The organism is Paenibacillus sp. 2KB_20 (assembly GCF_052115765.1).
Lineage (GTDB): Bacteria > Bacillota > Bacilli > Paenibacillales > Paenibacillaceae > Paenibacillus_AQ.
This window is the reverse complement of the sequence record NZ_JBFRHH010000007.1, coordinates 345307-460649: the sequence shown is the minus strand read 5'-3', so window position 1 is coordinate 460649 and position 115343 is coordinate 345307. Positions and strand designations below refer to the sequence as shown.

At 48.6% G+C, this 115343-nt stretch carries 108 protein-coding genes and 1 pseudogene (2 of these 109 only partly in view); 26 read left to right on the top strand and 83 right to left on the bottom strand.

The window, feature by feature from the left end; translation table 11 throughout:
• Positions 1–291 carry the 3' end of a LysE family transporter gene (locus AB4124_RS21060; RefSeq protein ID WP_076322091.1) on the top strand. It extends 345 nt beyond the left edge of the window, so the window shows 291 of its 636 coding nt (coding positions 346–636); its start codon lies beyond the left edge, outside the window; the stop codon is at positions 289–291.
• Here AB4124_RS21060 and AB4124_RS21055 read toward each other — a convergent pair.
• Entirely contained in the window at positions 288–1664 is a 1377-nt protein-coding gene (locus AB4124_RS21055; RefSeq protein WP_441974057.1) for an amino acid permease, read from the bottom strand. The genes AB4124_RS21060 and AB4124_RS21055 overlap by 4 nt on opposite strands.
• A 224-nt stretch (positions 1665–1888) precedes the next feature.
• On the opposite strand from AB4124_RS21055, the gene AB4124_RS21050 reads away from it, so the two are divergent.
• Genes AB4124_RS21050 through AB4124_RS21040 form a run of 3 tightly spaced genes read left to right on the top strand, consistent with a single transcriptional unit; the run spans position 1889 to position 5540 of the window.
• On the top strand, positions 1889–2995 hold the full coding sequence (locus AB4124_RS21050) for a GerAB/ArcD/ProY family transporter (protein ID WP_441974056.1): 1107 nt from the start codon (positions 1889–1891) through the stop codon (positions 2993–2995).
• Entirely contained in the window at positions 2992–4404 is a 1413-nt protein-coding gene (locus tag AB4124_RS21045; RefSeq protein ID WP_441974055.1) for a spore germination protein, read from the top strand. The genes AB4124_RS21050 and AB4124_RS21045 overlap by 4 nt, the downstream gene beginning before the upstream one ends.
• Positions 4401–5540, top strand: a complete 1140-nt coding sequence (locus AB4124_RS21040; RefSeq protein ID WP_441974054.1) for a Ger(x)C family spore germination protein — start codon at positions 4401–4403, stop codon at positions 5538–5540. Before AB4124_RS21045 ends, AB4124_RS21040 begins: the two co-directional genes overlap by 4 nt.
• Before the next feature lie 92 nt (positions 5541–5632).
• Here the strand turns inward: AB4124_RS21040 and nagE are convergent, their stop codons facing one another.
• The 4 genes from nagE to AB4124_RS21020 form a co-directional block, all read right to left on the bottom strand.
• A complete protein-coding gene (gene nagE / locus AB4124_RS21035; RefSeq protein WP_441974053.1) occupies positions 5633–7108 on the bottom strand; it encodes an N-acetylglucosamine-specific PTS transporter subunit IIBC in 1476 nt (491 codons plus the stop codon).
• A gap of 464 nt (positions 7109–7572) precedes the next feature.
• On the bottom strand, positions 7573–8070 hold the full coding sequence (locus AB4124_RS21030) for a PTS sugar transporter subunit IIA (RefSeq protein WP_076322097.1): 498 nt from the start codon (positions 8068–8070) through the stop codon (positions 7573–7575).
• Between the two features lies 1 nt (position 8071).
• Entirely contained in the window at positions 8072–8959 is an 888-nt protein-coding gene (locus AB4124_RS21025) for a PRD domain-containing protein (protein WP_076322098.1), read from the bottom strand.
• A 272-nt stretch (positions 8960–9231) separates the two neighbouring features.
• Positions 9232–11916: a CHASE3 domain-containing protein gene (locus AB4124_RS21020; protein ID WP_441974052.1), complete on the bottom strand. Its 2685-nt coding sequence runs from the start codon at positions 11914–11916 to the stop codon at positions 9232–9234.
• Between the two features lie 250 nt (positions 11917–12166).
• Here AB4124_RS21020 and AB4124_RS21015 point away from each other — a divergent pair, with 250 nt between their 5' ends.
• Positions 12167–12733, top strand: a complete 567-nt coding sequence (locus tag AB4124_RS21015) for a cupin domain-containing protein (protein ID WP_441974051.1) — start codon at positions 12167–12169, stop codon at positions 12731–12733.
• A gap of 68 nt (positions 12734–12801) precedes the next feature.
• Here AB4124_RS21015 and AB4124_RS21010 read toward each other — a convergent pair whose 3' ends face one another.
• Complete coding sequence (locus AB4124_RS21010; protein WP_098746829.1) at positions 12802–13179, bottom strand: DivIVA domain-containing protein; 378 nt, start codon at positions 13177–13179, stop codon at positions 12802–12804.
• A gap of 237 nt (positions 13180–13416) precedes the next feature.
• Here AB4124_RS21010 and AB4124_RS21005 point away from each other — a divergent pair, with 237 nt between their 5' ends.
• Positions 13417–13980, top strand: coding sequence for a TraR/DksA C4-type zinc finger protein (locus AB4124_RS21005; protein WP_339290758.1), 564 nt, complete (start codon positions 13417–13419; stop codon positions 13978–13980).
• Between the two features lie 66 nt (positions 13981–14046).
• On the opposite strand, the gene AB4124_RS21000 is transcribed toward AB4124_RS21005, so the two are convergent.
• The 7 genes from AB4124_RS21000 to hrpB form a co-directional block, all read right to left on the bottom strand.
• Positions 14047–14607: a winged helix-turn-helix domain-containing protein gene (locus tag AB4124_RS21000; protein ID WP_076322102.1), complete on the bottom strand. Its 561-nt coding sequence runs from the start codon at positions 14605–14607 to the stop codon at positions 14047–14049.
• Positions 14608–14688: 81 nt separating this feature from the next.
• A complete protein-coding gene (locus AB4124_RS20995; protein ID WP_430104966.1) occupies positions 14689–15966 on the bottom strand; it encodes an MFS transporter in 1278 nt (425 codons plus the stop codon).
• Between the two features lie 196 nt (positions 15967–16162).
• Entirely contained in the window at positions 16163–17167 is a 1005-nt protein-coding gene (locus tag AB4124_RS20990; RefSeq protein WP_339290761.1) for a Gfo/Idh/MocA family protein, read from the bottom strand.
• A gap of 42 nt (positions 17168–17209) precedes the next feature.
• On the bottom strand, positions 17210–17569 hold the full coding sequence (locus tag AB4124_RS20985) for a helix-turn-helix transcriptional regulator (RefSeq protein ID WP_071220214.1): 360 nt from the start codon (positions 17567–17569) through the stop codon (positions 17210–17212).
• Positions 17570–17873: 304 nt separating this feature from the next.
• The gene (locus AB4124_RS20980) at positions 17874–19070 is read right to left on the bottom strand and encodes an acyltransferase (protein ID WP_430104967.1); all 1197 of its coding nucleotides are present in this window, start codon (positions 19068–19070) and stop codon (positions 17874–17876) included.
• A gap of 467 nt (positions 19071–19537) precedes the next feature.
• A complete protein-coding gene (locus AB4124_RS20975; RefSeq protein ID WP_441974050.1) occupies positions 19538–20089 on the bottom strand; it encodes a general stress protein in 552 nt (183 codons plus the stop codon).
• 78 nt (positions 20090–20167) lie between these two features.
• Complete coding sequence (gene hrpB / locus AB4124_RS20970; protein WP_441974049.1) at positions 20168–22678, bottom strand: ATP-dependent helicase HrpB; 2511 nt, start codon at positions 22676–22678, stop codon at positions 20168–20170.
• A 182-nt stretch (positions 22679–22860) separates the two neighbouring features.
• On the opposite strand from hrpB, the gene gluQRS reads away from it, so the two are divergent.
• Positions 22861–23838, top strand: a complete 978-nt coding sequence (gene gluQRS, locus AB4124_RS20965) for a tRNA glutamyl-Q(34) synthetase GluQRS (protein WP_441974048.1) — start codon at positions 22861–22863, stop codon at positions 23836–23838.
• A gap of 124 nt (positions 23839–23962) precedes the next feature.
• On the opposite strand, the gene AB4124_RS20960 is transcribed toward gluQRS, so the two are convergent.
• The 10 genes from AB4124_RS20960 to AB4124_RS20915 form a co-directional block, all read right to left on the bottom strand.
• Complete coding sequence (locus AB4124_RS20960; RefSeq protein ID WP_441974047.1) at positions 23963–24343, bottom strand: DnaJ family domain-containing protein; 381 nt, start codon at positions 24341–24343, stop codon at positions 23963–23965.
• 108 nt (positions 24344–24451) lie between these two features.
• Positions 24452–25249, bottom strand: a complete 798-nt coding sequence (locus AB4124_RS20955; protein WP_076322110.1) for an SDR family oxidoreductase — start codon at positions 25247–25249, stop codon at positions 24452–24454.
• A 224-nt stretch (positions 25250–25473) separates the two neighbouring features.
• Positions 25474–26316 (bottom strand): hypothetical protein, encoded by an 843-nt coding sequence (locus AB4124_RS20950; RefSeq protein ID WP_076322111.1) that lies wholly within the window; start codon positions 26314–26316, stop codon positions 25474–25476.
• Between the two features lie 12 nt (positions 26317–26328).
• Positions 26329–27081 carry a vWA domain-containing protein gene (locus tag AB4124_RS20945; protein ID WP_076322112.1) on the bottom strand — a complete coding sequence of 251 codons (753 nt, stop codon included), beginning with the start codon at positions 27079–27081 and terminating at the stop codon, positions 26329–26331.
• Positions 27082–27125: 44 nt separating this feature from the next.
• Complete coding sequence (locus AB4124_RS20940) at positions 27126–29186, bottom strand: hypothetical protein (protein ID WP_441974046.1); 2061 nt, start codon at positions 29184–29186, stop codon at positions 27126–27128.
• Positions 29187–29351: 165 nt separating this feature from the next.
• On the bottom strand, positions 29352–29627 hold the full coding sequence (locus tag AB4124_RS20935) for a WXG100 family type VII secretion target (protein WP_006211202.1): 276 nt from the start codon (positions 29625–29627) through the stop codon (positions 29352–29354).
• 157 nt (positions 29628–29784) lie between these two features.
• Positions 29785–30297 (bottom strand): WXG100 family type VII secretion target, encoded by a 513-nt coding sequence (locus AB4124_RS20930; RefSeq protein ID WP_076322113.1) that lies wholly within the window; start codon positions 30295–30297, stop codon positions 29785–29787.
• Positions 30298–30324: 27 nt separating this feature from the next.
• Positions 30325–31131: a hypothetical protein gene (locus tag AB4124_RS20925; protein ID WP_339266123.1), complete on the bottom strand. Its 807-nt coding sequence runs from the start codon at positions 31129–31131 to the stop codon at positions 30325–30327.
• Between the two features lie 16 nt (positions 31132–31147).
• Positions 31148–35125 carry a type VII secretion protein EssC gene (gene essC / locus AB4124_RS20920; RefSeq protein WP_441974045.1) on the bottom strand — a complete coding sequence of 1326 codons (3978 nt, stop codon included), beginning with the start codon at positions 35123–35125 and terminating at the stop codon, positions 31148–31150.
• Positions 35126–35214: 89 nt separating this feature from the next.
• Positions 35215–35526 (bottom strand): hypothetical protein, encoded by a 312-nt coding sequence (locus AB4124_RS20915; RefSeq protein WP_076322205.1) that lies wholly within the window; start codon positions 35524–35526, stop codon positions 35215–35217.
• Between the two features lie 365 nt (positions 35527–35891).
• Here AB4124_RS20915 and AB4124_RS20910 point away from each other — a divergent pair, with 365 nt between their 5' ends.
• The 5 genes from AB4124_RS20910 to AB4124_RS20890 all read left to right on the top strand — a co-directional run bounded on the left by AB4124_RS20910 (position 35892) and on the right by AB4124_RS20890 (position 39004).
• Positions 35892–36131 carry a hypothetical protein gene (locus AB4124_RS20910; protein ID WP_098746871.1) on the top strand — a complete coding sequence of 80 codons (240 nt, stop codon included), beginning with the start codon at positions 35892–35894 and terminating at the stop codon, positions 36129–36131.
• A 440-nt stretch (positions 36132–36571) separates the two neighbouring features.
• Complete coding sequence (locus AB4124_RS20905; protein WP_441974044.1) at positions 36572–36901, top strand: PadR family transcriptional regulator; 330 nt, start codon at positions 36572–36574, stop codon at positions 36899–36901.
• The gene (locus AB4124_RS20900) at positions 36894–37454 is read left to right on the top strand and encodes a DUF1700 domain-containing protein (RefSeq protein WP_076322117.1); all 561 of its coding nucleotides are present in this window, start codon (positions 36894–36896) and stop codon (positions 37452–37454) included. The genes AB4124_RS20905 and AB4124_RS20900 overlap by 8 nt, the downstream gene beginning before the upstream one ends.
• Positions 37451–38299 (top strand): DUF4097 family beta strand repeat-containing protein, encoded by an 849-nt coding sequence (locus tag AB4124_RS20895; protein ID WP_441974043.1) that lies wholly within the window; start codon positions 37451–37453, stop codon positions 38297–38299. The genes AB4124_RS20900 and AB4124_RS20895 overlap by 4 nt, the downstream gene beginning before the upstream one ends.
• A gap of 78 nt (positions 38300–38377) precedes the next feature.
• Complete coding sequence (locus AB4124_RS20890; protein WP_441974042.1) at positions 38378–39004, top strand: FMN-dependent NADH-azoreductase; 627 nt, start codon at positions 38378–38380, stop codon at positions 39002–39004.
• A gap of 95 nt (positions 39005–39099) precedes the next feature.
• On the opposite strand, the gene AB4124_RS20885 is transcribed toward AB4124_RS20890, so the two are convergent.
• Positions 39100–39408: a DUF2087 domain-containing protein gene (locus tag AB4124_RS20885; protein WP_441974041.1), complete on the bottom strand. Its 309-nt coding sequence runs from the start codon at positions 39406–39408 to the stop codon at positions 39100–39102.
• A gap of 179 nt (positions 39409–39587) precedes the next feature.
• On the opposite strand from AB4124_RS20885, the gene AB4124_RS20880 reads away from it, so the two are divergent.
• The 7 genes from AB4124_RS20880 to AB4124_RS20850 all read left to right on the top strand — a co-directional run bounded on the left by AB4124_RS20880 (position 39588) and on the right by AB4124_RS20850 (position 44810).
• On the top strand, positions 39588–40565 hold the full coding sequence (locus AB4124_RS20880) for a YpdA family putative bacillithiol disulfide reductase (RefSeq protein ID WP_430104982.1): 978 nt from the start codon (positions 39588–39590) through the stop codon (positions 40563–40565).
• A gap of 20 nt (positions 40566–40585) precedes the next feature.
• Positions 40586–41029 (top strand): DUF441 domain-containing protein, encoded by a 444-nt coding sequence (locus AB4124_RS20875; protein ID WP_076322120.1) that lies wholly within the window; start codon positions 40586–40588, stop codon positions 41027–41029.
• 223 nt (positions 41030–41252) lie between these two features.
• Positions 41253–42158, top strand: a complete 906-nt coding sequence (locus tag AB4124_RS20870) for a decaprenyl-phosphate phosphoribosyltransferase (RefSeq protein ID WP_441974040.1) — start codon at positions 41253–41255, stop codon at positions 42156–42158.
• Between the two features lie 28 nt (positions 42159–42186).
• On the top strand, positions 42187–42819 hold the full coding sequence (locus AB4124_RS20865) for an HAD family hydrolase (RefSeq protein WP_339266133.1): 633 nt from the start codon (positions 42187–42189) through the stop codon (positions 42817–42819).
• Complete coding sequence (locus AB4124_RS20860; protein ID WP_076322123.1) at positions 42807–43148, top strand: EamA family transporter; 342 nt, start codon at positions 42807–42809, stop codon at positions 43146–43148. The genes AB4124_RS20865 and AB4124_RS20860 overlap by 13 nt, the downstream gene beginning before the upstream one ends.
• Positions 43138–43458 (top strand): EamA family transporter, encoded by a 321-nt coding sequence (locus AB4124_RS20855; protein WP_076322124.1) that lies wholly within the window; start codon positions 43138–43140, stop codon positions 43456–43458. The genes AB4124_RS20860 and AB4124_RS20855 overlap by 11 nt, the downstream gene beginning before the upstream one ends.
• A 59-nt stretch (positions 43459–43517) precedes the next feature.
• Positions 43518–44810: a DUF6080 domain-containing protein gene (locus AB4124_RS20850; protein WP_339290785.1), complete on the top strand. Its 1293-nt coding sequence runs from the start codon at positions 43518–43520 to the stop codon at positions 44808–44810.
• Positions 44811–44907: 97 nt separating this feature from the next.
• Here AB4124_RS20850 and AB4124_RS20845 read toward each other — a convergent pair whose 3' ends face one another.
• Positions 44908–46653 (bottom strand): ABC transporter ATP-binding protein, encoded by a 1746-nt coding sequence (locus AB4124_RS20845; RefSeq protein WP_441974039.1) that lies wholly within the window; start codon positions 46651–46653, stop codon positions 44908–44910.
• Positions 46654–46786: 133 nt separating this feature from the next.
• Here AB4124_RS20845 and AB4124_RS20840 point away from each other — a divergent pair, with 133 nt between their 5' ends.
• The gene (locus tag AB4124_RS20840) at positions 46787–47299 is read left to right on the top strand and encodes an ADP-heptose synthase (RefSeq protein ID WP_098746891.1); all 513 of its coding nucleotides are present in this window, start codon (positions 46787–46789) and stop codon (positions 47297–47299) included.
• Positions 47300–47420: 121 nt separating this feature from the next.
• Here AB4124_RS20840 and AB4124_RS20835 read toward each other — a convergent pair whose 3' ends face one another.
• A complete protein-coding gene (locus AB4124_RS20835; RefSeq protein ID WP_076322128.1) occupies positions 47421–47870 on the bottom strand; it encodes an NUDIX domain-containing protein in 450 nt (149 codons plus the stop codon).
• A 46-nt stretch (positions 47871–47916) separates the two neighbouring features.
• Positions 47917–48222, bottom strand: a complete 306-nt coding sequence (locus AB4124_RS20830; protein WP_076322129.1) for a HesB/YadR/YfhF family protein — start codon at positions 48220–48222, stop codon at positions 47917–47919.
• Positions 48223–48806: 584 nt separating this feature from the next.
• Between AB4124_RS20830 and AB4124_RS20825 the strand changes: the two genes are divergently transcribed.
• Together AB4124_RS20825 and AB4124_RS20820 are read left to right on the top strand one after the other, a co-directional pair.
• Entirely contained in the window at positions 48807–50564 is a 1758-nt protein-coding gene (locus AB4124_RS20825) for an ABC transporter ATP-binding protein (RefSeq protein ID WP_430106721.1), read from the top strand.
• Entirely contained in the window at positions 50565–52667 is a 2103-nt protein-coding gene (locus AB4124_RS20820) for an ABC transporter ATP-binding protein (protein ID WP_441974038.1), read from the top strand.
• Positions 52668–52828: 161 nt separating this feature from the next.
• Here AB4124_RS20820 and AB4124_RS20815 read toward each other — a convergent pair whose 3' ends face one another.
• From AB4124_RS20815 to AB4124_RS20780, 8 genes are all read right to left on the bottom strand, one after another.
• Positions 52829–53731: a protease complex subunit PrcB family protein gene (locus AB4124_RS20815; RefSeq protein WP_441974037.1), complete on the bottom strand. Its 903-nt coding sequence runs from the start codon at positions 53729–53731 to the stop codon at positions 52829–52831.
• Positions 53732–53774: 43 nt separating this feature from the next.
• Positions 53775–54239: a hypothetical protein gene (locus tag AB4124_RS20810; protein WP_076324908.1), complete on the bottom strand. Its 465-nt coding sequence runs from the start codon at positions 54237–54239 to the stop codon at positions 53775–53777.
• A gap of 79 nt (positions 54240–54318) precedes the next feature.
• On the bottom strand, positions 54319–55047 hold the full coding sequence (locus tag AB4124_RS20805; RefSeq protein ID WP_441974036.1) for a hypothetical protein: 729 nt from the start codon (positions 55045–55047) through the stop codon (positions 54319–54321).
• Positions 55047–55937 carry an ABC transporter ATP-binding protein gene (locus AB4124_RS20800; protein WP_441974035.1) on the bottom strand — a complete coding sequence of 297 codons (891 nt, stop codon included), beginning with the start codon at positions 55935–55937 and terminating at the stop codon, positions 55047–55049. The genes AB4124_RS20805 and AB4124_RS20800 overlap by 1 nt, the downstream gene beginning before the upstream one ends.
• A 416-nt stretch (positions 55938–56353) precedes the next feature.
• Positions 56354–57769, bottom strand: coding sequence for a vWA domain-containing protein (locus AB4124_RS20795; RefSeq protein ID WP_441974034.1), 1416 nt, complete (start codon positions 57767–57769; stop codon positions 56354–56356).
• 567 nt (positions 57770–58336) lie between these two features.
• Entirely contained in the window at positions 58337–59557 is a 1221-nt protein-coding gene (locus AB4124_RS20790; protein ID WP_441974033.1) for an ROK family protein, read from the bottom strand.
• Between the two features lie 207 nt (positions 59558–59764).
• Entirely contained in the window at positions 59765–60103 is a 339-nt protein-coding gene (locus tag AB4124_RS20785; protein WP_076324913.1) for a four-helix bundle copper-binding protein, read from the bottom strand.
• A gap of 127 nt (positions 60104–60230) precedes the next feature.
• Complete coding sequence (locus tag AB4124_RS20780) at positions 60231–61283, bottom strand: CobW family GTP-binding protein (RefSeq protein WP_076324914.1); 1053 nt, start codon at positions 61281–61283, stop codon at positions 60231–60233.
• A gap of 107 nt (positions 61284–61390) precedes the next feature.
• Between AB4124_RS20780 and AB4124_RS20775 the strand changes: the two genes are divergently transcribed.
• Both AB4124_RS20775 and AB4124_RS20770 read left to right on the top strand, forming a co-directional pair.
• Entirely contained in the window at positions 61391–61909 is a 519-nt protein-coding gene (locus AB4124_RS20775; RefSeq protein WP_339266151.1) for a MogA/MoaB family molybdenum cofactor biosynthesis protein, read from the top strand.
• A gap of 251 nt (positions 61910–62160) precedes the next feature.
• Positions 62161–62379 (top strand): annotated as a pseudogene (locus tag AB4124_RS20770) (transposase); the annotation flags it as partial.
• Between the two features lie 211 nt (positions 62380–62590).
• Here AB4124_RS20770 and AB4124_RS20765 read toward each other — a convergent pair.
• Both AB4124_RS20765 and AB4124_RS20760 read right to left on the bottom strand, forming a co-directional pair.
• The gene (locus AB4124_RS20765) at positions 62591–63118 is read right to left on the bottom strand and encodes a hypothetical protein (RefSeq protein ID WP_441974032.1); all 528 of its coding nucleotides are present in this window, start codon (positions 63116–63118) and stop codon (positions 62591–62593) included.
• Positions 63119–63210: 92 nt separating this feature from the next.
• Positions 63211–64209 (bottom strand): NADPH:quinone oxidoreductase family protein, encoded by a 999-nt coding sequence (locus AB4124_RS20760; RefSeq protein ID WP_076324917.1) that lies wholly within the window; start codon positions 64207–64209, stop codon positions 63211–63213.
• 213 nt (positions 64210–64422) lie between these two features.
• Here AB4124_RS20760 and AB4124_RS20755 point away from each other — a divergent pair, with 213 nt between their 5' ends.
• Positions 64423–65223 carry a hypothetical protein gene (locus AB4124_RS20755; protein WP_441974031.1) on the top strand — a complete coding sequence of 267 codons (801 nt, stop codon included), beginning with the start codon at positions 64423–64425 and terminating at the stop codon, positions 65221–65223.
• A gap of 79 nt (positions 65224–65302) precedes the next feature.
• Here the strand turns inward: AB4124_RS20755 and AB4124_RS20750 are convergent, their stop codons facing one another.
• The 27 genes from AB4124_RS20750 to uxaC all read right to left on the bottom strand — a co-directional run bounded on the left by AB4124_RS20750 (position 65303) and on the right by uxaC (position 93622).
• A complete protein-coding gene (locus tag AB4124_RS20750; RefSeq protein WP_441974197.1) occupies positions 65303–66757 on the bottom strand; it encodes a nicotinate phosphoribosyltransferase in 1455 nt (484 codons plus the stop codon).
• A 57-nt stretch (positions 66758–66814) separates the two neighbouring features.
• Positions 66815–67372, bottom strand: coding sequence for a cysteine hydrolase family protein (locus tag AB4124_RS20745; protein WP_076324920.1), 558 nt, complete (start codon positions 67370–67372; stop codon positions 66815–66817).
• A gap of 70 nt (positions 67373–67442) precedes the next feature.
• Positions 67443–68228, bottom strand: coding sequence for an NUDIX hydrolase (locus tag AB4124_RS20740; RefSeq protein WP_071220157.1), 786 nt, complete (start codon positions 68226–68228; stop codon positions 67443–67445).
• A gap of 166 nt (positions 68229–68394) precedes the next feature.
• Positions 68395–68844: a RicAFT regulatory complex protein RicA family protein gene (locus AB4124_RS20735; protein WP_071220156.1), complete on the bottom strand. Its 450-nt coding sequence runs from the start codon at positions 68842–68844 to the stop codon at positions 68395–68397.
• 100 nt (positions 68845–68944) lie between these two features.
• Complete coding sequence (gene miaB / locus AB4124_RS20730; protein ID WP_076324922.1) at positions 68945–70504, bottom strand: tRNA (N6-isopentenyl adenosine(37)-C2)-methylthiotransferase MiaB; 1560 nt, start codon at positions 70502–70504, stop codon at positions 68945–68947.
• Between the two features lie 307 nt (positions 70505–70811).
• The gene (gene pduL / locus AB4124_RS20725) at positions 70812–71384 is read right to left on the bottom strand and encodes a phosphate propanoyltransferase (RefSeq protein WP_076324923.1); all 573 of its coding nucleotides are present in this window, start codon (positions 71382–71384) and stop codon (positions 70812–70814) included.
• A gap of 178 nt (positions 71385–71562) precedes the next feature.
• Entirely contained in the window at positions 71563–72519 is a 957-nt protein-coding gene (locus AB4124_RS20720; RefSeq protein ID WP_441974030.1) for a dipeptidase, read from the bottom strand.
• Between the two features lie 91 nt (positions 72520–72610).
• Positions 72611–72871, bottom strand: coding sequence for a stage V sporulation protein S (locus AB4124_RS20715; RefSeq protein ID WP_006211249.1), 261 nt, complete (start codon positions 72869–72871; stop codon positions 72611–72613).
• A gap of 129 nt (positions 72872–73000) precedes the next feature.
• Positions 73001–73804: a TIGR00282 family metallophosphoesterase gene (locus AB4124_RS20710; protein WP_441974029.1), complete on the bottom strand. Its 804-nt coding sequence runs from the start codon at positions 73802–73804 to the stop codon at positions 73001–73003.
• Between the two features lie 127 nt (positions 73805–73931).
• Positions 73932–75473, bottom strand: a complete 1542-nt coding sequence (gene rny / locus AB4124_RS20705; protein WP_441974028.1) for a ribonuclease Y — start codon at positions 75471–75473, stop codon at positions 73932–73934.
• 359 nt (positions 75474–75832) lie between these two features.
• Complete coding sequence (locus AB4124_RS20700) at positions 75833–76570, bottom strand: regulatory protein RecX (RefSeq protein WP_441974027.1); 738 nt, start codon at positions 76568–76570, stop codon at positions 75833–75835.
• Positions 76571–76709: 139 nt separating this feature from the next.
• A complete protein-coding gene (gene recA, locus AB4124_RS20695) occupies positions 76710–77771 on the bottom strand; it encodes a recombinase RecA (RefSeq protein WP_076324928.1) in 1062 nt (353 codons plus the stop codon).
• Between the two features lie 289 nt (positions 77772–78060).
• A complete protein-coding gene (locus tag AB4124_RS20690; protein ID WP_441974026.1) occupies positions 78061–79323 on the bottom strand; it encodes a competence/damage-inducible protein A in 1263 nt (420 codons plus the stop codon).
• Between the two features lie 109 nt (positions 79324–79432).
• The gene (pgsA, locus tag AB4124_RS20685; RefSeq protein ID WP_076324930.1) at positions 79433–80020 is read right to left on the bottom strand and encodes a CDP-diacylglycerol--glycerol-3-phosphate 3-phosphatidyltransferase; all 588 of its coding nucleotides are present in this window, start codon (positions 80018–80020) and stop codon (positions 79433–79435) included.
• A gap of 258 nt (positions 80021–80278) precedes the next feature.
• On the bottom strand, positions 80279–80770 hold the full coding sequence (locus AB4124_RS20680; protein WP_076324931.1) for a YajQ family cyclic di-GMP-binding protein: 492 nt from the start codon (positions 80768–80770) through the stop codon (positions 80279–80281).
• Between the two features lie 148 nt (positions 80771–80918).
• Positions 80919–81092: a DUF4175 domain-containing protein gene (locus AB4124_RS20675; RefSeq protein ID WP_144023504.1), complete on the bottom strand. Its 174-nt coding sequence runs from the start codon at positions 81090–81092 to the stop codon at positions 80919–80921.
• 76 nt (positions 81093–81168) lie between these two features.
• Entirely contained in the window at positions 81169–82161 is a 993-nt protein-coding gene (locus AB4124_RS20670; protein ID WP_441974025.1) for a RodZ domain-containing protein, read from the bottom strand.
• 47 nt (positions 82162–82208) lie between these two features.
• Positions 82209–82976 (bottom strand): DUF3388 domain-containing protein, encoded by a 768-nt coding sequence (locus tag AB4124_RS20665; RefSeq protein WP_076324933.1) that lies wholly within the window; start codon positions 82974–82976, stop codon positions 82209–82211.
• Between the two features lie 204 nt (positions 82977–83180).
• The gene (locus tag AB4124_RS20660) at positions 83181–83435 is read right to left on the bottom strand and encodes a DUF3243 domain-containing protein (protein WP_076324934.1); all 255 of its coding nucleotides are present in this window, start codon (positions 83433–83435) and stop codon (positions 83181–83183) included.
• A gap of 109 nt (positions 83436–83544) precedes the next feature.
• Complete coding sequence (gene ymfI, locus AB4124_RS20655; RefSeq protein WP_441974196.1) at positions 83545–84315, bottom strand: elongation factor P 5-aminopentanone reductase; 771 nt, start codon at positions 84313–84315, stop codon at positions 83545–83547.
• Positions 84315–85595, bottom strand: a complete 1281-nt coding sequence (gene yfmH / locus AB4124_RS20650; protein WP_441974024.1) for an EF-P 5-aminopentanol modification-associated protein YfmH — start codon at positions 85593–85595, stop codon at positions 84315–84317. Before yfmH ends, ymfI begins: the two co-directional genes overlap by 1 nt.
• Positions 85596–85598: 3 nt before the next feature.
• Positions 85599–86879, bottom strand: coding sequence for an EF-P 5-aminopentanol modification-associated protein YfmF (gene yfmF / locus AB4124_RS20645; protein WP_441974023.1), 1281 nt, complete (start codon positions 86877–86879; stop codon positions 85599–85601).
• A 125-nt stretch (positions 86880–87004) separates the two neighbouring features.
• The gene (sleB, locus tag AB4124_RS20640; RefSeq protein WP_339266170.1) at positions 87005–87817 is read right to left on the bottom strand and encodes a spore cortex-lytic enzyme; all 813 of its coding nucleotides are present in this window, start codon (positions 87815–87817) and stop codon (positions 87005–87007) included.
• A gap of 191 nt (positions 87818–88008) precedes the next feature.
• Positions 88009–89121, bottom strand: a complete 1113-nt coding sequence (locus tag AB4124_RS20635; protein ID WP_441974022.1) for a glycoside hydrolase family 88/105 protein — start codon at positions 89119–89121, stop codon at positions 88009–88011.
• A 45-nt stretch (positions 89122–89166) separates the two neighbouring features.
• On the bottom strand, positions 89167–90681 hold the full coding sequence (locus tag AB4124_RS20630; protein ID WP_441974021.1) for a UxaA family hydrolase: 1515 nt from the start codon (positions 90679–90681) through the stop codon (positions 89167–89169).
• Complete coding sequence (locus AB4124_RS20625) at positions 90678–92189, bottom strand: tagaturonate reductase (protein ID WP_441974020.1); 1512 nt, start codon at positions 92187–92189, stop codon at positions 90678–90680. The genes AB4124_RS20630 and AB4124_RS20625 overlap by 4 nt, the downstream gene beginning before the upstream one ends.
• A gap of 8 nt (positions 92190–92197) precedes the next feature.
• A complete protein-coding gene (gene uxaC / locus AB4124_RS20620; protein ID WP_441974195.1) occupies positions 92198–93622 on the bottom strand; it encodes a glucuronate isomerase in 1425 nt (474 codons plus the stop codon).
• 194 nt (positions 93623–93816) lie between these two features.
• Between uxaC and AB4124_RS20615 the strand changes: the two genes are divergently transcribed.
• On the top strand, positions 93817–94677 hold the full coding sequence (locus tag AB4124_RS20615; protein ID WP_339290825.1) for a helix-turn-helix transcriptional regulator: 861 nt from the start codon (positions 93817–93819) through the stop codon (positions 94675–94677).
• 77 nt (positions 94678–94754) lie between these two features.
• On the opposite strand, the gene AB4124_RS20610 is transcribed toward AB4124_RS20615, so the two are convergent.
• From AB4124_RS20610 to infB, 19 genes are all read right to left on the bottom strand, one after another.
• Complete coding sequence (locus AB4124_RS20610; protein ID WP_441974019.1) at positions 94755–97424, bottom strand: DNA translocase FtsK 4TM domain-containing protein; 2670 nt, start codon at positions 97422–97424, stop codon at positions 94755–94757.
• 40 nt (positions 97425–97464) lie between these two features.
• The gene (locus tag AB4124_RS20605; RefSeq protein ID WP_076324945.1) at positions 97465–97707 is read right to left on the bottom strand and encodes a YlzJ-like family protein; all 243 of its coding nucleotides are present in this window, start codon (positions 97705–97707) and stop codon (positions 97465–97467) included.
• A complete protein-coding gene (locus AB4124_RS20600; RefSeq protein WP_430178771.1) occupies positions 97704–98480 on the bottom strand; it encodes a ClpP family protease in 777 nt (258 codons plus the stop codon). Before AB4124_RS20600 ends, AB4124_RS20605 begins: the two co-directional genes overlap by 4 nt.
• Before the next feature lie 267 nt (positions 98481–98747).
• Entirely contained in the window at positions 98748–100427 is a 1680-nt protein-coding gene (locus tag AB4124_RS20595; RefSeq protein WP_076324947.1) for a ribonuclease J, read from the bottom strand.
• Positions 100428–100651: 224 nt separating this feature from the next.
• Positions 100652–101533, bottom strand: coding sequence for a 4-hydroxy-tetrahydrodipicolinate synthase (gene dapA, locus AB4124_RS20590; RefSeq protein ID WP_076324948.1), 882 nt, complete (start codon positions 101531–101533; stop codon positions 100652–100654).
• A gap of 103 nt (positions 101534–101636) precedes the next feature.
• Positions 101637–102851, bottom strand: coding sequence for an aspartate kinase (gene dapG, locus AB4124_RS20585; RefSeq protein ID WP_076324949.1), 1215 nt, complete (start codon positions 102849–102851; stop codon positions 101637–101639).
• 70 nt (positions 102852–102921) lie between these two features.
• On the bottom strand, positions 102922–103116 hold the full coding sequence (locus tag AB4124_RS20580; RefSeq protein ID WP_441974206.1) for a hypothetical protein: 195 nt from the start codon (positions 103114–103116) through the stop codon (positions 102922–102924).
• 81 nt (positions 103117–103197) lie between these two features.
• Entirely contained in the window at positions 103198–103788 is a 591-nt protein-coding gene (locus AB4124_RS20575; protein ID WP_339266184.1) for a dipicolinate synthase subunit B, read from the bottom strand.
• Positions 103789–104685, bottom strand: coding sequence for a dipicolinate synthase subunit DpsA (gene dpsA / locus AB4124_RS20570; protein WP_430178777.1), 897 nt, complete (start codon positions 104683–104685; stop codon positions 103789–103791).
• Positions 104686–104926: 241 nt separating this feature from the next.
• Positions 104927–105373, bottom strand: a complete 447-nt coding sequence (dut, locus tag AB4124_RS20565; protein ID WP_179090701.1) for a dUTP diphosphatase — start codon at positions 105371–105373, stop codon at positions 104927–104929.
• Positions 105348–106616, bottom strand: a complete 1269-nt coding sequence (locus AB4124_RS20560) for a M16 family metallopeptidase (protein ID WP_430105031.1) — start codon at positions 106614–106616, stop codon at positions 105348–105350. Before AB4124_RS20560 ends, dut begins: the two co-directional genes overlap by 26 nt.
• A 91-nt stretch (positions 106617–106707) precedes the next feature.
• Positions 106708–107700, bottom strand: coding sequence for a polysaccharide deacetylase family protein (locus AB4124_RS20555; RefSeq protein ID WP_441974018.1), 993 nt, complete (start codon positions 107698–107700; stop codon positions 106708–106710).
• 213 nt (positions 107701–107913) lie between these two features.
• Entirely contained in the window at positions 107914–110019 is a 2106-nt protein-coding gene (gene pnp, locus AB4124_RS20550; RefSeq protein ID WP_339266188.1) for a polyribonucleotide nucleotidyltransferase, read from the bottom strand.
• A 406-nt stretch (positions 110020–110425) separates the two neighbouring features.
• A complete protein-coding gene (rpsO, locus tag AB4124_RS20545; protein ID WP_006211281.1) occupies positions 110426–110695 on the bottom strand; it encodes a 30S ribosomal protein S15 in 270 nt (89 codons plus the stop codon).
• Positions 110696–110860: 165 nt separating this feature from the next.
• Entirely contained in the window at positions 110861–111814 is a 954-nt protein-coding gene (locus AB4124_RS20540) for a bifunctional riboflavin kinase/FAD synthetase (RefSeq protein WP_430105035.1), read from the bottom strand.
• 35 nt (positions 111815–111849) lie between these two features.
• A complete protein-coding gene (gene truB / locus AB4124_RS20535; RefSeq protein ID WP_379404653.1) occupies positions 111850–112761 on the bottom strand; it encodes a tRNA pseudouridine(55) synthase TruB in 912 nt (303 codons plus the stop codon).
• Positions 112758–113735: a DHH family phosphoesterase gene (locus AB4124_RS20530; RefSeq protein WP_339266195.1), complete on the bottom strand. Its 978-nt coding sequence runs from the start codon at positions 113733–113735 to the stop codon at positions 112758–112760. The genes truB and AB4124_RS20530 overlap by 4 nt, the downstream gene beginning before the upstream one ends.
• Before the next feature lie 30 nt (positions 113736–113765).
• Entirely contained in the window at positions 113766–114119 is a 354-nt protein-coding gene (gene rbfA, locus AB4124_RS20525; protein ID WP_076324958.1) for a 30S ribosome-binding factor RbfA, read from the bottom strand.
• 19 nt (positions 114120–114138) lie between these two features.
• Positions 114139–115343, bottom strand: the end of a protein-coding gene (gene infB / locus AB4124_RS20520) for a translation initiation factor IF-2 (RefSeq protein WP_441974017.1). 1465 nt of this gene lie beyond the right edge of the window; 1205 of the gene's 2670 nt are visible here — the last part of the coding sequence; its start codon lies off the right edge, out of view; it ends in the stop codon at positions 114139–114141.

The following is a 115343-nucleotide window of genomic DNA, read 5'->3' as shown; positions in this document are numbered from 1 at the left end:
TCCGTATCCAATCCGATGACAATCCTGTTCTGGCTCGGAATCTACGGCTCTATTCTCGTTAAAACCGCAACGGACGACGGCTCCGCCAATCTGTTTCTCTACAGCGTGGCCGTCATCGCCGGGGTTGTACTATGGGATTTGTTCATGGCTGCGCTCGGCAGTGTATTCCGCCGATATTTGAGCAATAGAGCGCTCTCCCTGATCTCCATAATTTCCGGCATCTCGTTAATCGTCTTTGGCGTTTATTTTGGAATTCGGGCTCTTGCGCTGCTATATCCGCTCATATTCTAACGGGCCGGCTTCGGACGAAACTTGGGTTTATCCGCCTCCCTGGCGTGGCCTTCACCGGATTTCTTCCACACGGAGCGCATGCATAGGACAACCAGACCGATTACCACGATAAACCCAATACTGATCCAGAGCCCCGGGCGGCTCATAGGGTGGAGTGCGGTTCCACTGACGGCAGCCGCAATCAACAGCATCCCGATGTATCTTTTGATCTTGCCCCACACCGTAAGCTCTATGAGTCGGCCTGCCGATATGAGGATGAAGAACCAGTTATACAGCAGCATAAGTCCTGCACCCGTGGTCAAATACTCATAAATCTTGCCTGGCATGAGCAGAGACAACACAATAGATACAATCAATCCGATAGCTGTAAGGGAAAGTGCATATATGGGCGTATCCCGCTTAAACTTTTTCCTAGAAAACAGATTGGGAGCGTCCTTATCTTCGGATAACGTAACCAGCATCGTGGTCACTGCATACAGCGAGGCAACCATGGTCGAGAAACCGGCTATAATCAATACAGCATTAAATATATGCGGGATAAAAGGAAGGTGGTAGGAGCTTAGTGCCACAACAAAGGGGCTTTTCGTCGTGGAGAATTGATTCCAGGCCACCATGATCACGGCCATGCCAATAGAAAGAACGTATACGATGGATAGCAGCAGAATCATCACTCTACCCGCTTTGGGCGCTTCCTTCGGATTCTTCAAGCGAATCGCCATGACCCCCATGACTTCAATTCCGCCGAAGGCATAGAACGCAAAAATCAGGGACGACCACATGCCCATGCCACCTGCCGGGAAAAATGCGTTTATGCTGCCTGGAACGTGTAACTTCGACCCTCCTTTTAACCACCCCATCAAGGCGGCAGCAGCAATGATGAGAAACATGACAATCGCGGCGACCTTAATGATAGCCAATACATTCTCCAGCCGGTCGAAGCCTTTGTTGCCGATCCAGATGACAAACAGTCCCAATACGGCATAACCTGACGCAAATATCCACATTGGAACGCCAGGGAACCAGAAGCGAGAGAAAATCGCCAGCGCCGTCATCTGGCTCCCCATGATCAACACTTCGGAGCACCAGTACATCCACCCCGTAGAGAAGCCTGCCCATCGGCCATAGGCTTTTTTGGCATAGGTTCGGAACGAGCCCTTCTGCGGGTCCTCGGCCGTCATCCGTGACAGCACATCAAACACAAAGAAGGTGGCTGTCGCCGCCAATATAATAGAAAGAAGAAAAGCCGGTCCTCCAAGCCGAATACCTAAAGCGGATCCGAGAAAATATCCTGTGCCGATCGTTGATGCAACCCCCAGCAGCGATAGCTGCCACCATCTCAAGTTCCCTGACTCCGCCTTCGCCCCTTTGTTCACGGTTCTGTCCTCCAGATTATTGTTATGGGTTCGTTCAAAACTTTCCTTATTATGAAGGGAACCTCCGTGATTTATGTACCGCGTATCTCAACCTAAAAATGCCTTTTGGCAAAAGAGAAGCCATGGAATTATGCCCATGTCCAGTCTATGGCTGGGTTCTCTCGCATATTTTGGGTGTTCCCCGAGAACTCTAAACGGAAGAAAGCTGTATTGGGGGATCACACATGTCAGGAACTCGCGGTATTCCAACGAATCAGGCGTTTATGATTATGATGCTTACGGCCGGCTTGACCAATCATGTCATGATCATACCTGTGCTTCTGGAGAAATCCGGACGGGATGCCTGGATCACCATTATCGTGTCGGCCGTATTATTCCTGCCCTGGGTTCTGCTTATTTACGGGATCATCCAAAAAATCGGCAATCGTTCCATCACGCAGGCACTTGACGAAAGCAGCGGCAAAGGGGCTCGAATATTGGTGATGAGTTTGTCCGCTTTATATTTTTTTACTTTTGCCTTTTATACCTTAAAAGAGGTCATCGATTGGACAAAATCGACCTATATGGTCCAAACCCCTATCATTGCCACCGCATTGGTACTCTTAGTATTATGTCTTGTCAGCGCAAATCACGGCATAAAGACCATTGGCGTTTCTGCCGGAATATTGCTTCCTTTTGTTGTTTTGCTGGGGATATTCGTATCCTTGGCCAATCTGAAAGTAAAGAACTACAATTATTTGCTGCCCGTCCTTGAAGATGGCTTCCAGCCGGTTCTAAGCGGAATCCCCGTCATGTTCGGAGGACTGTCCCAATTTATATTGATTTTATTCTTACGCCCCCACCTTCAGAAAAAGCCCGGTTTTCTTACAATCCTGCTCATCCATCTGGTTCTGATCTTCCTGACGTTTGGACCCACCGTTGGCGGCATTGCCGAATTTGGACCTGAAGAAATGGGTCTCCAGCGATACCCGGCTTATGAACAGTGGCGTCTCGTAAAGCTGGGCAAATTCGTAGAGCATGTCGACTTTTTGTCGATTTTCCAATGGCTCAGCGGAGCTTATATCTCCATATCCATCTCGATTTTTTTGCTCTGTGAAACCCTTCTTCCCAAGTCCAAGCAAAGCGTAGGCATATTAGCCGTGTCAACGCTGCTTATTATTCTGTGCGCTTCACCGATCAGCAATCCCAAAATGTATTATGCAATGGCAGACTATTTTTTGCCCATATCCGCCGTTTATATTACCATCTTAAGCCTCCTGTTGTTCTTCTTGATCCATAAACCATCCCAACAACAGAACTCACATTCGTCGAAAGGAGAATCCCCGCAATGAATATGACGGAACAGCAGCTCCGAGATCATTATGCCGATTCCGATGACATCTATATTACCTCTTATCCTGGTGCAGAAGGGGATATGCTGCCATGGGCCATTATGGTTTACAACCCGATGATGTGCGATTCTCAACTGATGTCCAAAATCTTTTTGCCTGTTATTAGCAAGGAATGGAATATATCCATTTCTCAGAAGCATCCGTTTGATCCCGAACATCTGGAATATTATCTTACCCTTGACACATCCGAGGCTAATGTGGAATCAGTTGATGATATTGTATATTCAGGTTATGTTGCGTTGTATTTTCCTAAGGACAATAAGCTGTATTCTTATAGCGCATCCAAAAGCATTGGGCGTACCCCGGAGGAAAGTTCCGCAGAGACCTCGATCAAAGGTCCTCGTGACGGGTTCGTCGAGGAATTGGATATCAATGTATCGCTCATTCGCAAACGGCTGAAATCACCCGGACTCGTCTATTCCTCCTTTAAGCTGGGTGACAAGAGCAAAACTACTGTCGGCATCATGTACTTAAAAGACAAGGTGATCCCAGAGACCGTCACTGCCATCGTGGATAAGCTAAATGATTTCTCCGGCGACTCACCCGTAGGCATGGGCGAACTCGCGGAGCATCTAACGCCGTATCGATTTACGGTGCTTCCCATGTTCGATTATACGGGAAGGACCGATCTTGCTTATGACTCTTTAACTCGCGGTCGATTGGTCATTATTATGCAGGGAAGTCCCGTAGTATTGATTGCACCTGCCAATTTTATGCAGCTCCTGTTTGCCGCAGAGGATCCGCAGATGCCGTTTTATTTCGTTATCCCATGGAGAATTCTCAGACTGGTTGGCTTCCTGATTTCCGTTTTCCTTCCGGGATTTTATATTACCTTGCTGTCCTTTCATCAGGATCAAATCCCTTTCCCGCTGCTGGCCACGGTCGCGAACACGCGGCTTGGGCTTCCTATTCCGACCGGGTTTGAAATGCTGATCATCTTGTTTCTACTTACCCTACTGCGGGAAGCCGGTATGCAGATGCCTTCACCAATCGCTTCAACCATTACGGTCGTTTCCGGTATCATCATCGGTGACGCCGCGATTCGGGGCGGTTTTTTCTCCCCAACGATGACGGTGATCGGCGCAATGGCTTTTGTTGCGGGATCAACCCACTCCAATCAGGATTTTGTTGTTACCCAGACGATTTTCCGGTTTTTAGTCCTTACACTTTCCTCGGTATTCGGGTTATTCGGTTTTTTCATATCGGTATTCTTGATCGTTCAGTATGCAGCCCATCATAATCCATTTGGACAGCCGTATCTTGCCCCCTTCTCGCCTTTTTCCTTATCCAAAATCATTGGCAATCTCATGCGATTTCCGGGTAAACGAAAAAAGGGTGGCGCCCTATGAAGCGTGTATGGATACTCGCATGTATAGGATCTTTGCTGATCTCAGGCTGCTGGGATAACAAAGAAGTGCAGGATATCAACTACATCACGGCTTTGGGCGTCGATTATAAGAACGACAAGTATATCATCTATGTGCAGATGCTGGACTTCGCAACGATTGCCAAACAAGAAAGCAGCAAGCCAACTGAGAAAGCGCCGATTTGGGTCGGCCGAGGAACCGGCACCACTTTGGCTGAAGCCCTAATCGATTTGTATACATCGAATCAGCAGCGGGTCTCTTGGGGCCATGTCACGGCTTTGGTACTTACGGAAGCGGTGTTAAAACCTAAGCAGTTGTCCCAAGTGTTCGACCTGACCAACCGTTCGCAGGAAATCCGTTATACGAAATGGATCTATGGCACCAAGGACAATATGGAGGACCTCTTTACGGTATCGCCGTTCTTTCAGCTCTCACCTCTGCACTCACTGCTTCATGAACCCAGAGAAAGCTATGTCCAATTCTCGTTTATACGTCCGATTCAATTCGTGCACTTTATTCGTCTCTACCGGGAGAAAGCCGCTACCGTCGTATTGCCCTCGCTCCATATTTCAAATCAGAACTGGTCGGAAAATCTGAAGCAGCACCCGATTTTAGAAGTGAACGGCGGTTTTCTGATCAAGAACAAGGAATTGATGGGTTGGCTCAAACGATCCGATCTGTTGGGTACACGCTGGCTAGCCTCGCCTCAAACCCATGCTGCCGTCATTGTTCAGGCGGACGGCGAAGCCGTTGGGAGCATACGGCTGGAGAAGCCCCAATCATCCATTGAAGTCATCCGTAAACCAAAGGATGCGTCATATCGAATCAAGCTTAACGTCATCGGGACGGTGCAGAATATGTATAAGAAGGTGGGAATTAAGGAGATGAAGCGCTTAACGGAAGATACCCTGCGCAAAGAAATGCATAATACCTTCCATAAAGCTGCATTGATCCACGCGGATCCCTACCAGCTATGTCTCCAATTGTACCGAACCGATCCGAAGCTCTGGAAGAAATTAGTGGAACAGAAAAAGGAAATCTACGATGAAACGTCGCTTGAACTTGAGGTTGACGTCAACCTGCGATACTGGGGACAGCGCAGAAGTTTGAACCGATAAACGCACGTCATAAACAAGCTGTATTTTCCCCGAAATTGTGAAAACAGCAAAAGAAGCAGACCTTTATCGGCCTGCTTCTTTTTGTTGTTCATTTATTTTTTCATAATGTCCTTGATCTCGTCTTTAATGGATTCCGCAGCAGGTCCGAATACGACCTGAACCGCACCTTGACCCAGACGCATGACTCCGGAAGCGCCGAGTTTTTTCAACTCCGAATCATTAACAGCCTTCTCATCCTTAACTACGAGACGCAGACGTGTGATACAAGCATCGATGCTGGTGATATTATCGGCACCGCCGATGTTTGCGAGAACCTTCGCTGCTTTGGACTCATTGGATGCTGCGCTGGATGGGGACGGGGCAGCTGTATCAGCATCTTCAGAAATCGTATCCACGTCGTCATCCTCCTCGCGTCCAGGCGTTTTCAAGTTCAGCTTGACAATGAGGATTCTGAACAGCAGATAGTAAACAACACCGAAAGCCAAGCCTACCGGCAGGAGCAGCCAAGCATTGGTAGACAGCTTCAGATTCACCAGGTAGTCGATCAGGCCTGCCGAGAACGAGAAGCCCAAATGCACATCGAGGAAGTACATGATCAATCCGGAAAGGCCTGTTAAAATCGCATGCACCACATACAATACCGGAGCAATGAACATGAACGCGAATTCAAGCGGTTCCGTGATCCCCGTCAGGAACGATGCCACTGCCGAACCGATAAAGATGGAGCCGACGAGCTTGCGTTTGGACGGCTTGGCGGTATGCATAAAGGCCAGCGCCGCAGCCGGCATCGCAAACATCATGATCGGGAAGAAACCGGACATGAACATACCAGCCGTCGGGTCTCCCGCAAAGAAACGCCACAGGTCGCCGTGAACAACTTCGCCTGCGGTATTGGTGTAATCGCCGATCTGAAACCATGCGATGGAGTTTAATACGTGGTGAAGACCCAGAGGGATCAGCAAGCGGTTGGCCGTACCGAAAATGAACGATCCGATGCCTCCAAGGCCGACAACCCAGTTGCCGAAGACGGAAATGCCATCCTGGATTGGGCTCCAAATCATTCCGATCAGAACCGCAAGCACCATCGTGGAGGCTGCTGTGATAATCGGAACGAAGCGTTTACCCGCAAAGAAGCCCAGCCAATCCGGCATTTTAATCTTGTGGAATTTATTATACAGGTATGCGGACCACATACCGACAAAGAGACCGCCAAGAACTCCCATATTCAGCTTCACGTCATCCGGTATAAACGGCATTTGCAGCGGTACTTGTTCCAGCACTCTTGTAAGCACCATGTACCCAATAAGAGCAGATAGAGCTGCAACGGCGTCTCCGGCGAACCCGATTGCAACGCCGATCGCAAAGATAAACGGCAGATTATCCAGAATCGCAAGGGCACCAGAGGTCATGAACGGAGTTACATATTGATTTAGAAAAGCGCCTAGGGCACCCAAAGGTATATCTTTTTGATAGTCGATCATTCCAAGCCCCTGCAAGATACCTGCCGCAGGCAAGGTGGCCACCGGCAGCATAAGGGACTTGCCCAGCTTTTGCAATTTAGCTAGCATGTCAATCATCCTTTCAACTTCAATAATTTAGCTTCGCAATGAAATCGTTTACATAATGCGTCGAATGAACAACCATTTTTTCCCTTCCATTCGGGAACAAAAAGATCTCAGAAAATCCTCCTCCTTGCGAGTTCTTGTATTCATCATTTTAAGGTGGTATGGATCCGGCTATCATGGGTACCAGGGGCCGTAAGCATATCAAGGTTCTCAGAGAGCGACCGTGTCTTAGAGGTAAGTTTTCTTGTGATATAGAAATCCGTCAGCCCCGCTGAACCTTGACCCTATACCAACAAAAAAAGCCAAGAAGAACGGTGACTATAAAAAATATAGTCCGTTTCTTCTTGGCTCATGCCCATGTTTATGGTAACACGCCTTAAAACGTATTCATTTATGCTGTTATCTTAATTCACGACTTCCTGTTTTGTCAATAACCAATAATTCAATCAATCGCCTATGGAATTGAATTATTTCAATTCTATGGTCAAGACAGGATCCTGGCCGGACACGACATTACCCGTCTGACCATCAACCTTGGAAGCTACCTCATCGGCATTGGTCACAATAACCGGGGTAATCGTCGGATAACCTGCGGCTTGGATTGCAGCCATGTCGAATTCGATGAGCGTCTGACCCGACTTCACCTGATCACCCGCTTGAACATGGCTTGTGAAACCTTCGCCTTTCAAACCGACTGTATTAATCCCGATGTGGAATAAATATTGCAGACCAGTCGCCGGATCCTCCAGCATCACGGCATGTTTGGACTTGATGACATGCGCAACCGTCCCGTCAAATGGCGCAATTAATTTGCCCTCGGAAGGCTCAATGGCAATGCCTTGGCCCATATGACCAGCAGCAAATGCCTCATCCGGCACTTGCGATAAAGGCACAGCTGTACCTGACAAAGGTGCTGTGAGTTGAATAGCAGTAGCTGTTTTTTTCTTTTTCCAACGATCAAACATGTTAAGATTCCTCCCTGGGTTGATTCTTTTGTTGTAGTCGCCCTGTAAAAAGCCGATATAGATGCATCGCTAGAAAGCAAACCTCCGCTTCAGGTACTTTCTTGCCGAGTTCTTTCTCCATCATGCCTGCAAGGCGCGTAGCCAGACCATATTCATTCGTGAACTTGGAGCGGATCTGGTCCGCAAATGGATTATCCACATGGATTTCTTGATTCAACATACGGTCTACCGAGAACCTCAAATGCATCAGAAGACGGACGTAATCCATGCTTCCCCGGTCAAAAGCGACCTGCCGTTCCTCTTCAATATACCTTACCAGGTTTCCCACCACATTCGATGCCTTGACCAGATGGCCAACGGGCACATGGCTGACGGCCGAATACACATGGTAGGTCAAGAAGCCGATCTCATCCTCCGGAACTTCGATATCGAAGGCCTGGCCGATCAATACCGCTGCCTTGGCTGCGATATCATATTCTTTTGGGAAGCTGATCCGGGTTTCTTCAAGGAAAGGATTAATAATATCCATGCCTTTACGGATTCTGTATATCGTAAACTGGATATGGCTTGGAAGCGCCAGATACACCTTGTCATTTAATGTGCCCGGAAATTCCTGTCCAATGAGATTGAGAATCTGATCTGTAATCTCCATCACCAGTGGATCAAATTCTTCCAGCAGATGGTGAGCTTGACTCCACTGCTCCCGATCCTCCAGCCTGAAGAGTTTCTCAATCCGCTTGTCGGCTGAAGCGATCGTTCCGCCTGCTTTGGCGCCGAAGCCAATCCCTTTACCCAGGATGACGTATTCCGATTCTTTCTTACCGCCGGTAACCATCACGACATTGTTACCAATAACACGTACGACTGTAAACAACTCGATCCCGCTCATAAACTTCCCCCTTTCCTTTAAGTTTAATCAGAGAAACGGCGAAGGATTCATATCCGAAGAAATGCTCATATCGATCCCCAAAACATTAAAAAAGCCAAGAAAAGACCCCATGTGAAAGCTGTCTCTTCTTGGCTCATGCCCTCTTAAGGTAACACGCCGTCTTATGTTCCTGCTATGAATCCATCATAAAACAATTGGCTCGCATTCGTCAACATACGACATTATGACAATATTCGAAGCTGCCACCACAGGTAAATATACGATCGCTTCCCTTAATTCCCAATCCATTTCTGAAGCGTATGGATCACTTCTTGGATATGAATGGGTTTGTGCAGATATCCATTCGCGCCGTCTGCAAGAAACTGATCCGTATCCCTCATTGTGTTGGAGCTCATCACGATAATGGGAAGCTCCGCCCATTCCGGGTTCTCGCGAATCCGCTTCATCGTTTCGACTCCGTCCATTTCCGGCATGACCATATCCAGCAGCACCGCATCGATGGTTTGATGTTTGTATAACATCTCCAAGCATTCGAATCCGTTCTGGGCTGTATGCACGGTCATCTGGAGTTTCTCCAACACATTGGTCAAACCGTACACATTCCGAATATCATCATCTACAATCAATACGGTTTTGTGCTCCAATCGGCTAGATACTTCCATGTCGAACGCCTCCATTCGGAGATCACTCCAACTGGCGTTGCTCGAAGTGGCAGCCGCTTCAGGCAGCATAAACAGACTTTCGCTGGTGCCATATTCCGTAACAAGCGGTAAATATAGAACAAACGTGCTCCCGATTCCTTCCTCGCTCTCCACGGTAATATACCCACCAAGCAATTTTGCCAAATGCAGCGATATGGATAAGCCGAGACCTGTCCCCCCAAACTTTCTGGCCGTAGCCTCTTCGCCTTGCTGGAACGCTTCGAAGATCGGTTGAAGATGCTCTGCTGCAATCCCGATGCCGGTATCTTCAACGAAAAAAGCAATGACGTCGCCACTGATCACAAAATCCGAGGTCACCATCGAATTCATCTTCTTCACCCGTAGTTTAACACTGCCGCTCTCGGTAAACTTAATTGCATTCGAGAGCAAATTACGCAGAATTTGATGGAGCCGCATCCCATCGCTGTACATCAGATCAGGCAAGTCATCGGCCATCTCAATATCAAATTCCAGATTTTTGGATTCTGCGCTTTTGGAGAAATAACCTTCCATCAGTTCTGGCAGCTCCGTCAAATTTACCAAGTCCATTTCGATTTGCATCTTTCCGGCCTCGACCTTGGACAGATCCAGAATATCATTGATTAAATTAAGCAATTCACTGCCTGAATTATGGATGACAGAAGCGTAATGCTGTTCTTCCTCTGTCAGGTTCCCCTGCTTGTTCTCAGCCAAAATCTGGGAAAGAATTAACATGCTGTTCAGTGGTGTCCGCAGCTCATGGGACATATTGGCCAGAAATTGAGACTTGTACTTCGAGCTCTTCTCCAGCTCTTTCGCGTATTTTTCCAATTCGCTGGCTGCGATTAATGCGGCCTCCTTCTGGGCCCCCAATCGCTCGTTCAGCATATGCATTTCCACGGAATGGGTTTGCAGCTCCTCGGTCTGCGCCTGTAGTTCTTCGGTCTGACTCTGAAGCTCCTCATTCAGCGTTTGGGATTCATGATACAATTGCTGGATTTCCATTTTACTCTGGATCGAGTTCAATGTTACCCCAAGCTGAAAATTCAGTTGTTCGATCAGCTGAATTTCCAGGTCATCGAAAGGCTTGAACTTGGCCAATTCAATGACACCAAGAACTTGTCCTTCAAACATAACGGGCGCTAGCAGCAGCGTGGTTGGCTCAGCATCACCCAGCCCCGATTCAATCCGCACATAGTTAGGTGGAATATCGTCCAGAATAATCATTCGCTGCTCCAGCATACATTGCCCCACCAAACCTTCGCCTGGCAGGAAACGATCTCTGACCTTGTTCCAAGGCTCACCATCCGGATCGGCAAAAGCAGCTGCCTTTACCAGTTCCGATCCACCCCGGTTAATAAAAACGGCACCGTACGGCAGTTTCATGATCAAAGCCAGCTTATGAATGAAAAACTGTACGGCCGTTTCCACACGATCTGACGATTGAAGAAGCGTCGACATAACCGAAATGTGATCCTTAGCCCAGTTCTGTCTGCCGACCTGTGCAAGGAGTTCGTTGGTTGTGTCCGCCAACTGGCGGACCTCATCATTGGATCGCACATGAATCCGTTGGGAGAGGTTACCACCTCTGACAATATCGGAGATGATATGAGTTACCTGCGTGATCGGCTTTACAATGCTCTTCGATATGACCCAAGCTCCACATATGGTAATCAGCGCTGCCCCAGCCCAAAGGAGATACATCGTATACAATAAATGGGTGTTGCTTTCTTTCATCTCTTCAATCCTGCTGGTTGTCAGCTCGCGTTCCTTGCTTCTAAACGAGAGGAACAGCTCATGAATGGAGTTCATGGCTTGCTGGCCGGGATCATTAATAAAGAAATGAAGAGCCTCCTCATCCTGCCCTAGCTGCTTCAATTGAACGGCAGGCTGACCGGCGTTGGTAATCCACTCCTTGATATTCTCCTTAATATTCTCCAGATGATTGGCTTGCTCCGAATTATCGCTAACAAGCTTATACAGCTTGTTATAGTTAATCTGCCAAGACGACAGCGCTTGGTTGAAAGGTTCCAGGTAGGTATCATCCCCCGTTATCACAAAACCCCTCTGACCCGTTTCCATTTCAAGTAAATTCTTCTCGATTTCGTGCGTGAGATTATGTACTTCGATATCATGCTTCTCTATAAAATCCGCCTCTTCCTGCAGAGAAGAGATACGGTCTGATACAATCCAGAGAAAAGCTCCAAGACATAATAATATCATTAAATATCCAACTACAATCTTGCTGCGGATGTTGAATTTCAGGTTGTTAGACAAATGGCTAACCTCCCTTGTCATCTATCAGTCTAAGTCTGCTCCTATTCTCATAGTAATTGTTATGAAAATGGTTTACAAGCAAAACCAGTTTTGATGACATCAATGATTCTTTAGTCGTAGGCAGTCAGATTTATAAACGTATGAGCATATATTATAGAGGAACACGCTTGTACAACATAATAGGATCTCAATCTCAAAAAGGAGGAGTAACTCGTATGATAACCTTTAAAGCGCTTGCGGGGATCCTGCATTGACGAGGCATGTTTATCATTCCAGGCAACAGGCTGAGCGTATAACCGGCCTCGGAGTTGCGAATGTGTCGTCACTGGAGCTGCCCCTTCTGCAAGGTATGATGATGTCAGAAATTCACCTTGAACGAGGTAAGGGCCTCTCTCCACATAGCCACCCGGACACGGACGAATTGTGCTATGTCATTCAGGGAGAAATCAGCTATTCCCTGATTGATCCAGATACTCATCAGAAACTCGTATATCAGATCGTACCCGGTCAGGTGGTACACGCCCCTATTGATTGGTGTCACTGGATAACAGCGCTAACCCCTGGAACGATCTTGCTATTGCTCTATAACACTGAGCGTCCACACCAAATGGACATTGCGCCGGTCTGGGCTTATACGCTCATGGGAGCAGAAGCGTTGCCATGTGATGATACGAACAAGAAACCTCTCTCGGAGGCGCTCATTACACCCGTCCCGCTAAATAAAAAAATGGAGAGTGACGCCTCGGATAAGCCTCTGCCTGCGCCACCCTTACTCATAACCGGGCACCCAAACAACAAAACCACACGCAGCCGGTGATCGGCCAAGTGTGGTTATTGTTATTGGGACGCTTCTTATGTAATGATTTCGCTCGCAACGATATTGCATCAATCAATATAAAATCTTTGTTCAGGGCGAATCTGCTTCTTAAGGGTATGCAAGTCGGCTTCCAGCTTCGCCACCGTCTCTTCAATCTCTTCCGGGTTCAGTGCCGGGCGTTCTGCCTCTGGCTTAACGCCAGCCCTGAGATCGCGAATGGTGATTTGCTGCTCCTGCCATTTATCCATAAGATCGGAGATGGTGGCATAAAACCGCTCATAATCTTGAATCACTTCGTCCAGAAAGGAATCCACTTCCTCCTGATCATAACCCCGTAGTTTATTCGAAAAATTCTTTTCATGGATAGACAAAGCGTCCAGTTGAATGCCTAGTTGCTTAAATAGCTTTTTCTGTTTATCCAATCGGCGTTTCATGTGTTCATCCATAATGATTTACCTCCAAATATTGGCGCAGCCCTACTTTTTTAGCCTTCTCTCTCTATCTTTGTTTATATCACATTAAGCACTGGGATTAAAACACTCCAGGGCTTTTTTGGAGAATGTTCCAAAAACGATGGGCTGCCATTCCCACAATTCATGTGATTGTTACCAATCCATTTCGGGTATTGATTTTACATAAGAAGCTTTATTGTGTACTTAGCGAAAGAGAGGAGCGACTTATCTATGACAACGATGACAAAACAACAATACAGTGAACTTAAACGACGGTTGCTCAGTGATAAAGAACGATTGGAAGAGCAATTGGAGTCCCGCGATGAAACCAATAGGGATCATTCCCTTCGGGACTCTACGGGAGAGCTGAGCTCAGCCGATAATCATCCCGCAGACATAGGGACCGAGGTTTTCGAACGCGGACGGGACCTGGCCATTCAGGAAACGCTCGATCATGAATTGGAGCAGATTATGTCTGCCTTGCAGCGAATGGACCAGGGCGAATACGGGACCTGTGCCGAGTGCGGCCTAGAAATTCCATACGAGCGGCTTGAAGCTTTGCCTTATACGGCCTATTGTCTCGAACATACGCCGCGGAAAGATATCAACGACAACCGGCCGGTTGAAGAGGATGTCATGACCCCGCCCCCTTCCGGAGCTGGCGTCAACCGCCAAGCGGCCGACGGTAAATTTGATGACGCCGGCGCGTGGGACGCCGTGGAAGATTACGGAACGTCCACCTCTCCCGGCATGTCCATTAAACCTGGACAAGACGATTATAAGAAGAAGGTATGAACCGATCCAGTTAAATAGAAGGGAAAGCTGGTACCTGTACGTTAGGTACCAGCTTGTTTTCCGTGATCAAGTTTCTTTATGAGTCCGAACATTCGAAGCAAAAAACTCATATTCGTCGTAACCTTCACCGCGTTTCTTTTTATAGGGGGTCAACATTTTATCCAGCTCAACAAAAAATTCACGCGCTTCTTCCTCGCTCATATACAAGGTTGTATTGGTCAACATGGACGTCGTTTCGCCCTCTTGACTCATATTTTTGAAGAAACGGTCTCTATTCTGGTCAAACAACTCCGATAATAGTTTGTTCGTCTCGGTTCGAATTAATTCCTTGATCACCGGCTCCTCGGAATTTGCTCCGCGTTTGATCTTTACCGTACCGACAAAAGGTTCATAATACTTAGCAATGATGCCGTTGATCTCTTTCGTGGAAACGATCTTGACCATTCCGATTCGCTCCAGCTTCTTCATATGATAATGAACTTTAGCAGGCACATCCCCGATATTGTCCGCGACTTCCTTTACTGTTGCCGGACGGTCCATCTTATTCAATACATTCAAAATCTGGAGCCGATATGGATCTGAATATATTTTGATCTCTTCCAGTGTAGTCAGTTCCTTCGTTTCCACACCGTACACCTCAGCTTCATGTTATTTTTCACTTCTTTTCATTATAGGCCGAGAGTATCGAAATTACAAAATGCGAAGGATTTAAATGGCACGGAAACTCTTCTTCCGAATGAGGAATATGACGGGCAGTATCATGACAATTCCCATGATCGAATACAGAATGGGAGGAGAGTAATGCTCCGCTACAACTCCGGTAATCAAGCTTCCCACAGGAATGGCAGCCGTGCACGCCACCGCCATAAGGGCACCTATTCTGCCGAGCATATGCCGAGGCGTTACTTCCATCAGATACGTCGAGATAGGGGCATTCAGCATGGAGACGGCGAAACCGGCAATGAACATACAGACCGCTGCAGACTCCACGCGCCATGCCGGCAGATGTCCTGGAATCCCTAACGCAAAATAACCGATTCCGAGCATGATAGACCCTGACATGATCAACGTGCTCTTTTTGAAGCTCTTCCCATAACGTCCAATCCATAGCCCGCTGCAAATCATACCGATCAGGAGGCCCGTTCCTAAAACGCTCAGACCTCCGGGTCCTGCACCCAAGGTCTCTTTGACGTAGACCGGCTGCAGTACGTTCAGGGGGGCCAAACAGAAATTATTGATCATGGCAAGCACGGTTGTTATAAGGAGCAGCGTATGCTGCTTCACAAAAAGAAGAGCCTCTTTAATATCGCCGAACACCGTTTTATTCATCTCTGTCTCTGGCCGTGCGGAGGTTTCCTTGGCTTCAGCCTGTTCGGCTGCCTCCGGATTCGGCATAAAAGCGATAATAGCTGCTGCAATTAGAAACGTTATAGCATCAATCAAGATCGTCCCCGAAATTCCGATCAGAGCAATAAGGGCACCGGCGATGGATAAACCGATTAATTCAGCGCTCCGACTTACGGAAGTTGAGAAAGAATTGCCTGCCAGCAGTTTATCCTTGGGAAGCAGCCGGGGGACGATGGAGGTCTCGGCGGGTCTGGAGAAGCACTCCAGAGTTGAATTTAGAAACGTGAACAGGAACAAATGCCAGACTTCAAGAGAACCTACAGCGTACAGAAAGGCCGTTAGCGAAACCACAATACCGCGACTGAGATAGGTTAGTGCCAGGACGAGTTTCTTCGGCCAGCGATCGACATAGGTGCCGGTAAACAAACTGAAAAGCAACCCGGGCAGAAAATTAAAGGCGAACAATGTACCCATTAACAGTTCGGAACCTGTGAGCATATAGACCATCCAGCTGTAAGCGATGGAATCCAGGGAATCTCCGAATCGGGTAATAGCCTGGGCAGATAAATAAATCAAGTACGGGCGAATTTTCAAGAGCTGACCAAAGCCTTGCTTTTCCAGAACAGCAGCATTTTGCATGGTTTCTTTCTCCTCTTCGTTAAATGGATAATTACATTAAACTTTTTCAGTCCATTAAAATAATATTTACGTTAAAATTATTTTATCGTTAAGTTTATTTTAATGATTTTGAAGAGGAATGCAATAGGTAAAAAAAAATAAATCGCCATCACGGCGATTTATTGAGTCTAACGATTATTTTGACAGTGTTGCTTCTTTATTTAATAACCACTCGCGATGAGGATCTGGCTGCTTGAAGACACGCTTCAATGGCTCTGATATTGCTGATGGCATCTTCCGGACCATAAGGGAGCGGCGTTCCGTCCATCACGGCCGCTGCCATCGCATCCGCTTGCAATGCAAAGTGGTTGTAAATCCCTACCTTCTCCTCACGGGATCCCTTGGCCGTATGAACGCAGATCTGGGCCATGTCCTCCATGCGCTCCCATCCAAAGGCAGAAGGAAGCTCAATCCTGCCCTCCGTTCCTGCGATCTCTAAAGAGCATCTGGAATATGTCCACATCCCGCACTCAAATGTAAGTCCCAGTCCATCGTCAAACTCCACCATCCCGTGGACCATCATGTCCACACCGTCATGCTCCTCAGAGAAAAAAGCATGGGCCGTTACAGCCTTGGGTTCCTGACCATAAATCATGCGCGCCGCTGAGATGGGATAGCATCCCACGTCATAGATTGAACCTCCGCCCATATCCTTGCTGTAACGAACATTGCTTTTATCCTCCGCATTGTTGAAGGTAAACGATCCGTGAATTCCGCGCAGTTGGCCGATTTCGCCGCTTTCGATGATTTCGCGAACACGTGCGTGTTTCGGATGATATCGGTACATAAAGGCTTCCGCGAACAGCACGTTGTGTGCTTTAGCAGCCTCAGCCATCTCACGGACATCCGCTTCGGTCAAGGCTGCCGGTTTCTCGCATAAGATGTGCTTGCCGGCCTGTGCCGCTTTGATGGTCCAAGGTTTATGAAGGTGATTCGGTAAAGGAATATATACCGCATCAATGTCGGGGTCTTCCAGGAGCTCGTCATAAGATCCGTAGTATTTCCCGATATGATATCGATCCGCGAGCTCACTTGCTTTGTCTGCATTGCGGCTAGCGACCGCCCCGACTTCACAGCGTTCCGATTTCAATATGCCTGGTATCATTGAATTTCTTGCAATCCGAGCAGTGCTCATAATTCCAAAGCGCAATTTCTTGCTCACGAGGTCATTCCTCCTTTGGCTGCATTCCGTTCAGATGTTTTTTTAAAAATTATCGTTGACCGCTTTATGAAGAATCCCCAAACACCGATCCAAATCTGTTTTAACCTGTTTTTTGTAGAGTTTAGCTTTCTCGGCACCGTCATCAGTAAAATGATAAAGAACGATTTCTTGAAAATCGACCCGCGGATCATTCCCTTTCAGCTGCTTGGTACGGTATAATACACCTTCTTGCACCAACTCATGCAGAGCCCGGTAAATTTCGCTTTGCGGCGGTGAATATCCATGGCTCTTGAATTCTTGCCGCAGTTCTTCCAGCATCTGATATCCATATCCGCGCTGCTGCTCCACCATGGTAATGAGATATACTTTGATAAAAGCACGCTGGGCGATCATAAATGCCATCTGGACGCCTCCTCCTTCACGAGCTACTTGTCCCATAATATACCTAATTATAACCCACAGTTTCCCAGTTTGCACAATAGGAAGCATCCCCCTCTTTTTAAACCAAGAAGGCATAGATTGAAACGTAGTTGGGTCTTGGATGAAGAAGAATGATGCAAGAGCGTCAGTGTTTATACTATTCTGAATTTTTCATATAATGAAATTATATAGTATGTGATTTTTCATCTGATGTTTTTTGGGTGGTTGGTGGATCAAAGGATTGGTTTCATGAAAAAACCCACCCTCGGAGGGTGGGTTTAATTCTTCACATCCCGGTGGATGTGCCGGTGTTTGGACGCGATTTGCCGTATGGGCGAACCCCGCGATTTTTTCTTGCTCCGGCGATTCCGACAAGCCACTTCCCGAACGGCAGCTTGGCTAGCAGGCGAGTGGCACCATAAGCCACGCCCACGCTGATGATCCATGAAGAGAGTATACGAACCAGAGGGTGCATGCTGATCAGCATAGATTCGTCTACTGCATAGCTCATACGTAGTGTCAATAGATGGATCAGGTAAGCACCATACGAATAGAGCCCAATGGAGGTCAGAAGCGCATTCGCTCCCGCTCCGGCATGACGACATATCCAACCAGCCACATCGTACATGACCAATATAGAACTAATCAGAAAAAGTGCCATCATCGGGCGAAGCAGCGATAAGGAATAGAATGTGATCGCGCCATTCGCGGCGGAACGGATTTCATTAACGGCCTGGATGAGCATCCATCCGAACAAAAATGCGAAGGCGAGCCATATCGCCGGCCGTGCCTTTTGCAGCCATTTTTTCCAAGCGTCATGGTATAATCCGGCCGCCGCCCCCAGCGCAAAATAGAAGAAATAATAGAGTGCATTTCGATCTGCGTAGGTTGTGAACAGCTCACTCCATACCGGAATATTCAGGTTTCCCATCCATTGGCCAATATCATTGATAATTCCTGTTAAACCCACGTACAATAACCCGGATACAATCAATATCGTAAGCTGCGTCTGCCAGCCCCATCGCTTCTTTATTCCTAATATAGCGGAGCGGAACAGCGGGTACAGCAAATAGAATTGAAACAGCATAATGATGTACCAAAAATGCGAGCTCGATTTCCCGGTTAACCATACTTCCCCAAGATACTTCCAATCCTCAATTACAGTGGGATTAAACTTATGATTGATCAATAAAGTAATCAAGGTCCATACCGCAAACGGAACGTAGATATCACCAAAACGCCTCTTAATGAACTTTCCGTAGTACAGTTGACCTTTATCGTTATAAAACAGCACCATGCCAGTAATAAAAATAAAGACGGGCACAGCAAATTTTGTCACCATCAGAAGAACTGCCATCATCAAACCATCGCTTGTCGTCATTCCCGGCGCGACAGAATAGTGCGCGATGGAGTGCTGTAAGACTACAGCCAGGAAAGCAATTCCCCGCAAGCGCTCAATTTCCGGTATTCTTTCTTTGGGCATACTGCTCCCCCTTCGTCTGACTTCGTGTGAACACTCCTCATTGTAAGGGACACTGCCCTGAATCGGGTAATCCAATTATTTACTGATCCTGAGGTTAAGGACCCTCGAAGAAGGTCCCCTTGTTATTTACTTCTGCAACTCAGCCAGCTGGACTTCTAGATGAACAAGTTTAGCTTTGGCATACTCCAGGCTTTTCTTTGCTTCATCAATCTCTATCTTGACTGTCGTGAGGAGGTAGCTGCAAAGATATTTGGAGAGAATGTGAGAGCCACGCCTATGATGATTCCTGCCAATAATGTCGACGCACTGCGTTTGTTCGCATGTAATAATCCGTCATGAGTTTATGTATTATAAAAAGGTTTTCAGATATCAAAAAGAAATACGTCTGTCGATGTACCTTCATAGAAGACAGACCGCGATTGATATCAATATAAAACCCGGTTCCAATGAGAACCGGGTTTGTTTCCTTACAGCAGCGTAGTGCCTCGCGGCGGAAGCATATCGTCCCGATCCAGATCAACCGCACCGGCACGACCCTCGTTTCTATAATCATAATCCCGGAATATATCATAGATGCCTGTATTTTCTTGATCAGCGTCAACCAGTACCAGAATCCGTCCTTGCTCTATATAGGACTCGTACTCTTTCGCCTCATCTTCCGGGATGCCAAGGCCGATAAAACCACCGACCAGCCCCCCGGCTCCCACACCCACTGCTGCGCCGGTAAGCGTCGCTGCAATAGGTCCTGCGGCAAGAATCGGACCGATGCCGGGAATAGCCAAAGCCCCAAGTCCTGCCAGCAAACCTGCCGTACCCCCAAGTATGCCGCCTGTTGCTGCGCCTGCAGCTACTCCTTCTGGCGCCATCGTTCCCGTCTGTTCAGCAATCATGTCTGCTTCGCGTTTATCCTTCGCTATAATCGAAATGGCATCATTCGGAATCCCATGCTGCTGAAGCTGCTCGATGGCTTGAGCCGCTTCCTGTTCCGAACGGAATACTCCAACAACTTTCTTCTCCATGATAAACCCTCCTCATCGGTGGTCGTTCATATTTAACATTACCCGACGGAAGGTGAAATTAAACGTGACGCTGCTCTGTTAAGCCTTGGGCCGGATCCGATGGGTTGCAGTCGCCTCCATGGGATCATCAGGCCAATAATGTTTAGGATATCTTCCCTTTAAGTCTTTTTTCACATCAAAATAGCCGCTGCGCCAGAAACTGGATAAATCCGAGGTTACCTGAACGGGTCTTTGTGCAGGTGACAACAAATGCAAGGTCAACGCAACCCGTCCATTGGCAATTCGCGGAGTATCCTGAAGTCCGAATATTTCCTGCAGGCGAACAGCCAGGAACGGTTGTTCAGGGTCACTGTAGTTAATTGGGATCAAGGACCCGCTCGGTACCCTGATATGAGTTGGCGCTTCCTTCTGAAGCTGCTGCTTTTGCTCCCAGCTAAGCATATGCTCCAAGAGCGTTCCCGGAGCAAGACGTCTCATATCATTTCGATTCCGCAGCCCGTCCAAATAAGGGAGCAGCCACTCCTCCGCCTGATTCATCAGGCCTTCGTCCGAAACATCAGGCCAATTCCCCTCGGGATCATGTCGGAACATAAAAGCCAGCCGCTCTCTCAGCTGCAATGCTGCCTTGCTCCACTGTAACAATCCAAGGCCCTCTTGCCTGATCCCTTGCAGCAAGGCTAGCGCTATTTCCTCTCCAGTTGGATTCGAATAGGATTGCTCCTTGATCACGATCGCTCCAAGCATCTGCTTTTGTCTCGCCCTGATGCTGCCGGTAGCAGCATCCCATACGACCTCTTTATGCTGTTCCATCTCGCCATGATAATACTTATCGAGCCATAATTCATCCATTTCAGAGGCAAGCTGAATATTCCCGTCCGCGCCTTGATCATCAACTGCAGCGACCACAATATACGGGGCACGGCTCATAGGCTGTACCGACACCAATTTCACACCTCTGCTGCTTCGCATAAGGAACCCGGTTCCTCCCCTGTTCTTTGCGATCCGATCCGGGTAGGCGAATGACAGCAATAGTCCACAGAGGTTCAGATTCCCGCTTACTGTATATGTGATATTTAGCTGTGTATGCAGTTTCCTAATCTCTTGTTTCATCCGCTGCAGTACGGCTTCATTGGACATATCTTGTTCGGCGAACCGCTGCCCACCTTGTTCATACGCGAGAAGCCGCTCCACGCGCGAACGCATATCCTGATCCCTTAAGGCTTCACCTCTGCTCATGATATCACGCTCCTGAAGCAGTACAGCCATTCGGATGGACAGCGATGCCTCGCCTAGTTCTTGTGCCTTCAGCAGCATGTGGGCCAGCCTTGGATGAAGCCCGAGAAGCGCCATCTCACGGCCATGCTGTGTAATACTGCCCGAATCATCCAAAGCCGACAGCTGCTTCAATAACGTTTGCCCTTGCGTAAGAGCTGGTCGAGGCGGCACATCAAGCCAGGCAAGCTGCTCCGGGTCACGCGTCCCCCATACTGCCAATTCCAAGGCCAGCGGCGTCAGATCGGATTCACGGATCGCCGGAATGGTGCTTTCCGGCAGATGGCGATGCTCTTCCTCACTCCATAAGCGATAACATACACCAGCAGATACACGTCCAGCCCTTCCCCTCCTCTGATCCGCGGATGCCCGGGATAACCGTCTCGTAATCAATTGCGGCAGTCCCGTTCTCGGCGAGAACACCTCCGTCCGCATATAACCGCTGTCAATAACGGTCATGATCCCCTCAATGGTAATACTGCTCTCGGCAATGCTTGTGGAGAGTACGATTTTACGCCTGCCATTCGAATCGCGTCTAATCGCTTCATCCTGCTTCTCTATGGGAAGCGCGCTGTATAACTCTCGAATGACGACATCTTCCCTTAAACCCATTCTTAATAATTCGTTAGCGGTCCTCCTGATTTCGCGGGCGCCCGGCAAAAATACTAGAATATCGCCTTCCTGTTCGGAGAGTGACCGCATGATGGCACTCGCAGCCCCTTTATGTAACTCTTCGAGAGAGAATGAGCGCAAATAGTGAGTAGACACTGGAAAAGCACGCCCTTCACTAACGATGATCGGTGCATCGCCAAGAAGCTTCGCTACTGGTGCGGCCTCAAGGGTAGCAGACATGACGAGCAGCCTTAAGTCTTCCCGCAGCACCGACTGGGATTCCATCGCAAAAGCCAGGCCGGTATCGGCCTGCAAATTTCGTTCATGAAATTCGTCGAATATAATCATACCAATGCCGGTTAATTCCGGATCATCCTGCAGCATGCGCGTCATGATGCCTTCCGTCACAACTTCGATCCGCGTATTCTGCCCGATCTTGCTGTCCATTCGGACGCGATATCCGATCGTCTCACCAACTGCCTCTCCTAAAGAGGATGCCATGTAACTCGCGGCCGAGCGGGCTGCGATCCTTCTGGGCTCCAACATGATGATCCGCTTGCCTTCCAGCCAGGGTTCATTCAGGAATGCTAAGGGCACCTGGGTCGTCTTGCCTGCACCCGGTTCAGCGATCAAAACCGCATGGGTCCCAGTAGATAAAGCCATTTTCAAATGTGGAAGTATTCGGTGAATCGGTAATTCAGTCATGGATACATCTCCGTTATCCTATTAAATATCAATATAATCCCTTAATTATATAAAACACCCGATGTTCGTCAAGGGGAGTTCCTTGTTCGCCACGGCTGGAAAGTATCGATATAATTGCGCTACAATATGAATATCATTCCCAAGTGAGCATCAAGATTCATGGAGTCAAGAAGGTGAACTGTATGGAGCAGCATGCCACATTTCGCGGTCGCTTTGCCCCTACGCCATCAGGCAAAATGCACATCGGCAATGCATTGACCGCTTTACTTGGATGGCTGCAAATAAGGAGTATGAACGGCCAATATATACTCCGAATAGAAGATATCGATGTCCAGCGTTCCCGACAGGAGCTTGCCGTCGAGATTATGAGAGATCTGGAATGGCTCGGTTTGGATTGGGATGAAGGTCCTGGTATGGCCGGAGCCTATGGACCTTATCATCAGGCGGCACGCCAAGCGCTGTACGAGCGGGAAATCAGCAAGCTGAAGGAATCGAATAAACTATACCCCTGCTATTGCAGTCGGGCCGATATCACGGCTGCAGCCAGCGCACCGCACGGCATTGCATCGGAAGGCCTCCGCTACCCGGGAACTTGCAGAGATTTAACTCGGGAGGAAGCGGTGCTTAGAGAGCTTCATAAGAAACCTTCGCTGCGGATGAAGGTACCGCAGACGATCGTTTCCTTTGTTGATGGCATCGCCGGAGAGCAGTCCTATCGGCTATCCGATGGAGGAGACTTTGTGGTTCGCAGGGCAGACGATATTATCTCATATCAACTTGCGGTAGTCGTGGATGATGCCTTAATGGGCATAACCCATGTACTCCGAGGAGCCGATCTACTGGACTCCACCCCACGTCAGCTTCTGTTATACCAAGCATTAGGCTACCACCCGCCACGGTTTGCGCACACCCCGCTGATGGTGGATGCGGAAGGCAGAAGGCTCGCTAAGAGAACCCGCGGACTTAGCCTCTCATTTCTTCGCGGCCAGGGCCTGATGCCCGAACGCATCATCGGCTGGCTGGCTTGGACCGCCGGCCTTCTGGATCATTCGGAATCCGTTCGCCCTGCGGATCTAATTCCTGTTTTTGACTTATCGAAAGTATCCTCTGCCCCGATAAAAATGACGGATCATGTCAAAAATCAGCTGTTTGAATCCTAAGTACAGCTCACCGAAATAAGGGATTCATTGAGCATTGTTCAAATTACGTTCCTTCACATCCCGACAAACAATCAGCGCCAGCACTATCATTCTCGAAAAGAGAAGAAAGGCTGGCGCTGTTCTGTTATTCCTCATGGGTTAATCGTTCCCTGACCTTGGACTCATACTGTGTAAACGCGCTATTACCGCTAAGGCCCCGCTGTTCCATCAGCAATTGCAGTCTTAGATGCTTTTCATTCAGCTTGCGTTGAAGCTGCTCCTGCTCACCCTCGTTTTGGGCTGCACCGAGTAGGTCATACAGCTGAACGCATTCCTTGCGAAGTGTAACTTCTTCAGGAACATAACCCGCATTTTTCATGATGCGGTAGGACATTCTCAGATCTTCCGGAATGTGCGAAAGATCGTCGATCGGAAGTTTCTGCCCGGCAAAAGGCAAATGATCGAGCTCTCCGTTACGGATCGCTTCTTCAATCTTCTGCTCAGCCAATCTGGAAAAGATGCTCATTATTATCCAGCCTCCTCCTTTTCCCTTCGTCCTCCTCATCATATAGCAGCGCAGTTTATATTCCAAGTTCTAAATGCAGGGAACCTTTTGGGGTTCAACTGATCTCATTTACAACAGCGATTCGGCTCCATCTATGAATATTTGAGCCCCTGTAATATGTCTCGACTGATCGGAAGCGAGAAACGCCACCAAATCCGCGACCTCTTCAGGCGTACCCGGACCGTCAGACAGCGGCTGGCTCCCCTCCGGATATTCCACCGGAATCACGATCTCCTCCAGATCGCCCTGCTTCTTCGTGCTTTGATCAATGTTGGTAGAAATTGCGCCGGGGCAGATTACATTAACCCTGATCTTGAATTTTGCCAGCTCCAGCGCAGCCATCTTCGCAAAAGCCACCTGTCCCGCTTTGGTTGTGCTGTAAGCGCTCATCCCAAAGTTGGAGAAGGTTCGGGTGCCATTGACGGAGCTGGTAATGATAATGCTGCCCTGTCCCCGTTTCTTGAGGTGCGGAATCGCATATTTGACCGTCAGAAACGTACCGTTCAAATTCACGTTCAGCGTCTTGGTCCATTCCTCCAGCTTCATTTCATCAATTGGCGTCATCACGCCATTAATCCCTGCATTGGCGAATACGATATCCACACCGCCAAAAATTTCCACCGTTTCGAGGACCGCCTTCTCCACCCGGTCAGGATCTGTGGTATCCACGTCAAAGGCTCTGGCGGAACCCTCCCGAATCGAGTTGATCTCCGATTCCGCTTTATTCGTTCGGTCATCCAAGAGATCAAATAAGGCAACGTTTGCGCCTTCCTTCGCCAGGTGAATGGCCGCTGCTTTTCCGATGCCTGATCCGGCTCCGGTAATGATCGCTGTTCTCCCATGAAAACGTCCGTGTCCTTCATTCATTATCAACACGCTCCTTTTAATCGTCATCCGTTATGCATTCATCTGTCACAAGATTACCCAAAAGGAGTTATTTTATAATCATGATTACAAAATAACCCCACAAAGTGGAGCCTATGCTACGATGCTTATTCCAAATACTTTGCGGGGACCCCAAAAAACTTATGTGCAAAAAAGCCGGACCTTGGGTCCGACTCAGCGTTTATCATACCATACTTCTTGGGAACCTACCATACAATCTCCAGAAACGAAGCATCATCTTCCAGACCGTCCGTATGGCGAGCATTCATTAATACTTGCACCTGCTCGTCGGGAATCGGCTCCTTCATCGGGTCCAGATCGTTGAGCCCATCGCTGTATAGCTGAAGCCGATATTCGGTCTCCGGGTCTAATTTGCACGAGAACACATGAGGACTGCCTCCGATCGGTCCACTTCGGGAAGACCAGCGTTCCGACGTTCGGAAACGATCTCCGAATACCGAGGTGATCTCGTCTTCCTTGCGCCACAAGCGTACCCTGGAATCACCCTGCCATGCGAGCCACAGCCTTCCTTTGCGACGAAAACCCGAAGAGAGCTCTATGCGACCGCAAATATACATGGCTTCGCTTCCCTTGCGCTGCTTCTCCTCCAGTACTTCACGAAGCAGCTTTGGCGTTTCGGAACTCAGCGAATGCGTCCGCATTTCCCGATCGGCTTCATGGGTAAGTTCCTTCAGTTTGCGTTCAAGCGATGCGCTCGTGAGTTCCTCCACCGTTTCCAGCCAGTTCATTAACCCCTGACCCAGCAGACGTGAAGCCACATCGCCTCGATAACTCAATCCTACACCATCACACAGTACAAAATGGCACACATCTTCATTCATCTTTAACGCAATGAAATCCTGACCCATCTCGGAGAGCATGACTGATTCTGCCGCTCTACCATACGCATAACGACATGTGAACAAATCTTTAATCTTCGTAATCGGTTCTTCCACGGTCTGCTTGCTCTCGTAATAAAACGATGCTGCTTGAGCCTTCCGCTTACGAATTCCCAACGATTCCATGCTTCTCGTGTATGATCGCTTCATCTTTGTGACCTCTTACCTTACAGGCGTGGCAGCTGACATCTGAAACCCGATGGACACCAGCTCAGAGCAAGTGCCTGGAAGCATCATCAAGGCTCCCGGGCTCAGTTGATAATCCGCCTCAAGCAGCATTTCTCGATAGCTTTCGGGAAGAACGGAAGACATCATTTTAAGTTTGCGCGCATGTTCATCCTCAAGCGATGTATCAGCCAAAATCCCCTTCCATCGGCGCGGTTCGGATATCGGCTGGCTCATCAGATGATCGGAAATGAAAATATTCTCCACGAGCACGTTGCCGTCCGGAACGCTCATGTTCATGATGCGGCGAGCAATCGGTTCCGGATCCTCTCCCGTGGCTACACCGTCCGTCATATGACACACAAGCGGTGCAGGGCAATCCTGCATATTCGGAATCTCCGATTGCAGAATTTTCTCGGCTTGAAGGAACGCTTTCGCCGAATCGGAGAACCGTTTAGGCGTTAAGTCCGGAAGCGATCCGATCGCCGCAATTTCGTCAATGCCCTTGATCCCGTTTAACAAATCATAGACATCATCGCTGTAAGCAAGAATGGCGATCCGGTACCTCGGCGTCAGCCGATTCCCTTTGGTGGAGCGAAACACCATTTGCCGAATGGCCAAGGACAATGCTTCGTATACGACGTCGATCCGCCTGCGGTCCTCCATCAGCATATTCATAGACGCGCTGATATCAATCAGATATATAATGAGCGCTGGCGTGCGCTGTGATGCTTGAATGGTATAGTTCATCGTGAATTAACATTCACCCCTGCATTTTCGTCATGTTTACTTCTTTATAGTTTTGGTATCCAGTGGCTGTCGTTACTTATGAATTCCTGCAGATTATTAAGGCGGCTTCTCATTTTACCAACCGTCTTATAATAGGCTTTATCGTTGTTATACAGCTCTATGAACTCACGCGCGGCATTCTTGGCGCGGTCTTTGTTGCCGGCTACCTGCGCATTATACGCCTTATTATATAGGGCAACCAGTTCTACAACGTTTTGGGAACGCTGCTTCTGAAGCATTGCGGCTTGGGCCTCTTGGGCAGCCTTGGCTTTCGCCTGACGCTCTGCCTCCGCCTTGGCAGCCGCTGCTTCCTGGGCCGCCTTTTTCTTCTTCTCTTCCATTTGGGCTAAGTACGCCTCATACTTGACTTGATTATCATATTTCTCTTGCAATGCTTGCTTTTTTTTCTTATCTTCTAGCGATGCCAGGTAAGCTTCATATTTCGCCTGCTTCTCATACTTTGCCTGAAGCTCGGTTTTCTCCTGTTCCTTCAGCGCCTGCTCAGCTTCTTTAGCCTTCTTGGCCTCTTCTGCCTTCAAGCGCTCCTCTTCCGCTTTCTTAGCCTCTGCTTCTTTCTGAGCCGCCTCTTCCTGCTGCTTCCGCGCTTCTTCCTCTTGCTTGCGGGCAGCTGCTTCTTTCTCCTGCGCTTGCTGCTCGGCTAATCGCTGGGCATCCAACTGACGACTCTCTGCCTTCTCCGCCAAAATCTGGTTCACCGTAATCGCAGAACCAGCCAATATGACGATAGCTGCAGCGGCCGAGAGCATGAATTTACGGGATAACAATAGTGCTTTAATGCCTTTGTTGGATGATTCTTCAGCCGGACGAAGCTGCTCCTCGAGCCCCTGTATAGCGGCGGCAAGCTCCACTTCAAGCGGACTATCCTTTTTCACAAAATGATACGCGGAGCGGAATATTTCCAACGCACCGGAAAGATTGCCCGCATCCTCCAGATCACGCGCCTGATGAAACAAGCGTCCAACCACACTGTCGTTGACCTCTCGGGTGCCTGGCTCAATTCCAAGCGATGCCATAATCTCAGCCGGCACCTCTTGGGAAGTTTCAGAACGGGGTTCATCCGAATGGTCGTCATGGGCAGTTGCAGCGGCTGGTACTTCCTCCACCACTTCTTCCTCACTTAATGAGGATAATGCAATCAGCCACTCACCAAAAGTAGGACAGCTGCTCAAATCCTGACTGTCCCAGGTTCTGCCGAACAGATCCGAAATCCGTGTACCCCAACGCTGACCCAGCGACTTTTTCAGTAAAAAATAACGCTCGCACGGAGTCTGCATTTCATGCTGGTCAAAATAACTTTCGCCCCATGCCCGATTAACGATAGCCGGATCGCTCCATCCCAGCATTTCCGCAATGATTACAGCGCCCGCGAAACGGTCGGCATACGCACTCCATAACCCGCTATGTACCGTTCGATGAGCCGCATATCCAGGAGAGCCAGCAAGCAAAACATCAGGTCGATCCATTTTGGGGCTGTACATCTGCTCCACATCGACAAGCTCAACGGCGGCAGCGCCTTCCGGCAGCTTCACTTCCGAAAAAAACGGAAGCATGACATTGGGCGCAGACAGGTCACAGTGTGCTAATCCGCGCTGCTCCATGCTTGAACCGATGGCTGCCAATGCCTTGGCAAGCATCAGACTTTCAGAACGTCCCAGATTACGCTGATCGCTTATTACGTCAAACCAAGTACATCCATGAATCCATGGCATGATGACCGCGTAGAGCAAATCCGGATATTCCGCTATCAAATCTCCGTTTCTTTCGGGAGTGAGCACCTCTCGACTACTTACCTGCAAACCCGGTATCTCGCGATAATTCCCCATATGCTCGGATTGGTACACCATAGCCGGAATTCTGAACTTAGGAAAAAACACCTTTAGTGCTTTGGCTTCATGCAGCTCCCCATCCACAGGAAGCAGCTGATAGACGATTCCCTGCCGCCCAGCTTGGGCGTAGGCTACGCCTGGCGCTGCGGGATGCTGCCCTACTGTATAAGCCGTTCCATTTACAACAATCCCATCGCCCGGGTTTGGCTGAAATGTCATGAACGTCATCCTCTCTTAACTCCGTTACCTAACTATATAACTCTCTACTCTATTAACCAGATTGTTATATTCTAAACATCCAAAATTGCAAGAAAACCGGGTTGTCTTCCACCCGGTTTATTCTGCCTATTAAACTATTATAAAGCAAAAGTCTCCGAATGGGTATTAACGAGATTCGTCAGCCATACGGAATTTCTGAGCGATCGCTTTTAGCTCATTGCTGATGCTGTCAAGCGTTTGTACGAAGGAGTTCATCAAGCGGCTTGCTTCCTGGAATTCTTGGAAAAAGCGCTGCTTCGTCATACCGTCCCATTGACCTTCCATACCGTTGATCGATTGAGTCAGGCTGTTAACGATTTGCTGACTTTGATCACCGCTCTGTTTAAATTGGTTCGCTACTTGCTCGACTTGCTCTGGCGTAATTAAAATACGTCCTGCCATTTATGTAACCTCCTAGAAATTCGTTTTCTGGTGACACTTGACATCTTAGCCCAAGAGTCTCAGTTTATCAAAATGTCCTCAGACCTAATTTCCAGTTACCCTATACGTCCCAATTTGAAACATTTACCATCCTGATTATCCCAAAGGGAATAGGAATTTAGTTGGCAATACCAAATGAAGACGGATCGGTAAAGGTCCAGCTTTGCCCGGCTAATGCGGCTTGTTTAGCCGAATCCCCGTTGTCTCCACTGGCCATACCTACGGCAGCGGCTACCGAACTCGGGTTCGATATTACCGTCGAGGAATTACCATATTCCGGTAATATGGATGAACGTCCCTCCATGCCGGAAGCCGCAAACAGAGCTGTCGGTGATACTGTACTTATGATTGCATGCTCCAAAATCGTATGGTACTGATGATCCGTTTCTTGAAATTGATCGGCTTTGCTTTGAAGATGCTTGCCCAGCTGAGCTAGAAGAGCTCCCAGATGCTCTCCAAGACTCCGGGCAGACTGCCACTCATCAATAACCGCCGCTTTGAGAGACGTCTCCCAAACGAGTGATTCCATAGCTTGGTTGAGCGTTCTCGTAATCGCTAAATATTCATCGCCACTATGCTGCAGCTGACGGCTTAACGTCCGGAGAGACTCCGGCTCGACAGAAATACGCATTGGTCCTCACCTTTCATACAGGCTCTGTTACTGTTTCAGCCACATGAGTAGCATATGACGAAACTGCTCTTTAGTCGCTGGCGCTGCGGTTAACCAATCCTGGTCTCCCTCCAGGCTCATACGCAGCAGCCAATTCATGGACTCGTTCACTATAAATGCTGCATTTTGACTTTCCCAGCTGATTCCGTTCCATATCGACAGCTGGAGTTCCCCCGAAGACACCTTGTTTTTCATACATTTCGCTAGAGCGATTGAACCCTCCGCATCATCCGTCAACCTGGCCAAGCGATCGCCGATATCGTCACACTTCTGTTCGGAAACGGAGGTGTAAATATCTCCGAATTCTTTCCGGCTAAGGAGTAGTGCCGGTATATCCCCCCAGTTTTGGTCGCTTAGGGCCAGATCCTGCACCAGTTGATCGCAGGTTTGTTCGATAGTACCAAGTTCGCTAAGCAGGTAACATCGGTTGTCTTCGCTGCTTCTGCATACTTGTATTACCCGTTCGTCCGTAACATGCAGATATCCTTCAAACGCCGAATCCTGATTTTCATATTTCAACCAGCACGCACGTTCCGCAAGTCCGGCAATAGCTACTCTTGAGAAGACTTCGGGTGGAATCGACAATTCCCCGCCCTCCTCTTGAATCAAATATTGCTTGCTTAGGAGCGATTGTTTGGTTTTCTCCCACTCAACCGCGATTTCTTCCGTTAAGTATCCTACAAAAGGATCTTCAACACCAAGTAATCGGTCCGATCCGATAATTCCAGCCAAGAAGAAAAATTCCTTGTCGTTCAGCGTGATCGTTTCTTGTTTGGAAGCATGAATTGTCAACATTATGAGCCACCTCCCCTCAAACTACAACATGCCATCGGTCGCGAATTTCTGTGACCCATCTTTGGGCGTTCCATTCGTCATCGAACGGAACTGCGCCTTTTATTCTGGAAAATTTACGTTTTACATAGTACCCCTGTCCTGGCGGAAGTATTTTTAGTCCTCCAGGACTATTGGCGGATTCGGAAAAAGGAATTCTGAAGAACGATAAATCGTTGGAATCCAATGTTCCGAATAAAAATCCGTTTTGTGCAGCCTTGATATCGGTAAACCAATCGACGCCATACGTCGGGAAATCGGCCGGTACACCGGCAATGACAACATGTACCTTGCGGTCTCTTCCCTGTCTGACGATGGCAGACAGCTGGTCTTTCAAGGTGAAATCGGAAAGCTGCTTGCTGAGCACGTCAGCGTCATCAATCATAAGCAGGATAGTCGGATCTTCACTGTCTTTGGACCGGGTCTGAACCCGTTCATAAAGGCCTGAAATGAGCGGAGCCAAATCTTCCTCATTCTCCGCATGCCCACGGACATGCGGAAGATGGTTCATCCGACTCAGACCACTGCTTCCATAGCGCGTATCTACCGTATATAATTCCAGCTCATCCGGCGATGTATGATATGCAAGTGATAACATCCAGCTAAGGAGGAATGATGTTTTACCACCTTCCATCGGACTCGCCACAATAAAATGTGGTCCATCCTCCAGATTGATAGCAAAAGGGGTCAAGTCATCCGTAGCCACCCCGACAGGAACCCGAAACTTCACCATTCCTGCTGATTCATAAGGCTTTTGTACCTTCAGCAGTTGATGGAGCGGAATCTTGTCCGGCAGTGACTCAATCCGTGGTGCTTCTTCCCCGTGCCACGCTGCCCGGTGAGTGCGAATCGTATCGCGGAGCGCTGTGGAACGGTCCCCCTCTTCCTGACCGGAAGCCGGCAAAGCCGTCTGAAATTCAAGCGGCGGCACCTGCCCTTTAACCAATCCTCTTCCTGGAGGAAGCTGGCTGGGAACTCTTGTTGGACGCCCCACTGCATAATAGTAATCAGCAGGATCGGCGAGTTCGTACGATACTGCTTGCGAGATATTGCTTCGGACCTTCTCGAACATGTCAGAAATCCGGTTCGCCGTAATGACAAACGTAATCCCCAGACTGCCGCCTTCTCGCAGCAAGTATTCAAGCATATCATTCTCATCCGGATAGGAGTTACGGAAATTCAAGTAACCGTCAATAACCACGACCAGCTGCGGGACGGGGCCTGTGTTGCCCCGGCGGTAGGACGCAACAGTCTTCACACCTGCTTCAGCGATCATATCTTTGCGAGTCGCCGCCGTTTTCGTCAAAAAACGGAACAGGCGCTTGATACGATCCTCTTCCTCCGCCATCATGACTCCTCCGATATGAGGGAGCCCTGCAAAATCCCGCAGCATCCGGCCCATATCCACGATATACCCATGCCAAAAGTCCGGGGTATACCGATTCGCTAACGACATCAGCATCGTTTGAATAAAGGTGGTCTTTCCAAGTCCGGGCATGCCATATACGGCCCAGTGGCCTTGCTCAAGATTGAGCATCAGCGGCTTCTGGCACTGGTTTGGCAGATCATCAACCATCCCAACATAGGACACAAGTGCCGAATCACTGAACAGATCTTGCTTCTGCAGCTCGGTCCCAGACGGTATGCTCTCCAGATCCAGACTCTCCGGAAGCGGTGGAAGCCAAGGTCCCTGGAGCCGTTCGATCCCTTGCTCCTTGGCCACCTCAGCCACATGGTCGATAAACACCTGGAGCTGTTTGGGCACCTCCAGATGCGCTCCCAGGGAGGGATTAGAAGCAAGCAGAGGCTCCGACTTCCCGTTGATTCGCACCTCGCGAATAACCACTGCACCTGGTGTATCCTTTTCTTCAATATAAGGAGCGCCGCTCCAGGCAAACTGCATTTCTTCAAACACTTCGTCGCTGCCCACCTGAAAATAGCCTCGTCCGGGCTTGTTAATCCAAGCTGCATTCGGAATCTTCAGCATATCACGGCTGTCGCCCTCGCTTTGTACCCGAAGACAGATCCGAAAGCGCGAGTTACTCCAAATCTTATCGTCCACGACGCCTGCCGGTTTCTGGGTCGCAAGAATCAGATGGACACCAAGTGTTCGTCCAATAGCGGCAATGCTGATCAATTCATCCATGAACTCCGGTTGATCTTTCTTCAGCTGTGCAAATTCATCAATGATGATAACGAGATGCGGGAGCGGCTCGCCATGGCGATTGCGCAGCAGCTTGTAGTATTCATCGATATGCTGCAGATTTCCCGCATCGTTCAATATTTTCTGGCGGCGGACCAGCTCGGCTTTCAGCGACACCTTCGCACGTTCAATCAGATTGTTATCCAGGTTCGTTATGGTGCCTACTACGTGCGGCAAGTTAACAAACGTATTGGACATGCCGCCGCCCTTATAATCAATAAGCATAAATGCTAGATCATGCGGGTGAAACTCGGAGGCCAGGGAGGCCACAATAGATTGAATAACCTCACTTTTCCCGGAACCGGTCGTTCCCGCAATCAGACCGTGCGGTCCATGACCTTGACGCTCTATTTTATCATGAAGATTCAAATTAATCTTCTTTCCGCCCGCCCGGACACCCATCGGAACGGGTAATGAATCCGGATATCGGTTCTGCTGCCAGCGTCTGTGCATATCCAAATCGTTGATTTTCTGTATATCTATCATCTCGAAAAGTGCCAAAACGCTAGGGATATCGGACGCAGAAGATCGCTTCAGCCGGATCGGCGCCATGTATCGAGCCAAGGCTTCAATCTGCTCCCTGCTAATATGATGGGATTGGAAGGTTTGCTTGGAGACCGTGCCGTCCGCTTTCTTAATCGTGTACGCCGCCTGCTCCCGGTCAACCTCAACAATAAGCTGGCAGTGCATCGGCAAGCTTTCCTTGCGGTCGGACAAGATGATGGTAACCGCATCGGTCGCTTCGGCATCTTCCATCAGCAGAGGCAGCAGCGGTTCTTCTTCGATTAATTGGGTAGCAGATAAGATCACCACGTATGCCGGCGTCTCAATCGATTTCTTCCCATGTTCAGAGCGATTATTTTTACGCCGGTACAAGTGAGTAAATATTTCATCGGCAAGTTGATGGGCATTGCTCCGTCGATCCGCAAGATAGCGGCTGGAACGATCATCATCCCACGTATGAGGGAGCCAGCGCAGCCATTGCCACTCGCTCGCTTCTTTCTCTTCGTAGAAAGCGGCGATCTTCACTTCATCGGGTGAGTGCCGCACAGCCGTTTGGGCCATCATCACGCGCAGCATATTTAATACGCGGTCTCTTCCGCCTACGATCCCTATTACCTTGGATTCGAATAACGGCAGCGCAATCGATGCATCGTCGACGGACTGAAATTCGGAAGACAGCAATTCGGCTGCTTCTATCAGAGGGTCCTTGTCATACCCATCCGCACGGGGTGGCTTTACGTTAATGTAGAACGGAACTTCTCCCTTGCCCACGCAAATCTCCAGAAAATCCTTATCTTCCGGGGAACGTTCCCACAAGCTGCTGCTCCGGTTCTTCACAACGTTGTAACACACGTCCGGATCGCCATGGATATCAAACAGAATGTGTACCTGATCCTCCTGCCGCTCCTTAAGCTCTTCCCGGTGCAGGTCAAGTTGTGCACGGTACTTCTGATTTCGTTCGGCCAGCTTCTTCTGATAAGTCTTCTTGTTGCTTAAATACATGAAGAACGGCAGCGTGTAGGAAGTCAGCATCATAAAGATGGTAAGTATCATGTAGCTGCTCCCCATTTTGCCGTTTGCGCTCATATAGAAATAGAAACCAACCATCGCAGCCGTCATAATAATCGGAATAATGATGGCAATCATCGAAAACGACGGTTTGCTTGGCTCGGACGGCGGTCTCAGAATCTCCATGTCTTCATTGGGTAAAGCCGGTCTAATACGCGGCGAACGTTGGTACAACACGTTCATATGTCACTTCCTCCTAATCCAGAGCGTCTGAAATGTACAATTATGTATTTTGCTGTTTCAATTAAAACCAAAGGGTTACTTACCCAATCTCAGCTTTCTTGAAACAACAATCTTCTGCCATAGACAGGAGCTTCCTCGGTAGTTGTTGAGAATGCCCGCTGTAAACGGATATAGGAGCCTTCTCTAAGTCCTGCTTCAACTAGGTTAGAATGGCCCCCTACCGTAAACCACAAGCCTTCCGGGAACTTTGCTTCCAATATATATTGAATCCCTTCACCCGAGGGTTCACGAAAAAGACGTAGCCCCAGCAGCTCATTCAACCGTTCAATGGAGCACTCATCGGGTACGTCGATATCAAACCAATCATCTTCATTTCGCCCGCTGATCACGGTGAGTATCATCTGGTTAACCTGCCTTTCCAAAAATGGTAATCCTTATGTTTATTCCATATGCAAAGTCCAATCACCTATTTCAATAGTTGCAAAAAATAGTTACATTATTGTAATAATATCATCCCAGGGTCAGTTCTGTCAATTTGTGTCATATTTCCTATTTCCTATTTTTCACGCGGCATTGTTAGTCCCGAGGGACTATTTATGTATTGATTATAGGTTAAATCCGGGTTTGTAGTCGGGAAAATATCGTCGTTCACAAAAATGTCACGCTCAGAAAAATGATGCTGATTAATTCTATGAATTTAAGGTTATTTTAAGATTGGCAATTTATAATGCAAATATCATGAAAAATCTTTCGTGAGGTGATTGATATGAAAACACTAATCATGTTCCAAAATAAGCCGGTTCCCGTATACTTTACAACGGATAGCAAGCAGCCGGTACAGAAGGTGCTAAAACTGCTAACCAGCGCGCTTGACCATAAAATTCAAACCGGTAAAAACGCGCTGCAAAAATGCCTCAATTCCCTGATCAGCATTGAAATCGAGGGATCCGAGGCAATTCTTCACAGCAAAAGCGAAAACGACTCTCTTGCGCTATCTCTCTTTTAAAGAGGGGTAGCCCTTTTTTTGTTTAACTTCATTATAACCCGTAATGGCGATCCTCGGCTATCTGCGCTCTCTGAATTCGGATTTGAAACAATTTCACGAGATTTCTCCGCGTTGTGATCTCCTGGCATCTGTCCAATTTTTTTAATATAAACCGATCGATGGACATACTGTTCATCCCTCCATTCTTCTTTTGGAAAAACGACCTAATGTTCTGATAACTTCTATTAACCGTGCCTTTTTAAGATTAAACGAGACTTTCTTTCGTTTAACAAAGCTTCTTATGATTCGACGTTATTCTGACGACAGCCCGTTTTATAATCAGTACCTTGCATTAATCAGTACTAAGTGATATCTTATTCATAGACCACTACTGAATATTAATTACTACCTCGTGTTTACAGCATGAACATGGACTTATGAAAGGAGGTATCATCTGCCGTATGAATGTCAGTATTCAATTCAAAAAAGGCGTGCTTGAACTCTGCGTGCTTGTGTTAATCCATCGCAAGGACCAGTATGGCTACGAGTTGGCTCAAGCGGTATCGAAGCATATTGAGGTAGCCGAAGGGGCGTTGTACCCTCTCCTTCGCCGACTTGTTAATGAAGGCTATTGTACGACGTACCTCCAGGAATCGACCGAGGGTCCGCCCCGTAAATATTATAAGCTGACGCCTAGCGGAGTGATTTATATGAGAGCCTTGGTAAAGGAATGGCAAGCTTTTGTGGGCAATGTGACCAATCTGATAGAGGAAGGAAATTTGTATGACTAAAAAACAGTTTATTTCAATTTTGGAATCGCGTCTTGCCGCGCTTCCTCCCGACGAACGGCGGGAATTCATTCATGATGTGGCGTCCCATTTTGTCATTGGCATGCAGAATGGACGAACCGAAGAGGAAATCGCCCGTGAATTGGGAGATCCTTTTGAAATGGCCAAGGAAGCGTTAGGCGACCGGTATGTGGATATGGATATGCCTGTTCCGGCAGCGATCCGAAGACCGTCTTCTTTTGGAAAATATGCGTTAGGAGTCGGTTTGTTCTTCTGTGCATTGGTGGCAGTCCCCTTCCTTGCAGCATTATGGTCCGGAGGGGTCGCCATTGCTCTGGGAGCCCTGGCAACCTTGCTGAGCCCAGTGCTCGTTCTGATTGACTATATCGTAAACGGAACGTTTTATCCGGCCAAATTATTCTTATCCATCTCTTTGATCGGAATCGGCATCTTCCTCGGATATGCCACACGCTCAGCCATGGTTGGATTGTTATCGTTAACCTTGAGGTACTCCAGATGGAATACGCGTTTGTTGAAGGGACGTGACGCACAGTGAACAGAAAATGGTTGTTCAGTTTAGCAATCGCACTTATATTGGTAGGAATCATCGGCATGGCCTTGAACAAGTTTAAATTCGGTGAAGAGCTTGTCAGCTATCAGAATCGATGGGATCTGCAGGATGCCGTAAATTTGAAAAAATTAACTATTGCCAGCAATATTAATATCAGCTTCGCGTTTGAGGACAGCGGCGATTCGAACGGATATATCGCGTTTGACGGCAAATTAAAACCGGAGCATGTCGATATTCTTAAAAACTTTAATCCATCAGGTCCTGAGGTGAAATTGGATCTGACTACACCTTCCACCTTCCAGTTGATGAGTGTGGACTTTCGTTCACCAAAAGGAAAACTGACCATTGTGCTTCCATCAAGCACAAAACTCGACGAACTCGATTTATCGACGCTCTCAGACAATATCCAGGTAAGCGGAGCTTCCTCCAAGATGATTGACATCTCCGTGAAGTCAGGCGACATTAACATGAGCGGAATACAAGCCGAGCAGTTAAGCGTTGAGAACATTTCAGGAAATATTCGCGGTTCTGACATCCGGGCATCCACCCAGATGGTCAATTATTCGGGAAATGTCGTGCTGAAAAATATGGAAGGTCCCGTCGACGTTGAGGTCACTTCCGGTAACGTAAACGTGGGATTGCTCGGCGTTTCATCGGTTAATATCCTGTGCAGATCCGGCAATGTGAAAGTGCAGCCTGACCCGTCCTTCCGGGGATTCTATGACCTTAAGACACTATCGGGAGACGTTTCTGCGCCGGAGTCACTGAAAGAAACAACCGATACCATCCAAGTGGAAACCTACTCCGGAAATATCGATATCGTACATTAAGACGTTGTTGACAAACGATCGAAATGAAATATACTATACTTTATAAAGTAAACTACACAACAAGGAGAGTTTTCATACATGTCTAATGTACTATTCATCAAAGCAAACAACAGAGCCATCGAACAATCGGTAAGCGTAAAAATGTACCATGCGTTTTTGGAATCCTTCAAAGCAAGTCATCCGGAAGACCAAATCACGGAGCTTGACCTTTTTGCAGAGAATCTTCCTTATTATGACAGCACAGCCATTAACGGTATGTTCAAAGCTGCTCAAGGATTGGAATCTACCCCCGAAGAGCAGGCAGTTGCTGCGAATGTAAGCAAATATCTTGACCAGTTTCTTGCTGCTGACAAAATCGTGCTCGCTTTCCCATTGTGGAACATGACCGTACCTGCCGTTCTTCATACCTATATCGACTACCTGAACCAAGCAGGCAAAACGTTCAAATATACGCCGCAAGGCGTTGTAGGTCTGGTGACAGGCAAAAAAGTCGTCATCCTGAATGCTCGTGGAGGTAACTATTCGGAGGGACCTATGGCCGCGGCTGAGATGGCAGTTAACTTCGTAATGGGTAATCTTCGTCAATGGGGCGTGCAAGATATCGAAACCCTCATCATCGAAGGCCACAACCAATTCCCTGACGAAGCGGAAATGATCGTTCAGAACGGTCTCGAGCTCGTTAAAAAGGCTGCTGCCGGTTTCTAATCGAACTTTTACCTATGAATACAACGGATAGTTAATACAAAAAGCCACCTTCCACTGCTCTCAGGCAGTAAAAGGTGGCTTTTGTGTAATCCCGTTTAAACCTTTTCCCATTGGGTCCATAACTCGCGCGGGTTACGTGTATAGATTTCATGATCACGGCTCATATATTGATGAATGATAAATTCCCGCCGAATGGTCGCATAATCCGAATGATAACGCTTGATAAACGCATTGATGTCCTTTTCCGGATATTCTTTCCCTGCTTCAAGCTGCTCTACCAGATACTCCAATATGACGAGTTTCTTTTTGTACTGGGCCGGAATGGAACGCAGCGTTCCGTCTTTCGTTATAAAATTCCGGAGAACGGATGCCTTATAGGCCTCATTTGCAATTGGTTCCATCATGGTGTTCTTCCTCCCTTCTAAATAAATTTCACGATTATCTAATTTAATATTTATCTAATTAGATGATAATCAAATTTGAAATGTTTGTCAATCCCGTCAAATCTGGATTTATCCTTTTATTTGCTGTAGGATTATTATGCAGATCGATAGCGTAAGGTTATTACATAAGGAGGTTCACCATGCTCGACGTCTTAATTATCGGCGCAGGCCCATGTGGTCTCTCAGCTGCCATTGAATGCCGCAACCGGGGCCTCAGCTGCGAGATCATTGATAAACACAATGTAGTTCATTCCATTTATCTCTATCCAACGCATATGCAGTTTTTCAGTACGGCTGAAATGCTTGAAATCGGAGAAGTTCCGTTCGCGATATCGAATGATAAACCGTTTCGGCACGAGGCGCTGGCTTATTATCGCAGAGTTGCCAGACACTTTAATCTGAAGATCTTCCCATACGAAGAAGCTCTCACCATAACCAAGCAGCCTGACGGCAGCTTTCAGGTAAAGACCCAGCGCCGCGGCGGTGTAGAGTCCATACGAGAAGCCAAACACGTAGTCATTGCTACGGGTTATTTTGATCATCCGAATTATATTGGCATTCCTGGAGAAGACTTGGAGAAAGTTACCCACTACTTCCGGGAAGCCCATCCGTATGCTGGAATGAAAACCGCGATCATTGGCGGCAGTAATTCCGCTGTGGATGCTGCCATGGAGCTCATCCGTGTCGGAGCCGAGGTCACGATGGTATATCGGGGTGAGGAAGTTTCACAGAACATCAAACCTTGGGTACGTCCTCTGTTCGATAGTATGGTGCAAAAGGGACATATCCAGCTTCACCTGAACTCGCGTGTCGTTCAAATCGCAGAGTCTTCCATTACCGTTCTTTCGAATCAAGGCCAGGAAACAATCATTGAAAATGATTTTGTACTGGCATTGACCGGATTCCGTCCTGATCGGAAACTGCTTGCTTCCTCCGGCGTTGAACTGGATGAAGACATGGAGAAGCCGCTCTATAATCCGGATACGATGGAGACCAATGTTTCTGGACTCTATGTCGCTGGTGTCATTGCATCCGGTCGTAATGCCAATGAGGTGTTTATTGAGTCAGGGAGACTACACGGTCGTTTGATTGCCGAACACTTGGTCTCGAACGCTTAACAAAAAAGGAGCGATCCCCCATGGACGTAACTTCACTCATCCTGCTGGCAATGGCGGGAATTGGCATTATCAGCAGCAATTCGGCCGTGACGATTGCGATGCTGGCATTGCTTCTCATCCGTGTAACCGGCTTTCAGCAAGCATTCCCATGGCTGGAGAAATACGGACTGACGGTCGGCATTATCATTCTCACCATAGGTGTCATGTCACCGCTGGCCAGCGGCAAAATGAGCCTGCAAACGATCGGCGAATCCTTCCTGAACTGGAAATCTCTTTTGGCCATCGCCGTCGGCATGCTTGTCGCTTATCTGGGCGGTCGTGGTGCCACGCTGATGGGAAGCAATCCCACCGTGGTTGCCGGTCTTCTTGTTGGCACGGTGCTTGGGGTCGCCCTATTTCGCGGCGTGCCCGTCGGGCCGCTCATCGCCGCCGGTCTGTTGTCCCTGCTCATCGGTAAATCGTGAGGAACAGGAACAGATGCAACCTTTTTTTATAAATAACATAAATAGAACAATAACCTCCCTGCCGGTTCGTGAACGCTTGGGGAGGTTTATTTGTTCTATTAACAAGCCTCGTATCGGACGGATCATTACCATATATAGTCTATTTTATGGTATGATAGCTATCGTGTTTTAGCGATTTTTCCGTAATCCCTTATGAAATATGATGTATCAGGAGGTAACACAATTGTCTTCAACGAATACCGAATCGGCGGCTGCTCCGCCTAGGCAGCTTCCCATGCTGCTCTTCAGGCAGCTGAGGCCGAAGCAATGGACCAAAAATCTGCTCATATTTGCAGCCCCCCTCTTCTCGTTTGAAGTGGTAAATCCCGGCGTGCTCTTCGACACCCTGATCGGTTTTTTCCTGTTGTCCTTCGTTTCCGGCTGCGTCTATATTGTGAACGATTATGCCGATCGCGAAGCGGATCGCAACCATCCGGTAAAGAAATACCGTCCCATGGCCTCGGGTGCGCTGCCGCCCAAGCTGGCTATTGCATTCGGCGTGCTGCTGCTAATCGCTTCGCTGGCCGTATCTTATTTCCTAAATCCGCTGTTTACCGTGTTATTGGTGCTCTATTTTGCCATGAACGTAGCCTACTCCTTCCGGCTGAAGCATGTTGTCATCATTGACATCATGATTATCGCGGCCGGGTTCGTGCTGCGAGCCATCGCGGGCGGACTGGTCATCCACGTCCCGTTCACGCCATGGTTCCTTCTCTGTACGATGCTGCTATCGCTCTTCCTGGCGATCGGCAAGAGACGACATGAGCTCCATCTGCTGCAGCATGACAAAGGCTCTCACCGCAAGGTGCTCGATCAATATTCGTTCGATCTGCTGGACCAGATGAGCAGCATTGTCACCACAGCAACCATCATCAGTTATTCACTGTTTACCTTTACGTCAGGCAGAACCGTTCACCTCATGTGGACCATACCGCTTGTCATATATGGGATGTTCCGCTATCTTTATCTGATTCATATCGAGAAAAAAGGCGGGGCTCCGGACCGGGTGCTCCTGGAGGACACACACATCCTGGTCACCGTGATCCTCTATGTCGTCAGCGTTATCGGGATTTTAGTATACTTTGAATAATACAGAATTAGTAATTGAGGGAAATGATATGAAACAGAAATTCGCAATCTTTGACATCGACAAAACGGTCATCCATACAGACTCCATGTTTCAGTTTTTAAAATATGGTATTCGAAAAAAACCGTCCACAGCACCCTTCATTCTGAAAGTCGTGCTGCATTCCGTGCTGTACAAGCTCCGTCTTCTGGAGGCTGAGAAGGCAAAGAGCGCTTATTTTCATGCGATGCGCCATATGGATGATGCCGACCTGAAACATTTTTACGAAACGGAATTAAAACCTGCCATCTTTCCGGCTGCGCTGAAGGAAATGCAGCGAAAAAAAAGCGAGGGTTATCATGTGCTGCTTGTAACGGCGTCCCCCGACGCTTACATGAGATACTTTGCAGAGCTTCCTTGCGTCGATACCGTGATCGCTACGAAACTTTCCGTACGGGAAGGACGCTTTACCTCGATGATTGAAGGAAACAATTGTAAGGGGGAGGAAAAAGTGAACCGGATTCAGCAGTACTTGAACGAGCGGCAACTGAGCATTGATTATGCAGCTTCCTGCGCTTACTCCGATTCCTTGTCCGACCTCCCTATGTTCGGGCTCGTCAAATACAAATATTTGATCAATCAGAAATCTGCTCAGGGATGCGAGGGATTAACATGGAACAGATAAAAGCGCAGAGCGCCCCGCGCCACCTGGGCAAGCTGTTCATGGTTCTATCGGCTTTTTTGACGGCTACCGGCCAGCTGTTCTGGAAATGGGGCCACGCCAACTTGATATACATGGGAATCGGTTTTATCTGCTACGGCCTCGGGGCCATTCTCATGATCAAATCGTTTTCATTGGAGAAGCTGTCCGTTGCCTATCCTCTGATGTGTATCAGCTATATTGTGGCTCTGTTTTATGGTGATTTTTTTCTGGATGAACCATTAACCCTGCAAAAACTGGCAGCCGTAGCCCTGCTTGGAATCGGGGTGACATTAACTTCCTATGAAAAATGACGGGTTCCTATACTTGCTTCTGCTCCTGATGACCTTACTCGGCTCACTGGGCAGCGTATTCTTCAAAGGATATACCGCAAACAAACAAATCAAGCTGCTGCTGATCGGTTTTCTTAGTTACGGATTGGGAGCCTTGTTAAACATATACCTTCTAGGAGAGCTTCCTTATACGCTGGTTATGCCGGCGAATGCACTTACGTTCCTGTGGGCGTTACTGTTTGCCAAACTGGTATTCAAGGAAACCATCGGGATCCGAAAAATCGCTGGCGTCGCTTTTATTATTTCCGGATTGCTCCTGCTGATCTGGTAAGCGAATGCCGCTTGGCCTATTTTCAGTACATATAATAGCAAGATGGGGGAACGAAAAACATGACTTTTTTCAGTTATTTATTTCGACATAAAAAAGATAATTACACGGCGATCGGCCTAAGCGTCTGTCTGGCCCTATGGTATGTGTTCATGAACCTTCCGTTCGTAGCCTACATCAAGGATCATGCAGCCGAGTTGATGCCTCATAGCCCATTCTATGGTGCGCCCTTTACGCTGAATCTGTTCAACTTCGATCCTTCAATGGAATATGGACCGGAAAACATCTCAATTATCCATCCGTTCATTAATTTCCTGACCAGTCCGTTAACAACGATGATCGGGAGCTCCAACCTCCCTTATCTTCTGATTCAATCGGTCCTGAACGCTTTTAGCGCAGCGCTGGTCTATTACATCGTCCGAAGAAGCGGAGCCAGCTGGTTGTTGTCTCTCGTCACGGCGGCTTTCTTCGGTATCAGCTCTTATTCGCTGTTCACGGCATTCATACCGGATTCCTACGCTTATGCGCAGTTTATGATCATCCTATCAGCCGCTTATTTGCACTATGGCCGGCTTACGAATCGATTTGCCGTCATGCCGAATGCCTCCCTGGCCCTGATTAATTTCGGCATCACGTCTACGAATGTGGCTACGTTCGCAGGAGCACTGCTGATCAGCCAGTTCGATAGAAAACAAAAGGACACGTTTAAACGGTTTATCATGACTATGCTGGTTTTCCTGGGGATGGCGGTGATCGTAACTCTGCTTCAACACTTGCTGTTCTCAGGTAAATCGTGGATCGCCAACGTGTTTTCAAGCGTGCAGAACGGTGCGCTCAGCTATGTTTCTCCTTTTTCATTCGAGCACCATTCCCGAGTCTTCTACATGCTATTTGTAAGTCCCATCCTATCGCCTGAGCTTGCCATGATTGATCCGGGGATCGCTGCATTCGTGACGAATTTGGCCAAGCCGTATCCGATTCATGTCCATATCGTCGGTATCGGGATGCTTATCCTTGCGGTTCTATCCTTCATTAAGGGTATCCGCTCCCGCGATACCTGGGCATTTGGCATCTATATTCTGTTCGCTATTCTGCTGCACATCATCGTTGGGTTTGGTTTGGCTACGTATGCTTACGATCTGTACTTGTACGCAGGACATTATCTGTTTGCCCTGTTTGTGCTTGCAGCACTGTTTATTGCCAAAACAAAGAACCTCCGGATTCAACAAGCTCTGACCGGCATCATGGTACTGTTCCTGCTGATCACCTTGGTGAACAATATCGTATTACACGGGCAGACGCTGGACTATATTCAGACGACTTATGACACGGTGTTCAAGAATATCGAGAAATAAGCCTTTAAACACATCAAAAGACCCGTCCCCTGAAGCATGGCCGAACACCATGCCTTAGAAGGACGGGTCTTTCGTTAATCAATGAAATAAGAGAATATTAATTCTCCAAATGCTGCACGTTGTATAGTCTGGCATAACTTCCATCCAGATTCATCAGCTCGCCGTGCGTGCCTTGCTCTGTAATTCTGCCATTCTCCAGCACAACGATTTGATCAGCATGCGTAATGGTAGAAAGGCGATGGGCCACGATCAATGTGGTGCGATTGTTGGACAAGGACTGCAGCGCCTGCTGTATCAGATGCTCGGACTCCAGGTCCAGCGCCGAAGTCGCCTCATCCAGCACCAGAATGTCCGGATCCTTGAGGAAGACTCTGGCGATGGCAAGTCTCTGCTTCTGCCCGCCCGAGAGCTTGACGCCCCGTTCCCCCACTTCGGTCTCATAGCCTTGCGGCAACTGGGTGATGAAATCATGCGCATTGGCGGCTTTCGCAGCGGCGACGATTCTCTGCTCATCCGCTTCCGGATTGCCAAACAATATATTTTCACGAACAGATCCGCTAAACAGGAAGTTGTCCTGCAGGACCATCCCCACCGATCCGCGCAGGCTGTCCAGCGTCAAATCCCTGACATCGTGACCGTTAATCTTCACCGCGCCCTGCTGTACATCGTAGAATCTCGGAATCAATCCAATCAGGGATGATTTGCCGCCGCCGCTCATGCCGACGAAGGCAACCGTCTGCCCGTGCTTGATGGTCAGGTTAATATCTTGCAGCACCCAGCCTGCGGCATCATTGTACTTGAAGCTTACGCGGTCAAACTCGATCTGTCCTGCTGTCTTGAGCGTTTTGGCACCCGGACGGTCCACGATGTCATATGGCTCGTCCATGAGCTCCTTGACCCGTTCCAGCGAAGCTGAAGCCTGTGTCAGCACCGTTGACGAGTTGATCAAGCGGCGAAGGGGCGCATACAGCCTGTCAAGATAACCAAAGAAGGCAACAAATGTACCTAATGTCAGATCTCCCTGAATCACCCGATATCCTCCATAACCGATAACCAGAATAGGCGCAATATCGGTGAGTGTGTTGATAATGGAGAAGGTGAGCGCATTCCAGCGGGTCTGCGCCATCGCTTTTTTCAGAAAATTGCCGTTGATGCCTTCGAATTTCTTCTGGTCGTACCGCTCCAGAGTAAAACTTCGGATGACCGAGATCCCTTGAATCCGCTCATGTAGGTACGCTTGGATGCCGGCGAGAGCCTGCGACCGGTCCTTAGTCAAGCGCTTAAGCCGCTTATACAGCAAATTCACCGCTAACCCGTAGAGAGGAAGAATCGAGATGGCAACCAGCGTCAGAACGGGATTCATGAAGAACATGACGATTAATACAAACACCAATGTAAACATATCCAGCCAGATGTTCATCATACCGACTTCTACCAGGTTCTTGGATTGTTCCACATCATTGATAAAGCGCGATATCGCCTCGCCTACTTTGGTATTCTGATAGTAACGAAGGGATAACCGCTGCAGATGGGCATACAGTCGATTACGCATATCGAATAAAATACGACTGGTAATGAACTGGGCAAAATACTGCCGCAAATATTCCACCGGACCACGTACAACGACAAACAGCACCAGGGTCCCGGCGAGAATCCACATCAGATCCTGGATTTTCTGTTCAATGGTCATCTGCTGGTTGATTAGCAGATCATCCACGACATATTTCATGATCATGGGCAGTAACAACGGGATTGCAAATTTGATCATGCCGATAATAAGGGTCAGGATGATCCACTTCATATATGGCTTAACGAACGGATAATAGATTTTCCATGATTTCAAAGGTGATAACAGCCCCTTTCTGAAGTAACATCCACGTGGTTGACAGGCGAAGAGCAGTTGACATTTATGCGCTTCAATGCTTTATTAGTTCTAAACTTATGAATTGTATCATGTCTTGCAGGAGGATTTAGTCATGACCAGAATTTTCGTGACGGAGGCCGTCATGCTGGCCATTTACGGTCAGCTGTTAGTACCACCTAAACCCGTCGAGTACATCATTCCGTACACTACCATTTTGGAATTATATGAGCTTCATACCACCGAGGAACATCTCATGAATAGCAGTGCTGATGACCAGCACGTCAAGATAAAGATTGGCGAATTGATTTCCTATTTTGAAGAACCACTGAACAAAAAGAAAATCGAGCGCGCCCTGCAGGTGCCTTGGTCCAAGAGCCCCACCATTCCCGTTAGTGAAACTACCCGGGTCTCGGTCATGAATACCATGGACACCGCACCCTATGGGGAATCCTTCGATCCTGTGGAAACCGAGCTGCTGCTGGCATCCCAAAGAGCCGCGGCTCCCATACTGACCGATCAATACGAATTGATTCAGCGTATCGTCGAAAGCGCTCTTCCCGTTCAGGTCTATGATATCGACGATTTTGATTTTGCATTAGAGGTCCCGCTGTCCGGGCAGCCATAAATCGCATGGCAAAAGGAGTCCCTCCCCCGGTTTGAATGGGGCAGGGACTCCTCATGTTGACCGAAAAAAATTCCCCGTGCGGGGAATTTAAGGCGTACAAACTGCCACCACTAAACGAGCCTCAGCTGTTCTTTTTTATCTTGTCCAGCAAGCGGACCGTGATCTCATCCATAACGGGCAATGCTTGAAAATCAAAATATTTAAGAGATACTTCCGTATTAGGGGACAAATGAATGGCACTGTGCAGGCCGGTTGCCGCATACACACCTATCACATAATACACTTCATCTCCACCTATTTGCTTCTTCATATACTCCGGACCCGACACAAGGTCCAAGAGTCGCATATCATCCGCTGTCTGGCCGCTCTCCTCCCACAGCTCTCTGGACGCTGTGTCTTCAAGAGCTTCGCCGGGCTTCAGGTTTCCGAGTGGAAGTCCCCACTCGTCCTTGTTCTGCCGCTTCAGGAGCAGTATCTCTCCGTTATCGTTCAGCACAAGCACCGCCGCTTTCACACGGACCACCGAGCGTTTGCCGATGTATTGGCGAATATCGCGGTGATATACGCTCATCTTGGGAACCTCCTTTCCCTAGATGGCGCTGCAGTCTCACATCAGGTTAATTCACTGCGCCCTCTTCTTCATAAATATACGAAATGTCATCCAAGGATTCCTCATACTTCACGCGTAGCGTATATCCCTCCAAATACCACAAATCCTGTTCTTCCATAAAAAATGTTACCTCTTCGGAATGCTCCGTCAGTCCCGCTTCTCTTGGTTCTTCTACCGAAATACCGAGCGAAAATCCGGGATGGAGACCGCCGCCTGAGCTATATCGTGGAAAGAAGCGAACGAACGTGCCTGACTGAAGATCAAGTTCCTTCTTGTACCAACGTGCCGCCTGGTCGCTGACTTGAATTTGCATGTGTCGTACACCCTCCTTAGACGTCATATTATGTTGACCCCTATCTTTTTGCAGACCGGAGATCTTAGGGACGGTATCTTATAAATAGTTGCAATATTATCATAACGCATACGCACGTTAGGATACAAATCATTTTGATAATAAAATAGTGACATAAGGTTCTACCCTACCTTCACTATCGAAGTTCTTGCTATGATCCTGAAAAATAAGTTTGACACATTCCAGTTCATGGTGATAAAATTCAGTCCATACGAGATCGATTTGAATAAATTGTAAATTTACGAAGAAAGGGTGAGTGACATGTTTAAACTGTTTGCGATGGATCAAGATCATCTGGATCATCATTTCCTACAATTAAATATGGATCGACTCCCCAATGGTGCTGTCTCATCATCATCAAGCCTCGTTCATTCGTTGCCAGAATGATCAGAACGAAGCAGCTAACCGTTGCGCGGAAGTCATGATCGCCGTGCGAATGATAAGTTCAAAATTAATGAAGCATATCGTCCGTCGTCGGATGATGTGCTTTTTTTGGTTTTTAGGATGATATGATGCCGGAACGACCTACGAAAGGAAGGGATAATGTGTTTGCCGTACTTAAAAATTTAGGCTGGTTTTTCAAGCAAGAGAAAAAGCGTTACTTGATCGGCCTTGCGCTTCTCATCTTTTGCGGACTGGTTGAGCTGCTGCCGCCGCTTCTGCTCGGAAACGCCATTGACGATATCGTCAGCAGTTCCATAACGTGGGCGTCCCTCGTCCAATATCTGCTCATGATTCTCGGCATCGTTGCTGTCGTTTATTGTGCCACTTACATATGGATGCACCGTTTGTTCGGAGGAGCAAACCTCGTGGAACGCCTGCTCCGTACCCGGTACATGAACCATTTGCTGCGGATGCTTCCGCCGTTTTTCGAGCGTAACCGTACAGGAGATCTCATGGCAAAAGCCACGAATGACCTTCGCTCCGTGGCAGCAACTGCTGGCTTCGGGATGCTCGTCATGACCGACTCCACCATATACTTGATTGTCGTTCTGTTCGCCATGGGCTTCATTGTCAGCTGGAAGCTTACATTGGCAGCCATTCTGCCCATGCCGATCATAGCCATTGGTATGGTCATCTACGGAAGAGCCATCCATAAACGCTACACGTTGGCGCAGGATGCCTTCGGTGACATGAACGACCAGGTTCTGGAGTCCGTAGCTGGTGTGCGCGTCGTTCGCGCTTATGTGCAGGAACGCGCCGATCAGCAGCGCTTCCAGGACATTACGGATGATGTATATCGAAAAAACCTGGCGGTAGCCAAAGTGGACGCCTTATTCGAACCAACCATCAATTTCTCCATCGGTCTCAGTTACGTCATCGGTTTAGCCTACGGTGTGTATCTGGTGTTCCAGAATCAAATCACGCTCGGAGATCTCGTATCGTTCAACATGTACCTCGGGATGATGATTTGGCCGATGTTTGCCATCGGGGAATTGATCAACATTATGCAGCGCGGAAACGCATCCCTGGATCGGGTCAACGAAACTTTAAAGACCCCGCCAGATGTTACCGACGCCGCGAACCCTGCAGATGTGGAGGTTCCGGATACGATTCAATTTAAAGATGTCACGTTCCGTTACCCAACCTCTACAATTGATAATTTGAAACATATTAATTTTACGCTGCAAAAAGGCCAGACGCTCGGCGTCGTAGGACGCACGGGCAGCGGCAAATCGACGCTGCTGAAGCAGCTTCTCCATGAGTACCCTACCGGAACCGGCGAAATCCTCATTTCCGATATACCAATGGAGATGCTGGCGACTGACCGGCTCCATGGCTGGATCGGGTATGTGCCGCAGGAGCAGATTTTGTTCTCCAAGACGGTGCGTCAGAACATCCAATTCGGCAAAAAGGATGCCAGCGACGAATTGATCATGGAGGCCATTACGACCGCTGCGTTTGACCGCGATCTGGTCACCCTGTCCGATGGGCTTGATACCCTTGTAGGCGAAAAAGGCGTGGCGTTGTCCGGTGGGCAAAAACAAAGGGTCTCACTGGCCCGAGCTTTTATCGGCGACCCTGAAATCTTAATATTGGACGACTCCTTGTCCGCTGTAGACGCCCGGACGGAAGCCAGAATCATCGATAATATCCGGAGCAAACGCGCCGGCAAGACGACCCTGATCTCCACGCATCGACTCTCAGCCGTTCAGCATGCCGATATCATCGTGGTGCTGGAGGACGGTCGAATCACGGAGCAAGGAACCCATGATGAACTGCTGGAGCTCGGTGGCTGGTACCGTGAGCAATTCGAACGCCAGCAGGTAGAAAACAATCTGACCTCGGAGGAGGTGTCTTAATTGACTCCAACCGATACGACCATATCGAATGAATCCGGCATTGCCAAACGACTGTTCCGTTATGCCTTAACAGCCAAGGGCACCTTCATCGCCGCCTTGATTCTGCTGGCCATCGGCGTTGCCGCAGAGCTTGCAGGTCCCTTCATCGCAAAAACGATGATTGACGAGCATATCCTGGGCATCGAACGGCCTTATTATGAGACGACGCAGGCTCAAGATGCCGCATCCTATAACGGGACTTATTATAAACGCGAGGATCGCTTTATTGAAGGCGAGACGCGAGGACAGGAAGTACGTCTCGTTCAGGCTGGCCGCAGCTTTTACTTCATTAACGAGCCGGTAGCCCGAACCGAAGGAAACCGCTCCTTTCAGGACGGTGTCATGACAATTTCCTACGCCTCGAAGGAGATGCAGTATCCGGCTGTTAAATTGACCAAGGAACAGCTGTTTGAATTTTATAAACCCGAACTTCCCAACATATATAAGCTGGTCGGCCTGTTCCTGATCTGCCTGTTGATCTCCATGATTACGGTATTCGGCAGAACCTACTGGCTGCAATCGGCAGCTAATCGGGTCATTCAGAAGCTGCGCACCGATGTGTACGCCCACATTCAGCGGCTGCCCGTCAATTTCTTTGATGATTTACCGGCGGGCAAAGTCGTTTCCCGGGTAACCAATGATACCGAAGCGGTAAAGGACCTGTTCGTTGCGGTATTATCCAACTTCAGCTCCGGCGCCGTGTATATCACGGGTGTCTACGTCGCATTGTTCCTTCTGGATGTACGACTGGGCTTGATCAGTTTGTTTGTTATTCCGATGTTGATTGTATGGACCATTCTGTACCGTAAATTTGCAACCAAATACAATACCGTCATCCGCTCCCGTCTGAGCGAGATCAATGCCATCATTAATGAATCCATTCAAGGTATGGCCATCATTCGTGTATTCCGCCGCCAAAAAGCGACCCAGGACGAGTTCGAGGCGCTGAATGCGGATTATATGGCTCATCAGAACAAAATGCTCAATCTGAACTCCTTCACCACGCACAATCTGGTGAATGTTCTGCGTAACGTTTCCTTTGTAGTCGTACTCTGGTATTTCGGTTCTGCTTCATTAAATGGTGCCGGCATCGTCTCGATCGGCGTCCTCTACGCCTTCGTTGATCTGCTTGGCCGCATGTTCCAGCCGATAACGGGCATGGTTAACCAGCTGGCAGCGCTCGATACCTCCATCGTCTCCGCCAAACGGGTGTTTGAGCTGATGGATGAAACAGGCGAGAAAGTAACGGATGGCAGCATGCCGCGGTATTTAGGAAATGTAGAATTTCAGAACGTGTCGTTTGCGTACAAGAAGGACTATGTCCTTAAGAACATTTCTTTTGAAGCGAAGCAAGGCCAAACCGTGGCGCTTGTAGGTCATACCGGCTCCGGCAAAAGCTCCATCATTAATCTGCTGTTCCGCTTCTATGACCCGCAGAAAGGCACGATTACCATTGATGGCCAGCCCGTTACCGATATTCCAAAGCAATGGCTCCGCAAGCATATGGGGATTGTACTGCAAGACCCGTACCTGTTCACAGGCACCATTGCTTCGAATGTCAGCCTGGGTGATCCGAGCATTACACGGGAACAAGTGGAGCAGGCGCTGCGCGACGTAGGGGCTGATCGGCTGCTCGCTCATCTTCCGCAAGGCTTCGATGAGCCAGTACTGGAGAAAGGCAGCACGCTCTCCGCCGGACAACGACAGTTAATCTCTTTTGCCCGGGCTCTTGCGTTCAATCCGGCCATACTGATTCTCGATGAAGCCACCGCTAACATTGATACGGAGACGGAAGCCTTAATCCAGGAAGCCCTGGAGGTTCTGAAGCGAGGGCGCACGACCTTTATCATCGCCCACCGCTTATCCACGATCCGTAGCGCCGATCAGATTCTGGTCCTTCACCGCGGCGAAATTGTGGAACAGGGTTCCCATGACGAGCTGATGGCCCTGGGCGGAAGATACTTTAAAATGTATCAACTCCAGCAAGGCAGCACGGCTCCGATTGCAGAGAGTAAGGAGACGGTACTTGCCTCCAACAGTAAAATGGCTGGTGGTCATGTATAAACCAAGTTAGAAGAGTTTTTTCTTGCGAAATCAGGAAGACCCAGGCTTCGAAGTTTATACCTACAGATATCAATAAAAGAAGGCTGTCCCCTGTCGAATGTTACATTCGCTTGGGAACAGCCTTCTTTATTGCATTGTATGCTGGCGGTACATTACAAGAATTACTTTGCCGGATGATCAAGAGTAGCTTCTGCTTTGACCGTGATTTTGGTGTACTTGGAAGGCACGAGCACGTCATCTGAAGATTTGGAGATGACTTGCGGGTACATTTTGTCCGGATCGGGTTGAAGAACTTTGTAGTAGATCACGGCTTCGGTATCGCTAACATAGTCGACCGACGTAATTTTAATGCCATACCCCGGATTCGGTAGGTCTTCCTTGGTTACCGTGACTTTATTCTGCGCATCATCCACCTTAACGACGCTTGTACTTACATCCGGTTCAGATTGTCCCGGCTTCTCGGGTATCATGTTCTTCTGATGCTCCTCAATAAATTGAATGGAATTGTACGCAAGCTCTGCCGCTTCAATACGGGTTAAACTCTTGACGGGATGGAACTTGGCGTTAGCGTCGAGCTCGGCGATCTTGGTTAACAGCAGGAACTGCACCGCTCCCCGGCTCTCCTCTTTCATCAAATCCTCGTCGGCCACATGCAGATACATCATGACCACGGGATAATTCCCGGTCTTCTGAATCGCTTCCGAGAGCAATGTCGCGAACCCTTCTCGGGTTATCGGTTCATTCCATTTCATGTCTGCGGATACGGACAATCCGTTCTGAGCCGCTATATTCACAGCATCCGCGAACCAGGCATCCTTCGGCACACTGTCAAACGAACGGCCCGTATAGTTCGGTTGTACCTTCAGGTCGGCGACATTCACAATCATCTGCACCGCTTGGGCGGTCGTTATTGTTTTGGCCGGAGCGAATTTATCGGCACTAATCCCTTGGATAATTCCTAGCGAATCAGGAAGCAGCTCGGCATCGAATCTTGAATTCAGCCGGGCCTTCCGGTGCTCACGTACCCAAAACGTACGCTCCGCTCCTGACGTCCCTAGCTTCATCCAACCTTCTCGGTGCTGAAAATCGACCTTTTTGAACACGCACTTACACGCTTTTTTCGCTGTCCAGGCCAAGCTTCACATACATTTCGCGAGAATAGCCCTGCAGCTTTTGCTCTAACGCTTGAGCCTGGTCCTTAAATGCGGTCAGTTCCCGAATCATTCGGGAACGGCCAGCCGGACTGAACGTCTCATGAATCCGTTCTTTGAAATAATCATGAACGATGTAGTTACGCTGCTTCCAGACTTCTTTTAATTGAAGTGTTTCTTCTTCGGAGAATGGAAAGTAATGCTGGATCTCGTGTACCAGTTGGCCCAGAGAGCTGCTTAATTTCCGATGATATAGTTGGGTGAAATCTTCTTCTGAAGGCACATTCCCTTGGGAAAGCTTGATCAGCATCAACAGATTCGCGAGCTGCTGCTCAAGCGCCTGTGAATAATACACCGCTAATCCGAAATAGGCAAACAGCTCTTTGGAGTGGTCACTATCCATCAGTCGAGATTGTTTCATGGTATCCTCCTCTAGTATTGGCTGTCTTTACCGTTTCTATTTGTGTATATCCCTATGGTAAAGGAAGATTCCTCCTACTTCAACCTACTTTTCGGATTATGGTTGCCGCATCCTTACGACAGGCCGTCCATAGATAAACCGCCAGCAAAATAAAGCTGTATATGAACGTGTACGCAATCGTCATGAATAACACGAACTGGGAACGCTCGTCAGCATGAATGAACATATCAATCATAACAGAGACAGGTGGCAGAACATAAGGAATCAATCTCAAAACAGCAAGATCATCCTGAACGATAGATTGCCCGGCTAAGGAAATAACGATAACGATTAACAGCCATCCTGCCGCTCTTCCCTGATTCTCCATAAAACCAAACTGAAAAAATACGGACAGAGAAATCCCAAGCAAGGACAATGCCACATGTCCCAGATAACCCAATGCAAACTGGGATAATGTAATCGGCTTATCAAACATTCCAAATACGATTGGATAAAGGACGGCAATTAAACTGAACAGGATAGATAGAAGCGTTACGGTTACATATTGGGCGGCATAATATCGTATGGCCTTCCCGCTGTGAACGATCAGGAGCATCGTTTGACGCCCTTGATCATGATTGAGAAAGTTCAAACCTAGCCAAGCTGAGCCAACAAACAGAAATGCAGCCGTTACGGCATAACTGTCCATGATCGGATTGGGCCGGTAGGAGTATATAAACACCACCGATATCAACATGAAGGCAATCGGAGCGAAATATCGATAGGATCTCGTGTAACTAACAAGCATGTAACGAATCAATGACCACATTATGCTCCCTCCCCTTCATTTGATTGACCAGAGGTTGGGTTCACTTGATTTGCCATCTCTCCGCTCCAGGGTTCCAGCCGTATCAGCGAACCACCTGACTGTAAAATATCCAGCAGCATATTATCCGCGACTTGCCGCGACACGACCATCGATGCAGGGTTACCTCTCGAAATCCAATAGTGAAACCCTGAATGGCGTTCCAGTTCCAGCATTTTGTCCTGAGAAACACGCGTGAATTCCAGCTTCATCCGTCCCATCTCCGAACCGGCTTCCAGCGTTCCGTCCCGTTCGATCCGCCCCTGGCGGAGCTGCGTTACCCGGTCGGCCAGCGAAGCAATAAGCAGCGGCTCGTGAACGGACATCACAATGGCTGTCCCTTGTCTTTTGATTTCACTTAGAATGCCAATCATCTCCATTTGAGAAGCCTCGTCCAGTCCCGACAGAGGCTCATCCAGAACCAATAGATCGGGCTGACGAAGCAGGGCCTGCATGATATTGACTTTTTGCAGCATCCCCTTGGAGCATAGGGTCATCTTCATGTCCTGCAGCTGAAACACATTCAGCATCGCACCAATTCGGTTCTCGGCTTCTTGCTTGTTCATCCCCTGAATGGCGGCCATATGGCGCAAGTATTCAGAAGGACGAAATCGAAGCGCAGGGAATCGCTCCGGAACATATCCGACGCGAAGGGAGGTTTCATACTCGACCCGGGACCCTCCCGATGGATTAGCAAGTCCGGCTATTACATGCAGTAGGGTGCTCTTTCCAGCGCCGTTGCTTCCTGTAATAGCAACACACTCGGCTCGGGAAATGCACCAAGTAATGTTATGTAAGATTGCAAATTTACCGAAACGCTTGTGTACTCCGTTCAATTCCAGCAACTCTTGCAAACATTTCAACTCCTGTTCACTTAATCTGGTGTTGTATGTATTGTAGAGCTATTTTACCTGAAAGCACAACACTTCAAGCTCTGTGAACAAAGGTACCGTTATCTCACATGACATGAATATCCAGCGATTATTCCAGCCACGAGGCCATTATCAAAAAGCATCGTAGGTCACGGGCAGGAAGATAAAATAAGCAAAGGCGGCCTAATGGCCGCCTTGTTAATCATTCTTTCTTAACGTTTACCTTGGTCATAACCCTTTTCTGATTAACCCAATCCATTTACGCTGTCATCATCGCGCCCGTTGACCTGCCACTTCAAACGATTCAATCTCTCCTGATCCGGCGCCTGCGTTTAGCGCAGCGCCTATGGCCTCTTCGGCATGACCTTTGGCTCACATGAGTCACATTGCTTTAACCGCTAATTATTTTGCTTATTCTCCAGATCTTCGATATTCTTATCGCCTTCATTCTTGTAATCGTCATAAACCTGGTTTCCATTTTTAGTGACTTCGTCATATAAACGTCTCCCTGTATCACGAGCATAATTCCATGCGAAATTCTTACGATTAGTAACCTGCATCCAGATCTCACCGTGAGGGATATCATTTCCGTATTTAGTTTCTAGAACCCGAAGGGCTGCTAGCAGATTATCATATTCTTTGTTCGCTAGAATTTGCATATCCATTTCTGTAGTATTGATAGCTCCCTGCTTCCGTATGACTTGTGTATTTGCCTCTCCTTCTCCTTTTATTTGCCACGTCTTCCACTCGCCGAGTAATTTGATATACGCTTTATTGAGATAATTTTTTAGTGATTCGTCATTATTTACAGAAGTGAACTCTCCACCTCCAGATGAAGCAACTTGTCGAAGCAATTTCTGTCCTTCGTTATCCACATCAAAGCCAATAATATTTACAACGGTCTTCACTTTGGATTGGTTGAGTTCTTTGGCAATCTGTACTGGATTACCTCCACATGTTTCAATTCCATCACTAACCACATATACGACCGAATCGGTTGTCTCGGGATTAATATCTTGTTTTACAGATTCCAGAGCATTTGCAATGGGTGTCCATCCAGCTGGTTTTACGCCTTGTAGTGCCGTTTTCATTTGATTTGCCTGGTCACCTTGGCCATGAAATATTTCTTCTGTACTGTTACATGATACTTGTTTATCTTTCTGACTTCCTGTTCCTTTATGTCCATATACCCGCAAAGATACTTCTGCATTTTCAGGTAATTTATCTGCGAAGATCTGTATAGCTTCTTTGGCAGAGTCCATTTTTGATTTGCCATTGATCTGCGCTTTCATGCTGCCACTGGCATCAAGTAGGATCGAAATGTGTAATTTCCTACTTGCGGGTAATGTGATGTTTCCATTAGGTCGGTCAATATCCACTTTAACTTCTGTGTCATATTCTTTGAAAGTGGTTATATAAGAGCGATAATCTTCAGCCAATAGAAGGAGAAGTTCTTCAGTATATTGATCAGCAGTCAAGTCATTCGGTAATTGATCCACAGCTTCCTTAACTTTCTGTACATCATAATTGGAACCGGCAAAACGTCCTGGTGGTTTCATTAATGTTTCTTCATCGGTCAAGGAAGTCTGAGGTTCACTTTGATTAGAGTCCGGTGGACTCTGAATTTCTGAGCTGGGTTCATTTTGATCTGAACCTGATGGGGTCTGAATGTTTGAAGGGTTCTTTTCTGGTTCAATACTTTGCGTAGAATCCGATGAGTCAGGAATTTTTAAAGCATTCTTATCTGTTTCATTACTGCAACCTGCAAGGAATAAGATTAACATCATAAAAATGAAGATAGATCTTCGAAACATCAACTCACCTCTAATTAATAATCTTCTGATACATAAACAAATACCGCTTACGGTCAGCGGACATGATGAACGTCTCCCCTTTAAGCTCGTGCAGCTGTATTTAAGGGAAATTTGGAACCTGCCCTCTCGTATTCGGACTTCCCTCCTTAATCTAAGTGTTGTTATAAGGACCCGGATCTCCTGTGTCTTTCCAAAATCATACACTACAATCAAGTAATTAACACCTAATAATGGTTAATCAAATAAATATTAGACTTTCTTCCCATAACCATGGGACCATGAAGAGACCCACCAGCACATACCGTGATCCTTCGTAAATAAATGCCGGATAGCCCGGTACAGTCCGCAATGCCTAGACTTGGGTAAGGATGAATATACTTCGGCAGCAAAATTAGATTAAAAAAGCAAAAACAGCCCGTTTATCGTTGGATAAACGGGCTGTTTTTGCTCCCCTGCTAAACTCACGGATTTGCCTTGCCAAAATCAATACTAGAGCATAGCCAAGAACATTCAGGAATTTATTAAACCTTATTTAATATTAATGAAGGTGAAGAAGTCCTTTTCCCTCTAATCGCTCATTTCATTCAGATATTTTTCAAACACAATCGTCCCTGCACCAATGATGCCCGCATGTTCTCCAAGCTCTGAGGGCTGCAGCACCATTTGATTATGGAAGCTGGACGAGCTTCTGTTAAAGGATGTTTCATTAACATGATTGTAGAAATCCGGGTAACGATTAGCCAGTACTCCGCCAAGGATGATGGTTTCCGGTGTAAGCAGATTTATCATATTGGCCAGGGATATACCGACATAACATGCCGATTCATGCAGGATATTGGCAGCTAGTGGATCTCCAGCCAGCCCGGCATGGATTACATCGACTACATCCAGATTCTGATTCTCACCATTTAAATAAGAACAAAGAGAACTTTCAGTCCCACGTCCTATCTCCTCACACACTCTACGGACGATGGCAATCCCCGACGCCATTGCTTCAAGGCAGCCGTCATTACCGCAAGTGCAGCGCGGACCGTTGATATCTATCGTACAATGCCCAATCTCACCGGCTCCTAAGGGGAAACCCTGATATATTTTCTGGTTGATGATCAGGCCGCTCCCAATCCCGATATCCGCATCCACGTACACCAGATTGTTGAAATGGCGACCGTTTCCATACCATAGCTCACCGAGTGCCATTACGTTAGCGTCCTTCTCTACATGGGTTGGGAGCTCCGTATTCTCCTCGATTAGTTCCTTTAAACGTACTTGATGCAGACCGGGTAAGTTGGGCGGAGACAGAATTTTGCCTTGAAACGGATCAAGCGGTCCGGGAGCCCCTACGCCGATGCCGATAATTTCGGACTCCAAGCCTGACTTGTCCAGTACAGCTTGTATCGTGGATATAATAATATTCACTACACTGCCGCGATTGGCGCTATCTTCAAAGGAGCAATGTTTCGTGAACAACATGTCTCCCTGCAAATTAATGACCGCTGCCCGCACGGAGGCTGCGCTAATATGAACGCCGACCGAATACTTATCGGCGGGATTCAACGAGATGAGCTTGGGCTTCCTGCCGCGGCTGGAGTCATCATATAACCCGGCTTCAATGATCAATCGCTCCTTCATCAGCTCTTCCACCAGATTGTTAACCGCCGTAAACGTCAAGTCCATCTTGGCTGCGATTTCCGCTTTCGTTAAACTGCCATAATCGCGAAGCAGCCCGATAATGCCGATACGATTCATATTTCGGACATACCGATTGTTTTTTCCAACTGAATTATTCATGTTACAACCTCATTCTTTACCATTCATTGTACTTACCTTCCTCGCACATCTATCATAGGGGAAAATACGAAGTTAGTAAAATTCCTCCAGTTGATCTCGTGGAGAAAAGTCAGTTCACCGAACCTGAAGACACCCAACTTACAACTAAAAAACCTAATTTCCCGCTTCGGAAATCAGGCTTTGTTATATCGTACTACGATAGTTAACTTACATGTGCTTAAGCATTTCGCGGCATGCGTCGGCACATTTCCGGCACGCGTCGGCACATTGTTTGCAGTGCTCGTGATCATGCTTCCCGCATTCTTCCGCACAAGCCAGGCATGCCTTGATGCATAGTTCGCAAATTTCCTTAACGTAAGGACTTTTCCGTGACATGGCTTGAGCCGCAAACGCGCATATATCGGCACACTCTCTGTCGAGCGTTATACAATCGCGAAGCATGGCCAGTTCGTATTCTTTCAGACAGGATACATAGCATACATTGCAAGCGTTCATACATTGGAGACATGCTTCAATACATTCTTTATATTTGAGTTCATTTAACATTGGGTAGATCCTCCTTGTAGTTATTACGCTATGCCTTTGTATTAAACTTTGAACTGCCCTCTGAATCAAACATGGGCCATAAAGACCCCAGTACAATTGCCCAAAAATGATCAGGCAAGTCTGTGACTTATGCCCGACTTATCTTCCCTTCCAGCATTTCAAGCTGCTCTCGCAGCAGCGACTTCTGGAAATGCTCCCCGATAAATACCACCACATCCGGTACTTGACCCTGGGGCGTAATTTTCATAAAATCGGATTCCCGGAAGGCGTACTGAAATAGAAACCGGCTGTTGGTATCATTGAAGGTGAGGATGCCTTTAGCCCGGTACACATCCCTTGGCAGCCCAGCTATGAATCGCTCGAATTCCACACTGTTTACCGCATGGCTGAAATAGTAGGTGTAGGACATCACATGATCATGAGAATCGTGAGCATGACCATGGTCGTGGTTGTCGGCATGGTCACGATTGTGCGCATGTTCATGGCTGTTAGCGTGCTCTTGCTTGTATGTATGTTCATGGACATCCCTGTCCTCTCGACCATGTACATGCGAATGCTCATTCTGTCCATGTGAACCGCTCTGCAGCAGATCTTCAAGATTCAAGTCGCAGCGTACCGCAGGGATAATCGGAGCATACGGGTTCCAACGTTCAACCAGCTGCTCAATCGTCTCTTTGTCCTGATCGTTCACCAGGTCCATCTTATTGAGGACGAGCGCCGAGGCGGCGCGAATCTGCTCCTGCATCAAACGATAGGTCTTCCCCTTCTGCTCTATATTCAAATGCAGCAGATGCGCGGCATCCACGACGGTGATCAGCTTTTTCACATCGATTCTCATGTATAAAGAAGCTTCTGCCGCTGCGTCCAGGATTTCCATCGGATTGGCGATCCCCGTCGCTTCAATGACGATGACATCCGGCTGTTCCCGCTGGATCAGCATCGCAATTTCAGATGATAAATCGGATCGAATGGTACAACAAATACAGCCACTTAGCATCTCTGCCGTTGGTACCTCTTCACCGGCGACAAGCCCTTCAATGTTGACCTCGCCGATTTCGTTCATGACAATGGCCGGCCGCAAGCCCTGCTGCTTGAAGCAGGTAATGAGACGGCTAAGCAATGTCGTTTTTCCACTGCCAAGAAAACCTGATAAAATATAAATGGGTGTTACATGCTCCACGTTCCATACTCCTTTGCGTGCATCATGATTATGCTAGCGAGTGTACTACATTTCATCCGACTACTGCAAGTTCACCACCATTAACTACTACAGGAGATGTCATTTCTATGAATTCAACGCAAGAGCATAAACAGCAATCCCCCGCTTCCGTGAACTGTAAGGTGATTACGGTCTCGGACACGCGGACCAAGGACACGGACAAGAGCGGTAAACTGATGATCGGCTTGCTTGAAGAAGCCGGGCATGCCGTTGTATCTTACAGCATTGTCCAAGACGACTATGAAATAATCCGTGAAACGATCTATTCCGCGGTCAGCAATTCGGAGATTGATGTCGTCCTATTAACCGGCGGTACAGGCATATCGAGCCGGGATACCACCTATGAAGCCGTATCTTCACTGCTTGATAAGGAACTCCCCGGATTCGGCGAGATCTTCCGCTTCCTAAGCTTTACCGAGGATATTGGGTCTGCTGCCATTTTGAGCCGTGCGATCGGCGGCACGTTAAGCCACACGGCCGTCTTCTCGATGCCAGGTTCGACCGGAGCCGTCAAGCTTGCGATGAACCGGATTCTATTGCCTGAGCTGCGACACATCAAATATGAGCTGGATAAACACAAATCATAATAACAGCGAATTTAACATGCTAAAGAGGGTGTCCCAAAAGTTCTTAGATCTGGCGGGATGCCCCCTTTTTCTGTTAGGAGACGCTCCGTGTACGAATCGTTCCTCCCATCGCTGTTGCCCCCAAATTTCTTGGAACGGTTCTAAGCAAGGATGAAATTCGAGGACAAAGGCGACCGCTCTCGCTTGTCCGGAATCGTTTCGTCCTCTCCGCTAAGTTGTGCAGATCCCCACATTAGACATACGAAAAGAAACTGGACTTGGAGGACGACATTCCACCTCATCATCTTGTTTGCATCATTCATGAAGCGGTCAACCACTTGGATGACCGCATCTTTTCGGCCGCCTATCCCGGTGGCGGGCGAGACAGCTACCATCCCAAGATGCTCACCAAAGTCATCATTTACGCCTACACACAGCGAATCTATTTCTCTCGTCAGATCGCCAAACTGGAACACTATTATTTGTATTTCTGCTTCGAGGACTGACGAAAGTGAGCCTATGTCAGATGGCTTTCGCTTGCCCATAATCTACTCAAGCAAGCGACAAAGACCGAAAAGCAAGAAATGGCGGTGCAAGGATAACATCCTGAGCACCGCCATTTCTTCATTTGACACATTTTTTATCTGACGAACCGCCCGTCAAGTGAGCAAACCTACTTATGGACAGCTACTTCTCTCCACTCTAACTGCTGGCGCGTCGTTGATGTTTGGCAAGCAGGGAGGGCCCTATTTTTTTGACCTGGTCATAATAGTTATCCGTTTTGTCGCCCGTCGACGTATATACGATGGACGTTTCCTTGTCGCTCATGATCAGGTTATGCCCGCCGGCCGCATTGGCATCCCCTTCTGTAACGCCGTATATCTCCTTGATCCCTTTTTCCCTGGCCGCTTGATCCTGATAGACATACACGGTAATAAACTGGCTTGCATCATAATTGATCCGGTATTGATACGTGATGTTGCCTACGTTGTCCTCCGCATAGGTTTCATTGGTCAGCGGCATGCCCACCTGATTGAATGAGGCCTTGAGATCCGCAAGGAATTTTCCATTCATGCCCCGCCCCGATATCCGGGCCTCCCTGGAACCTTCCTCGTAAGCCCTCATGTTATATAAGCGCGCCTCGTCCCTGGCCACCTGCCTGGAACAACCGACCGATATGGCAAGAATGGAACAAAGCAATAAAGCGGTAACGATTCTGCGGTAATTCATGTTCACTCACCCTTCCTTAGGTGTCAGAGGTTGCCTTCCCTTAGCATGCCTGAGGATGAGGAACATTATGCGTATGAGAAATCAAGGTAATATTATAGAGCGATGACGCTTCTTCCAACCGCCCTGCCCTGCAGAATGGTGTTCAGCACTTCAGGCAGATCGTGTAGACCGTATTCTGTAATTCCTTCTTGAAGAACAGATGCGGGCTTCCATTCATCGGCCAGCTTCGACCATACCGATCGGCGGAAGGCCATAGGACAATACACCGAATCGATTCCGAGAAGATTGATCCCCCTAAGGATAAACGGAAACACCGTCGAATCAAAAGCACCGCCGCCCGTCATGCCGGAAACGGCGACGCTCCCGCCGTATTTCACGCCTTTCAGCAGTGAACCCAATTGGTTTCCACCGACCGGATCAACCACCGCTGCCCATTGCTCGGCAGAGATGGCCCCCTTGGAGGATGCCGCAGCCTCTTCCCTGGATATCACTTCATGGGCTCCCAGCTTTAAGAGCCAGTCCCTCTGACTTGATTTGCCTGTGGATGCTGTTACGCTATAGCCTAATTGACTGAGGATGGAGACCGCGAAGCTGCCCACGCCCCCTGTTGCCCCCGTAACTAGAACGGCCCCCTGTTCCTGTCGCAGTCCATTCCGTATCAAGGCCTCTATCGATAATGCAGCCGTAAAACCTGCGGTTCCGATAGCCATCGCATCACGCGGGGACAAACCCTGCGGCAACGGGACGAGCCATTCTCCCTTAACCCGTGCGTACTGGCTGAACCCACCTTCATGAGATACCCCTAATTCATAACCGGTACAGAGAACGCCATCGCCTTCCTTGTAATCAGCATGAGCGGAATGCACAACCGTCCCTGCCAGATCAATACCCGGAATGAACGGGTACCGGCGGACAATTTTCCCCTCCGGTATGCTGGCTAGACCGTCTTTATAGTTGACCCCGCTGTATAATACCCGCACAATAACGTCACCTTCGGGCAGCTGCTTCAAACTCATGTTCTCCACACTGCCGCGAACCCCTTGCTCATCTTGACGCAGCACGTAGGCCTGAAATTCGGTTTCGTTGTCCACACATATCACTCCTTGGGTTAGTTTAGGTGCTGTAAAGCAATTTGGATCTGCACTATGAATATGTCGAAGCTTTATACATGCTCTCGGAATATGGCGACTTATGCGCTTTTCCGAGAAATGATCCAGTTATCGTTCTTTATAATCAGAATTATGTTATTATGGAAAATGAATACTTTCATAAAAAAATTATCAGCAGGAGTTGAAATCCACGTTATGACTCATTTTGATCATGAATCTAAACGTAGATCCTACCGCTTCTCGTTCTTGCTCACTCTGGTGACACTACTTCTGTTACCGATCATCTATAAACCGATCAGCCAGGTTTTTGGATTCCTTGGTATACATACACAATCAGGGGGCATTGCCGGCTCGTTTCTCGTTTTCTTTCTAAGCTTGGGTCTCGTTCTAACGCTGTTTAGACTAGTCTTCTGGGTTTTCCCTTTAATTACCCGGCCTGGTCTCAAAGTGTACGTACTAATCGGCCTCCTCTTCATTTTGATAACAGGGATCTACGAATACACAAGCACACACCGCTCGATCGAAGCGGCGGTATTCAACGAGAAACATGCTTTTCTTGAAACACCTTTCAGCATTGATCATGCTGAAATCATACAATCCGAATTAACCTCTGAGAAGGCTTATTCTTTCGTGGTGACTTCTAGACTGGGACTACAATTATCCACCTATACCAAAGGATGGTTCGGATGGAATATGTCCGCCGTATCTACATTATACCCTTCTGCCGAGAATCCCTCTTCTCCATCCGTTTTCTCGGAGACAAGCATGGATTCATCACTCGTATTTGGCCTGTATAGAAGCACAGAACCCATTCAGATTCATGTAAATGGTCAGTCGGCACATACCATACCCTACCAACAACTGAGGCCAGATGTCAGTGAAGATTTGTACATTTGGTATTACGAACGCCAGCCCGACATGCTAGAGAACAAGGACAAGGTTCATCTCACCGCACGTGACGTAAACGGAAGTATAGTGGATCGACTTGACCTATAGCCGAGTACAAAAAGACGCCCCTTCTCCTGCCAAGCGGCAAGATTGGGAAAGCGTCTTTTTCATTGCTGTATTTTATAACCTACTCTTCATGCTGTTCCATGAACTCGGCCATCATCCGATGTTTCACTTCCCAGACCTCTTCACTCAGATTAACGCGGTATATTTCCGGATTAAGCTTCCGCAGATACTCCGGCCAGAACTGATCCAGCTGAGCATCATGATAGCTGCGAATCTCTTCAAGCTTCGGCAACTCATACACCAGTTCGCCATTCAGGAACACCGGTTCAAGCATGGACACCGCTTCAAAATTCTTTACATTCTTGCGCATGTAAGGATGCAGCGGATTAAACAGCTTTAATTTCCCGTTTTCCGGCGGCATCTCTTCTTCCGGGAAGCAGATGTAATCGGCTATCGCTTTGCCACTTCCCTTGGATATGATGCGGTATACTTCTTTTTTGCCTGGTGTGGATACTTTTTCGGGGTTGCCCGAGATTTTGAGAGTCGGCACCATCTTGCCGTCAACTTCCCGCTCCACGAGCTTATAGACGCCTCCAAGCGCAGGCTGGTCGGCTGCCGTGATCAATTGGGTACCCACGCCCCAAGTATCCACTTTAGCCCCCTGTGCCTTGAGATCCAGAATCGTTCCCTCATCCAGATCATTGGATGCCACAATGCCAACATAATGAAGACCAGCCTCATCCAGCATCTTCCGTGCCTGAATCGACAGATAGGCCAAATCCCCGCTGTCCAGACGAATAGCATTCATCCGCTTCCCTTGAGCCTCCAGCTTCTTCGCTGTTACAATGGCATGGGGAATCCCGCTCTTTAACGTATCAAAGGTATCCACCAGCAGCGTCACTTGATCCGGCATCACCTCGGCAAAAATATCAAAGGCCTCCTGCTCACTCCGGAAGGTCTGCACCCAGGAATGCGCATGCGTACCTTTCGTCGGGATTCCGAACTTCTCGCCAGCCAGCATATTCGATGTGGCATGGAAACCGGCCAGATACGCAGCACGCGCGCCCCAAACCGCGGCATCCGCTTCCTGTGCACGTCTTGTGCCAAACTCCAGCAAGGTATCGCCGCTGGCAACCTGACGGATACGGGACGCCTTGGTGGCGATCAAGGTTTGAAAGTTCATGAAGTTCAAGAGTGCCGTTTCAACCAGCTGTGTTTCAAAAATGGTCCCTTCAACCCGAATGAGCGGCTCATTCGGGAATACCAGCGCCCCCTCTTTCATGGAATGAATATTTCCATGAAAACGGAACCGGCGAAGCTCCTCTAGAAATTCAGGTTTATACTTCTCTTCCTGTTTGGCCAAATACGCGATATCATCCTCCGTGAAACGCAAGGATTCAATATAATGTACAATCCGTTCAAGACCGGCAAAAACCGCGTATCCGTTACCGAATGGCAGCTTGCGGAAATACGCCTCAAACACCGCACGCGTACGATGAGAGCCATTAATCCAGTGAGCGTACATCATGTTGATCTGGTATTTGTCCGTATGTAGTGCTAATCCTGCTGTCAGCATCACGATCATCCTCCACTGTTACCCGGTTCATCTAGGCTTCCGGGTGGTTCAAGCTGTCTATTGATTAAGAAGTTCCTTACTTCGCACGACCGATGCCCCGAGACTGCCTTGAAAGTGACTTAAAGCCCACTTGTGTCCCTCCGGATTAAAGCTCGCGACGGCATCTTCATAAATCGTAATCCGGTATCCGTAATTATAAGCATCCACTGCAGTATGCAGAACGCAGATATCGGTGCATACTCCGACGAGATCGACTTCGGTAATCCCGCGTTCCCGCAGCTTCTGGTTCAGATCCGTACCGCAAAATGCGCTGTATCTCGTTTTGTCCATCCAATAAATGGTGTCCTTGCGTTCCTCATATACCTGCTGAAGTTCACCGTACAATTCCCGCCCCCGGGTTCCCCGAATGTTATGCGGAGGAAACAGCTTGGTTTCGGGATGATAAGCATCATTGTGCTCATGCAGGTCCACGGCCATTACAACAAAATCACCACGATCACTGTATGACTTGGTTAGCTCCGCGATTGTGTTCTGAATGTTGATGGCGGGTTCGCCTACAGGCAGATTGCCATCCACGAAATCATTCGTGAAATCTATCACGATCAAGGCTTTCATCTGACACACACTCCTCTTCAACATGATTAATGTGATCGATAAAATAACAGCGGGTGAATCCATTCCATTCCTACGTATAAATCGATAGCAGTGGTGCATGATCCGTAAAACGATACAATTGGGCCGGCCGTTGGGAATATTGATTGGAATTTAGCGGCTTGCCGTTCTCATCACGGGCTTCTTCCAGTATCCCCTGCCTGCTGCGGGTCGATGTGATTTTGCGGATGAAATTGGGCTCGTTGAACTCGGGCACGACGGTCTGAATGACCTGGTACAACTCACTCAGTGTAAAATGCTCCGGTAAAAACTGCCGTGCAATTGTCGTTTGCAGCATTTGCTGCTGAATCTTGCGGTACGCATCCATAATGATATCCCTGTGGTCAAAAGCAAGCTCCAGCTCCTCCAGAGCTTCCGCTACAGTAAACAGACCCACCTCTTCCGCATCATCGGCAGCCTGGCGGTGCTCCAGCATCCATTCTTCTACCAACGCATAGAATGCATGGCTGATGATCCAGCCCCTTGGATCCCGTCCCGGTGCGCTGTAAACGCCCAAGTACTCCAAGTGACCGCCGTCCACCCCGGTCTCTTCTTTCAGTTCCCGTTTGGCGGCATCGTAAATAGACTCACTCTCACGGCAAAATCCACCAGGGAGTGCCCACATCCCCGCACATGGCCATGATCTTCGCCTGATCAGCATCACCTTAAGCTCACGTATGGGCAATGTCTTGGTGAAGGTTTTCCGTTCCCGCTTCGTCAAGGTAAACATCACGATATCGGCGGGTACACCATCCGGTGTTCTGTATTTCTTGGCACTGCTCTTTGGCGCCTGTTCGCGATCCGTCATTTCCATCACCATAACTATTATTTTGATAATTTCATTATGACATATTTAAAGATGATGTCAAGGATTTCCTGACCTCATCCTCTTTATAAGTGTACTATGCCCTATTCATTCTCATTCTGTGCATAATGTAGCAAGAATAGAAAAGGTGCGGAACCATCCATTCCGCACCTCGTTTCATCTATCCGCAGCTGCTTGGCGGCGTATCTTTTCCTGTTTCCACATTCACTTTTTCCGAAACGGTATCATGAATCACGGACACGACCAGCTGAAGAAGATAATTAATATCGCTTTGACTTTGCTGGAATTCCATCACGAGCGGAATACCGTCAATCTCCTCTTGCAGTTCCTCGATCTCCCGTTCGATTTTGGCAACCATGTCCTTGTTCTGGAACGTTTCAAAGGCTACGATTTCTTTTTGCTTTTTCTTAATGGTTTTAATCAGGTTTTGAACCCGTTCGTGGTTCTGGATCTTCTCTTCGGCCTGCTTAAACATCTGAACTTCTTCACTGGTGGATATTAATTCAGCCAGCTCGCCGGCTTTTGCTAAAATATCGTCACGTATAATCAATTCACGAGTGTTGTAAGTTGACATACCGTATGTGTTCGTACGAACATGATCATGTGCCAAGGTTCATCGCTCCAATTCTTCATCATCTATATGGGAATATGCAGCACCAGCCGCATTCTGCTCGCGGCCCAATGCTGCATTTGAATGCTGTGCTTCTCTATTATACCGCATCCGAGGCAGGAATCGTGTTCGGGATCATATCCCCTTTGATATACCAGGTCTTCGTATCCGTAATTCGTACATTCACGAAGCTGCCTATGAGATCCGCTGAGCCTTCGAAATGAACCAGCTTATTCGTGCGTGTGCGTCCCGACAGCATGGAATCATTGTTCTTGCTGACACCTTCTACAAGGACCTCCACCGTAGCGCCAAGCAGCCTATCATTGCTCTGGCGGCTGTACTCACTAATGGCTGCATTCAAACGTTGAAGCCGCTCGCTCTTGACCTCCATCGACACATTATCCTCCATCACTGCAGCCGGTGTTCCTTGGCGAGGAGAATAGATGAACGTATAAGCAGCATCATAACCTACTTCTCGCACAAGAGACAGCGTCTCCTCAAACTGCTCATCGGTCTCACCGGGGAACCCGACAATAATGTCGGTGGTAAACGCTACATTGGGAATTGCCTTCTTAATTTTATGGGCCAGTTCCAAATACGTCTCGCGTGTATATTTGCGGCTCATTTTTTTGAGCACTTCGGAGCTGCCCGACTGTACCGGCAGATGAATATGCTCGACCAGGTTGCCACCCTTCGCCAGCACTTCGATCAGATGATCGTCGAAATCCCTTGGATGGGATGTCGTGAAGCGAATACGTGGGATATCGATCTTGTGAATATCATCCATCAGATCGCCGAAACGGTACTCGATATCTTCAAAATCCTTGCCGTAGGCGTTCACGTTCTGACCGAGCAGCGTAATTTCCTTATACCCTTGCCGGGCCAATTCACGAACCTCAGCAATGACATCCTCCGGACGCCGGCTGCGTTCCTTGCCGCGGGTGTATGGAACGATGCAATATGTACAGAATTTATCACAGCCGTACATAATGTTGACCCAGCCGCGGAGACCTTCTCTCTTCTTCGGAAGATTCTCAACAATGTCGCCCTCCTTGGACCACACTTCAACCACCATTTCCTTGCTGAAGAGCGCTTCCTGAATAAGGTGAGGCAGACGATGTACGTTGTGCGTACCAAAGATCAAGTCCACGAAGCCATGCTTTTGGAGAATTCGATTAACAACCGATTCTTCCTGCGACATACAGCCGCAAACCCCAAGCAGCATATCCGGCTTTTCGATCTTCAAATGCTTCAGGTGGCCGAGTTCGCCAAACACTTTGTCCTCCGCATTTTCACGAATGGCACATGTATTGAGCAAAATGATATCCGCCTGCTTCCGATCCTCGGTTGCCTGGTAGCCCATCTGCTCCAGCAATCCCTTAATCGTCTCGGAATCATGCTCATTCATCTGACATCCGAACGTATACACAATATAATGCTTGCCAGCTCCGATGCTTCGGAACTCTTCCGGCAGCTCAGTATCATACAATACTTCGACACTCTGCTTGCCGCGCTGTTTTTCCTGTCTATGATTAGGCTCCGAAAGGATGTTGATTTCCCGGCCATTGATGCGAATTCTCTTCCCGTGTTCATCTTCCGAGAGAACTTTGGCTCCTGAAAAATCAAAATACTTGGAGTAGTCCTTACTTTCTTTGGACATGCTTGGTCACTCCTTAGATCCGCAAAATCTTTGGTTTACATGACAAAATATCTTAAATAGGCACTGTTTTAAATTATATCATGATCTTATTGCCTAAGCTACCACCCTGGCGTTATTGAGGCTAAACCTTAACAGATGAACTTTCTCCTTCAAATTGGCTTCCCGAAACATTTAAACCCTTGGGAAATTTCAAAAAAGAGCCTGAAATCGAAGTGAATCGACTCAGGCTCTTCCAGCTGTGATCGCTTAACAGCAGCACATGCGTGACACATACAGTATGTTCATAAAGGTTTACTGAAGCTATGGATTAATCAATAATTTCAGCAGTGTCTCCGGTTTTGGCGCCAGCAGCGTTAGCTTCATCGGTATCGATGTGCATGTCGAGCGCAAAATTATCGGATACGCGGGCAATGACATTCTCCAGTACAAGACCGCGTTCGCCGCCTAAGCGTACCTTCAGCAGATCCTTGTCTTTAATCCCCCATTGATCCGCAACGGACGTATGGAAGTGAATGTGACGAGCAGCTACGATAACACCTTCGTCCACCGTTACTTCACCTGCCGGGCCTTTAATCGTGATACCCGGGGTACCGGCGATGTTTCCGGATTCGCGTACGGGTGCTTTTACACCGATGGCGAAGGAATCCGTGCGGGAAATTTCCAGCTGGGTTGCAGGACGTGCAGGTCCCAAAATTCTTACTTTATCGAATTGTCCCTTCGTTCCAATGACCGCTACCGTTTCGTTGGCTGCGAATTGTCCTGGTTGGGACAATGGTTTGAACTCTGTAAGCTGATATCCAGGGCCGAACAATGCCTCAATATGCTCTTGGGTTAAATGAATATGGCGGGCGGATACACCCACAGGTACAGTTTTACTCATCTGTCTCACTCCTTGTTTTTCTCTATATGCTGTACATGCCATCACCTATTATACTCTCTATTACCCAAAAATAAAAAGGCAACCCGGGTGATTCAGGCCGCCTTCTTCCGTTTCATGAGCATTCTGCAACAGGATTGTCAAAGTTATCCTCGAATCATGGTCGTTATGCGAAAGGTTACTATGCTTGAGTTGACAATGAAGGTAAATTCTGCTCAAGAAAACGGAGGGCATACTCCGACATCCAGCCCTTGACCATCGATTCAGGATAATGTTTAAGCAGCAGCTCCTGAAAATCCGAATACCGGCCCGGATGCTCAAGTCCGGCTACCCATTGATCAATCCCGTCGAAATCCGAACCAAACATGATGTGCTTCTCCCCGCCCATCTCACAAATTTTCTCGATGTGCGGCAATACGTCCTCCGGCTTGACACGCTCTACACCGCTGCGGATAAACCAGGGCACAAACGTGATTCCGATCATCCCGTTTAACGCGATTAATGCCCTTATCTGTTCATCATTCAAATTCCGGGGATGCTGGCAGACGGAGTACGCATTGGAATGCGAGGCGATAATGGGCCCTTTGGTCAGCTCCGCGAGCTCCCAGAAGCCAGCTTGGGACAGATGGGACACATCCAGAATAATACCTGTCGAATTGCATAGCTCTACCAGTTGACGCCCCCGTTCTGTGAATCCCCCATTTCGCTGCTCCAATGCTCCATCTGCAGCCCAGTTCGCATAATTCCAGGTAATCCCCATAAAACGAACGCCCATCTCAAACAAGAGCTGGACGTAATACAGATTCCCCTCCAGCCCGTCAACGCCTTCCAGCGACAGAACGCCGTACCGTCCATTCTTCCGTTGTCCGAACTCTTGGACTTGTTCTCGCCAGAGCAGTGGCTTCAGATGACCCGGTTTAACAATGCGGCTGCGATAGGTATCGATTTGTCCCAGCACCCGTTCAAAGGAGGGTCTTCCCCATTTCTCCGATAAAAAAACAGCGAACACCTGAAGGGCCAGATCGCCCTCCTCCATGCGCTGCAGCGTTACATCCAAATGCGGGTCATCCACAAAGGAGGCTTGGGAATCTTCCCACATTTTGCTCAAAACATCACAGTGAAAATCAACCGTCCGCATCGCGCCATTCATCTCCCTTCTAAACTTATCACAGCAAAAAGCCTGTTTACACCAAGGAGAGTAAACAGGCTAATACCTCAACATTCGAAATTTATCTAGGTTCTACGATCAATTTAATTGCCGTCCGGTCTTCGCCATCAATCACAATATCCGTAAAAGCAGGGATACAAATCAAATCCACCCCGCTCGGTGCTACAAATCCCCGGGCAATCGCTACCGCTTTAATGGCCTGGTTCAGTGCTCCCGCCCCAATCGCTTGCAGTTCCGCCCCGCCTCGCTCCCTAAGAACTCCAGCGAGCGCCCCTGCAACTGAATTAGGATTGGATTTTGCTGAAACTTTTAATACTTCCATGGTAAGTACCTCCCCTGGGAATGTTGAGTGATGGTTTGCTTCCGCTTACTAGATGTTATTCGTGAGAGGGGAAAAAATTCCTGCTTTTTACCATCCGTTCCTAATTTAATTAAACGGATTCCGTCTTTTTTAATCCATCCGCCATTCGTCTTCGTACATGCGGATTTTCTGTATCTTCCGGGCTCTTCCCGTTTCCTCATCCATATCCACGCATACGGCATGGAACTGCCATTTGCCTTCGTCGACCTGGAAACGAGCAGGAAGCTGGGTCTTGAACTTATACATTACCGCATCGCGCTGCATGCCGAGGATGCCTTCCTTGGAGCCGACCATGCCGGTATCCGTAATATAAGCTGTTCCTCCAGGCAGTATGGTGTCGTCATTGCTTTGTACGTGGGTGTGCGTTCCAACCACCATCGAGGCGCGGCCTTCCAGATGCCATCCCATGGCAATCTTCTCCGAGGTTGCCTCTGCATGGAAGTCCACCAGAATGCACTTCGTCTTCTGGAGAAGTTCATCCACAATGTCATCGGCTGCACGAAATGGGCAATCGATCGCTGGCAGGAATGTTCGTCCCTGTAAATTCACAATCGCTAGCTGTTTGCCGTTCGCTTTGATGATCGTGTATCCGCGGCCCGGTGTGCCGGGCGGAAAGTTTGCCGGACGAATCATGCGAGGCTCATCATTGATAAACTCAAAAATATCCTTGTTATCCCACGTGTGGTTTCCCAAGGTGATGCCATGAATGCCCCAATTAAAAAATTCATTGGCTATGGCCGAGGTAATGCCGCGTCCTGAAGCTGCATTCTCCCCATTGGCAATAATGATGTGCGGATTATATTTGGACTTCAGCTCCGGAAGGGAAGCCTTCAAAGCTTTACGACCTGTACTGCCGACAATGTCTCCGATGAATAATACGTTGATGTCAATCACTCCTTCAGGGATACTTGTCCTGATTCCCGGCAAGACCGTTCCCGATTCATAAATGTCCGAACTGTATTTTCGGAAATTTCAAAGATAAAAAGTGGCCGGATTGCGGCCACTTTTTAAGGTCCAAACTCTATTTTGCGTAATCCACCGCTCGGGTTTCCCGGATAACGGTGACTTTGATATGACCCGGATAATCCAGTTCATTCTCAATCGTTTTGGTAATGTCGCGTGCCAAGCGGAATGCTTCAGCATCGTCGATTTTCTCAGGCTGTACCATGACACGAACTTCACGTCCTGCTTGAATGGCATAGGATTTCTCAACGCCTTCAAAGGATTCGGAAATTTCTTCGAGCTTCTCAAGACGACGGATATACGTCTCAAGCGTCTCTCTGCGTGCTCCCGGTCTGGCAGCAGACAATGCGTCAGCTGCGCCAACCAGCATGGCAATAACCGAAGTTGCTTCACAATCACCGTGATGAGAGGCAATGCTGTTGATAACCACCGGATGTTCCTTATACTTCTTCGCCAGCTCCACGCCGATTTCAACGTGCGATCCTTCCACTTCATGATCCAGCGCTTTACCGATGTCATGCAACAGTCCTGCCCGTTTCGCAAGCACGATGTCTTCGCCCAATTCGCCGGCCATCAGGCCAGTCAAATAGGCCACTTCCATGGAGTGTTTCAACACATTTTGTCCATAGCTTGTACGGAATTTCAGTCGACCCAGAATTTTGATCAAATCTGGATGCAAACCGTGAACGCCAACCTCGAAGGTGGCTTGTTCTCCATACTCGCGAATGCGTTCGTCCACTTCCTTGCGGGATTTCTCCACCATTTCTTCGATACGAGCCGGATGAATCCGTCCGTCTGCCACGAGCTTTTCCAAAGCTGTACGGGCAATTTCACGGCGAATCGGATCAAAACCGGAGAGAATAACAGCTTCCGGAGTATCATCGATAATAAGGTCAATCCCTGTAAGGGTCTCAAGCGCACGAATGTTTCGGCCTTCACGTCCGATAATCCGGCCCTTCATTTCTTCATTCGGCAAGGTGACTACAGATACCGTGGTCTCAGCTACGTGATCAGCCGCACAGCGTTGAATAGCCAGCGTGATGATCTCGCGTGATTTCTTATCTGCCTCTTCCTTCGCCTGCTGCTCGATTTCTTTAATCATCTGAGCGGTTTCATGACGAACTTCCTGCTCAACATTACTGAGAATAATGCTGCGGGCATCCTCCATCGACAGGTTGGAGATGCGCTCCAATTCTGTCGTTTGTTTCTTGTAAATGGCATCGATTTGCTGCTGGGTCTCTTCTATTCGTTTCTCTTTGTTCGCCACTTGTTCTTCTTTACGTTCCAAAGATTCTATTTTTTTATCCAGCGACTCTTCCTTTTGCAACAATCTGCGCTCCTGCCGTTGAATTTCATTCCGGCGCTCACGAGTGTCTTTTTCAGCTTCGGCTCTGATTTTATGAACTTCGTCTTTAGCTTCGAGAACCGTTTCTTTCTTCAATGCTTCTGCTTCCTTCTTCGCACTTTCTACGATCTGCAAAGCGGCATGCTCGGCACTGGAAATTTTAGCTTCTGCAAGGGATTTGCGAATAAAATAACCGAACCCAAAGAATATAGCGGCTACAACGAGAACGATTATGATCCACCAAATGGAATCCATCTGATCACCTCCTCGTTGGTTCCTCCAAGGCATTCCTTGGGAAATGTGCAATTGTCAGGTTACTCATTCATACATAAAATTTTCCGGCAGTGGAAGCTGCCGTCCATACTGCGAACGCCGTATCACGTACGCAAATTCCGCCTTACCCAGCGGAATACATTTCACTATGAATTGGCGATTTAAGAATCTTTCACAAAGTAGTCACTTTTTTGGAAGGAAAAAGGATTCTAATTTATGATAAAAAGATTCATATTTATTTTAGTATTTATAAAAAGATATTGTCAAGGGAAAGCAATGGGTAAACGTCAGTTTCATCCAACGAAACCATTTCTTTCACGAAAAAGTGCCCAATTTGCCCTTTATTCGAAATCTTCCAGTCCATCGTCCCACTCACCCTGTTGCTGATCCTCATCGACCAGACGTTTGAGTACCTGACGCACCTGGTCCCCGCCGAAGCCCCTACGCATTAAATATGCTCCCGTTTTACGTTTGCGATCCAGCATCTCCCCATGGGTTTGCTTCCATTTTTTCCGTCCCACGGCGAGCGCGCTCTCCAATTCGGCATCTGCACTGATCTCGCCCAATGCCTCGGAGATCAGCTCCGTGCCGATTCCCTTCTGTCTCAGTTCCTGCTTGACCCACAGCCGTCCCTTCTTATGGCTGGTCATTCGCTGCTCTGTCCACATCTTGGCGTATAACGCGTCATCAATCAGCTTGTCCTTCTCCAGGCGCTCCAGCGTCGTCTCCACGCTGCTCGGCTCGAAACCTTTTTGCTGCAGTCGCTGGGTGATCTCCTTGGCTGTTCTTGGCTTCCTAGCCAGATGATTCAACGCCTCTACGTAAGCCCGCTGTCGCTCGTCGGCCACGATAATTTCTTCCAACTCTTCCTTACGAAAAACATTTCCCTTGAACATCCGGTATTTCAGCATTACATCTTCATGAACGGTCATGAGGTACGGACCAAACGCGATTCGGTATCGATGTTTGGGCTTTTTCAGCATTTCGACTGAAGTTACAACCAAATCCTCGTGAGCCGGAAAATGCTCAATACCTGATGATTCTGCCTGCTCCGACATTTCTTTATTCTCTTCTTCCATATGTCGCTCCTCTCACTACCGCGCCATCCTGAGTAAAATAACCAAGACTGACTCTCAATTCTGGATAAATGCAAAGAAGACCGTCTGGTGTTACAAACACCGGACAGTCCTCAACACTTAATCGTTAACCAGCAATTTACTATTCTACTTTAAACAACTCTTGCTCTTCTATTTCCTCTTGTTCCTTATCCTTCTCGGAAGGCTCAGGAACAGCCGTAGTCAGATTGCTCGCTTCACGGATTTTGTTCTCGATAACACTAGCAATCTCCGGATTCTCCTTCAAGAATTGCTTCGCATTCTCACGTCCTTGGCCAAGACGGTCACCTGCATAAGAATACCATGCACCACTCTTATCCACGATATCGAGGTCCGTTCCGATATCGATTAGGCTTCCCTCTCTAGAGATGCCTTCACCGTACATAATATCAAGCTCAGCCTGTTTGAAAGGTGGCGCTACCTTGTTCTTAACAACCTTAATCCGTGTGCGGTTACCCACCACATCGTTCCCCATCTTGATGCTCTCAATTCGACGCACATCCAAACGAACCGTCGAGTAGAACTTCAGAGCACGTCCGCCTGGAGTCGTCTCAGGGTTACCAAACATAACACCAACCTTCTCACGAAGCTGGTTGATAAAGATGGCAATCGTTTTCGATTTATTAATAGCACCCGACAATTTACGAAGAGCCTGGGACATCAGACGAGCTTGCAGACCCACGTGGGAGTCCCCCATGTCGCCTTCAATTTCAGCTTTTGGAACAAGCGCAGCAACCGAGTCAATAACGATGACATCCACTGCACCACTGCGTACCAGAGCTTCCGCAATTTCCAACGCCTGCTCACCCGTGTCCGGTTGGGAGAGCAGCAATTCATCAATATTAACGCCCAGTTTACTTGCATACGATGGATCCAGAGCATGCTCGGCATCGATAAATGCAGCCTGTCCACCAGCCCTCTGAACTTCCGCAATAGCATGGAGGGCTACTGTTGTTTTACCGGAGGATTCCGGTCCGTACACTTCAATAATCCGGCCTCTAGGCAAGCCGCCGGTTCCTAAAGCTATATCCAATGCCAACGATCCGCTCGGCACAATCTCAACTTGCATGTGGGTGGATTCACCCAGTTTCATGATGGAACCTTTTCCGAACTGTTTCTCTATCTGACGAAGCGCCATTTCCAGCGCAGCACGACGATCTGACAATTGTTCCACAACCCTTCACTGTTGATAGTCATATCATACCTTGTTTTGACACGTTTGCCAAGCTTTTTTTCGAACATACATTCGTTTTTTTTTATTCAACGCCCCTTCCGGTATATGCTCCATCCCCTATGTATAAAGAACAAGAACCGTGGCAACATCATTCGATATGCCACGGTTCTTCCGTATTTCCCATTATACTTGGAACTGTTCGTTAATTCAAGAAGAGGTACCAAGCAAGGTGTAAATTATTTACTTTTTTTGAAAAGCGGATATCTCTATTTTTGCAAAATTAATCTTGTTTGGAGGCAACAAGACGCTGCCAAAGCCGGTAGAGCAGCGCCTTCGTCGCACGGAGCCGGATCGTCTCACGGTTACCCTGGAGGTGCAGCTCATGCACTTCTGTTTCTTTTCCCCGTTGAGACAATCCGATGTAAACAAGACCTATAGGCTTGCGTTCAGCGTACCCTGGACCTGCTACGCCCGTTACCGATAAACCAAAGTCGCTGTCGGTTACCATCCGAACATGATCTGCAAGCGCTTCGGCAACCTCCGCACTGACGGCTCCCGGCGCATCATCCCCCTCGAGCAGCGCATGCGGGATATGCACAAGCTTCTCCTTAATCTGGTTAGTGTAACAGACGATCCCGCCAAGGAACATCGATGCGCTGCCGGGGATGGAGGTCAGCGTCTCCGCTACAAGGCCTCCCGTGCAGCTCTCCGCGGCGCTCAGCGTCCAGCTATGATCTGCCATCATATCCACGATAACCTTCTCAATGGGCACATCCTCGTTAGCATACATAAACTCAGGGCCTCTCTCCTGGATCCGGGCTTCCAGTTCATTCAGCCGGACCATCGCCTCAGCCTCGCTGGAGGCCTTCGTGGAGATTCGGACGGTGACCTCCCCTTCCTTGGCATACAATGCAATCGTCGGATCGGTCTGGGCCGTAATCAGGTCTTCCAGGCGCTTATCAAGCGCGGACTCCCCGATGCCTGCGAATTTGAGCATCTTCGAATAGATGGGAAGCTCTCCCGTAAGCACATGCTGCAGAAGCCAAGGCTTGGCCTCCTGTTCAAACATCGGCATCAGTTCTTTCGGCGGTCCCGGCAACACAATATAATGAGTGCCTTCATACGATACCGCGTTCCCGACGGCGAGGCCTGTTTCGTTCGGAAGCGGAGTCCCTCCCTCGATAGCCAGGGCCTGGCGCCGATTGTTCTCGGTCATTACGGATCCCCGTTCTTGGAAGAAACGTTCGATCCGGTCCATAGCCATCCGATCAATATGCAATGAACGATCCAGAAAGGATGCGAGCGCATCCTTCGTCAGGTCATCCTGTGTGGGGCCCAGGCCGCCGGACAGAAGCACGATATCGGCTCTGCTGCTGGACAGCCGCAAGGTCTCCTTGAGCCTCTCCATGTTATCCCCGACAACGGTTTGATAGTACACATCGATTCCCATTGAGGCAAGCTGTCTGGACAAATACTGTGCATTGGTATTCACAATCTGTCCAAGGAGAAGTTCGGTTCCAACTGCAATGATTTCTGCTTTCATGATTCGTCGATCCTCCTGTATCTTCTATCTCTTCACAATACTCGCCACTCGCCGTCACAAATTTATTACCCTGCGGAAGAAAAAAGCAATAGGATAGCTCCTATTGCCGTTATGCCCCGGTACCTTTAAGAAGATGCCTGTTCTGGACAAAATATTCGATTCCCGAATAGATCGTAATTATCGCGGCAGCCCAGATTGCAATGACATCAAACGGAATTCCCAAGAATACAAACGGGAAATTATTGATCAGAAGCGCGACAATTGCCACAATCTGAATCACCGTCTTGATTTTTCCTGATTGACCTGCTGCAACGACGGAACCTTCCAGGAGCGCAATTTGTCTCAAGCCAGTAACCGCGAATTCTCTGCTGATAATGACAACAGCAATCCATGATTCACATTTCCCCATCTCCACAAGCGATATGAGGATAGCTGCCACCAGCAGTTTGTCCGCGAGCGGATCCATAAGTTTACCCAGGTTTGTCACCATATTGTTTTTCCGGGCCAAATACCCGTCAATCCCATCCGTGCTTGCAGCAAGTATGAATATCAAAGCCGCAATCAATTGGTTATAGGGCAGGACAAAATCATTCCATACAATAGGAGCCGGATAAAAATCAAAATCCACCAGCAGAAAAATCATCATGACAGGGATCAAGCAAATGCGGGCCAACGTGATACGATTGGGTAAATTCATGGGGCAACCTCCCTTGCAACGGGTTGTCTTGAAATTTTCGCAGACCCCGCGACTGTTATCCATCTGTACTTCAATAGGGTCGCTCTTCCCAAGAGCCTAAAGGGTTTGAAGCGTGAAGCGCTGTCTGTCATATTCATCCCCCAGTGATCTATGTATACGTTAATCCTTATATATCGTTTTTTAGTATAATATTTCCGCTCACGCCCTGTCAAAAGAAACAACCTGTCCATCCAATCCTACGTGAGCCTGTGACGGCGTTTATTTGAAATTGGTGAACTGCAGGTCCAGAGAAAGATCCGCTTTGCGAAGCAGCTGCATGATCTGTTGAAGATCGTCCTTGTTTTTTCCGGTTACCCGAATTTGGTCACCTTGAATCTGACTCTTGACCTTCAGCTTGGAATCACGGATCAATATATTGATCTTTTTCGAATTTTCTTGATCGATTCCTTGCTTTAAGGTCAAACGCTGGCGAACCGTACCCATGGAAGCCGGCTCGATCTTGCTGTACTCCACATTTTTCAGCGACAAGCCCCGTTTCACCATCTTGGTTTGCAAAATATCAATAACGGCGTTGAGTTTATACTCATCATCGGATGCAATGACCAGTGCGTCCTTGTCCAGCTTCAAGCTGCTCTTGCTGCCCTTGAAGTCAAAACGGTTCTCAATCTCCCGCTCCGCCTGATTAACCGCATTACTAAGTTCCTGCATATCCATTTTGGATACGATATCAAATGAATTTTCTGAAGCCATGGTGAATCCTTCCTTTCATTAACGATAATGCTTCTATTATAGGTAAAACATAGAGACAAGTCTAATCCCATTAAGGATCGGCGGGTTGATCTGGAACGAAAAAGACTCCGCTTATCGCCAACACCCGGCGAAAACGAAGTCTGCTCCTTCAACTGCTAGCTTTCTCATCCTGCACCGGACGGCGGAACATGCTCAATATACCAAGCAAAATATGTGCCAGTCCAAAGCCTAATATGCCATATCCCCAGTCGCTTGGAATCAAATAATAGCCCAAGAGGCTGACGATGACGCCTAATCCGAATATAATCCAGTTGACCGTCACAGAGCAACACCTCTTCCATGAAGCGAAATAACAGCATGCAGCTGCATGCTGTTATGATGGCCTGGAGGTGAGACAATTATTCTACATCCGTAGTGCCTGTAGAGTCAGTAGTACTGGTATCCGTATTCCCTGTGGAACCATCTGCCGGCTCCAGCAAGATACGCGACGTTGATTTCCCATCTGTTACGGGCTGGCCGCCAACCGTAATGGTGGTTGCAGCGGAATTCCCCGATTTCACGTAGAGTCCCTGGCTATCCAGGTCAAAGCTGAGCGCAGCACCATTCTCAAGCATTTGGAAAGCCAGCTTCTCCCCGGAGGTATTGTAACCACGATACACTTCTACCCAGCTCTTTCCTTCACTTGTTGCCACAATTTCAACCTTCACAGACGAGCCTGATACCTTAAATACGGTGTTCTTGCCTTCCGTCCGGTCCTGCGTCACCGTAGTTGCTCCAGGCGTTGTATTCCCTGGTTCATCGATGTCCGTGCCATCTGTTCCATCCGTTGCGTCTTTTCCTTCACCGTCTGTGCCTTCGTTACCTGTACCGTCCGTGGCGTTATCGCCGCCCTGCGCGCCGTCACCTGGCGTGGCGGGATCCGTATTGCCAGAATCTTCCGGCTTTTGCGCTTGATCCGTCTGCGTCTGGTCATTATTGCTTACCTGAGGTTCATCCTTAGGCTCATTCGAATTGATTGCCACCAAATATATGACGACAACGATCAGAATCGGGAATGTCCACATCAGCAGAGTAGGCAGCCATTTCATGTTCCGTTCGGCTGAAGGTCTGGTGGCACGCTTTTGAATAACCGGCTCCATGGTCGCTTCCGGTTCGGATTTAGGCACATCCTGTTTATGGCCTTCAAGCAGTTCGTCTGGGTCAATTCCCACCGCTTCCGCATAGGTTTTGATGAATGCCCGCACGTAAAAACTGCCGGGAAGTACTTTGTAATCCCCTGCCTCGATGGCTTCCAAGTATCGCTTGCGTATTTTTGTCATTTCCTGCACATCATCAAGGCTCATCCCTTTTTGTAGACGCGCCTCCCTCAATTGCTGTCCCAGTTCGGACATGCCATCACCTCCTACTTTAGAATTTCGTGGTCAAAGTCAAAAAAATATTATAAATCGTCACTATAAGAGCCCGTGAACGTATCATAAACGATTTCCTCTTCCGGATTGTTTCGCAATTCGATTATAATGTCGAAATCATCATAGGAATATTCGGATTCGCGAACAAAAATATCCGGATGCTCGATCACCTTCGTGCTCCCCATCCCCATAATATCCTGCAGGAGCTGATAGTGGCGCTCATTCGATCGGATCGTGCTGACAATCCCGTCAATGATGAATACGTTGTTCGAGTTCATCTCGTCCTCAGAGAGTTGACTGCGAATGGTTTGGCGGAGCAGCGTAGAGGAGACAAACGTCCAGCGCTTCATCGCGCAGACACTGCCAGCGATAATGGACTCGGTTTTGCCGACGCGAGGCATTCCGCGAAGACCGATGACCTGATTACCTTCCCTTTTGAACAATTCACCCAAAAAATCAACAAGTAAACCGAGCTCATCACGCGTAAAACGAAACGTTTTACGATCATCCGAGTCCCGGTCAATATATCGTCCATGTCGGACAGCCAAAATATCCACCAGTTTTGGGGGTCTCAAGGCTGTTACCGTAATATTTTTCATTTTGTTTAACATTTTGCCCATCAGGATAATTTTTTCTTCATCATCCGTTTCCAGCAGCATTCCGCGAGTTTGGCCTTCAACGCCGTTAATTGTCAGGATGTTGACTTCGAGCATACCTAACACGGATGCAATGTCACCGAGCAAACCAGGTCGGTTCTTATGTATCTTGTATTCCATGTACCATTGATTCGATTCCACAAAGACACCTCTTTGCACTTCTTTTCCATCAATATTCGACAAATTTCAGCGAAAATCGCACGCAAAAACAGGTCAAATGAAAAATGGGTCACGTTAATGATATATAAAATAAAAATGAAAGGCAAGTATTAACGATGACATGAAAATTACATTCTTTTTTCTTGACAAAAAGCCCCCGTTGGCGGGGGGCTCTTTGCAAGAGGGTTATGCGTTGTTCTTGGCCAGTTTCACCATCAGACGCGCGATAACGTGGCGTTCTTCCTCGTTACCTACATCCCACAATTCTTTCAGTGCCCGGTTGGATGAGTTTTGCGGATCAACCTTCTCATCAAGGAAATCACCAATCTCATAAGCCAGCTGAGAAATGGTGTCTTCACTCATACCCGCTTTCTCGGCTTGAACGACACGATCGCCCAGGAATTTCTTCCAAGAATCAAAGTTTTTGATTACGGATGACATGAGTTAAATCCTCCTTTTGCGTGGTGGCAATTCAGATTTAAAGTAACAATAGTAATATGTCCCCGTAACCAATACCTTATGAGTGGTGAATTGCACCACGAACTTACGATCAGGTCACCCAGCCGCCATTTGGGCTGATCACTTGCCCGGTAATGTATCCCGACTCGGGCAGCGCCAGAAAATACACCAGTGATGAAATCTCATCCGGCTGTGCCAATCTGCCGACCGGAATTTCATCCTCCAGCATGCGGATTTCATCTGATTCCAGATGCCCCAGCATGGACGTATCCACCACGCCGGGTGCAACGGCGTTCACCGTCACGCCTGATGGGGCAAGCTCCTTCGCAAGGGCCTTCGTAAAGGCGTTGACGCCGCCCTTGCTTGTTGAATACAATACCTCGCAGGAGGCACCCGATAACCCCCAGATCGAGGACACATTGATAATCCTGCCAAACCGCTGGGAGATCATACGCCCCATAAACGCCTGGGAACACAGAAACATCCCTCTCAGGTTAATGGACATCAAAGTGTCCCACTCCTCTTCCGTCACGTCAGAGAGAAGCCCATAATGGGATACCCCGGCGTTGTTTACCAGGATATCGGGCTCCATATCATGACTCTGCAGCTTCTCTTTCATGCGCAATATCTGCTCTTTGTCGCGAAGGTCCGCAGATACGGTTAATACCTTAGCTCCATAGCCCATACAGCGACGGGCAACTTCATTGGCCGCTTCATGCGAATTCATATAGTGAATAACCACATTCATGCGTACCGAGGCAAAGCGCTCGGCAACAGCCGCACCAATGCCTCTGCTCGCACCGGTGATCAGCACCGTCATTTCCCCGATCGGTTTCAGTTCTCTTCCCATGTCTTGCTTCATTACGGACTCACAACGATCGATACGGCCAATTGATCCCAATCGACATGCTCCTGCAGGCGGCGGTTTACATCATCAATGGTAATGGATTCATAAACCGAAAGAACTTTGAAGAAATCCACCCCGCGGAATTGATAGCGAGTGAATTCATGAGCAATGTTTTCCGGGGAATTGAGCATACGCAAGTATCCGCCCATTTTCTTTTTGCGGGCACGTTCAAAGTCGGAGACCTGAAATCCGGTTGCCTTTAGCTTATCCACCTCTGTGCGGATGCGCTCCAGCAGTTGATCCGGATCCTTCGTATCTCCGCCAACCGCAGAGAACGCATACTGGGGTGAACTGTTATACTCATGGCCGAAGCTGTCGGAAATCAAATCTTCGTCATATAGCTGCTGATACAATTCCGTACTGGATCCGAACAGGAGATCCATCATCAGCTTCGTTGTCAAATCGCGTCGCAGCTGCTCCTCGGCCGTTAAACCGATCTGCTTCTCCTTGAAGCCGAACAGGCATTTCGGAAGTGATACAGCCAGGCGGCTCTCTCTCCGCTTCTCTTCAACTCCCTGCGGCTCCGGATCGAATAAACGCTCAATGGAGCCTTGCTTCTCATACGATTTCGCGGCTTGATTCGAACGGATCAGGTTCATCGTTTCTACAGGATCTACGCCACCCACCACGAACAGCAGCATGTTGCTCGGGTGATAAAACGCATTGTAGCACGTATACAGATCTTCCTTCGTAATCGTCCCGATGGATTCAACCGTACCGGCAATATCAATATGCACCGGATGCACCTTATACATCGCTACGATCAGACCGAAGTATACGCGCCAATCCGGATTGTCCTGGTACATGTTGATTTCCTGGCCGATAATCCCTTTTTCCTTCTCCACGTTCTGATCGGTAAAATAAGGGTTCTGCACGAAATTGATCAGTGTCTCCAAATTTTCATGGATGTTCTCCGTGGCAGAGAAGAGATATACGGTCTGGTCAAAGCTTGTAAAGGCATTCGCCGAGGCACCGTTCGAGGCAAACTTGGCAAAAATGTCGCCTTCCGGCTCCTCAAACATTTTGTGCTCGAGAAAATGCGCAATGCCATCAGGTACGCGAGTTTCGGACTCGCCTTCGACCTTGAAATGGTTATCCACCGAACCGTATTTGGTTGCGAAGGTCGCATAAGTTTTCTGGAAGCCGGGTTTAGGCAGCACGTACACGTGCAGCCCGTTATCCATCACTTCGTAGTACAGCGTCTCCTGCAGGTTGTCATAATGAATGCTCTCCACCGGCTATTCCTCCTTTTGACCTTTCAGGAAATAGATCGTATCCAGCGAAAATGCCGCAGCCGCCTGCTTCACATCATCCACTGTAATGCCTTCCACCTGCTGCAGCAGCTCATCCGGCGTACGTTCCCGGCCTGACAGCGTTCGATTGAAGTCATAGGCAATCATCTCAAAGGCCGAATCCTGCATTTCCTTAATTACGTTGCGAATCATCGCTTTCGTTTGGGTCATTTCGATATCCGTAATGGCACCCTTAGCCATGTCATCAAGCTGCTGGCGAATAATTTGGACGGCCTTCTCGAAATTTTGAACTTCGATACCGGACTGAATGGTAGCAATCCCTTTATGACCGTCATATCGGGACGACGCGTAATACGCCAGACTTTCCTTCTCCCTCACGTTAACGAATAGCTTTGAATGCGGGTAACTTCCCAAAATCCCGTTATACATGAGCGCAGCGGCATACTCATCATCGCCGTAAGTAATCGTGCTTCTCAGGCCCATGTTGAGCTTGCCTTGATTAATGTCCAGCTTCTCCACAACCGTCTGCGTCTCGCTCGCGACCGTTCGTGTGGTGGAAGGGACATAATCCTTACTTCCGGTTCGGTTCAGTTTAAAATGCTCCTCTACGAGCTTCTTCACCTCATCCAAACTCGTATCGCCAACTACATACAGATCAAGAACAGATTCATTAAGCCAATTCTGATAGGACTCATACAAGCCTTCCGGCGTGATACCGTCAAGATCCTTCCGTTCTCCTAACGGATGCAATCGATACGGTTCGTTCTTGCACATGACCTCATTGCAGCGTTCCGCGGCGTAACGAATCTTATCATTGACGATGGACTCCAGCTTCTTGCGGACCGTGTCACGCTCGGTCTGTACATAAGATTTGCGGAATGCGCCATTCTCTAGCACAGGCTGGGTGAAAGCTTCACCCAAAAAAGCAAATGAAGAGCGCAGCAGGCTCTCCGGACTCTTAACAAAAGAGTCATTGATCGTATCCATGCGAAAGTGCACGATCTGATAATCGCCACGCTTATACACGTCAAATCCAAATCCGGCGCCATATAACTGCTCGAGCTGCTCTCGGAATGCTCTTGTTTCCGGGTATGAAACGGTTCCTCTGCGCAGCACAAAAGGTGTAAGCGCGGTCGAGGTCACGGTTTCTTCTGCTAACGGACTTCCGGCGTAAAGCGATATCGCAAATGTCTTGAATCGGTTGGTCGGCAACACGTGAATTCGTATTCCTCCGGCCATACCGTGTTCAAATTCCGTTTTCGTCAAGGTCCATATCCCCTTACATCATGGATTGTCGTTGCCATAATTTACTTCATAGATAACTTTCATTCTAACCCATTGCAAAGTGAAGAAGCAACCGAAGACAGGCCCCGGTTGCTGTTGTTTGCGGCTTACATACAGAAGATATGTTGACCGATGGTTTTGACTTGAGGGCGGGTCCATATCCATGGCGAGGTCGCTGTTTTCGGATTAAAGTAATACAGACAGCCCCCTGTCGGATCCCAGCCATTTAGCGCCTGCTCTACGGCTTTCCGCGCCTGCTCGTTCGGCTCAAGCCATATTTGACCGTCAGCTACAGCGGTAAAGGCTCTCGGCTCAAATATAACCCCATGCGGCGAGTTAGGGAAGCTTGGAGATTTCACTCGATTGAGAATAACCGCCGCTACGGCAACCTGGCCTTCGAACGGTTCTCCGCGCGCTTCACCATAAACGGCATTCGCCATGATCCTTAAATCGTTGTCTGAAAGTCCCATGGTATTCGAAGAGGCTAAGTTGTTATTGCCGCCTTCCTTGTTGGATGTACCGCCGCCCGCACCGGCCGCTGCTCCGCCCCCACCTTCATGAAGCTTCGGAGCGGTCGGACGGAAATCCTTGGTTGCATTATACAGTTTAAGCTTGACCTTCGGACCTACGATACCGTCAACCTTCATGCCAAACTCCGATTGGAACCATTTAACGGATCCTTGGGTTTTGGAACCGAATACGCTATCGATTTTGCCATGATAAAAGCCCAGGTATTTCAGACGGCCTTGCAGCTCATACACATCTTCGCCGGTAGAACCAAATTTGATGGTCTGCTGGCTAAAGGTTGGCAAAGCTTCCTGAAGATTTGAATGATCTGCTTTAAGGCCTCCCTGAGCGAAGACAACGGCAGATAACAGGATCGCAATGCTGATCAGAATCCAGATTCTTGAGTTTTTCATGCTGCGCTCTACCTTTCTCTTGTGGTTTAACAAGCCTCGCTACCGTTATTATGACAAGCCTGCCAGTTTCCTATGCACCTGTTCGGCGAGAGGAACGAACGAAGACGGTACATCATTGAAACACAAAGAGAGCTGTCCTCTAAGGAACAGCTCCTTGTCGTTCGGAGTAGAGTTAACGATCCTGCACCGATTTATTCAGATGTTCTGCCAAGTTCTACACACGCCATGACCAACGCTCCGACCCCATGAAGATCATTCTCGCATTGCTGCCTTTCCACATAGTGCTTATAATCGCCGACACCTGTGCCGATGCAGATTTTAGGCATAACCAGATGCCCCTGATCATTCATATATACGGATTGGGCCAGGCCAGTATATCCGTGTCTTGCGTGCGATATCAGGGAAGAATCCAGGTAACCGAGACGGATTCCTTTGGCTAAGGTATATATGAAGAGACTGGAGCATGAGGTTTCCAGCCAATTGTCCTCCCGGCCCCCTTTATCTATAACCTGATACCACAGCCCGGTCAGTGGATCCTGATAACGCACCAGCGCCTCACTTAATTCGCGGAGCACGACAGCCAGTTCTTCCCTCGCCGGATGATCCTCAGGCAGTAACTCAAGGAATTCCACGATCGACAGCGCATACCAGCCTAACGCGCGTCCCCAAAATTCCGGGGATTGTCCGCTAACCGGATCTGCCCAAGGCATCGTTCTGCTCTCGTCCCAAGCATGATAAAATAACCCGGTTGCCTGATCCTTGGTATGGGAACGCATCAGCCTCTCCTGGAACAGCACCTCGTCAAATAAATGCGGCTCGTTATACTGCTGCGCATATTTCATCGTGAACACGCCACCCATATACAAGCCGTCCAGCCACATCTGGTAAGGATAGCGATCCTTATGCCAGTATCCTCCATCCGTGGTCCGATTCAGCGTAGATAACAGACGGAGCAGTTTATCAGCGGCAGCCCTGTACCGATGTTCGGGACATACAGCATCCAGCTCCATCAGGAGTTGGCCCGCTTGAACGGAATCCAGTTCCCCCCGCTCCAGCAGCAGATTCCCGTTGGAGTCCACCAGATGATCGACATAACCCTTTACGTAATCCAAAAACTTTGACTCACCGCTAAATTTCCACAATTGAGACATGCCAACCAGAAATACGCCCTGGTGGTAATGCCACCGCCCTGCAGGCGGCAGCTGCTCCGGCGAATACGTTCCCATGATCGATTGACAAGCCTTGGTGCCAAGTTGTAGGGGTGATAAGGTTAACGGTCCTTGCTGCTGAATAGGATTGGACATATGTGCTCCTCCTCTTTTTTCTAACCATCGTTCCAACAACTCACGCTATAAAATGACGCCATCCTTAAAAATGGATATTTCCCGGAAGCCATTACGTTCATTTCTCGTCTGTTCAACACCCGAGGCTAATTGGACCATACGATTCATGAGTTCCTCATGGAGATCCTCCATGCTTTTGCCTTCCAGCAAAGCACCTGCATTAAAATCAATCCAATGCTTTTTGCGAGCGGCCAGTTCGGAATTGGTCGCGATTTTGACGGTGGGGACCGGGCCGCCAAACGGCGTCCCCCTGCCCGTTGTGAACAGGACGAGATGGGCGCCCGCTGCAGCCAAGGCCGTAACCGATACGAGATCATTGCCTGGCGCTTCGATCAGGTTTAACCCCGGCTTCGTTGATCTCACGCCGTAACGGAGTACATCGGTCACCGTGGCATTTCCTCCTTTTTGAGTGCACCCCAGTGACTTCTCCTCCAGGGTTGTGATGCCACCGTCTTTATTCCCTGGAGAAGGATTTTCATAGATTTCCTGTCCGTGCGATACGAAATATTGCTTAAAATTGTTAATCAGCACCGTAATATCCTTAAACACCTGTTCGTCGGCTGCCCGATCCATCAGGATCGTTTCGGCTCCGAACATCTCCGGCACCTCCGTCAGCAGAGCTGTGCCACCGTGAGCGGTGATGGTATCTGCAATGCGGCCCGCCAGCGGGTTGGCTGTAATGCCCGACAGACCGTCCGAACCCCCGCATTTCAGTCCGACCTTCAGTTTGGAGAGAGGAACTTCCGTTCGTTTGAAAGTTTCGGCATATTCCACAAGCTGGGATATGAGGGACATGCCCTCCTCCAATTCATCCTCCATGTCCTGAGCACGCATATACTTGATCCGTTTTCCGTCCTCCTCGCCAATCATGGCCTGCATTTGATCGATCTGATTATTCTCGCAGCCGAGCCCGATAATAAGCACGCCTGCCGCATTGCCATGCTGGGCCAGGGACGAGAGCAGACGCTGGGTATGGCTTAGATCATCTCCAAGCTGCGAGCAGCCGTAGGGATGCGGGAAGTGATAAACTCCATCAATGCCTCTCCCTTGAAACTGCTGGCCAGCCATTCGCGCTAACAGCTCGCAGGTTTTGTTAATGCAGCCGACGGTGTTGATGATCCAAATTTCGTTGCGGATCCCAACCTCACCGCTTGATCTGATATACCCTTGGAACATCGAGGATTCCATAACAGTTGGTGAATCTTGAGGCACTGCTTTTGCACCAGGATTATACTGGTACTCCACTTCACCGGATAGTCCGGTTTTCAAATTGTGAGTATGGATCCATCGTCCCGGCAAAATGACTTCCTTCGCCAGTCCGATCGAATAACCGAATTTTAAAACATGGCTGCCCGGCTCTATCAATCGAAGAGCCACCTTGTGACCTTTGGGCACGTTCTCGGTTACCTCGATCGCATGCTCCTTCCCGTTCAGAAGCCCGATGGCATGTTCTCCTGCTGACAAAGGACGAAGCGCGATGCCTACATCATCCTTGTTGTGAAGTATGACGATGTCGCTCATGTCTCGATCAGCTCCATTTCTTCGATATAGCCGCTTACAACTTCATGAAGATGGGATATCCGGTTCAAATCCTCGCCCCATAAAGCCTGATTGCCAAGAATGGATGCCACAAGCTGACGTATACTCCATTCCCCCTCTTCTACCTTTTGCCACGCTTGATAAAATGTCATCAGGCTGTCCGGATCATCTCTTAACAGCATCTGTTTACCGTCAAGACACGTTCCGTACCACTGCCCCTCGACCGATTGGGCATGATACAGACGGATCAAGGAGGCCAATCCCCGAGTGATGAGGCTTGGGAGCGTGTTGTGCGAACTGACATATTCCTTTAAGCTTGGCAAAAGCCTCACCTTGAACTTGGAGATGCTGTTCATGGCAATATCCTGGAGCTTGTGCCGAAGAAAGGGATTGCGGAATCGCTCCCATACAGATATGGCATATGCCGTAACCTCTTCCAACGGGAGAGGCACCAAGGGGACGATCTCTTGCAGCATTGCGTCGCGAATGTCTTTTCCCCATTCCGTGCTTTCTGCGATCTCTCTCACTTCAGTGAAACCATGAAGCAAACCGATGGAAGCCATCAGCGTATGCGTTCCATTCAATATTCTTACCTTTCTCACTTGATACGGGGTCAGATCGGGTACCCACCTTGCCTGGAGACCCGCTGACTGCAGGGGCAGCCTGGACTCCAATGACGGATCACCCTCAATAGCCCAGAAATAATAGGGCTCCGCCGTGTTCAACAATCGGTCTTCATAACCCCATTGGTCAAAATAGCGCTCAGCCTCTTCCGGATAACCGGTTACGATCCGGTCCACAAGTGAGTTCAGAAACAGGTTGCACTCCTCGACCCAGCTCTGAAAAGCCGGCGAAAGGCCCCAATCCTCTGCATGCCGCAGCACAACCGAGCGCAAGATGTCCCCGTTTCGTTCCAGCAGCTCGCATGGGAGGATCAACAGGCCCTTGTCCGGCGAGCCTTCATAACACTCATAACGCCGATATAAAAGCATAGTCAGCTTTGCGGGGAATGACATCGGTGGTTCCGACGGATTCCAGTCACTGAGCTGATAATCGAGACCAGCTTCCGTTGTATTGGAGACTACGATCTCCAGGGAATCCAGCTCGGCGATCCTTAAGAAATTCTCCCATTCCGCATAAGGATCTATGATCTTTGAGAACACCGGGATCCACCGTTCTTCTTCTATCTTCCGTCCATCCTGGATACCTCGGGTCAGCAAACCGTAAATCCCTTCCTGCTCTCGAAGCTGCTCCAGCTTGCGTCGTCCCCCAGGTCTTGGCTGACTGACGGCAACGCTCCCTTGAAATAACCCCTGCCGGTTGCATTCATAGATCATCCAATCGAAGAACCCTCTAAGAAAGTTGCCCTCGCCGATTTGAAGCACCTTAACAGGGTAATTCAACATTTCCAAGTGGTTCTGCTGTTGTAATTGTAAAAAATCCCGTCCTATCAACTTCAGCGCTCGGCCACGGTCTGTCTTTGCATCCATGATCTGATCTATCTCCCTTCCATCCCGCCAAATCGGAAATAACTCTCTGCGTTGTTGTAACAAATATCCTGTACAATTCCCCCGAGCCATGGAAGATCTTCCGGCGCTTCTCCCCGTGTAACCCAATCTCCGAAGAGATTGCACAGAATCCGCCGGAAATACTCATGACGGGTATAGGATAAGAAACTTCTGGAGTCGGTCAGCATGCCGACAAATCGGCTTAACAGCCCCATATTGCCTAGTTTGCTCATCTGGTCGACCATACCGTCCTTGGTATCGTTGAACCACCATGCGGATCCGAACTGAATTTTACCCGGAATGCCGTCGCCTTGAAAACTGCCGATCAGTGCTGAGAGAATATCGTTATCGCTTGGGTTAAGTGAATAGAGAATCGTTCTCGGAAGTGCCCGCTCTTGATCAAGCCGATCCATCAACTTCACGAGCGGTACCGCGATTGGACTATCGTGAATCGAATCATAACCGGTATCCGGGCCCAATTCTCGGAACATCCGGGTGTTATTGTTGCGCTGGGCATTCATATGAAATTGCATGACCCAGCCGAGTTTTGCGTAGATTTGGCCGAGATAAAGCAGCGTATACGTTTTGAATTGATCCTCCTCCTGACGGGAAACCCGTTCCCCTTTAAGCGCTTTCAGGAATATGTCAGCCGCTTGCTTCTCCGTAACCTCTTGATAGGGCACATAATCCAGCGCATGATCGGATACCCGGCCGCCAACCGAATGGAAAAACTTAGCCCGCTGCTCAAGTGCCTTCAGAAATACCGAATAATCCGTAATCTCCATCCGGCTTCGGTCCGCCAACAATTTCACCCAGGGCAGGAACGTCTCCCGGTTAATCTCCAGTCCCTTATCCGGACGGAATGAGGGGAGCATCTGAAATCCGGTATCGCCTTCCTCCGCCAACTTGATATGATAATCCAGGTTATCCGTCGGATCATCTGTCGTACAGACGACTTTCACACGGCTTGAAACGATCAATCCCCGGGTTGTCAAATCATGTTCCTGCAGTCGCTTGTTCGCCGCTTCCCATATCTGCGGAGCATTCTGTTCATGAATGATATCCTTAATGCCAAACAGTCTTTGCAGCTCCAGATGAGACCAATGGAATAACGGATTGCCGATCGTCATCGGAACGGTGCGCGTCCAAGCCAAGAAGCGGTCATAATCGCTCACTCCCGGGCCGCCCGTGATGTATGCCTCTTCCACTCCAGCGGCTCGCATTGCCCGCCATTTATAGTGATCGCCGTTAATCCACGCTTCGGTCAAGTTCTCAAACCGGTGATTGTCATAGATCATTTTCGGACTCAGATGACAGTGGTAGTCGATGATTGGCATGTCTTTTGCATAATCGTGGTATAAGGTACGCGCAGTCTCGTTGTTGAGCAAAAAATGTTCATCCATAAAAGGTCTCATCATAACACCGCCCATTTCTGTAGATTATCTACTATGTTACGGCATCATCAGTTGGATTTCTTCACGTTTATTGCGAAATTGAAGGATTATTCAACATATCTTGCTTTGTTTTGGTCAATAGAAGTTGCTACAATATAACTGAAGAACTGGAATAGACCTGATCATGAAGGAATTGAAACGAAGCGGGGGCGATTATGATATCCAGCGATACCCATACCGTAACCTACGGAGAAGAAGAAGGGGAATTTTACTACCATCGCATTCATCGCACAAAGCCCTTTGAACGAAATAACCATTATCATGGAACCTATGAAGTCTACTATCTGGTTTCAGGCGAGCGCAATTATTTTATCAAAGAAAAATTGTACACCATTCGGGCGGGAGACCTCATTCTCATCAATAAATTCGACGTTCATAAAACCTCGGGTCAAGGCGATCCGGAGCATGAACGTATCGTCATAAATTTTAGCGATTCTTTTCTGGGGAAAGGCCACCCCTTGCTGGCATCCGGATTGCTGAGCATGTTTAATCAGGATACGCCGCTGCTGCGTTTAACCGTTCCAGAGCAAGCAATCATCATGCAAATTTTGAATAAAATGGCCGATGAGATCAGAGAAGGCTCTGCTTCGTACGAATACATGCTGCAGGTACTGCTTACCGAGTTATTAATTAAAACCTCTCGGTTAACCCATTCCGCCTCGCTGCCTGCTCACACCTCCATGAACCCGCTCCATCAGAAAATCACGGACGTCGTTAAGTTTATTCACGCCCATTACGCAGACAAAATCACGCTGCAGCAATTATCTGAAACCTTCTACATCAGCCCGTTCTACCTGTCCCGGATATTCAAAGAAATTACGGGCTTTACGATCATTAACTATCTGAACCTCACCCGCATTCGCGAGGCACAGCGCCTTCTGACGGATACGGACCTGAAAATCGTGGACATCGCCGAATCGATCGGCTTTGAAAGCCTGACGCATTTTGACCGCACCTTTAAGAAACTTATGAAAATGACGGCAAGCAAATACCGCAAAAGGCACAGCATTCCGTGAACCAACAAAAAAGGAAGCGATCAACCCAAAATTCTGGTTGTTCGCTTCCTTTTTCTGAAGTTTAGGGATTGACTCCCTTAACTGATTCGATTCTGCTGTTGTTGGTATTGCTCCATAGACATCAGCACTTCCCGCGGTTTGCTTCCCTCGTAAGGTCCGATAATCCCGCGTGCCTCCATGGAATCTATAAGACGCGCTGCACGGGTATAGCCTACGCGCATTCTCCGCTGAAGCAGCGATACGGACGCTTGCTTCGCTTCCAGTACGATGGTCACCGCCTGCTCATACAGCTCATCCAATTCTTCTTCATCCGAATTCGACGATTCCTCTATCTCAGGCACTAACGACTCATCATATTCCGCCTGCCCTTGATCCCGGACAAAATCCACAATGTTCTCGACCTCATGATCACTCATGAAGGCTCCCTGCACCCGGATCGGCTTGGAGGAGCCCATCGGCATAAACAGCATATCCCCGCGGCCAAGCAGCTTCTCTGCTCCCGCCATATCCAGAATCGTTCGGGAATCGACCTGCGAAGACACGCCAAAGGCAATACGCGACGGAATGTTTGCTTTAATGACCCCCGTAATAACGTCGACCGACGGACGCTGCGTCGCGATGATCAAGTGAATCCCGGCGGCACGGGCCATTTGGGCCAGACGCGTGATCGCGTCTTCCACATCGTTGGCTGCAACCATCATCAAATCGGCCAGCTCGTCCACGATCACGACGATATAAGGCAATACTGCCGGCAGATTATCCTTCATCAGATTGTTGTAACCTTCAATATTTCGCGTCCCGGATTTGGAGAACAGCTCATACCGTTTCTCCATCTCTACTACGATTTTCTTAAGTGCCAAGGATGCCCGCTTCGGATCCGTTACCACCGGTGCCATCAAATGCGGAATTCCGTTGTAGACATTGAGCTCGACCATCTTCGGATCGACCATCAGGAACTTAACCTCATCCGGCTTCGCTTTATACAGAATGCTGGTAATGATGCCGTTGATACATACGGATTTACCCGAACCCGTTGCACCTGCAACAAGGAGATGGGGCATGCGTGCCAAATTACCGACAATCGTCTGACCTGAAATATCACGGCCAAATGCAATTGACAGCTTCGATTCCGCTTCCTGGAACGTCGGCGTCTCCATAACCTCTCTCATCGTAACCAGTGATACTTCGTTGTTCGGCACTTCGATCCCGATGGCTGATTTGCCAGGAATCGGCGCTTCCATCCGAATATCCTTGGCCGCAAGCGCGAGTGCAATATCATCGGTCAGATTGACGATCCGGCTGACCTTAACCCCGATGTCCGGCTGAATTTCATAGCGGGTTACCGACGGCCCCCGGACCACCTCCAGTACCTTGGCCCGAACGCCGAAACTTTCCAGCGTCGCCTCCAGCTTGCGCGCTGTCTGCATATAATCATTCTGGTCTCCACCCTTACCGCCGTTATTCGGTTTGGATAGCAGCCGGAATGGAGGCAGCTTGTACGGCTTGGGCGGCGGAGCCGGAGGTGCTGCCGGTGCCGTTCCCTCCTGTCCCTCATTACCTGCAGTAGCAGCTCCATTCAACTCGTCATTCGACGCTTCAAGGCTACCACCGATGGGCTCAGGACTAGCTGCCGTGTTCCCCGAAGGGTCCTCTTGTGCCGAAGGTATCACCGCTTCGTGATCGTCGTACTCGTCATCCAGGCGTCCTTCTTGTTTCACTTGCTCGAAGAAATCACGAATAATCGGCGAGGAAGGCACGGATTCTGCTGCAGGAGTGATAACATCCGCTCCCTCCTCCGGTTGAACCGGACTGTTGAACAGGACGACCTCCCCTTTCTCCTTAGCACCATGCCCGTTGCCAACGGTAAATACCGGAGCCGCCTCATCCGCAGCATCCCCAGCCTCTTCCACTGCTTCGTTCCGTTTGTTGCCTTTGGAACCGAACAACTGGAAGAATTGCGGCGTTTTGCGGCGCGGCAGTCTCATGCTCTCCATATCATCCAGATCATCATCTTCATCCAGATCCTCCGGCAGCTGGATGCGTTGTTCCTTCGCGCTTGATTTCGCCGCAGCTCTTGATTTGGTCTGCTGGCTGTTCACTTTTTTCTGAATCCGTTCTCCAGCCTTTACAACCCTCACACGGAACATCCGCATTAAATCCACATAGGACAGATTGGTAATCAGCATGAAGCTGATCACTAGCATGACAATCACAATCAACTTTGCCCCTATGCTGCCAAACAGCATTAACAGAAAGGCAAACTGCAACGCTCCAATGTAACCGCCGCTGATGTCTCTGCCCATGACGGGATGATGTCCATCATCTGCCCCGGCATGAAGGAGCTCGCCTTGCAAATCACTATGTATCTGGCTCATCGCATTTGACGCATTCAATTGTCCAATCGGGGCCAGCTTCGACTCCAAACCTGCAATGCTGCTCATTAAAGTGAGCGATAATACCAAGAGAAGGACACCGGTGCGTCTGCTGTTCCACCGTTTGGGCCATTTCCGGTGAATCATCACCATTAACCCGTAATAGATGCCGATTAGGGGGATGATAAAATAATACTTGCCCAGCAGATAACCCGACATCTTGGACAGGGAACGCCCCACCGGTGCTTCTCCGGATAATGCGATGACCGAAAGTGTCATCAATACAATCCCATAAATTTCATACTTCAATACGGCTGCAAAGGCTGCCTTCTTCTTTCTTTTCCGCTTTGCCAAAAGTGTCACCCCCGAATCCATATTATAGCATAATATTCGGTGGCGTACCTATGTTCTGTTTTCAGCCTTTAGCTTCATTTTCAACCGTCGGAATATAGCGAATCATTGCCCCCGGAGCGTAGCGTGGATTCAAATAATCTTGAAGCCCGCAATCGAGTAAACGGACAATTTTCGCCTGATCCTCTGCCATAGGTTCAACTTCCATTAGTATTCCTTCAACCCGAACTTCCCTGGACGTGACGGCTGCCTGTTCCCCTTGTAGCATCCCGATCGGATCCAATGGCATGACGCTATACCATATCATTGCGTAATCCCTCCTGGGCTTATCGTTTTACGTTCTTCAATCATGCTATTCAAACGGCTTAATGCCTGCCCAATGCCCCCCACCTCGTTCATAAGGCCATATTTGACGGCGTCTGTACCTGAAACCGCGGTACCGATATCCCTGTTCAATTCACCGGTTTTGAACATCAGATCCTTAAACAGTTCCTCTGTTATCCTCGAATGACTCGTTACAAAACGTACGACACGTTCCTGCATTTTCTCCATGTATTCAAAGGTTTGCGGCACGCCAATGACTAACCCGCTCATGCGTATCGGGTGAATGGTCATCGTCGCGCTCTCCGCGATGATCGAGTGATCTGCTGCTACAGCGATAGGGACGCCGATACTGTGCCCCCCTCCAATGACTACCGTTACGGTCGGTTTGCTGAGCGATGCAATCATCTCGGCAATGGCAAGTCCGGCTTCAACGTCGCCACCAACGGTATTGAGTATGATCAAGAGTCCTTCGATCCGCGGATTTTGCTCAGCTGCCACAAGCTGTGGAATCATATGCTCATATTTTGTGGTTTTATTTTGCGGTGGAAGCACGATATGTCCCTCGATTTGTCCAATGATGGTCATGCAAAAAACGTTGGATTCCCCGCCGCTCGGCAGTCCCGTCTGTCCCAACTGCTGTATCGTTTCCGTTACGGCCGCTTTTTTGCCTTCCTCGGTGGGGACGACCGGAGGCGCTTCCGTCTCGCCAGTCCATCCTGCTCTTCTGTTGCCGGTAGTCCATTGATCTTTCTCCATCGCGCATCCCTGCCTTTATCTTAATGTCTAGCTGCTGCAATCAACACATAGCTAACCCTTAGTATGGCAAATGACGGGATCATTTTATGCTTATATGGGTACATTCAGCTTGGCAGCGGAATAGCAGCAACCAAAAAAACTCCTGCCGAAATCATTCGGGAGAAGTTTAAGGATCAACCTATAAAAAGCCCCTCTTTCGCGGGAACCGTCCAATTATTACCTGCGAAAAAGGGGCGACTGTGTGCCTGATTATTTTATTATCTTGTATCAGACTTCCATAATGATCGGCAAGATCATTGGTCTGCGACGTGTTTGTTCATACAAGAAGCGTCCCAAAGCGTCTTTTACGCTGGTTTTCAGTGACGCCCACTCATTCACGTTTTCACTCATCAGCTTCTGAAGCGTGCTGGAAACGATACGGTTCGCTTCATCCAGAAGCCCTTCGGATTCCCGTACGTATACGAATCCACGCGAAATAATATCAGGACCGGATACGATGGAACCGTTTTGCTTGCTCAAGGTAACGACAACGACCAGAATTCCGTCCTGGGACAGAAGCTTGCGGTCGCGCAATACGATGTTTCCTACGTCACCAACGCCAAGTCCGTCAATCAGAACATTTCCAGCCGTTACTTTGCCGGCTTTGCGGGCCGAGCCACCTTGGATTTCCACAATTTCACCGATATCGGTAATAAAAATGTTGTCCGGATCAACACCAACGGACTCTGCAAGCAGAGCGTGACGGCGCTGCATCCGGTATTCTCCATGGACAGGGATGAAAAATTGCGGTTTCATCAGATTCAGCATCAACTTGAGTTCTTCCTGGCTGCCATGACCCGATACGTGGACACCCGAATTGGATCCACTATAAATCACGTCTGCTCCAAGGCGGAACAACTCATCAATCGTACGTCCCACATATTTTTCATTACCTGGAACCGGAGTTGCTGCAATGATAACCGTATCCCCTGGCAGAATGTCCACCTTGCGGTGAGTGGAACGTGCCATGCGTGTGAGCGCTGACATCGGTTCTCCCTGACTGCCTGTACACAATACGACAACCCGGTCAGCTGCCATTTTGTTAACCTCTTCAGGTTCGATCAGCATGCCGTCCGGAATGTGCAAATATCCAAGCTCAGCGGCAATGGACACCACATTGACCATGCTTCTTCCGATAACCGTTATTTTGCGGCCCGTGGATTCGGCTGCATTAACAACCTGCTGAATCCGGTGCACATTCGATGCAAACGTTGCAACAACCACCCGCTGCTCCGCTTTGCGGAAAATATCTTCCAGCACGATGCCCACGTTTTTCTCGGAAGGCGTGAAACCTGGTCTCTCTGCGTTCGTACTATCTGACAGAAGAGCCAATACTCCCTTGCTTCCGATCTCAGCCATACGCTGCAGATCCGCATATTGGTCATTTACCGGAGTATGGTCGAACTTAAAGTCACCCGTATGCACAACATTGCCTTCCGGTGTTTCGATACAGATCCCTACGGAATCCGGGATACTGTGATTGGTCTTGAAGAAGGTCGCTTTCAGTGTGTTTCCGAGTTGTACTTCCGAATCCGCATGGATCAGAATCCGTTTCGTCTCACCCAGCAAATTCGCTTCTCTGAGCTTGTTTTCCACTAATCCGAGCGTCAATTTCGTTCCGTATACAGGAACATTCAAATGTTTCAATACGTAAGGGAGGCCGCCGATATGGTCCTCGTGACCGTGAGTCAGCAAAATCGCTCTCACTTTGTCGCGATTCTCCGTTAAATAGCTAATATCAGGAATAACAATATCAATCCCAAGCATATCTTCTTCTGGGAACTTCAATCCCGCATCCACGACAACGATGTCATTGGCATATTGAATGACATACATGTTCTTCCCGATCTCACCGACGCCGCCCAAGGCAAAAATCGATAGTTTATCGTTGCTTATTTTCTTAGACAAATGTATCTAACCCTCCTATAGTTTTGGACGTCGTACCATTGTTATATTAAATTTCAAAAAAATACCGCACCCAGTCACTTGAATTCATTATACATGATGAAAAAGTGAAAACACAAGTCAACCACCTTCGTGAGCCATAGGATACCCAGAAACAGAAGGGTTTAAAACGAAGAAAGCCACTGCCTTCATTGAAGGCAATGGCTTAGGTTTGGTAGGTGCGCAGCTTACAAGGATGACAGCATATTACGGATAAATGCAGCCTCGTTCTCACTAGGAGAAACGAGCGGCAGACGAACGCCGCCGACCTGATAGCCCCGCTCATGCAGAGCGAATTTAACCGCCGCCGGGTTTGGAAGCGGGTCAGGACATTCAAACAGGCCCTTGAACAACGTGAACAAGGATTGATGCAGCTTGGCGGCTTCCTTCACGTTTCCTTCCACATAGGCGTGGATCATATCCTTCATGCGGGCGCCAGCGATATGGCTGGCCACGCTTACGATTCCGTAAGCACCTACGGCCAGAGCAGGCAGGGCTGAGGAATCGTCGCCGGAATAAACGATGAAGCCGTCCGGAGCACCTGCGGCAATGGCGGTGACCTGATCAATCGAAGCACATTCCTTCGTCGCAACGATGTTCGGTAATTGAGCCAGACGCAGGGTGGTAGCCGCGCTCAGGCTGATGCCCGTCCGTCCCGGCACATTGTACAGCATGATAGGTAAGGAAGTTGCCTCAGCGATCGCCTTAAAATGCTGGTAGAGCCCTTCCTGGTTCGGCTTATTGTAGTACGGAGCGACAAGCAAAATGCCATCGACGCCGCAGCTTTCCGCTTTTTTCGTCAATTCTGCAGAATGTGCCGTATCGTTGCTGCCGGTACCTGCGATAATCTTGCTTCGTCCACCTGCCTGCTTCACTGCGAACTTAAACAATTCAAGCTTCTCGTCTTCGCTAAGCGTTGGGGATTCGCCCGTCGTTCCTGCAATGACCAGAGAGTCCGACTTCTGTTCGACAATCAGGTACTCAATCAATCTCGCAGTCTCGTCCCAATTGATCTCGTTATTCTGATCAAATGGGGTTACCATAGCCGTAATCAATCTTCCGAAATCCACAATGATTCCTCCTTAAAGCTCTCCCGAACAGGCAAGCTTCCTTCGTAAGTAATCTTATATATAGTAATTCCTATCAAACGATTAACGAACAGACTCTAAGGTATTATCGGTGAAGTTCAAATTTGTGATGCAATGCGCGCAGCGCTTGAGCCATATCTTCCTTCTTCACAAGCACCCAGATCGTAGTGTTCGAATCTGCCGATTGCAGAATCGGAATATCGTGCTCGCTCAAGGATTCTACGATTTTGGCCATGATGCCAGGAACCCCGTTGATGCCGCCGCCAATAACGGATACCTTTGCACAGCCGGACAAGCTTTTTGGTTTCAAATCCAGGCTCTGCAGCACTTCAATCGCCTTCTCCGAGTCGCTGTCAAACACTGTATAAAGGACTCCCGTAGGGGTAACATTAATAAAGTCCACGCTAATGGAATGCTCCGCCATCGATTTGAAAACCTTCAGTTGAAGACCTTCCGTGCGATCGCATTCCACTGAGATTTGCGTAATATTGCTTACATAAGCAACTCCCGTCACAAAGCGGTCCACAATTCCGGATTGTATATCTCTGAAGCCCTCCGGCTGGGTAACCAGTGTTCCCTCATTATCCGAGAAGGTTGACCGCACTCTGACCGGAATTTGGGATTGCATGGCAATCTCAACTGCTCTAGGATGAATGACCTTGGCACCTTGATGAGCCATATTGCAAATCTCTGTATAACTTACATAGCTGAGTGGCTTCGCATCCTCGACGATGCGGGGATCTGCCGTAAGAATGCCGTTGACATCCGTGTAGATATCAACCATTTCGGCGCGAAGCGCGGCTCCAAGCGCGGTGGCCGAGGTATCGCTTCCGCCCCTGCCCAGCGTCGTGAAGTCACCCGAATCGGTCTGCCCCTGGAAACCAGTGACGATAACAACTTGGTGAGACTCCAACTCTTTCAAAACCCGTTCAGGTTTTACGTCCTTAATGCGTGCATTTCCGAAGTGATCGTCTGTAAGAAATCCGGCTTGGGCACCCGTCAGCACCGTTGCGGTTATCCCTTCATGCTGAAGCAGACTGCATAGCGTTGTGGCTGAGATAATCTCACCGCAGCAGAGCAGCATATCCCGCTCTCTGTCTGGAAGCGCGTTTCCGCTCTGACCGATCCAATCCAGAAGAGTATCTGTAGCGTAAGGCTCCCCGCGGCGTCCCATAGCCGATACGACCACGACCAATTGGTAGTGATTAGCCAGTTCGCGCTGGATGTGCCCAATAACATGGGTTCTTGCTTGCGGTGTAGACAACGAGGTTCCGCCGAATTTTTGAACTAAGATGCGCATAAAATATTCCTCCGTTTATATATGCCCAGGAGACGTAAATTTCGGGCCGACCGATTGAAACGGCCGGCTACTAAGCCAGGCCGTTCCGTTTGTTGACGATGATTTCTGCGATTAGCACGGCATTCCATGCTGCACCCTTCAGAAAATGATCTGAAACGATCCACATGTTAAGTCCGCACTGATGTCCCTCCAGCAGCTTGAGGATCTTTTGCCCGACTGTGCCAGTTGCTCCAACAACGGCTACATTATAATAATGCTCGGTCATATGGCTAAATTCCCCTTCATGAATGAAACTGCAGCTGTAACTTTCTATGTTGCCCTTATTGATCAAAAGGCTTTATCGCGGTTAACGCGAATATTCAACGATCATCGGCTGCAGCTGCTTCCCTTCTAGGGCCGCATAACACGCTTCCGGAATCAAATCCATTTTGGCGACAAGCGAGTTAGGCTTCTGCTGCGGATTATCCTGTCCGTAAGGAACAAAATAAATATTTTTCGTTACAAGCAGCTTCGCGATATTCGCCGCATTCAGTCCAAGGCCATCATTCGTTGAAATCGCCAGAACCAGCGGTCTGCAATTTCTCATCTGCGCCTTGGCTGCCATTAACACAGGGCTGTCAGTCATCGCATTGGCCAGCTTGCTGGTCGTGTTTCCCGTACATGGGGCGATTACCAAAACGTCAAGAAGCTTGGATGGGCCTAGCGGTTCCGCCTCCACAATTGTAGAAATAATATCATTCCCGGTTATTTCTTTCAACTGTTTCTGCCAATTCTCCGATGTGCCGAATCGGGTATCCGTTGTCATAATAGTGCTGGACACAATCGGCACCACATTCGCTCCACCATCTTTGAACCGCTGGATCTGCGGCATCACTTCTTCAAGCGTGCAGTGCGATCCTGTCAGGGCATAACCCACTGTTATTCCATTCCAATTCATCTACGCATCCCCCCGAATCTTGATTTCTTCAGAAATCAGCTCCACCAGCGTATTGGCCATAATGATGCCGGCTGTTTTAGGAGCCACGATTCCGGGTAGTCCGGGTGCGAGCATGGCTTTGATACCCCGTTTTTCAGCATAGCGAAAATCGCATCCACCGGGTGCGGAGGCAAGGTCGATGATGACAGCCTCCCGAGGCATTTTCGAGATGATTTGTGCTGTGACTATCATAGTTGGAATCGTGTTAAAAAGCAAGTCAATATCCGACACATAAGAACTCAGATCCCTTACCAGGAAGGGCTTCCAGCCCATTTCCTCCGCTCTGGCATAGTGCTCCGATTTACGTACGCCCATCCGAATTTTGGCACCCAGGCCTTGCAGGCTGCGCGCCATGGTGAATCCTGTCCGTCCCATGCCAAGCACCATGCTGGTTGATCCGTGAATCGTAAAATCCGTGTTTTGGATCGCCATCATCAGTGCACCTTCCGCTGTCGGAATGGAATTATAGATGGCTACATCGTCCCTCTCCAAAATCTCTACCAGCTTGATCTTATATTTGTCACATAGCGAGCGCAAATAGGGCTTCGCCATGCCTGTATAGATCACTCCATGTCCAGGCATCGCTGCGATATGCTCCTCCTGCAGTCGCAATGCCCCCTCTGAGAACAGCGCGCTGACACGTCCCTCATCATCACATCCCACGACAGGCAGGATCAGAGCATCAGCATTCGATAACAGCTCTGGCGTGAGCGGCTCGCGAGTCACTCCCTGAAAAGAATCCTGCAGTTTCTCAAACCCGGCGATCATGACGGAGGCATCCATCTCAGCGCATTTTCGTATGACTTCAATTTGTCTTGCGTCTCCACCTACAAAGACGGTCCGGACTCCAGTCAGCATGGAAGGCCTCGCTCCTTTCTTCTAACCAACGTATAAACCATCTTATGCCGTCGCCTATAGGGTGGTGAGCGCATTTCAATTAAACTACCGCCTTAACGCAATAAATAACACTATAGATGGCGAGTCGGATCCGAAGCCATTTTGCATGGACGCTAACGCAAAAAACACCGCCCGGCTAGGCCGGAGCGGTGTGCTTGGTAAAACCATGATGATGATATCCATAAATTATCTATAATATAGATTACTTGCCGGTATGACCGAATCCGCCTGCACCCCGTACGGTATCGGACAACTCGTCAACTTCCATGAATTCTACCGCCGGGACGGTTTTGAACACCATCTGGGCAATGCGTTCATTACGCTCAATTGCAAATGGCTCTTGTCCTAAATTCACCAGCAGCACCTTCACTTCCCCGCGATAGTCAGCATCAATTGTGCCTGGAGAATTCAAGCAGGTAATACCATGTTTGTAGGCCAGTCCGCTGCGCGGACGGATTTGAGCTTCAAGCTCGGCCGGCATGGCAATCGCAAAACCGGTCGGGATTAATTTGCGTTCGCCCGGGTTCAATACCACCGGCTCATGAACCGCCGCGTGCAGATCAAAACCTGCGGCTAGTTCGGACATTTTCACGGGAAGTTTCACATCTTCATTACCTGGCAATCTATTGATTTGAACGTAGTGCAACAAATTCATTCCTCCTAAGTACATTCAGTGCTTTATCTGAAGTTCCTACCATCGCTAGTGCATATGGAGTCCCGAACATGCGGTCAAGAACCGCGTCGACATCCTTCATGTCCACCTGCTCAATCCGCTTAATAATTTCATCCAGGCTAAAATGGCGACCCAGCATTAATTCGTTCTTACCCAAGCGATTCATGCGGCTGCTCGTGCTCTCCAGACTCAGAATGAGACTGCCCTTCAGTTGTTCCTTCCCTTTGCGCAGCTCTTCCTCTGTCATACCGTTCTGTGCCAGATCCTGCAGCATTTCCTTGGTCAGTTGAAGGACTTCCTTTGTCTGTTTGGGCGCTGTGCCCGCATAAATGGTGAACATTCCGTTATCTGCGTGCGAACTATGATATGAGTATACCGAATAAGCCAGTCCGCGCTTCTCCCGGATTTCCTGAAACAAGCGTGAACTCATGCCGCCGCCAATGGCGTTATTCAAGAGTACCATTGCATACTGAAGCTCGTCTCCGATGGAGCAGCCGGGAAACGACATGCAGATATGATTCTGCTCTGTTTTCTTCTTACGGAACTGAACACCATCCAAAAAGGCAGGCACGGCCAGCAGTTCGGAGCTGCCGTGATTGGCAAAGCCGCCAAAATGACGCTCCAATAACTCAATCGCATCCTCATTAATGTTGCCTGCCAGAGCGATCACTGTATTCTCAATGGTATAGTGTTTGTCCATGTAATTTCTCAGCGCTTGCGAATCCATCGATTCCAGCCGTTCCTTTGTGCCAAGAATCGGATAAGCCAGCGGATGATCGCCGTATGCCGATAACGACATCAGGTCATGCACCAGATCATCCGGTGTATCCTCATACATCGCGATCTCTTCCAGAATGACATTCTTCTCTTTGGCTAACTCGCCCGCATCCAGCTTGGAGTTGAAGAACATGTCGGACAGCACGTCAACCGCAATCGGAAAATGCTCATCCAGCACCTTGGCGTAATAACACGTATATTCCTTGGACGTAAAAGCGTTGACGTTGCCGCCGATAGCATCAAATTCTTCAGCAATGGCACGGGCGTCAAAGCGCTCGGTCCCTTTGAACATCATGTGCTCTATAAAATGCGTTATCCCGTTGATGTCCTCCGATTCATTGCGGGATCCGGTCTTCACCCAAATACCGAATGAAACCGAACGACTTGTCGGGATTTGCTCCATAACCACTCTTAGGCCGTTAGACAATTGTATTTTTTTCACGAGGGCCCCCCTAACTGTTCCATCCAGGCTCACTTTGGCTGATTACCAGCCTCATGCCATCCATTCATTCTATCAAACTTTACCATGCCGCTCAACTTCCCTTCGGCATAATTCGCTCAGGAGAAAGCGTCTGGCTCACGGTTCCGATTTCCAGCCCTTTGGCCCGTATTCCGTCAATCATTCCCTTTAACGCCCGGGACGAGGAATCGGTAGGATGCATCAAAATCAGGAAACCCGGCTCCACCTTCGTGGAGATTTTCTGAACGACAGCATCCGGTGCAGGATGCTTCCAATCGACCGTATCGAGCGTCCACAGGACCGTCTTCAATCCCCTTGCCTGGGCGATGGATACGGTCTGCTGATTAAAATCGCCAGAAGGCGGCGCAAACCATTTGTTCTCGACACCGAGGCTTTCTTTGAGCAGATCCTGCGTCTTCGCGATTTCCAGTTCCGCCCGATCTCTGCTGAGACGGCTCATATTCGGATGCGTATAGGCATGATTCTCCACCTCATGACCTCGTTTCAGAATTTCGCCGGCAAGCTCCGGGTTCTTCTTCAACCAGCTCCCATCCAGGAAAAAGGTCGTCTTCACTTTCTCCGCATCCAGCGTGTTCAGCATCGGTACCAGAAATTCATTCCCCCAGGCCACGTTAATCATCAGCGATACCATTGGCTTGTTGGGGTTGCCCCGATAAATCGGTTGCTCTCCAAGATCATTAAGCGTTACTTTGGCCGGAATTTGCCGGTATACGTAAGGAATGGCCTCTCCAGCTTTTCGCTTTTTCGACGATGCTGCTTGGTATGTAGCTTCAATATCGATCTCAAGTCCATTATAACCGGGAATCGCTTTCCACACGGAGTCCACCCTGGCATCCACTGGCTCAATGCGTGATTTTGCCGCAGCGGCTTCGATTTGACTCAATAAATTCAGATCTACTGCATTCTCTAAACCGCTAACGAGTTGCCCCTCGGGTTTAATCTGCAGTCCCGAAACATATCCCCAGGCCCCGCTGAACACGGCAACAGTCGACACCATTGCGGCACCGGTTAGCAGCACAACCATCTTTTTTCCATTCACGGGCATATCCACCTTCCCCTTGAGAAGCTTTGTCCCATTTTATGTAGGTTCAGGAGGAAATATGTGCCTCAAAGTGGGCCTATGCCGTGAAGCCTATTGTAGATGCTTGTTCAAGACTAGAGGAATCCCATGGGCCGAAAAGATTAAAAAAAGAGCCAGAATTATAGGTTCTGCCTCTTTTCCTTGTATCTATATGCTGTTAAACAAACAAAGCGCGGATTAAGATCCGCTCTTGTTTGTTTCCGCAGTCAAAACCGCTTTGCGAGACAGGTTAATCCGTCCCTGCTGGTCGATTTCGGTAACCTTCACAGTAATGACATCACCGATGGCAACCACGTCCTCTACCTTCGCTACGCGCTCAGTCGAGAGCTGGGAGATATGAACAAGCCCGTCTTTGTTAGGCAGAATTTCAACGAATGCACCGAATTTCTCAATCCGTTTGACAGTACCTGTATAGATTTCGCCAACAGCTACCTCACGGACGATGCCTTCGATAATCGAAAGAGCTTTTTTGTTCATCTCATCGTTGGCAGATGCAATGAACACGCGGCCGTCTTGTTCGATATCGATCTTCACGCCGGTTTCCTCGATGATTTTGTTAATGATCTTGCCGCCGGCACCGATCACATCGCGAATTTTGTCCGGATTGATCTGCATCGTAATAATCTTAGGCGCATATTGGGACAACGTTTCTCTTGGCTTTTGAATGGCTTCTGCCATTTTTCCAAGGATATGCATGCGTCCTTCTTTTGCTTGCTGCAGTGCTTCCTGCAAAATCGCGCGGTCAATACCGTCAATTTTGATATCCATTTGAATGGCGGTAACCCCGTCAGGTGTCCCTGCCACTTTGAAGTCCATGTCGCCGAGATGATCTTCCATCCCTTGAATATCTGTCAAGATGGAAACATGGTCTCCGTCTTTAATCAGGCCCATCGCCACGCCGGCTACAGGTGCTTTGATCGGCACCCCTGCATCCATCATAGCAAGTGTGCTTGCACAAATACTCGCTTGGGAGGTAGAACCATTCGACTCAATTACTTCGGACACGAGTCGAATCGTGTACGGGAATTCCACTTCATTCGGAATAACCTTCGACAATGCACGTTCACCAAGTGCACCATGACCAATTTCACGACGGCCCGGAGCGCGAAGCGGACGAGCTTCCCCTACGCTGAACGGCGGGAAGTTGTAATGGTGCATGAAACGCTTGGTCTCTTCCAGATCGATTCCATCGAGAATCTGTACATCACCTAGAGCACCTAGTGTACATACGCTAAGAGCCTGGGTTTGTCCACGTGTGAACAGACCGGAACCATGCGTTCTAGGCAGCAGACTGGTATCGCAATCGATAGGACGGATCTCAGACAGACCACGACCGTCCGGACGAACTTTGTCATGCGTGATCAAACGTCGAACTTCTTCCTTCACGATATCGTGAAGCACTTCTTTAACATCCTTCAACAACTCAGGTGTCTCGATATACTTCTCTTCAAATACGGTGTATGCTTCATCATTGATAGCGTCAATCGCATCCTGGCGAGCATGTTTCTCCTCAATGCGAACGGCTTCAACAAGACGGGCTTCGGCGAAATCACGCACTTCACGATTCACCGTTTCATTGACCGCATGAAGTTTAACTGCCATTTTCTCTTTACCGCAAGCGGCTACGAGTTCTTCGATCTTAGCTACGATTTTCTTGATTTCCTCATGCCCGAACATAATCGCTTCCAGCATGACTTCCTCAGGAACTTCGTTCGCTTCGGCTTCAACCATCATGATTGCATCTTTGGTACCTGAAACAACAAGATAGATGTCGCTTGCTTCCTGCTGTGCAATATTCGGATTCACCACAAATTCGCCATCAACACGCCCTACGGCTACGCCGCCGATCGGACCGTTAAAAGGCACATCCGAGATGCTCAAGGCAGCGGAAGTACCGATCATGGCCGCGATTTCCGGCTCGCAATCCTGATCTACGCTCATCACGAGATTCAGAACCTGTACATCATTACGGAATCCTTCAGGGAACAACGGACGAATCGGACGGTCTGTCAGACGGCTGGCAAGAATCGCTTTCTCGCTTGGTCTGCCTTCGCGTTTGATGAATCCACCCGGAATTTTACCGACTGCGTACAAACGCTCCTCATAATTGACCGTCAATGGAAAGAAATCCAAATCCTTCGGTTCACTGGAAGCTGTCACTGTACACAGGACTGCCGTTTCGCCGTAACGAACCATCACAGCCGCATTTGCCTGCTTCGCAAGGCGCCCTGTTTCGAATACGAGGGGTCTTCCGCCAAGCTGCATTTCAACACGTGTTTCCATGTAATCCCTCCTCATGGGGATAAATTTTTTTGAAATCTTCTTCTACCATCAGCATGTCTTTTGCAAAACACTGTCCACATTTCCTAACCAGAGCCATCCAAACGGTCGAAATCGCAAACCTATGTACAGGAACAACCCGAACCGTATAGAACATTCTCCGTATAGATTGCCCCTGGTTATACCATTAAGCGAAATTTAGCGAACAGACCACGCCTACAATCTATAAGAATCTATATTAAGATAACCCCACAAAGTGGAGTTTAGGCTATGAAGCGTACGCAGTACTTTGTGGGGAAGCTCGAAAACGGTAAATTGTACAATACTTAGAAAAGAGCCCGGCTGTGCCGCTGTCGTTCCAAGAAGGACAGTGGACAACCAGGCTGTTTTCGGCACATCTTATGGATGATTAGCGACGCAATCCAAGCTTCTCGATCAAAGCACTGTAACGTTTAACATCCTTGTTTTTCAAGTATGCAAGCAACTTACGGCGTTGGCCGACCATTTTCAACAATCCACGACGGGAATGATGATCCTTCTTGTGTGTACGCAAGTGGTCAGTCAAGTTCGTAATGTTTTCCGTTAGGATAGCGATTTGCACCTCTGGAGATCCTGTATCGGACTCATGAGTTTTGTGCTCGTCAATCAGTTGTTGTTTACGTTCTTGAGTTAATGCCATCCTGTTCACCTCCCTCATTATAATCGCCGTTGGCCCAGGTACCGACGGTGAGATCGAACATCCAAGCCAAGGTTAAAATCGCCCAATCTTCAGGCGACCTCTAAGAGTATAGCATACTTTACCTGAAAAAGAAAATCCGTTTGCGAACAATTTGTCCCAAAACGTTTATTCACTAATTTCTAATATTTTGCGAGCCTCGACGGCATCTCGCTGAATCCACTCCACAAGCTCCTGAACCGATTCGAATTTATGCTCCTTGCGGATATATTGAACGATATCCACCGTCATGGTCTGATCATACAGATCCCCTTCAAAATCAAACAGATGCACCTCAAAAACAGGCTCTGTGATCCCTTCATGGAACGTTGGCTTCACGCCGATGTTCATCACGCCCGGAATCCAGTCGTGATGCTTATCCGTGCGTGCCCGAACGGCATAGACGCCTAATGCAGGTACCACGAACGGATCCGTCAATTCCAGGTTAGCGGTAGGAAAACCGATCTTTCTTCCCCGCTTCTCCCCATGAATGACCGTGCCGCGGATATGATAATTCCGTCCGAACCAGCGGTTTGCATCCGACAGCTGCCCCGTTTTCAAGGCAATCCGTATGGATGAACTTCCTACCTTCTCGCCATCAACCAAGAATGGCGGAACCGTAACGACAGACATCCGGTCTTCACCGAGTTCCTGGAGTTTGACTGCGTCACCGGCGCCTTTATGGCCGAAACGGAAATCAAACCCGACCACCGCTGTTTGAAGATTCAAGGGAAACAGCATCTCTTCAACAAATGTTTCCGGACTCACCTGGGAGAATTCCTTATTGAACTCGACAACGTACAAAATATCGATGCCCATCTCCTCAAGCAACTGCTGCTTGTCAGGCTGAGGTGTCAGATATCCCTCGTAGCTTCCTTTACCAATCACGTCTTTCGGATGAGGATAAAAGGTAATAACGGCGGCCGGCACTCCATTCTCCCGCGCAATATTGACTGCGGTTGAAAGCACGCTAGCATGTCCCAGGTGAAGACCGTCGAACTGGCCGATTGCAGCTACCTTCGGCTCGGCAGCTTCTCGTACAATATCAGAAGATACAGGATAAGACAAAGAAACAATCCTCATGATTACTCACCTCCACTCACTAAATCCAGTCATGCTTAGGAAAATACTTTCACAGGAACGATAGCCCCTGTCTCCTCTTGCCGCTGATAGATTCCCAGAAAGTTTTCCTTTATATCATACAAGCGAATAGGCTCCGAGCTGTCAACAGGTGGTTCTACCGCTCTCGAGGACAAGCGCTGTCCCTGCAGGGCAGCATCCGTTTTCTCTTCAGAAACCGTATGCTTCGGCAGATAATCAATCGCTTGATCCACGGGAATAAGCCGGGTGTGCAGCGTTTCATCCTTCATGAACTGCTCAATTTGCTCCAGGGTTAAGCACTGCTCCTCCGTGATTCCCGCCGATACTGTGCGTACCAGCTTAACCATGACAGACGGCACGCCGAGTTTCCTCCCGATATCCACGCAAAGCGTGCGGATGTATGTACCTTTGGAGCACAATACTCGAAAAGAAATTTCCGTATACTCCCCTTCAGCATCAAAATCCGTCATTTCGATTTCATGAATCGTTACGGTCCGGCTCTTGCGCTCCACGGTCTTACCTTCTCTGGCAAGCTCGTATAATCGTTTACCATTGATTTTGACAGCGGAAAACATGGGTGGGATCTGAGAAATCTGGCCTGTAAAAGATTGCAGCGCTTCAAGCGCCTCTTCTCTGGTCACATGAACATCATCTACCGTCTCTACTACTTGCCCAGTGATATCCTCGGTATCCGTCGAATATCCAAGACGGAGGACCGCGTGATACTCTTTAGGCAGTTCCTGAAGGTATTCCACTACTCGCGTGGCTCTCCCCAGGCATAACGGAAGCACGCCTGTTACTTCGGGGTCAAGCGTACCCGTATGTCCAATTCGCTTCAAACGAACCATTCCACGAACCTTCGCCACCACATCGTGGGATGTCCAGCCTGCCGGTTTGTGAACGGCCAAGATGCCTTCTAATTGCGTCATAGCTTTAATCTCACCTGCTCTACTACTCTAGGGATGATGTCATGAAGGGAGCCTTCAATGCTGCAACCGGCTGCCCGAACATGGCCGCCTCCTCCAAATAACTGGGCTAATGCCGCAACATCCACTTTTCCGGCTGAACGCAAACTCGCCTTGACCATTCCGGATTTCAGTGACTTGAATAGAATCCCGACTTCAACTCCTTGAATGTTTCGGGGGTAATTCACAATCCCTTCCAGATCCTCGCTAACGGCGCCGCATGATTCCATAAACTCAGGCGTTACGTATACCCAGGCTATTTTACCATCATCCGACACACTTAACGTATTTAATGCCTGAACCAGCACTTTCATCTGTGGAAGCGTCATTTCCTCTAGTAACGTTTCCGCAATTTCAGGCCCGTTCACGCCATAGGACAACAGATCGGAAGCGATGCTCATAACCTTGGGCGATGTATTCGAGTACCGAAAACCGCCGGTATCCGTTAGCAATCCCGTATAAATCGCTGTTGCAATATCGGCATCCCAGTCCACTTCAAACAAATTCAGCAAATCATAAAGGATTTCTGCGGTTGCTGCCGCATCCGGCACGACCAGGTTGACGGCTCCATAACGATCATTTGTTGGATGATGGTCAATATTAACGATGCTTGCCTGATCGGCAAATACCTGTTTCGTATAGCCTACTCTAGCAAAATCCGCACAATCCACACAAATGACGTGAGAGAACGTTCTTCCTGGCTGCTCTTCAGACAGATTGAGAATGTCTTCTGCATGCCACAACATTTTCATGCGTTTTGGAATGGGCCCCTCATTAATCATCGTGAATTTCTTGCCCAGACATGAGAGAAGCCAGCCCACCGCAAGGGTGGAACTGACTGCATCTCCATCGGGCTGAACATGCGACACAACCAAATAATCATCGTGCTCCAGCAGAAACGATTTCACCTGCTGCAGCTCTTGTTCATAGGTCTGCATTCGCCCTCTCCTTTATAAAAACGAACTACTCTATTTCTCTTCGCGATCCACGATTTCGGTCAGCAGCTTCTCAATATGGCTGCCATACGCAATGGAATCATCGAATTTGAAGATCAGCTCCGGCACATGCCGAAGTCGGATCCGCTTGCCCAGCTCGGAGCGGAGAAAGCCGCTTGCCTTCTCCAACCCTTTTAAGGAAGCTGCCTTCTGCTCGTCGTCGCCGAGCACGCTCAGGTACACCTTCGCTTGAGACAGGTCATTTGTAACATCAACACCGGTCACAGTAATGAAACCGATTCTTGGGTCTTTCATCTCTGATTGGATCAGTTGGCTGAGCTCTTTTTTAATCTGCTCGCCTACGCGCCCAGTTCTGATTTTTGCCATGGTCTGATCACCTCATTCGTTAGCGCTCTACCGTCTCCATGATGAAGGCTTCGATTACGTCTCCTTCTTTGACGTCGCTATAGCTTACCAAGGTAATACCACACTCATAACCTTGTGCCACTTCTTTAGCGTCATCTTTAAAGCGCTTGAGGGAATCGATCTTGCCTTCATGAACGACAATGCCGTCACGGATCAAGCGAGCTTCTGCGTTACGCGTAATTTTACCGGATGTCACCATACATCCTGCAATCGTACCCACTTTGCTCACTTTAAAGGTGCTGCGGACTTCCGCATGACCGATCACGGTTTCTTTGTACTCCGGATCGAGCATCCCCTTCATAGCTTGCTCAATTTCCTCGATTACATTATATATTACACGGTGCAGACGAATATCAACCTTTTCCTGCTCGGCGGTTTGTTTCGCTTGGACGTCCGGACGAACGTTAAAGCCGATAACAATCGCGTTGGAGGCAGCTGCCAAAATAATATCGGACTCCGTGATCGCCCCGGCACCGCTGTGGAGAATTTTGACGCGAACGCCTTCCACTTCGATTTTGTTCAAGGAACCTTTCAGTGCCTCAACAGAACCTTGTACGTCACCTTTGATAATCACGTTAAGATCTTTGATCTCACCGTCCTTAATGTGTTGGAACAGGTCATCCAGCGTCACGCGAGTATTCGTGTTCAACTCGGATTGACGATGGGTAATCGCACGCTTATCAGCGATATTACGCGCTTTACGCTCATCCTCAAACACCATAAACGGATCGCCGGCACCTGGAACTTCAGTCAAACCGGTAATTTCAACTGGTGTTGAAGGACCCGCTTCTTTTAATCGACGGCCTTTATCGTTCACCATCGCACGAATACGTCCAAAGCAGTTGCCCGCTACGAAGGCGTCGCCCACTTTCAATGTACCATGCTGAACGAGAATGCGTGCTACCGGACCTCTGCCTTTATCCAGCTCAGCCTCAATAACGGTACCGCGTGCGCGTTTGTCAGGATTTGCTTTGTATTCATTCACTTCTGCTACCAGAAGGATCATTTCAAGCAAGTCTTCCAGACCCATCCGCTGTTTCGCCGAAACGTTAACAAAGATGGTATCTCCGCCCCACTCTTCAGGCACTAACTCGTATTCCGTCAATTCTTGTTTAACTTTATCCGGGTTAGCATCCGGTTTATCGATTTTGTTCACGGCAACGATGATCGGCAAACCTGCTGCTT

Excerpts from the sequence above, each read along its gene's own strand:
- AB4124_RS20945 (WP_076322112.1), bottom strand. The coding sequence starts at position 27,081 with ATGAACTATACCATTCAAGCATCACAGCGCACGCCAGCGCTCATTATA.
- AB4124_RS20910 (WP_098746871.1), top strand. The coding sequence starts at position 35,892 with ATGAAAACACTAATCATGTTCCAAAATAAGCCGGTTCCCGTATACTTT.
- AB4124_RS21030 (WP_076322097.1), bottom strand. The coding sequence starts at position 8,070 with ATGTTTGATCGTTGGAAAAAGAAAAAAACAGCTACTGCTATTCAACTC.
- AB4124_RS20875 (WP_076322120.1), top strand. The coding sequence starts at position 40,586 with ATGGACGTAACTTCACTCATCCTGCTGGCAATGGCGGGAATTGGCATT.
- AB4124_RS20885 (WP_441974041.1), bottom strand. The coding sequence starts at position 39,408 with ATGATGGAACCAATTGCAAATGAGGCCTATAAGGCATCCGTTCTCCGG.
- miaB (WP_076324922.1), bottom strand. The coding sequence starts at position 70,504 with ATGTCCAAAGAAAGTAAGGACTACTCCAAGTATTTTGATTTTTCAGGA.
- dpsA (WP_430178777.1), bottom strand. The coding sequence starts at position 104,685 with ATGCTGACTGGAGTCCGGACCGTCTTTGTAGGTGGAGACGCAAGACAA.
- AB4124_RS20860 (WP_076322123.1), top strand. The coding sequence starts at position 42,807 with ATGGAACAGATAAAAGCGCAGAGCGCCCCGCGCCACCTGGGCAAGCTG.
- AB4124_RS20630 (WP_441974021.1), bottom strand. The coding sequence starts at position 90,681 with ATGAGCGACATCGTCATACTTCACAACAAGGATGATGTAGGCATCGCG.
- essC (WP_441974045.1), bottom strand. The coding sequence starts at position 35,125 with ATGAACGTGTTGTACCAACGTTCGCCGCGTATTAGACCGGCTTTACCC.
- rbfA (WP_076324958.1), bottom strand. The coding sequence starts at position 114,119 with ATGGCAAAAATCAGAACTGGGCGCGTAGGCGAGCAGATTAAAAAAGAG.
- AB4124_RS20745 (WP_076324920.1), bottom strand. The coding sequence starts at position 67,372 with ATGAAAGCCTTGATCGTGATAGATTTCACGAATGATTTCGTGGATGGC.
- AB4124_RS20915 (WP_076322205.1), bottom strand. The coding sequence starts at position 35,526 with ATGATACTCACCGTGATCAGCGGGCGAAATGAAGATGATTGGTTTGAT.
- AB4124_RS20575 (WP_339266184.1), bottom strand. The coding sequence starts at position 103,788 with ATGAATTGGAATGGAATAACAGTGGGTTATGCCCTGACAGGATCGCAC.
- sleB (WP_339266170.1), bottom strand. The coding sequence starts at position 87,817 with ATGAAAAACTCAAGAATCTGGATTCTGATCAGCATTGCGATCCTGTTA.
- pduL (WP_076324923.1), bottom strand. The coding sequence starts at position 71,384 with ATGAGTAAAACTGTACCTGTGGGTGTATCCGCCCGCCATATTCATTTA.
- AB4124_RS20755 (WP_441974031.1), top strand. The coding sequence starts at position 64,423 with ATGACTCATTTTGATCATGAATCTAAACGTAGATCCTACCGCTTCTCG.
- gluQRS (WP_441974048.1), top strand. The coding sequence starts at position 22,861 with ATGGAGCAGCATGCCACATTTCGCGGTCGCTTTGCCCCTACGCCATCA.
- AB4124_RS20635 (WP_441974022.1), bottom strand. The coding sequence starts at position 89,121 with ATGTCCAATCCTATTCAGCAGCAAGGACCGTTAACCTTATCACCCCTA.
- AB4124_RS20840 (WP_098746891.1), top strand. The coding sequence starts at position 46,787 with ATGACCAGAATTTTCGTGACGGAGGCCGTCATGCTGGCCATTTACGGT.
- ymfI (WP_441974196.1), bottom strand. The coding sequence starts at position 84,315 with ATGAAGCAAGACATGGGAAGAGAACTGAAACCGATCGGGGAAATGACG.
- AB4124_RS20905 (WP_441974044.1), top strand. The coding sequence starts at position 36,572 with ATGAATGTCAGTATTCAATTCAAAAAAGGCGTGCTTGAACTCTGCGTG.
- AB4124_RS21025 (WP_076322098.1), bottom strand. The coding sequence starts at position 8,959 with ATGAGCGGGATCGAGTTGTTTACAGTCGTACGTGTTATTGGTAACAAT.
- AB4124_RS20980 (WP_430104967.1), bottom strand. The coding sequence starts at position 19,070 with ATGCCCAAAGAAAGAATACCGGAAATTGAGCGCTTGCGGGGAATTGCT.
- AB4124_RS20890 (WP_441974042.1), top strand. The coding sequence starts at position 38,378 with ATGTCTAATGTACTATTCATCAAAGCAAACAACAGAGCCATCGAACAA.
- pgsA (WP_076324930.1), bottom strand. The coding sequence starts at position 80,020 with ATGAATTTACCCAATCGTATCACGTTGGCCCGCATTTGCTTGATCCCT.
- AB4124_RS20775 (WP_339266151.1), top strand. The coding sequence starts at position 61,391 with ATGAATTCAACGCAAGAGCATAAACAGCAATCCCCCGCTTCCGTGAAC.
- AB4124_RS20930 (WP_076322113.1), bottom strand. The coding sequence starts at position 30,297 with ATGCGTATTTCTGTCGAGCCGGAGTCTCTCCGGACGTTAAGCCGTCAG.
- AB4124_RS20615 (WP_339290825.1), top strand. The coding sequence starts at position 93,817 with ATGATATCCAGCGATACCCATACCGTAACCTACGGAGAAGAAGAAGGG.
- AB4124_RS20610 (WP_441974019.1), bottom strand. The coding sequence starts at position 97,424 with ATGGATTCGGGGGTGACACTTTTGGCAAAGCGGAAAAGAAAGAAGAAG.
- AB4124_RS20950 (WP_076322111.1), bottom strand. The coding sequence starts at position 26,316 with ATGAAGCGATCATACACGAGAAGCATGGAATCGTTGGGAATTCGTAAG.
- AB4124_RS20880 (WP_430104982.1), top strand. The coding sequence starts at position 39,588 with ATGCTCGACGTCTTAATTATCGGCGCAGGCCCATGTGGTCTCTCAGCT.
- AB4124_RS21050 (WP_441974056.1), top strand. The coding sequence starts at position 1,889 with ATGTCAGGAACTCGCGGTATTCCAACGAATCAGGCGTTTATGATTATG.
- rpsO (WP_006211281.1), bottom strand. The coding sequence starts at position 110,695 with ATGGCATTAACTCAAGAACGTAAACAACAACTGATTGACGAGCACAAA.
- AB4124_RS21010 (WP_098746829.1), bottom strand. The coding sequence starts at position 13,179 with ATGGATGAACACATGAAACGCCGATTGGATAAACAGAAAAAGCTATTT.
- AB4124_RS20540 (WP_430105035.1), bottom strand. The coding sequence starts at position 111,814 with ATGAGGATTGTTTCTTTGTCTTATCCTGTATCTTCTGATATTGTACGA.
- dapG (WP_076324949.1), bottom strand. The coding sequence starts at position 102,851 with ATGCGCATCTTAGTTCAAAAATTCGGCGGAACCTCGTTGTCTACACCG.
- hrpB (WP_441974049.1), bottom strand. The coding sequence starts at position 22,678 with ATGACTGAATTACCGATTCACCGAATACTTCCACATTTGAAAATGGCT.
- AB4124_RS21005 (WP_339290758.1), top strand. The coding sequence starts at position 13,417 with ATGACAACGATGACAAAACAACAATACAGTGAACTTAAACGACGGTTG.
- AB4124_RS20765 (WP_441974032.1), bottom strand. The coding sequence starts at position 63,118 with ATGAATTACCGCAGAATCGTTACCGCTTTATTGCTTTGTTCCATTCTT.
- AB4124_RS20900 (WP_076322117.1), top strand. The coding sequence starts at position 36,894 with ATGACTAAAAAACAGTTTATTTCAATTTTGGAATCGCGTCTTGCCGCG.
- AB4124_RS20985 (WP_071220214.1), bottom strand. The coding sequence starts at position 17,569 with ATGGCATTTATGATCGCCCAGCGTGCTTTTATCAAAGTATATCTCATT.
- AB4124_RS20830 (WP_076322129.1), bottom strand. The coding sequence starts at position 48,222 with ATGCAAATTCAAGTCAGCGACCAGGCGGCACGTTGGTACAAGAAGGAA.
- AB4124_RS20955 (WP_076322110.1), bottom strand. The coding sequence starts at position 25,249 with ATGAATGAAGGACACGGACGTTTTCATGGGAGAACAGCGATCATTACC.
- AB4124_RS20625 (WP_441974020.1), bottom strand. The coding sequence starts at position 92,189 with ATGGATGCAAAGACAGACCGTGGCCGAGCGCTGAAGTTGATAGGACGG.
- AB4124_RS20700 (WP_441974027.1), bottom strand. The coding sequence starts at position 76,570 with ATGGAAGAAGAGAATAAAGAAATGTCGGAGCAGGCAGAATCATCAGGT.
- AB4124_RS20940 (WP_441974046.1), bottom strand. The coding sequence starts at position 29,186 with ATGACATTTCAGCCAAACCCGGGCGATGGGATTGTTGTAAATGGAACG.
- AB4124_RS20690 (WP_441974026.1), bottom strand. The coding sequence starts at position 79,323 with ATGAAAGCAGAAATCATTGCAGTTGGAACCGAACTTCTCCTTGGACAG.
- AB4124_RS20670 (WP_441974025.1), bottom strand. The coding sequence starts at position 82,161 with ATGTCCGAACTGGGACAGCAATTGAGGGAGGCGCGTCTACAAAAAGGG.
- AB4124_RS20795 (WP_441974034.1), bottom strand. The coding sequence starts at position 57,769 with ATGTTTCGAAGATCTATCTTCATTTTTATGATGTTAATCTTATTCCTT.
- nagE (WP_441974053.1), bottom strand. The coding sequence starts at position 7,108 with ATGCTAGCTAAATTGCAAAAGCTGGGCAAGTCCCTTATGCTGCCGGTG.
- AB4124_RS21045 (WP_441974055.1), top strand. The coding sequence starts at position 2,992 with ATGAATATGACGGAACAGCAGCTCCGAGATCATTATGCCGATTCCGAT.
- truB (WP_379404653.1), bottom strand. The coding sequence starts at position 112,761 with ATGACGCAATTAGAAGGCATCTTGGCCGTTCACAAACCGGCAGGCTGG.
- AB4124_RS20865 (WP_339266133.1), top strand. The coding sequence starts at position 42,187 with ATGAAACAGAAATTCGCAATCTTTGACATCGACAAAACGGTCATCCAT.
- AB4124_RS20555 (WP_441974018.1), bottom strand. The coding sequence starts at position 107,700 with ATGCCCGTGAATGGAAAAAAGATGGTTGTGCTGCTAACCGGTGCCGCA.
- AB4124_RS20835 (WP_076322128.1), bottom strand. The coding sequence starts at position 47,870 with ATGAGCGTATATCACCGCGATATTCGCCAATACATCGGCAAACGCTCG.
- AB4124_RS20935 (WP_006211202.1), bottom strand. The coding sequence starts at position 29,627 with ATGGCAGGACGTATTTTAATTACGCCAGAGCAAGTCGAGCAAGTAGCG.
- AB4124_RS20660 (WP_076324934.1), bottom strand. The coding sequence starts at position 83,435 with ATGTCATCCGTAATCAAAAACTTTGATTCTTGGAAGAAATTCCTGGGC.
- AB4124_RS20960 (WP_441974047.1), bottom strand. The coding sequence starts at position 24,343 with ATGAGCATCTTTTCCAGATTGGCTGAGCAGAAGATTGAAGAAGCGATC.
- AB4124_RS20805 (WP_441974036.1), bottom strand. The coding sequence starts at position 55,047 with ATGTGGTCATTGATTCGTTACATGCTTGTTAGTTACACGAGATCCTAT.
- AB4124_RS20680 (WP_076324931.1), bottom strand. The coding sequence starts at position 80,770 with ATGGCTTCAGAAAATTCATTTGATATCGTATCCAAAATGGATATGCAG.
- AB4124_RS20720 (WP_441974030.1), bottom strand. The coding sequence starts at position 72,519 with ATGCGGACGGTTGATTTTCACTGTGATGTTTTGAGCAAAATGTGGGAA.
- pnp (WP_339266188.1), bottom strand. The coding sequence starts at position 110,019 with ATGGAAACACGTGTTGAAATGCAGCTTGGCGGAAGACCCCTCGTATTC.
- AB4124_RS20580 (WP_441974206.1), bottom strand. The coding sequence starts at position 103,116 with ATGACCGAGCATTATTATAATGTAGCCGTTGTTGGAGCAACTGGCACA.
- AB4124_RS20740 (WP_071220157.1), bottom strand. The coding sequence starts at position 68,228 with ATGGTGATGGAAATGACGGATCGCGAACAGGCGCCAAAGAGCAGTGCC.
- AB4124_RS21040 (WP_441974054.1), top strand. The coding sequence starts at position 4,401 with ATGAAGCGTGTATGGATACTCGCATGTATAGGATCTTTGCTGATCTCA.
- rny (WP_441974028.1), bottom strand. The coding sequence starts at position 75,473 with ATGGATTCCATTTGGTGGATCATAATCGTTCTCGTTGTAGCCGCTATA.
- AB4124_RS20785 (WP_076324913.1), bottom strand. The coding sequence starts at position 60,103 with ATGTTAAATGAACTCAAATATAAAGAATGTATTGAAGCATGTCTCCAA.
- AB4124_RS20790 (WP_441974033.1), bottom strand. The coding sequence starts at position 59,557 with ATGAATAATTCAGTTGGAAAAAACAATCGGTATGTCCGAAATATGAAT.
- AB4124_RS20975 (WP_441974050.1), bottom strand. The coding sequence starts at position 20,089 with ATGGAGAAGAAAGTTGTTGGAGTATTCCGTTCGGAACAGGAAGCGGCT.
- AB4124_RS20925 (WP_339266123.1), bottom strand. The coding sequence starts at position 31,131 with ATGTTGACAATTCATGCTTCCAAACAAGAAACGATCACGCTGAACGAC.
- uxaC (WP_441974195.1), bottom strand. The coding sequence starts at position 93,622 with ATGAGACCTTTTATGGATGAACATTTTTTGCTCAACAACGAGACTGCG.
- AB4124_RS20715 (WP_006211249.1), bottom strand. The coding sequence starts at position 72,871 with ATGGAAGTATTAAAAGTTTCAGCAAAATCCAATCCTAATTCAGTTGCA.
- AB4124_RS20750 (WP_441974197.1), bottom strand. The coding sequence starts at position 66,757 with ATGCTGACAGCAGGATTAGCACTACATACGGACAAATACCAGATCAAC.
- AB4124_RS20850 (WP_339290785.1), top strand. The coding sequence starts at position 43,518 with ATGACTTTTTTCAGTTATTTATTTCGACATAAAAAAGATAATTACACG.
- AB4124_RS20600 (WP_430178771.1), bottom strand. The coding sequence starts at position 98,480 with ATGGAGAAAGATCAATGGACTACCGGCAACAGAAGAGCAGGATGGACT.
- AB4124_RS20810 (WP_076324908.1), bottom strand. The coding sequence starts at position 54,239 with ATGAAACAATCTCGACTGATGGATAGTGACCACTCCAAAGAGCTGTTT.
- AB4124_RS20530 (WP_339266195.1), bottom strand. The coding sequence starts at position 113,735 with ATGCAGACCTATGAACAAGAGCTGCAGCAGGTGAAATCGTTTCTGCTG.
- AB4124_RS20855 (WP_076322124.1), top strand. The coding sequence starts at position 43,138 with ATGAAAAATGACGGGTTCCTATACTTGCTTCTGCTCCTGATGACCTTA.
- AB4124_RS20995 (WP_430104966.1), bottom strand. The coding sequence starts at position 15,966 with ATGCAAAATGCTGCTGTTCTGGAAAAGCAAGGCTTTGGTCAGCTCTTG.
- AB4124_RS20605 (WP_076324945.1), bottom strand. The coding sequence starts at position 97,707 with ATGATATGGTATAGCGTCATGCCATTGGATCCGATCGGGATGCTACAA.
- AB4124_RS20815 (WP_441974037.1), bottom strand. The coding sequence starts at position 53,731 with ATGAAGCTAGGGACGTCAGGAGCGGAGCGTACGTTTTGGGTACGTGAG.